Source organism: Actinoplanes subglobosus (genome assembly GCF_042650585.1).
GTDB classification, from domain to species: Bacteria; Actinomycetota; Actinomycetes; order Mycobacteriales; family Micromonosporaceae; genus Actinoplanes; species Actinoplanes subglobosus.
The window spans coordinates 1-113,910 of record NZ_JBHSBL010000015.1; the positions used below are offsets into that span (position 1 = coordinate 1).

104 protein-coding genes, 1 tRNA gene and 2 pseudogenes are annotated in these 113,910 nt (G+C 70.7%); 56 read left to right on the forward strand and 51 right to left on the reverse strand.

Features of this window, described 5'->3' with window-relative positions; translation table 11 throughout:
* From ACFO0C_RS14675 to ACFO0C_RS14685, 3 genes are all read left to right on the forward strand, one after another.
* The coding region (locus ACFO0C_RS14675) for a non-reducing end alpha-L-arabinofuranosidase family hydrolase (protein ID WP_378067152.1) at positions 1–278 on the forward strand (278 nt) is incomplete at its 5' end.
* A gap of 20 nt (positions 279–298) precedes the next feature.
* Positions 299–1,633, forward strand: coding sequence for an endo-1,4-beta-xylanase (locus ACFO0C_RS14680; RefSeq protein ID WP_378067153.1), 1,335 nt, complete (start codon positions 299–301; stop codon positions 1,631–1,633).
* Positions 1,634–1,666: 33 nt separating this feature from the next.
* A complete protein-coding gene (locus tag ACFO0C_RS14685; RefSeq protein ID WP_378067154.1) occupies positions 1,667–3,364 on the forward strand; it encodes a cellulose binding domain-containing protein in 1,698 nt (565 codons plus the stop codon).
* A 118-nt stretch (positions 3,365–3,482) separates the two neighbouring features.
* Here ACFO0C_RS14685 and ACFO0C_RS14690 read toward each other — a convergent pair whose 3' ends face one another.
* The 5 genes from ACFO0C_RS14690 to ACFO0C_RS14710 form a co-directional block, all read right to left on the reverse strand.
* The gene (locus ACFO0C_RS14690) at positions 3,483–5,231 is read right to left on the reverse strand and encodes a SpoIIE family protein phosphatase (RefSeq protein ID WP_378067155.1); all 1,749 of its coding nucleotides are present in this window, start codon (positions 5,229–5,231) and stop codon (positions 3,483–3,485) included.
* A complete protein-coding gene (locus ACFO0C_RS14695; protein ID WP_378067156.1) occupies positions 5,224–5,355 on the reverse strand; it encodes a hypothetical protein in 132 nt (43 codons plus the stop codon). The genes ACFO0C_RS14690 and ACFO0C_RS14695 overlap by 8 nt, the downstream gene beginning before the upstream one ends.
* A 114-nt stretch (positions 5,356–5,469) precedes the next feature.
* The gene (locus ACFO0C_RS14700; RefSeq protein WP_378067157.1) at positions 5,470–6,036 is read right to left on the reverse strand and encodes a GNAT family N-acetyltransferase; all 567 of its coding nucleotides are present in this window, start codon (positions 6,034–6,036) and stop codon (positions 5,470–5,472) included.
* Between the two features lie 14 nt (positions 6,037–6,050).
* Positions 6,051–6,668: an SGNH/GDSL hydrolase family protein gene (locus ACFO0C_RS14705; protein WP_378067158.1), complete on the reverse strand. Its 618-nt coding sequence runs from the start codon at positions 6,666–6,668 to the stop codon at positions 6,051–6,053.
* A 71-nt stretch (positions 6,669–6,739) separates the two neighbouring features.
* On the reverse strand, positions 6,740–8,431 hold the full coding sequence (locus ACFO0C_RS14710; RefSeq protein WP_378067159.1) for a phosphatidylglycerol lysyltransferase domain-containing protein: 1,692 nt from the start codon (positions 8,429–8,431) through the stop codon (positions 6,740–6,742).
* A gap of 144 nt (positions 8,432–8,575) precedes the next feature.
* Between ACFO0C_RS14710 and ACFO0C_RS14715 the strand changes: the two genes are divergently transcribed.
* From ACFO0C_RS14715 to ACFO0C_RS14730, 4 genes are all read left to right on the forward strand, one after another.
* On the forward strand, positions 8,576–9,433 hold the full coding sequence (locus tag ACFO0C_RS14715; RefSeq protein WP_378067160.1) for a hypothetical protein: 858 nt from the start codon (positions 8,576–8,578) through the stop codon (positions 9,431–9,433).
* Positions 9,408–10,451 carry an alpha/beta hydrolase gene (locus tag ACFO0C_RS14720; protein WP_378067161.1) on the forward strand — a complete coding sequence of 348 codons (1,044 nt, stop codon included), beginning with the start codon at positions 9,408–9,410 and terminating at the stop codon, positions 10,449–10,451. Before ACFO0C_RS14715 ends, ACFO0C_RS14720 begins: the two co-directional genes overlap by 26 nt.
* 80 nt (positions 10,452–10,531) lie before the next feature.
* Positions 10,532–10,610, forward strand: a tRNA-OTHER gene (locus tag ACFO0C_RS14725).
* A gap of 84 nt (positions 10,611–10,694) precedes the next feature.
* The gene (locus ACFO0C_RS14730; RefSeq protein ID WP_378067162.1) at positions 10,695–11,156 is read left to right on the forward strand and encodes a hypothetical protein; all 462 of its coding nucleotides are present in this window, start codon (positions 10,695–10,697) and stop codon (positions 11,154–11,156) included.
* 61 nt (positions 11,157–11,217) lie between these two features.
* Here the strand turns inward: ACFO0C_RS14730 and ACFO0C_RS14735 are convergent, their stop codons facing one another.
* Positions 11,218–12,342, reverse strand: coding sequence for an SMI1/KNR4 family protein (locus tag ACFO0C_RS14735; protein WP_378067163.1), 1,125 nt, complete (start codon positions 12,340–12,342; stop codon positions 11,218–11,220).
* A gap of 9 nt (positions 12,343–12,351) precedes the next feature.
* Entirely contained in the window at positions 12,352–13,710 is a 1,359-nt protein-coding gene (locus ACFO0C_RS14740; protein ID WP_378067164.1) for an ATP-binding protein, read from the reverse strand.
* A gap of 52 nt (positions 13,711–13,762) precedes the next feature.
* Here ACFO0C_RS14740 and ACFO0C_RS14745 point away from each other — a divergent pair, with 52 nt between their 5' ends.
* Together ACFO0C_RS14745 and ACFO0C_RS14750 are read left to right on the forward strand one after the other, a co-directional pair.
* Positions 13,763–14,176: a hypothetical protein gene (locus ACFO0C_RS14745; protein WP_378067165.1), complete on the forward strand. Its 414-nt coding sequence runs from the start codon at positions 13,763–13,765 to the stop codon at positions 14,174–14,176.
* Positions 14,177–14,180: 4 nt separating this feature from the next.
* Positions 14,181–14,855, forward strand: a complete 675-nt coding sequence (locus ACFO0C_RS14750) for a response regulator transcription factor (protein WP_378067166.1) — start codon at positions 14,181–14,183, stop codon at positions 14,853–14,855.
* A 19-nt stretch (positions 14,856–14,874) separates the two neighbouring features.
* Here the strand turns inward: ACFO0C_RS14750 and ACFO0C_RS14755 are convergent, their stop codons facing one another.
* The 3 genes from ACFO0C_RS14755 to ACFO0C_RS14765 form a co-directional block, all read right to left on the reverse strand.
* Positions 14,875–15,288 carry a glutaredoxin domain-containing protein gene (locus ACFO0C_RS14755; protein ID WP_378067167.1) on the reverse strand — a complete coding sequence of 138 codons (414 nt, stop codon included), beginning with the start codon at positions 15,286–15,288 and terminating at the stop codon, positions 14,875–14,877.
* Positions 15,289–15,303: 15 nt separating this feature from the next.
* The gene (locus ACFO0C_RS14760; RefSeq protein WP_449190974.1) at positions 15,304–15,468 is read right to left on the reverse strand and encodes a hypothetical protein; all 165 of its coding nucleotides are present in this window, start codon (positions 15,466–15,468) and stop codon (positions 15,304–15,306) included.
* A 285-nt stretch (positions 15,469–15,753) separates the two neighbouring features.
* Complete coding sequence (locus ACFO0C_RS14765; protein ID WP_378067169.1) at positions 15,754–18,102, reverse strand: tetratricopeptide repeat protein; 2,349 nt, start codon at positions 18,100–18,102, stop codon at positions 15,754–15,756.
* Between the two features lie 470 nt (positions 18,103–18,572).
* Here ACFO0C_RS14765 and ACFO0C_RS14770 point away from each other — a divergent pair, with 470 nt between their 5' ends.
* The 3 genes from ACFO0C_RS14770 to ACFO0C_RS14780 all read left to right on the forward strand — a co-directional run bounded on the left by ACFO0C_RS14770 (position 18,573) and on the right by ACFO0C_RS14780 (position 21,142).
* Positions 18,573–19,253, forward strand: coding sequence for a DUF6928 family protein (locus ACFO0C_RS14770; protein WP_378067170.1), 681 nt, complete (start codon positions 18,573–18,575; stop codon positions 19,251–19,253).
* Between the two features lie 227 nt (positions 19,254–19,480).
* The gene (locus ACFO0C_RS14775; RefSeq protein ID WP_378067171.1) at positions 19,481–20,626 is read left to right on the forward strand and encodes a M6 family metalloprotease domain-containing protein; all 1,146 of its coding nucleotides are present in this window, start codon (positions 19,481–19,483) and stop codon (positions 20,624–20,626) included.
* Between the two features lie 93 nt (positions 20,627–20,719).
* Positions 20,720–21,142 carry a DUF3052 domain-containing protein gene (locus ACFO0C_RS14780; protein ID WP_378067172.1) on the forward strand — a complete coding sequence of 141 codons (423 nt, stop codon included), beginning with the start codon at positions 20,720–20,722 and terminating at the stop codon, positions 21,140–21,142.
* 353 nt (positions 21,143–21,495) lie between these two features.
* On the opposite strand, the gene ACFO0C_RS14785 is transcribed toward ACFO0C_RS14780, so the two are convergent.
* Entirely contained in the window at positions 21,496–21,819 is a 324-nt protein-coding gene (locus ACFO0C_RS14785; protein ID WP_378067173.1) for a hypothetical protein, read from the reverse strand.
* Between the two features lie 158 nt (positions 21,820–21,977).
* On the opposite strand from ACFO0C_RS14785, the gene ACFO0C_RS14790 reads away from it, so the two are divergent.
* From ACFO0C_RS14790 to ACFO0C_RS14800, 3 genes are read left to right on the forward strand one after another with little or no spacing between them, the layout of a single operon-like run.
* Positions 21,978–22,568 carry a hypothetical protein gene (locus ACFO0C_RS14790; RefSeq protein WP_378067174.1) on the forward strand — a complete coding sequence of 197 codons (591 nt, stop codon included), beginning with the start codon at positions 21,978–21,980 and terminating at the stop codon, positions 22,566–22,568.
* Positions 22,565–22,981 (forward strand): phage holin family protein, encoded by a 417-nt coding sequence (locus ACFO0C_RS14795; RefSeq protein ID WP_378067175.1) that lies wholly within the window; start codon positions 22,565–22,567, stop codon positions 22,979–22,981. The genes ACFO0C_RS14790 and ACFO0C_RS14795 overlap by 4 nt, the downstream gene beginning before the upstream one ends.
* The gene (locus tag ACFO0C_RS14800; protein ID WP_378067176.1) at positions 22,957–23,448 is read left to right on the forward strand and encodes a DUF3618 domain-containing protein; all 492 of its coding nucleotides are present in this window, start codon (positions 22,957–22,959) and stop codon (positions 23,446–23,448) included. Before ACFO0C_RS14795 ends, ACFO0C_RS14800 begins: the two co-directional genes overlap by 25 nt.
* A 79-nt stretch (positions 23,449–23,527) precedes the next feature.
* Here ACFO0C_RS14800 and ACFO0C_RS14805 read toward each other — a convergent pair whose 3' ends face one another.
* From ACFO0C_RS14805 to ACFO0C_RS14835, 7 genes are read right to left on the reverse strand one after another with little or no spacing between them, the layout of a single operon-like run.
* The gene (locus ACFO0C_RS14805) at positions 23,528–24,541 is read right to left on the reverse strand and encodes a sensor histidine kinase (RefSeq protein WP_378067177.1); all 1,014 of its coding nucleotides are present in this window, start codon (positions 24,539–24,541) and stop codon (positions 23,528–23,530) included.
* The gene (locus ACFO0C_RS14810; RefSeq protein ID WP_378067178.1) at positions 24,538–25,248 is read right to left on the reverse strand and encodes a response regulator transcription factor; all 711 of its coding nucleotides are present in this window, start codon (positions 25,246–25,248) and stop codon (positions 24,538–24,540) included. Before ACFO0C_RS14810 ends, ACFO0C_RS14805 begins: the two co-directional genes overlap by 4 nt.
* Before the next feature lie 10 nt (positions 25,249–25,258).
* The gene (locus tag ACFO0C_RS14815) at positions 25,259–25,660 is read right to left on the reverse strand and encodes a hypothetical protein (protein ID WP_378067179.1); all 402 of its coding nucleotides are present in this window, start codon (positions 25,658–25,660) and stop codon (positions 25,259–25,261) included.
* A gap of 38 nt (positions 25,661–25,698) precedes the next feature.
* A complete protein-coding gene (locus tag ACFO0C_RS14820) occupies positions 25,699–26,883 on the reverse strand; it encodes a molybdopterin-dependent oxidoreductase (RefSeq protein ID WP_378067180.1) in 1,185 nt (394 codons plus the stop codon).
* The gene (locus ACFO0C_RS14825; RefSeq protein ID WP_378067181.1) at positions 26,856–27,497 is read right to left on the reverse strand and encodes a class I SAM-dependent methyltransferase; all 642 of its coding nucleotides are present in this window, start codon (positions 27,495–27,497) and stop codon (positions 26,856–26,858) included. Before ACFO0C_RS14825 ends, ACFO0C_RS14820 begins: the two co-directional genes overlap by 28 nt.
* Positions 27,494–28,117: a TIGR04282 family arsenosugar biosynthesis glycosyltransferase gene (locus ACFO0C_RS14830; protein WP_378067665.1), complete on the reverse strand. Its 624-nt coding sequence runs from the start codon at positions 28,115–28,117 to the stop codon at positions 27,494–27,496. Before ACFO0C_RS14830 ends, ACFO0C_RS14825 begins: the two co-directional genes overlap by 4 nt.
* A gap of 20 nt (positions 28,118–28,137) precedes the next feature.
* A complete protein-coding gene (locus ACFO0C_RS14835) occupies positions 28,138–28,797 on the reverse strand; it encodes a glycosyltransferase family 2 protein (protein ID WP_378067182.1) in 660 nt (219 codons plus the stop codon).
* A 154-nt stretch (positions 28,798–28,951) separates the two neighbouring features.
* On the opposite strand from ACFO0C_RS14835, the gene ACFO0C_RS14840 reads away from it, so the two are divergent.
* Positions 28,952–30,001, forward strand: coding sequence for an NAD-dependent epimerase/dehydratase family protein (locus tag ACFO0C_RS14840; protein ID WP_378067183.1), 1,050 nt, complete (start codon positions 28,952–28,954; stop codon positions 29,999–30,001).
* Positions 29,998–31,323, forward strand: a complete 1,326-nt coding sequence (locus ACFO0C_RS14845) for a hypothetical protein (RefSeq protein WP_378067184.1) — start codon at positions 29,998–30,000, stop codon at positions 31,321–31,323. The genes ACFO0C_RS14840 and ACFO0C_RS14845 overlap by 4 nt, the downstream gene beginning before the upstream one ends.
* An 11-nt stretch (positions 31,324–31,334) precedes the next feature.
* Here the strand turns inward: ACFO0C_RS14845 and ACFO0C_RS14850 are convergent, their stop codons facing one another.
* The 3 genes from ACFO0C_RS14850 to ACFO0C_RS14860 are packed head-to-tail and all read right to left on the reverse strand — an operon-like array spanning position 31,335 to position 33,694.
* Entirely contained in the window at positions 31,335–32,087 is a 753-nt protein-coding gene (locus tag ACFO0C_RS14850; protein ID WP_378067185.1) for a DUF6348 family protein, read from the reverse strand.
* 48 nt (positions 32,088–32,135) lie between these two features.
* Positions 32,136–33,143 carry a hypothetical protein gene (locus tag ACFO0C_RS14855; RefSeq protein ID WP_378067186.1) on the reverse strand — a complete coding sequence of 336 codons (1,008 nt, stop codon included), beginning with the start codon at positions 33,141–33,143 and terminating at the stop codon, positions 32,136–32,138.
* Positions 33,143–33,694, reverse strand: a complete 552-nt coding sequence (locus ACFO0C_RS14860) for a SigE family RNA polymerase sigma factor (RefSeq protein WP_378067187.1) — start codon at positions 33,692–33,694, stop codon at positions 33,143–33,145. The genes ACFO0C_RS14855 and ACFO0C_RS14860 overlap by 1 nt, the downstream gene beginning before the upstream one ends.
* Positions 33,695–33,815: 121 nt before the next feature.
* On the opposite strand from ACFO0C_RS14860, the gene ACFO0C_RS14865 reads away from it, so the two are divergent.
* Positions 33,816–34,940 carry an epoxide hydrolase family protein gene (locus ACFO0C_RS14865; protein ID WP_378067666.1) on the forward strand — a complete coding sequence of 375 codons (1,125 nt, stop codon included), beginning with the start codon at positions 33,816–33,818 and terminating at the stop codon, positions 34,938–34,940.
* A gap of 51 nt (positions 34,941–34,991) precedes the next feature.
* On the opposite strand, the gene ACFO0C_RS14870 is transcribed toward ACFO0C_RS14865, so the two are convergent.
* From ACFO0C_RS14870 to ACFO0C_RS14880, 3 genes are read right to left on the reverse strand one after another with little or no spacing between them, the layout of a single operon-like run.
* Entirely contained in the window at positions 34,992–35,969 is a 978-nt protein-coding gene (locus ACFO0C_RS14870) for an aminoglycoside phosphotransferase family protein (RefSeq protein ID WP_378067188.1), read from the reverse strand.
* Between the two features lie 28 nt (positions 35,970–35,997).
* The gene (locus ACFO0C_RS14875; RefSeq protein WP_378067189.1) at positions 35,998–36,786 is read right to left on the reverse strand and encodes an SDR family NAD(P)-dependent oxidoreductase; all 789 of its coding nucleotides are present in this window, start codon (positions 36,784–36,786) and stop codon (positions 35,998–36,000) included.
* Positions 36,787–36,812: 26 nt separating this feature from the next.
* Positions 36,813–37,610, reverse strand: a complete 798-nt coding sequence (locus ACFO0C_RS14880; RefSeq protein WP_378067190.1) for an alpha/beta hydrolase — start codon at positions 37,608–37,610, stop codon at positions 36,813–36,815.
* A 102-nt stretch (positions 37,611–37,712) separates the two neighbouring features.
* Here ACFO0C_RS14880 and ACFO0C_RS14885 point away from each other — a divergent pair, with 102 nt between their 5' ends.
* Both ACFO0C_RS14885 and ACFO0C_RS14890 read left to right on the forward strand, forming a co-directional pair.
* A complete protein-coding gene (locus ACFO0C_RS14885) occupies positions 37,713–40,445 on the forward strand; it encodes a helix-turn-helix transcriptional regulator (RefSeq protein WP_378067191.1) in 2,733 nt (910 codons plus the stop codon).
* Positions 40,446–40,492: 47 nt separating this feature from the next.
* Complete coding sequence (locus tag ACFO0C_RS14890; protein WP_378067192.1) at positions 40,493–43,198, forward strand: helix-turn-helix transcriptional regulator; 2,706 nt, start codon at positions 40,493–40,495, stop codon at positions 43,196–43,198.
* Here ACFO0C_RS14890 and ACFO0C_RS14895 read toward each other — a convergent pair.
* On the reverse strand, positions 43,180–44,019 hold the full coding sequence (locus ACFO0C_RS14895; RefSeq protein WP_378067193.1) for a hypothetical protein: 840 nt from the start codon (positions 44,017–44,019) through the stop codon (positions 43,180–43,182). The two genes, ACFO0C_RS14890 and ACFO0C_RS14895, sit on opposite strands and share 19 nt — an antisense overlap.
* Positions 44,020–44,049: 30 nt before the next feature.
* On the opposite strand from ACFO0C_RS14895, the gene ACFO0C_RS14900 reads away from it, so the two are divergent.
* A complete protein-coding gene (locus tag ACFO0C_RS14900; protein WP_378067194.1) occupies positions 44,050–45,570 on the forward strand; it encodes a condensation domain-containing protein in 1,521 nt (506 codons plus the stop codon).
* Here ACFO0C_RS14900 and ACFO0C_RS14905 read toward each other — a convergent pair.
* The 4 genes from ACFO0C_RS14905 to ACFO0C_RS14920 are packed head-to-tail and all read right to left on the reverse strand — an operon-like array spanning position 45,512 to position 49,792.
* Positions 45,512–46,297 (reverse strand): ABC transporter permease, encoded by a 786-nt coding sequence (locus ACFO0C_RS14905; protein ID WP_378067195.1) that lies wholly within the window; start codon positions 46,295–46,297, stop codon positions 45,512–45,514. The two genes, ACFO0C_RS14900 and ACFO0C_RS14905, sit on opposite strands and share 59 nt — an antisense overlap.
* A 2-nt stretch (positions 46,298–46,299) precedes the next feature.
* Positions 46,300–47,073 carry an ABC transporter permease gene (locus ACFO0C_RS14910; protein ID WP_378067196.1) on the reverse strand — a complete coding sequence of 258 codons (774 nt, stop codon included), beginning with the start codon at positions 47,071–47,073 and terminating at the stop codon, positions 46,300–46,302.
* Positions 47,070–48,041: an ABC transporter ATP-binding protein gene (locus ACFO0C_RS14915; RefSeq protein WP_378067197.1), complete on the reverse strand. Its 972-nt coding sequence runs from the start codon at positions 48,039–48,041 to the stop codon at positions 47,070–47,072. The genes ACFO0C_RS14910 and ACFO0C_RS14915 overlap by 4 nt, the downstream gene beginning before the upstream one ends.
* The gene (locus ACFO0C_RS14920) at positions 48,038–49,792 is read right to left on the reverse strand and encodes a non-ribosomal peptide synthetase (RefSeq protein ID WP_378067198.1); all 1,755 of its coding nucleotides are present in this window, start codon (positions 49,790–49,792) and stop codon (positions 48,038–48,040) included. The genes ACFO0C_RS14915 and ACFO0C_RS14920 overlap by 4 nt, the downstream gene beginning before the upstream one ends.
* Before the next feature lie 184 nt (positions 49,793–49,976).
* Between ACFO0C_RS14920 and ACFO0C_RS14925 the strand changes: the two genes are divergently transcribed.
* From ACFO0C_RS14925 to ACFO0C_RS14945, 5 genes are read left to right on the forward strand one after another with little or no spacing between them, the layout of a single operon-like run.
* Positions 49,977–50,885 (forward strand): zinc-dependent alcohol dehydrogenase, encoded by a 909-nt coding sequence (locus ACFO0C_RS14925; RefSeq protein ID WP_378067199.1) that lies wholly within the window; start codon positions 49,977–49,979, stop codon positions 50,883–50,885.
* Entirely contained in the window at positions 50,885–52,759 is a 1,875-nt protein-coding gene (gene asnB / locus ACFO0C_RS14930) for an asparagine synthase (glutamine-hydrolyzing) (protein ID WP_378067200.1), read from the forward strand. Before ACFO0C_RS14925 ends, asnB begins: the two co-directional genes overlap by 1 nt.
* Positions 52,760–52,774: 15 nt before the next feature.
* On the forward strand, positions 52,775–52,969 hold the full coding sequence (locus ACFO0C_RS14935; RefSeq protein WP_378067201.1) for an MbtH family protein: 195 nt from the start codon (positions 52,775–52,777) through the stop codon (positions 52,967–52,969).
* Complete coding sequence (locus tag ACFO0C_RS14940; protein WP_378067202.1) at positions 52,966–53,676, forward strand: hypothetical protein; 711 nt, start codon at positions 52,966–52,968, stop codon at positions 53,674–53,676. Before ACFO0C_RS14935 ends, ACFO0C_RS14940 begins: the two co-directional genes overlap by 4 nt.
* Before the next feature lies 1 nt (position 53,677).
* Complete coding sequence (locus ACFO0C_RS14945; RefSeq protein WP_378067203.1) at positions 53,678–56,671, forward strand: AMP-binding protein; 2,994 nt, start codon at positions 53,678–53,680, stop codon at positions 56,669–56,671.
* Positions 56,672–56,779: 108 nt separating this feature from the next.
* Here ACFO0C_RS14945 and ACFO0C_RS14950 read toward each other — a convergent pair whose 3' ends face one another.
* From ACFO0C_RS14950 to ACFO0C_RS14980, 7 genes are all read right to left on the reverse strand, one after another.
* Positions 56,780–58,345, reverse strand: a complete 1,566-nt coding sequence (locus ACFO0C_RS14950) for a condensation domain-containing protein (protein WP_378067204.1) — start codon at positions 58,343–58,345, stop codon at positions 56,780–56,782.
* Positions 58,326–59,657 carry a protoporphyrinogen/coproporphyrinogen oxidase gene (locus ACFO0C_RS14955; RefSeq protein ID WP_378067205.1) on the reverse strand — a complete coding sequence of 444 codons (1,332 nt, stop codon included), beginning with the start codon at positions 59,655–59,657 and terminating at the stop codon, positions 58,326–58,328. Before ACFO0C_RS14955 ends, ACFO0C_RS14950 begins: the two co-directional genes overlap by 20 nt.
* Positions 59,645–60,769: a radical SAM protein gene (locus ACFO0C_RS14960; RefSeq protein WP_378067206.1), complete on the reverse strand. Its 1,125-nt coding sequence runs from the start codon at positions 60,767–60,769 to the stop codon at positions 59,645–59,647. Before ACFO0C_RS14960 ends, ACFO0C_RS14955 begins: the two co-directional genes overlap by 13 nt.
* A gap of 99 nt (positions 60,770–60,868) precedes the next feature.
* Positions 60,869–61,669, reverse strand: coding sequence for an SLOG cluster 4 domain-containing protein (locus tag ACFO0C_RS14965; RefSeq protein WP_378067207.1), 801 nt, complete (start codon positions 61,667–61,669; stop codon positions 60,869–60,871).
* Between the two features lie 2 nt (positions 61,670–61,671).
* A complete protein-coding gene (locus tag ACFO0C_RS14970) occupies positions 61,672–62,301 on the reverse strand; it encodes a GTP cyclohydrolase I (protein ID WP_378067208.1) in 630 nt (209 codons plus the stop codon).
* Positions 62,298–63,818: a Gfo/Idh/MocA family protein gene (locus tag ACFO0C_RS14975; RefSeq protein WP_378067209.1), complete on the reverse strand. Its 1,521-nt coding sequence runs from the start codon at positions 63,816–63,818 to the stop codon at positions 62,298–62,300. The genes ACFO0C_RS14970 and ACFO0C_RS14975 overlap by 4 nt, the downstream gene beginning before the upstream one ends.
* A gap of 31 nt (positions 63,819–63,849) precedes the next feature.
* Positions 63,850–64,701 (reverse strand): phosphorylase family protein, encoded by an 852-nt coding sequence (locus tag ACFO0C_RS14980; RefSeq protein ID WP_378067210.1) that lies wholly within the window; start codon positions 64,699–64,701, stop codon positions 63,850–63,852.
* Positions 64,702–64,975: 274 nt separating this feature from the next.
* Between ACFO0C_RS14980 and ACFO0C_RS14985 the strand changes: the two genes are divergently transcribed.
* The 7 genes from ACFO0C_RS14985 to ACFO0C_RS15015 all read left to right on the forward strand — a co-directional run bounded on the left by ACFO0C_RS14985 (position 64,976) and on the right by ACFO0C_RS15015 (position 75,592).
* On the forward strand, positions 64,976–65,440 hold the full coding sequence (locus ACFO0C_RS14985) for an NUDIX hydrolase (RefSeq protein WP_378067211.1): 465 nt from the start codon (positions 64,976–64,978) through the stop codon (positions 65,438–65,440).
* A 184-nt stretch (positions 65,441–65,624) separates the two neighbouring features.
* Complete coding sequence (locus ACFO0C_RS14990; RefSeq protein ID WP_378067212.1) at positions 65,625–68,144, forward strand: HAD-IC family P-type ATPase; 2,520 nt, start codon at positions 65,625–65,627, stop codon at positions 68,142–68,144.
* A gap of 103 nt (positions 68,145–68,247) precedes the next feature.
* Positions 68,248–69,750: a DUF3375 domain-containing protein gene (locus tag ACFO0C_RS14995; protein WP_378067213.1), complete on the forward strand. Its 1,503-nt coding sequence runs from the start codon at positions 68,248–68,250 to the stop codon at positions 69,748–69,750.
* Positions 69,743–70,402: a DUF4194 domain-containing protein gene (locus ACFO0C_RS15000; RefSeq protein WP_378067214.1), complete on the forward strand. Its 660-nt coding sequence runs from the start codon at positions 69,743–69,745 to the stop codon at positions 70,400–70,402. The genes ACFO0C_RS14995 and ACFO0C_RS15000 overlap by 8 nt, the downstream gene beginning before the upstream one ends.
* Before the next feature lie 2 nt (positions 70,403–70,404).
* Entirely contained in the window at positions 70,405–73,731 is a 3,327-nt protein-coding gene (locus ACFO0C_RS15005) for an ATP-binding protein (protein WP_378067667.1), read from the forward strand.
* A complete protein-coding gene (locus tag ACFO0C_RS15010; RefSeq protein WP_378067215.1) occupies positions 73,728–73,925 on the forward strand; it encodes a hypothetical protein in 198 nt (65 codons plus the stop codon). Before ACFO0C_RS15005 ends, ACFO0C_RS15010 begins: the two co-directional genes overlap by 4 nt.
* Positions 73,926–74,107: 182 nt before the next feature.
* Positions 74,108–75,592: an alpha/beta fold hydrolase gene (locus ACFO0C_RS15015; RefSeq protein WP_378067216.1), complete on the forward strand. Its 1,485-nt coding sequence runs from the start codon at positions 74,108–74,110 to the stop codon at positions 75,590–75,592.
* Between the two features lie 44 nt (positions 75,593–75,636).
* Here the strand turns inward: ACFO0C_RS15015 and ACFO0C_RS15020 are convergent, their stop codons facing one another.
* A complete protein-coding gene (locus ACFO0C_RS15020) occupies positions 75,637–76,779 on the reverse strand; it encodes a peptidase (RefSeq protein WP_378067217.1) in 1,143 nt (380 codons plus the stop codon).
* 104 nt (positions 76,780–76,883) lie between these two features.
* Between ACFO0C_RS15020 and ACFO0C_RS15025 the strand changes: the two genes are divergently transcribed.
* Positions 76,884–77,408 carry a GNAT family N-acetyltransferase gene (locus tag ACFO0C_RS15025; RefSeq protein ID WP_378067218.1) on the forward strand — a complete coding sequence of 175 codons (525 nt, stop codon included), beginning with the start codon at positions 76,884–76,886 and terminating at the stop codon, positions 77,406–77,408.
* Here ACFO0C_RS15025 and ACFO0C_RS15030 read toward each other — a convergent pair.
* The 3 genes from ACFO0C_RS15030 to ACFO0C_RS15040 all read right to left on the reverse strand — a co-directional run bounded on the left by ACFO0C_RS15030 (position 77,401) and on the right by ACFO0C_RS15040 (position 80,505).
* The gene (locus ACFO0C_RS15030) at positions 77,401–77,772 is read right to left on the reverse strand and encodes a GntR family transcriptional regulator (protein WP_378067219.1); all 372 of its coding nucleotides are present in this window, start codon (positions 77,770–77,772) and stop codon (positions 77,401–77,403) included. The two genes, ACFO0C_RS15025 and ACFO0C_RS15030, sit on opposite strands and share 8 nt — an antisense overlap.
* Positions 77,773–77,777: 5 nt before the next feature.
* On the reverse strand, positions 77,778–78,587 hold the full coding sequence (locus ACFO0C_RS15035; RefSeq protein ID WP_378067220.1) for a hypothetical protein: 810 nt from the start codon (positions 78,585–78,587) through the stop codon (positions 77,778–77,780).
* Between the two features lie 199 nt (positions 78,588–78,786).
* Positions 78,787–80,505, reverse strand: a complete 1,719-nt coding sequence (locus tag ACFO0C_RS15040) for a hypothetical protein (RefSeq protein WP_378067221.1) — start codon at positions 80,503–80,505, stop codon at positions 78,787–78,789.
* A gap of 56 nt (positions 80,506–80,561) precedes the next feature.
* Between ACFO0C_RS15040 and ACFO0C_RS15045 the strand changes: the two genes are divergently transcribed.
* Together ACFO0C_RS15045 and ACFO0C_RS15050 are read left to right on the forward strand one after the other, a co-directional pair.
* On the forward strand, positions 80,562–81,287 hold the full coding sequence (locus ACFO0C_RS15045) for a creatininase family protein (RefSeq protein WP_378067222.1): 726 nt from the start codon (positions 80,562–80,564) through the stop codon (positions 81,285–81,287).
* A gap of 144 nt (positions 81,288–81,431) precedes the next feature.
* Positions 81,432–82,442 carry a tetratricopeptide repeat protein gene (locus tag ACFO0C_RS15050; RefSeq protein WP_378067223.1) on the forward strand — a complete coding sequence of 337 codons (1,011 nt, stop codon included), beginning with the start codon at positions 81,432–81,434 and terminating at the stop codon, positions 82,440–82,442.
* Here ACFO0C_RS15050 and ACFO0C_RS15055 read toward each other — a convergent pair.
* The gene (locus tag ACFO0C_RS15055; RefSeq protein WP_378067224.1) at positions 82,415–83,794 is read right to left on the reverse strand and encodes a hypothetical protein; all 1,380 of its coding nucleotides are present in this window, start codon (positions 83,792–83,794) and stop codon (positions 82,415–82,417) included. The genes ACFO0C_RS15050 and ACFO0C_RS15055 overlap by 28 nt on opposite strands.
* A gap of 221 nt (positions 83,795–84,015) precedes the next feature.
* On the opposite strand from ACFO0C_RS15055, the gene ACFO0C_RS15060 reads away from it, so the two are divergent.
* Positions 84,016–84,594, forward strand: coding sequence for a hypothetical protein (locus ACFO0C_RS15060; RefSeq protein WP_378067225.1), 579 nt, complete (start codon positions 84,016–84,018; stop codon positions 84,592–84,594).
* 93 nt (positions 84,595–84,687) lie between these two features.
* On the opposite strand, the gene ACFO0C_RS15065 is transcribed toward ACFO0C_RS15060, so the two are convergent.
* From ACFO0C_RS15065 to ACFO0C_RS15085, 5 genes and pseudogenes are all read right to left on the reverse strand, one after another.
* Positions 84,688–85,686, reverse strand: a complete 999-nt coding sequence (locus ACFO0C_RS15065; RefSeq protein ID WP_378067226.1) for an ATP-grasp domain-containing protein — start codon at positions 85,684–85,686, stop codon at positions 84,688–84,690.
* Positions 85,683–86,873 (reverse strand): flavohemoglobin expression-modulating QEGLA motif protein, encoded by a 1,191-nt coding sequence (locus ACFO0C_RS15070; protein WP_378067227.1) that lies wholly within the window; start codon positions 86,871–86,873, stop codon positions 85,683–85,685. Before ACFO0C_RS15070 ends, ACFO0C_RS15065 begins: the two co-directional genes overlap by 4 nt.
* Positions 86,874–86,995: 122 nt before the next feature.
* Positions 86,996–88,456: a GGDEF domain-containing protein gene (locus ACFO0C_RS15075; protein WP_378067228.1), complete on the reverse strand. Its 1,461-nt coding sequence runs from the start codon at positions 88,454–88,456 to the stop codon at positions 86,996–86,998.
* 54 nt (positions 88,457–88,510) lie between these two features.
* Positions 88,511–88,699, reverse strand: a pseudogene (locus tag ACFO0C_RS15080) (VOC family protein); the annotation flags it as partial.
* Positions 88,700–88,725: 26 nt separating this feature from the next.
* Entirely contained in the window at positions 88,726–89,367 is a 642-nt protein-coding gene (locus ACFO0C_RS15085; RefSeq protein ID WP_378067229.1) for a hypothetical protein, read from the reverse strand.
* Positions 89,368–89,635: 268 nt separating this feature from the next.
* Here ACFO0C_RS15085 and ACFO0C_RS15090 point away from each other — a divergent pair, with 268 nt between their 5' ends.
* The 12 genes and pseudogenes from ACFO0C_RS15090 to ACFO0C_RS15145 all read left to right on the forward strand — a co-directional run bounded on the left by ACFO0C_RS15090 (position 89,636) and on the right by ACFO0C_RS15145 (position 100,976).
* Positions 89,636–90,121, forward strand: coding sequence for a GNAT family N-acetyltransferase (locus ACFO0C_RS15090; RefSeq protein WP_378067230.1), 486 nt, complete (start codon positions 89,636–89,638; stop codon positions 90,119–90,121).
* 141 nt (positions 90,122–90,262) lie between these two features.
* A complete protein-coding gene (locus ACFO0C_RS15095) occupies positions 90,263–90,583 on the forward strand; it encodes a hypothetical protein (protein WP_378067231.1) in 321 nt (106 codons plus the stop codon).
* Between the two features lie 3 nt (positions 90,584–90,586).
* Positions 90,587–92,617, forward strand: a complete 2,031-nt coding sequence (locus ACFO0C_RS15100) for a hypothetical protein (protein ID WP_378067232.1) — start codon at positions 90,587–90,589, stop codon at positions 92,615–92,617.
* Positions 92,618–92,622: 5 nt separating this feature from the next.
* Positions 92,623–93,288 carry a YdcF family protein gene (locus ACFO0C_RS15105; RefSeq protein WP_378067233.1) on the forward strand — a complete coding sequence of 222 codons (666 nt, stop codon included), beginning with the start codon at positions 92,623–92,625 and terminating at the stop codon, positions 93,286–93,288.
* A gap of 65 nt (positions 93,289–93,353) precedes the next feature.
* Positions 93,354–93,839, forward strand: coding sequence for an NADAR family protein (locus tag ACFO0C_RS15110; RefSeq protein WP_378067234.1), 486 nt, complete (start codon positions 93,354–93,356; stop codon positions 93,837–93,839).
* A gap of 115 nt (positions 93,840–93,954) precedes the next feature.
* The gene (locus tag ACFO0C_RS15115) at positions 93,955–94,767 is read left to right on the forward strand and encodes a class I SAM-dependent methyltransferase (RefSeq protein ID WP_378067235.1); all 813 of its coding nucleotides are present in this window, start codon (positions 93,955–93,957) and stop codon (positions 94,765–94,767) included.
* An 87-nt stretch (positions 94,768–94,854) separates the two neighbouring features.
* Positions 94,855–95,322, forward strand: coding sequence for a GntR family transcriptional regulator (locus ACFO0C_RS15120; protein WP_378067236.1), 468 nt, complete (start codon positions 94,855–94,857; stop codon positions 95,320–95,322).
* A pseudogene (locus tag ACFO0C_RS15125) lies at positions 95,319–96,196 on the forward strand (ABC transporter ATP-binding protein). Before ACFO0C_RS15120 ends, ACFO0C_RS15125 begins: the two are co-directional and overlap by 4 nt.
* Positions 96,193–97,146, forward strand: coding sequence for an ABC transporter permease subunit (locus ACFO0C_RS15130; protein WP_378067237.1), 954 nt, complete (start codon positions 96,193–96,195; stop codon positions 97,144–97,146). The pseudogene ACFO0C_RS15125 and the gene ACFO0C_RS15130 overlap by 4 nt, the downstream one beginning before the upstream one ends.
* 49 nt (positions 97,147–97,195) lie before the next feature.
* Entirely contained in the window at positions 97,196–97,801 is a 606-nt protein-coding gene (locus ACFO0C_RS15135; protein ID WP_378067238.1) for an alpha/beta hydrolase, read from the forward strand.
* Positions 97,802–97,922: 121 nt separating this feature from the next.
* The gene (locus ACFO0C_RS15140) at positions 97,923–100,379 is read left to right on the forward strand and encodes a S8 family serine peptidase (protein ID WP_378067239.1); all 2,457 of its coding nucleotides are present in this window, start codon (positions 97,923–97,925) and stop codon (positions 100,377–100,379) included.
* Between the two features lie 156 nt (positions 100,380–100,535).
* Positions 100,536–100,976 carry a hypothetical protein gene (locus ACFO0C_RS15145; RefSeq protein WP_378067240.1) on the forward strand — a complete coding sequence of 147 codons (441 nt, stop codon included), beginning with the start codon at positions 100,536–100,538 and terminating at the stop codon, positions 100,974–100,976.
* A 105-nt stretch (positions 100,977–101,081) separates the two neighbouring features.
* On the opposite strand, the gene ACFO0C_RS15150 is transcribed toward ACFO0C_RS15145, so the two are convergent.
* Complete coding sequence (locus ACFO0C_RS15150; RefSeq protein ID WP_378067241.1) at positions 101,082–101,387, reverse strand: helix-turn-helix transcriptional regulator; 306 nt, start codon at positions 101,385–101,387, stop codon at positions 101,082–101,084.
* A 241-nt stretch (positions 101,388–101,628) separates the two neighbouring features.
* Here ACFO0C_RS15150 and ACFO0C_RS15155 point away from each other — a divergent pair, with 241 nt between their 5' ends.
* The 5 genes from ACFO0C_RS15155 to ACFO0C_RS15175 all read left to right on the forward strand — a co-directional run bounded on the left by ACFO0C_RS15155 (position 101,629) and on the right by ACFO0C_RS15175 (position 106,630).
* Positions 101,629–102,564, forward strand: a complete 936-nt coding sequence (locus ACFO0C_RS15155) for a TerC family protein (protein WP_378067242.1) — start codon at positions 101,629–101,631, stop codon at positions 102,562–102,564.
* Between the two features lie 86 nt (positions 102,565–102,650).
* Positions 102,651–102,839 (forward strand): hypothetical protein, encoded by a 189-nt coding sequence (locus ACFO0C_RS15160; RefSeq protein ID WP_378067243.1) that lies wholly within the window; start codon positions 102,651–102,653, stop codon positions 102,837–102,839.
* Complete coding sequence (locus ACFO0C_RS15165; RefSeq protein ID WP_378067244.1) at positions 102,833–103,054, forward strand: hypothetical protein; 222 nt, start codon at positions 102,833–102,835, stop codon at positions 103,052–103,054. The genes ACFO0C_RS15160 and ACFO0C_RS15165 overlap by 7 nt, the downstream gene beginning before the upstream one ends.
* Positions 103,055–103,251: 197 nt before the next feature.
* Positions 103,252–105,156 carry a cellulase family glycosylhydrolase gene (locus ACFO0C_RS15170; RefSeq protein WP_378067668.1) on the forward strand — a complete coding sequence of 635 codons (1,905 nt, stop codon included), beginning with the start codon at positions 103,252–103,254 and terminating at the stop codon, positions 105,154–105,156.
* A gap of 79 nt (positions 105,157–105,235) precedes the next feature.
* Entirely contained in the window at positions 105,236–106,630 is a 1,395-nt protein-coding gene (locus ACFO0C_RS15175) for a sensor domain-containing phosphodiesterase (RefSeq protein ID WP_378067245.1), read from the forward strand.
* A gap of 4 nt (positions 106,631–106,634) precedes the next feature.
* Here ACFO0C_RS15175 and ACFO0C_RS15180 read toward each other — a convergent pair whose 3' ends face one another.
* Entirely contained in the window at positions 106,635–107,651 is a 1,017-nt protein-coding gene (locus ACFO0C_RS15180) for a hypothetical protein (protein ID WP_378067246.1), read from the reverse strand.
* Between the two features lie 10 nt (positions 107,652–107,661).
* Positions 107,662–108,666 carry a helix-turn-helix transcriptional regulator gene (locus ACFO0C_RS15185; protein ID WP_378067247.1) on the reverse strand — a complete coding sequence of 335 codons (1,005 nt, stop codon included), beginning with the start codon at positions 108,664–108,666 and terminating at the stop codon, positions 107,662–107,664.
* Positions 108,667–108,703: 37 nt separating this feature from the next.
* Here ACFO0C_RS15185 and ACFO0C_RS15190 point away from each other — a divergent pair, with 37 nt between their 5' ends.
* Entirely contained in the window at positions 108,704–109,066 is a 363-nt protein-coding gene (locus ACFO0C_RS15190; protein ID WP_378067248.1) for a VOC family protein, read from the forward strand.
* Here the strand turns inward: ACFO0C_RS15190 and ACFO0C_RS15195 are convergent.
* Together ACFO0C_RS15195 and ACFO0C_RS15200 are read right to left on the reverse strand one after the other, a co-directional pair.
* The gene (locus ACFO0C_RS15195) at positions 109,063–112,221 is read right to left on the reverse strand and encodes a penicillin acylase family protein (protein WP_378067249.1); all 3,159 of its coding nucleotides are present in this window, start codon (positions 112,219–112,221) and stop codon (positions 109,063–109,065) included. The genes ACFO0C_RS15190 and ACFO0C_RS15195 overlap by 4 nt on opposite strands.
* A gap of 72 nt (positions 112,222–112,293) precedes the next feature.
* Complete coding sequence (locus tag ACFO0C_RS15200) at positions 112,294–113,016, reverse strand: dienelactone hydrolase family protein (protein WP_378067250.1); 723 nt, start codon at positions 113,014–113,016, stop codon at positions 112,294–112,296.
* A 49-nt stretch (positions 113,017–113,065) separates the two neighbouring features.
* Here ACFO0C_RS15200 and ACFO0C_RS15205 point away from each other — a divergent pair, with 49 nt between their 5' ends.
* Positions 113,066–113,764: a DUF4184 family protein gene (locus ACFO0C_RS15205; protein ID WP_378067251.1), complete on the forward strand. Its 699-nt coding sequence runs from the start codon at positions 113,066–113,068 to the stop codon at positions 113,762–113,764.
* The last annotated feature ends 146 nt before the right edge of the window (positions 113,765–113,910 follow it).

Consider the following 113,910-nt stretch of genomic DNA (forward strand, 5'->3'; position numbering starts at 1 on the left):
ACGGCCGCTACTTCCGCTCCTTCACCGCCTCCAGCCTCGGCGGCACCTGGACCCCACAGGCCGCCACCGAGAGCAACCCCTTCGCCGGCAAGGCCAACAGCGGCGCCACCTGGACCAACGACATCAGCCACGGCGAACTCATCCGCACCAGCGCCGACCAGACCATGACCATCGACCCGTGCCACCTGCAACTGCTCTACCAGGGACGTTCCCCCAGTTCGGGCGGCGACTACGGCCTGCTGCCCTACCGTCCCGGCCTGCTCACCCACCAGCGCTGACCAGAGAGGTCCCGTTCCCCATGCGCATTCCCCGACTCGCGCTGCTGTCCACGGCCACCGTCGGCGTCCTCGTCGCGGCGAGTATCGCCGTCATCGGCACCGCGGAGGCGGCCACCACCCTCGGCGCCTCGGCCGCGCAGACCGGCCGCTACTTCGGTGTCGCCACCGCCGCCTTCAAGTTCACCGACACGCCCTACATGACGATCCTCAACCGTGAGTTCAACTCGGTCGTCCCCGAGAACGACATGAAGTGGGACGCCACCGAACCCCAGCAGGGCCGTTTCACCTTCACCAACGGTGACCGTCTCGTCAGTCACGCGCAGAGCCGGGGCATGACCGTGCGCGGCCACGCCCTGCTGTGGCACGCCCAGCAGCCGTCCTGGGCGCAGGGACTGTCCGGATCCGCCCTGCGCAGCGCCGCGATCAACCACGTCACCCAGGTCGCCACGCACTTCCGCGGCAAGATCCACTCGTGGGACGTGGTGAACGAGGCGTTCGCCGACGGCGGTGGCGGCGCCCGCCGTGACTCCAACCTGCAGCGCACCGGCAACGACTGGATCGAAGCCGCCTTCCGTGCCGCGCGGGCCGCCGATCCGGGCGCCAAGCTCTGCTACAACGACTACAACACCGACGGGATCAACGCGAAGTCCACCGGCATCTACAACATGGTCCGCGACTTCAAGTCCCGCGGCGTCCCGATCGACTGCGTCGGCCTGCAATCGCACCTGGGCACCACGCTGGACAGCACCTACCAGCAGAACATCCAGCGGTTCGCCGACCTCGGCGTCGACGTCCAGATCACCGAACTCGACGTCCAGCAGGGCGCCAACCAGGCCAACATCTTCGCCTCGGTCACCCGGGCCTGCCTCGCGGTCGCCCGTTGCACGGGCATCACCGTCTGGGGTGTACGGGACTCCGACTCGTGGCGCACCGGGCAGAACCCGTTGCTGTTCGACGCCAACGGCAACAAGAAGGCCGCCTACACCGCCGTCCTCAACACCCTGAACGCCGGCGGCCCGACCACCCCCACGTCGCCGACCACCAGTTCCCCGCCGCCGGCCTCCGGCGGATGCACCGCCCAGGTGACGCTGAACTCGTGGACCGGCGGCTACACCGCCACCGTCCGGGTCACCGCCGGATCCGCCGCGATCAGCGGCTGGAGCGTCGGCGTCACCGTGCCGTCCGGTGGGGCGGTGACCAGCACCTGGAACGCCGGCAACAGCGGGACCAGTGGCCAGGTCACCTTCCGCAACGTCAGTTACAACGGTCAGGTCCCGGCCGGCGGCTCCACCGAGTTCGGCTTCCAGGGCACCGGCACCGGACCCACGGTCACCCCCTCCTGCACCGCCGGCTGATCCCCCGGCCCCATCCCCACAGGAGTCATCCCCATGCGAAAACCGCACGTCACCAGCGCCGCGCTGATATCGGCCGGTGTGCTCGTCGCCTCCGCCGCGGTGGCCACCGCCCTGCCCGCCGGAGCGGCCGCCGCCGGTTGCTCGGTCAAGTACGCAGTGTCCTCACAGTGGCAGGGCGGATTCGGCGCCGACGTCACCATCACCAACCTCGGCGATCCGCTCACCAGCTGGACGCTGACCTGGTCCTACACCGCCGGGCAGACCGTCACGCAAGCCTGGAACGCGACGGTGACCCAGAGCGGCACCGCGGTCACCGCCAGGAACGTCAGCTACAACGGCGCGATCGCCACCGGCGGGACCGCGTCGTTCGGCTTCAACGGTGCCTGGACCAGCGCCAACCCGGTGCCGGCCGACTTCGCCGTCAACGGTGTGGCCTGCACCGGCGGCACCACCACGCCGACCTCCTCACCGACCAGTGGGCCCCCGACCAGCAGCCCCCCGGCCGCGGCGGACATCACCGTCAACACCGCGACCAGATATCAGACGGTCGACGGATTCGGGGCGGCGGTATCGATCTGGGGGAGTGCCTGGTCGGCCGCCGAGACACAGACACTGGTCGGGCTGGGCGCCAACCAGCTCGGGCTGTCGATCGTGCGTACCGGGATCTCTCCGGTGTCCAGCGAATGGGCGACGCAGGTCAGTGCCTTGAAGACCGCGAAGTCGTACGGCTCGAATGTCAAGATCCTCGCCTCGCCGTGGACCGCCCCGGCCGCGTGGAAGACGAACAACAGCCGTATCAACGGCGGGAAGCTGAAGACCGACTACTACGACGACTACGCCGGCCATCTCAACAGCTTCGTCCAGTACATGCGGGGCCAGGGCGTGACCGTCGACGTGACGTCGGTGCAGAACGAGCCGGACTGGCATCCCGATTACGACTCGATGGACTGGAGCGGCACCGAACTGCGCGATTTCGTCCGCGATCAGGGCGCCAAGGTGCAGAACACGAAACTGATGGTCGCCGAGGCGGTGAACCTCAACTACAGCTACACCGACCCCACCCTGAACGACGCGACCGCCCGCAACAACATCGGCTACATCGGCGGCCACCTCTACGGCACGGAATCGGCCGGCCGTCTCGCGAACTATCCGCTGGCGGCGCAGAACGGAAAACCGGTGTGGATGACCGAATGGAACCTGCATGCCGCCGACGGCAGTGGTTCCAACATCTGGGGGAACCCCGCGAATCAGACCGTCTGGAACGAAACCCTCGACGACATCATGCGTACGGTCCACAAGTCGATGGAATCGAATTGGTCGGCCTACGTCTGGTGGTACGGAAAGCGCTACTACTCGTTCATCGGCGACGGTGAGGCCGCCTACGGCACGACCGCCGGCGCCCCGCTCAAGCGTGGTTACGCCTTCTCCCAGTTCTCCAAGTACGTCCGTCCCGGATACCAGCGTGTCGCCCTGACCAAGAGCACCAAGGCGTCCCCGCTGGAGATCACTGCCTACCAGGGCGACGGCAAGATCACGCTGGTCGTCCTGAACCGCTCGACCAGCGCGGTGAACAACGCCGTGGTCCAGGCCCCGCAGAACATCAGCCGTGCCGAGTACTACGCGACGTCGGTGAACGCCAACGCGGCGAGCCAGCCGGCCACCGTCAACGGCGGCCAGGTGACCGTCAACGTCCCGGCCCGGAGCATCTCCACCATCGTCCTGACTCCGTGACCGCGAGGTTCCGGCCGGGTCACGACCCGGCCGGAACCCCCGAAAGGCCCGAAAGGCTCGGCGGGCGTGCTGATCGCCCGGCAGGCGTCGTTGCCGGCCCACATGTCGACGCCCGGTGTCAATCCCCCGGGCTGCGCAGCGCCAGCAGCGCCACGTCGTCCTCGTGCCGGTCGCCGGCCAGCCGGGCCAGGATCTCGTCCAGAAGATCGGGCAGCGAGGCCCCGGCCAGGCCGGTGAGGACACCGTGCAGTTGTAACTTGCGGTCGTCGAGGGCGTCGGTCCGGGTCTCGATGAGGCCGTCGGTGTAGAACAGCACGGTGGAACCGGGCGGCAGCGGGCGGGAGTAGTTGTTGCGCGTGGTTCGCTGGCGCAGGCCGAGCAGCATGTCGCGCCCGGTCAGCGGGCTGACCGTGCCGTCGGCTTCGAGCAGGACCGGCGAGGGATGCCCGGCGTTGGCCCACTGCAACCGGAAGCCGGTCGTTTCGGGTCGCACGTAGGCCAGCACCGCCGTGGTCGGTGTCGGGTCGCCGAGGACCTGCATCGCGGCGTCGAGCCGGCGCAGCAGCGCGGACGGTGGTTCGTGCCGGTCCACGATGAAGGCGCGCAGCATGCTGCGCAGCTGCCCCATGCGGGCGGCGGCCAGCATGTCGTGGCCGGTCACGTCGCCGACCACCAGTGCCAGATGACCGTCCTCCAGGCGTACGGCGTCGTACCAGTCGCCGCCGACGTGCTCGCCACGGGCGGCCGGGACGTAGCGGGCGGCCAGTTCGAACGGGGCGGCGTCCGGTAGGTCGCTGAGCATGGCCCGTTGCAAGAGGGTGGCGACCTGCTCGCGGGAGTACAGGTAGTCGACGCGTTGCAGAGCCTGGCCGACGTAGCCGGCGAGAGCGGCCAGGACGGCCTGCTCGGCGGCGCCGAGCGGATACCGGTCCTTCCAGACGAAGGTCAGCGCACCGATCGGCCCGTGCGGGCCGGGCAGCGGCACGCTGGCGCCGGACTGCCAGCCCATCTCGGCGAACGTCGCGGCGGCGTCCGGGGCCTGCTCGGCGACCGCCGCCAGGTCCGGCAACAGGATCGGAAGCCCGGTGTCGGCGGCAAGGGCCGATGGGGTGCGGGCGGTCTGTGGGTAGCGGCGCCAGCGGTCGGCGACCCGTTTCGGCAGTGAGTCGCCGGACTGCAGGTGGACCTGGTGATCGGCGTCCAGCAGCGACACACCGACGTAGTCGGGATCCATGGTGCCGGTGACCAGGGTCCGGACCGCGCCGACGACCTCCGCCAGGGTGTTGGCGCGGGCCAGGGCGACACTGGCGCGCAGTAGCAGCTGGCTGCGGTCGAAGGCGGCGCTGGCGGCGTGTTCGTTCCCGCGTGCGGTCTGGGTGGCGATACGCAGCCGCAGACTGTCCGAGCAGGTCGCCGCCAGGTCGGCGAGCAGGTCGAGTTCGCCGGCGGTCCACTGCCGGGGCGCGGTGTCGATGGCGCACAGCGAACCGAGCACCATGCCGTCGCCGTCGGTCAGGGGGATGCCCGCATAGCCGACGACGCCGAGGTCGGTGATGGCCAGGTTCCCCGCCACGCGTGGGTCGGTGCGGGCGTCGGTGACGACCAGCGTTTCGCCGCTGGTCACGACATGCTGGCAGAAGGAGTGCGACAGCGGTGTCTGCCGCCGCTGCTGCCATGGCAGGGCCAGTCCGTACGCTCCGGGGAACACCTGCCGGATGTCGTCGACGAGGGACACCAGTGCCACCGGGACGCCGAGGGTGCGCTGCACGATGGAAGCGAACCGGTCGAACATCGGATCGGCCGCCGCGCCCAGTCCCGTACGGATCAGCGCGTCCAGCCGGCCCGGATCGTCGAGCGGCTCAGCCATGCGGCAGCCGTGCGGTCTCGCCGTAGAACGAGCTGATCTGGTGAACCGTGGATTCGAACGCGTCGGCGTCATCGTCGTCGACCACCAGGACGTTCAGCTCCTGCGGCTCTACAGACGTTGTCACACGATCCCCCTCGTCAGCCGGGAATCACCCATCCCGCCGGACGAAGATACGGCATGAGGCATCGCCGCGCACAGCAACCGGACGCTGATCGCGGCGCCGCGGCCCGGGGCTGCATCAGTGTCGCTCCCACTGCTCTCTGGTGAGTTCGTAGCGCACACCCCCGAGCTCGGCGCCCTCGACCAACAGCATGTCGGGGGGAGTCTCCAGGGTGCCGGTCATCGTCATCCCGACCTTCTCCAGCACCCGCCGGGAACCGTCGTTCAACGACATCGTCGCGGCCCAGACCAGCTGCACGCCCAGCTCGCCGAAGCCCTTGTCCACGAGTGCCCTCGAACCTTCGGTGGCGTACCCCTTGCCCCACTCCGCCCGGCGCAGCCGATAGCCGAGCTCGGCCTCGTCCAGCGGGCTCTCCTCGTCCTCGGGACCCAGGTGGAACCATCCGATGAAGGCGCCACCGTCCTTGGCGTACGCCGCGAACAGCCCGAACCTTCCGCCCCACAGCTCGTACCCTTTGAGGATGTTCCGCAGGCCGCGCTCGCGGTAGTGCTCCGGTGGTGTCGGCTCACCGCCGGTCAGATAGCGCATGACCGCCGGATCGCTGTCCAGTTCGATCAGCAGGTCCGCGTCGCCGGCGGTGAAGTGACGCAGGGTCAGGCGCTCGGTCTCCAGGAAGGCATCCACCGGCGCATATTGATCTACGCGGGACGAAATGGCCACTGCTTTTCCAGCAGGTCGGCGATCGCCCGGTGGCCGGCCGCGTTGGGGTGGTCGCCGTCCGCGGCCAGCAGGCCGGTCGGGTCACCGGTGAACGCGACTGACGTGTCGAGATAGGTCGCCCCGCTGCTCTCGGCCGCCTGCCGTAGCGCGTCGTTGCAGTCCCGGGTCGCCTGTCTGGCCTCGGCGAGCCCGTCCGGGCCGTAGGTGCTCAGGCCGACCGCACCGTCCGCGACCACGTTCCAGTAGCCCAGCACCAGCACCTCCACCGGGCCGCTGTGCTCCCGGCGCACCGTGTCGACGATCGACGACACGGTGGTCCGCACCGACCGTGCGGTCGCCGGGTAGTCGTCGCCGCTGTCGAACGCCGCGGCCATGTCGTTGGCTCCGGCCATCAGGATCACCACGTTCGCCGCGCGGATGTCGGCGCGGACGTCACCGGCATCGAGCTGTTCCTGTACGTCTGTCGTGTCGAAACCGGGTTCGGCCAGATTGATCGACGTCGCACCCGGCGACGCGCGATGGGCGTACAGATCGGGAAAGGGTGTGCAGTCGCAAGCGGTGCCCGCCGGAACCGAATCGCCCAGGGTGACCACCACCGGCGCCGTTGTGGTGGGCGCCGCACATCCGCTCAGCAACAGCACGGCCGCGGCCGCCACCCGCCACCGGATCAACGCGTGGCGAGGGCGGGTTGCGCGGCGGGCAGGAACGCCTCCGCGGTCAGCGCCGCCACGGCGATCCGCGGCAGGTCCCGGGCGGTGGGGAAGCACAGGTACCGAGGTTGCCACAACGGCAGATACTTGGCGTTCGCGCGGTACAGCGACTCGATCTGCCACACCCGGGAGAACAGCCGCAACAACCGGTGCCACAGGCGCAGCACCGGCCCGGCGCCCAGTTGCTCGGCACGGGCGAAGACCGACCGCAGCACCGCGAAATTCAGCGACACCCGGCGGATCCCGAGCGCCGGGCCGGCCTCGACCGCGGTCGCCACCATCAGCTCGGTCAACCCGTTCGGCGCGGTACGGTCACCGCGCATCAGGTCGAGCGAGATCCCGTCGGCACCCCACGGCACGAACTGCAGCACACCCCGCAGACCGCCGTCCTGATCGTGGGCGAGCACCATCAGGCAGTCACCGTCGGCAGGGTCGCCGAGCCGGGACAGCGCCATCGAGAAGCCGCGTTCCACGTTGCCGTCCCGGAACCGTTCGGCCGCGTCCAGCACCGACGCCAGATCGCCGGGTGACAGGTCCCGCTGACGTACCGCGGTGCAGGTGTAGCCGGCCCGCCGGATCCGGTTGACCGCCTGCCGTACCGAACGCATCGCACGACCGTCGAGGCTGAACGTGGCGACGTCCAGGACCGCCTCGTCACCCAGCTCGATGACGTCGAGACCGGCCCGGGCGTACGCCGCGGCACCGGCCCGGCCACACCCGAGGACCGCCGGCGTCCAGCCGTGACGCTCACCGTCGGCCAGCCAGGCGGCGATCGCCTCCGGCCAGGCCGACTCGACACCGATCGGATCACCCGCCGCGAGACTGACCCCACGGACCACCCGGTACGCCACCGCCGCGTTACCCGACGGCGTCCAGACCAGCGCCTTGTCCGACCGCAGCGCGAAATAGCCCAGCGAGTCGCCACCACCGTACCGTGCCAGCAGCCCGCGCAGCCGCTGCTCGTCGTCGGCGGTGCGCACCGGTCGCGGCTCACCCGGCCGCAGGAACAGCACGGCCGCCGCCAGCACCGCCAGCAGCCCGAACGTGCCGGTGGTGAAGCTGACCGTGTCGGCCGCCCACGGCCGGGCGAACTCCACCGGCCCGGTGACACCGATCAGACCCAGCGCGGCGTGTTCGGCCCAGGCCCGCACCCCCGGCGTCCCGATCAGATGGTCGGCCCGGATCGCGATCTCGACCAGGCCGAGCAGAAAACCCGCGCCGGCGAATCCGATCAGCACGGTCACCGCGCGCCACCGGCTGCGCGGACCGGGAAGAGCATGGAATTCCCGGCGTACGGCCACCAGCAGCGTCAACAGCGCGGCCGACACGACCGCCGCGGCGAGATCCAGCCCTTTGAGCAGGTGCAGCCCGATCGCCGCGCCGGCCACGACGACCGCCAGCTGCCACGCCCGCAACCGTCCCCGCCGTAGCCCCGCGCCCAGATAGACGAGCAGCGCACCGGCGCCCGCGGTAGCGGCCCGAGCGGTGAGGATCCCGGCGGCCGGCACGAACGCGGCGAGCGCCGCCATCCGCCCGTGGTGAACGGGGACGACCGCGGTGACGACGTTGAACACGCCGTTGAGCTGGACCAGCCGGGCGACGGCGGCTCGGGACAGTGGTGGCCGGGGGCGCCACGTGCGTACAGACATCGCTTGCTCCTTCTCTCGCCGGGCGAATTTATGAGCGTCGTGATGAGAAGACGATGAGATTCAGCGGCGCCGGCTCTCACCGGGTTCTCATCAGCGGGGGAGCAGATTGCGATCGTTCCCGGTGCGCCGACGAGATGAGAACCCATGTCCCTGACCGGCATTCCCCTGATCGTCGCGGCCGGGTTCGGGGTGATCGCCGCCGCGGCCCTGACCGTGCGGGCGTGGCGACGCCCGGTGGTGCGGCCGCTGGGCATCCTGATCACCGAGGCGTTGCTGCTGGCCGGGATCGGTCTGGTGGTCAATCGGGTCGAGCTGTTCTATCCGTCCTGGGCGGACCTGCTGCAACAGTCGGACGACCCGGCGGTCACCGCCGCGGTCCAGCCCGGTGCCCTCGACGAATGGCTGCGCACCCGGCCGGCCGGCGACCCCTTCACCTGGCATCCGCCGGGCTGGACCGATTGGCATCTGGCCGCGGCGCCCACGGTCGTGGTCCCACCGGACTATCCGGACCACCCCGACCGGCGGTATTCCGTGGTGGTCGTCATCGGAGACGCCGGGGCCGGCCCGCCCGCCGGTGCCGAGCAGACCGTGGTGGTCGTCGCCCGTACCACCGTGGCCACCACGGCGGCGGCACTCACCGAGGACCTGCCCGCGCGGCTGAGTCACGACCTGCGGGTCACCGGCCGCCGCTGGGCACTGGTGTCCCCGGCGTCCGGAATGGCACTGGCCGACCAGGCCGCGGCGGTACCCGGGCGGTATTCGGCGATCGCGATGATCCGTGGCCGGCCCGGGGACAGCCGTGCACCGGTGGGTGTGACCGTCGGCACCAGCGACGGACTGGCCACCGCCGTCGCCTGGGCCGCCCGGCAGACACCACCGCCACTGGCCGCCGCCGTGCCGCCGGTCACCTGGCTGCCCGTCCACCACCGCCCGCACCGGCCCGCCGGGTCCGCGCCCACCCGTACAGGAGGAAGCCTTGTCCCCGGACAGCCTCGGCCCTGAACTGCTCGCCCTCGCCGCCGCCGTGGTCGCCGCCCTGATGGTCGGCCCGCTGTGGAGACGCGGCATCGCCGTCCGGGCCGCCGCGCTGACCGCCTGCCTGGTCACGGCTGCGGCGACCGCGCTGCTGTGGGTGAACCGGCAGGTCGACACGTACCCGACCTGGGCCAGCCTGCTCGGCTCGGAACCCGCCGCGGCCGTGCCCGTCACCGCCGCCGGTGGGGCCGGTCGCGGCACGGTGACGACGATGACGGTCACCGGCCCGGCGAGCGGGCTGACCCTTCCCATGTACGTCTACCTGCCGCCCGGCTACGACCAGCGGTCCGGCCTGCGCTATCCGGTCGTCGAGGCGTTCCACGGGTACCCGGGATCGCCCGTGCAGTGGTTCAACGGGCTGCACGCCGCCGGGGTCCTCGACGCCGAGATCGGTGCCGGGCGGATGGCTCCGACGGTCGTGCTGTTCCCCTACCAGACACCGGACCCGGCCCTCGACACCGAATGCACGAACCTGCCCGGCGGCCCGCAGACGGAGACGTTCCTGACCGTCGACGTGCCGGCCGCCGCCGAGGCCCGGTTCCGGATCCGCACCGACGCCGCCGGATGGGGGCTGATCGGCTACTCGGCCGGTGGCTACTGTGCCGCCGACCTGCTGCTTCGCCACCCCACCGAGTACGCGGCCGGTGCCGCCCTGTCCGGATATGCCACCCCGGGCATCCGGGTCGGCCATGGCGCTGAGGACACCGGGTACAACCTCCTGTGGCGGCTCGCGCATCTGCCGGTGCCGGCGGTGTCGCTCTACCTGGGCTGCGCCCGGACCGACCGGCACCCGATGCGTGACACCGCAGCGCTGGCCGTCGCGGCCCGGGCGCCGCTGTCGGTCACCACCTCCTACCTGGGCGGCGGTGGCCACAACATGCGGACGTGGCAGGCGCTGGAAGCCCCCGCCTTCGACTGGTTGTCGACATCACTGGGCCGGCCGCTCCACTCCGCCGCGCCGCCGCCGAAGGTTCAGGACCGGTGATTCTCCGGCCCAGGATCGCGGAGCCGGCCCCGCCGATCAAATGCCGTGCCGAGGGGGACGGTGATCCTGTACATTCCCGGTGTCTCGTCGTCTAGGGGCCTAGGATGCCGCGCGCCCTCCGGGGACGCGGTGGCGTGGGTTCAAATCCCATCGAGGCAACGGGCCGGCGCCGTCTTCGGCGCCGGCCCTCTCCGTGCCCGAAACCCGGGCTCGTTGTCATACCCCCGCTCTAGCATCGCGGGCATGGCGATTCCTGAGCGGATTCCGATCGCGCACGAGCCGGGCTACCGGACCAGCTCGATCGGCACATATGAGGACGGGCAGTTCTTCGGTTCCGTCACGGCCACCCTCGAAGACGGTGCCCTGGCGACCGACGACTGGCCCCGCCACAAGCGGTGGTATGCGGTGTTGCACCGGTTCGACGCGGACGGTGCCCACACCGGCTCGCAGATCTGGTGCGCCGGCACGAGCGAGGAGGAGCAGGCCTCCATCGACCGGGCTGACGCGCGCCTCGCCGAGTGGCTGGAGGTCCTGCCGGGCCGTGCCTTCGGTGACATCGCCGTCAAGCTGTTCCACGTCGACTTCGAGGGGCACGTCTTCGGGCTGGTCGATCAGTCCGAGGACTATGACGGCGACGACCATGCGGAGTTCGTGCCCGACGACCTGGGCTTCGACCCGCCCTGGGACGGCCTTTACGACACCTGAGACACGGACGGGTGGGCGAGATGGTCGAGCGCCACTCGTATCCGTACTCCTGCCTGCTCGGTCAGCGGTCCTGGCTTTTCGGGGTGGTGGCGATCCAGGCCGCCCGCTCCGGGGTGACCAGCAGGTTCAGCACCGGATCGGTGAGCAGCGTCAACGGCGCGACGCACAGGGGGTCGTCGCTGTGCCAGTGCGGGACCGCCGCGGCCACGACCGACCAGGCCGCCTCGGTGTCGCCTCGGCGGGCGAGTTCCCGGGCCTGGTCGAGCGCCGCGGTGAATTCGGGCGGTTCCGGTGACGCCGGTGCCTCGCCGGCCTCGCCGAGCGTCTCGGCCACGAATTTCGATGCCCAGGCGCCGGGCTCGCGCCGCAGGAAGAGCGGCACGAGTTCGGCGCGGACCCGCCCGGCACCGACCGCCTCGATCACGTGCGGATGCCCGAGCACGTCGTTCCGGATCCGGTGCTGGATGCCGGGCTCCAGGAACGCCGCCATGACGACGGCGAGGTACTGTCCCGCTCCCGATCCTTTACCGGCCGCCGACGCGAATCGTTCGGCCGCCCCGCCGGCGTCGCCCCGCAGTGCCAGGCGCCGCCCCTCGGCGACCAGCTCAGCCGCCCCGTCCGGTTCAAGGGCCCGGCCCTCGCGGGCATTGAGCTGCTCGAACGACGCCCGCTCGTCAGCGACCAGATCAGCGAACGACGCGAAACGGTCGCTCAGACCCGGGTACCACGACGCCCAGACGTACGCCGCCCACTCCCCGTCGTCGCCGACGTCCGTGGGATCGAGGAGCCAGTAGCACGCGTCGGCGTCGCCGGAGATCAGCAGCGCACGGGCCAGCAGATCGTCATCCGGGTCGCCCAGATCGCACATCCCGGGCTCGATGTCCCGCAGCCATCCGACATCCGACGTGGTCCGCATCGTCCACACGAACGGCCCCATCTCGAGCCACCCGTCCGAGGCCTCCAGGAATGCCCGGTATCCCGGCGGGAGAGGCATCCCGAGCCGATCCTCGACGGCGGTGAGCGCATCCGCACCCGCGCCGGCGAACCCGAGCCATCCGGAGACCCGTCGTTCCTCGCCGAGCTGATCGAGACGATCGGCGTCGGCGATCCGGAGGAGATCCGCGCTGTACCCGGCGAGATAGTCCCGCCACTGCTCGGCCGTGCGGGGCCGTCCATGCGAAGCCACGCACCCACCTTAGAAGGTCGCCGGCAGCCGGACAGTGACCACCGCACCGCTCAGCGGAGGCCCGTTGCGCAGGAGCGCGGTGCCGTCGTGGGCGGTCACGACCGCCCGGACGATCGACAGGCCCAGCCCGGCGCCGGTCGGTGCGGTGCGCGACGGGTCGCCGCGGACGAACCGTTCGAAGGCCTGGTCGAGCAGGTTCGGCGGGAAGCCGGGGCCGTCGTCGGCCCACTCGATGCACGCGTCGGCGCCGTCGGTGCCGACCGTGACCCGGGCCGTGCCGGCACCGGCGGCGGCACTGTTGGCGGCCAGGTTGGCCAGGACCTGGCGGATCCGGCCGGCGTCCGCGTCGATGATCACCGGATCGCCGCGGACCTCGACGGTGATGCCGGTGACCGGGCCGAGCGCGCGGGCCTCGGCGTGGGCCAGGTCGGTCAGGTCGACCGGTTCGCGCAGGACTCCCAGTGCCCCGGCACGTTCCCGGGCCAGCAGCAGCATGTCCTCGGCCAGCCGGCTCAGGCGAGCGGCCTGGCGCTGGGCGGCGGACAGCGAACGGCGTACCTCCTCGGGGTCGTCGCAGGCCTGTAGGGCCAGGTCTATCTCGCCGCGCATGATCGCGATCGGTGTGCGCAGCTCGTGGCTGGCGTCGTCGACGAAGGCCCGTTCGCGGGCGAACGCGACGGCCAGCCGGGCCAGCATGCCGTCCAGCGTCGCGGCGAGCCGGGCGATCTCGTCGTCACCGGTGACCGCGGGCAGCCGCCGGTCGCTGTCGAGCGTGGAGATCGCCGCGGCCTCCCGGGTGAGCTCGTCGACCGGGCGCAACGCGGCCCGCACCAGCAGCCAGCCGAGCACGCACAGCGCCGCGATCAGCAGCGGCGTGGCGACGGCCAGCACGACGAGCTGCCGGTCACCGGCGCCCTCGACGGTACTCAGCGGCTGCCCGACCGCGAGGATCTCGCCGTCGCGGCCGACCGGGCGCGCGATCAGCCGGACCCGCTCGGGTGTTCCGCCCGGTCGCGGCACCAGGAGGACGACACTGCGGACGGTCCGGTCGCCGACGGCACGGACCTGCTCCGGCGCCAGAAGGGTCTGCCCGGCCAGCGCGGCCGCCGACACGAGCGGAGTGCCGTCGGCGGCGTACAGCTCGGCCATCGGATCGCCGCGGACCGCACCCGGATCCCGCGCCAGGACGCCGGCGATCAGGTCGTCGGCGCGGCCGGAGATGTCCGCGTCGACGGCGGCGTCGAGCTGCCGGTCGAGGGCGACGAAGAGCAGAGACAGAGCCACCAGGAGTACGAACGACGTGCCGGCACCGAACGTCAGGGCCAGGCGGGCGCGCAGTGAGGAGGGAACGAGCCGTACCACCGTCACCTCCGTCGGTCTTTCACGATGCTCTCATCATCGGCGGTGCAGGATCGGCGCCATGACGTCGACCTCTGCGCTGTGGACGCGGCACCCCGGAGTACGCGCCGGGCGCCGCCCGGGTCCGGCCGGACCCGTCGGTAACCGGCTGCTCGTGGGCGCGCTGACACTCGGGGGAGTGGTGGTGCTGGTGGGTTTCCGGCACGCCGGTGGGGTGATGGTGGCCGCGCTGGGGCTGTCCGTGCTGGCCGTGATCGAGTCGGCGGTGGTGCTGATGTCCCTGCGCCGGGCCGACCGGATCGCCGCCGAGGTCGCGCTGCACCAGCTCGGCGCCGAACGCCGTGCCGCGGCGCTGGCCCGGGACCTGCGTGACGAACTGGGCCGGCTGCATCAGGAGCTGGCCCGGGTCGCCGCGCAGACCGCGATCGCCGCGCAACCGGCGTCTCATCAGCGGCCGCACGACGCCATACGCTGAGCCGATGCGCATCCTGATCGCTGAGGACGACCCGGCGATGGCCGCCATGCTGGAGCGGGCGTTCCGGCGTGCCGGCTATGCCGTGGACACGGTCGGCACCGGCGAGGACGCGGTGTGGGCGATCACCGAGACCGACTTCGACGCGGCCGTGCTCGACGTGATGATCCCCGCGCCGGACGGTGTCGAGGTGTGCCGGCGGATCCGGGCCGCCGACCGGTGGGTGCCGGTGCTGATGCTCACCGCCCGTGACGGCACCGAGGACAAGGTCCGCGGCCTGGACGCCGGCGCCGACGACTACCTCACCAAGCCGTTCGCCGTCGACGAGCTGATGGCGAGGGTACGGGCACTGCTGCGCCGTGAACCGGCCCAGCGCCCCGCCACGTTGCGTGTCGGCGACCTGGAACTCGATCCGGCGGGGCGGACGGTACGGCGTGGCGACGCCCGGATCCCGCTGTCCGCCAAGGAGTTCGCGTTGCTGCACGAGTTGATGCGCCGGGCGGGGGAGACGCTGAGCCGCACACATCTGATCGAGCACGTGTGGGATTTCGCGTACGACGGCGGGTCGAACGTGGTGGACGTGTACGTGCGTTATCTCCGCGACAAGGTCGACCGGCCGTTCGGGCGCAGCACCATCCAGACGATGCGGGGAGCCGGCTACCGCCTCGACCCACAGGCGTGAACTCCCAGCGACGACGCGATCATGGAACGGCGGCCGCGAGCTGCTTGCGCACCCAGGACGGCTCCGGGTTGACGTGGCACTGCCCGGCGATCACGAGCGTCGGGACGGTCTCGTCGCCGCCGGTGATCCGGCGGACCGTGCCCGCCGCCTCGGGGTCCTTCCAGATGTCGACCCAGCGGAGCTTCGCCGCGTCGGGGCCGAGCCGGGCCCGCATGCGCAGGCAGTACCGGCAGCCGGGCCGCCAGTAGATGACCGGCCGCCCGTCGTCGGCCGACTCCCGGGGGTAGAACAGCGGCGAGAGCACGAAGGCATAACCCAGGAAGAAGATCAGCAGGAGCACGGCGGACCAGGTCCGGCCGGCACCGATACCGGCGGCCGCCACCAGGCCGCCGGTGAAGACCCCGAAAACGGCCAGACGCCACCGCCGCACCATGAACCGGAGAATACGCTACGGACCGTCCCCCGCCGGACCACGGCGGGCGATCCGCTGGGTGAGGGCGTGCGCGGCCTCCAGCAGCAACGTGCCCAGCTGCGCCGTGCGGTCGCCGTTGAAGCGGGGCTCGACACCGGTCAGGCTCAGCGCCCACGCCGGTGACCCGGCACGGTCGAACACGACCGCCCCGGTAGCCCAGCTGCCCGGCACGATCAGGCCGGGTGGGCCGGATCACTCGGCGCATCGACGTGGTGGCCGGCACCGGATCGAACGCCAACGGCGAGAACGGCGATCGGTGGGTACCGGCCGGCGGCTGGAGCGAACTGCTCGGCGACGAGGGCTCCGGCTGGCCCGCGTCGCCCGAGCCAAGACACCCGGTGCGGGAGCCCGAAAAGGCGGCGATGGCCGGCCTGCGGCAACGGTTGCCGGAGGCCCTCGACGGCCCGGGCGGGCAGACGCAGCCGATCAGTCGGACACCTGGCCCTGCCAGTAGGCAAGGTTGCGGCGGGCGATCCGAGGCTCGGGATGGTCCGAGGCCGCCACCCTCCTCGGCTGGTCGGTGAGTGGTTGTCCGGAGTCGGCGAGGGCCCCGTCCGGGGCCACGGCCTGATGCTGCCAAAGGGTGCGGAGATGGCGGGCGTTCACGGTATCGGGGTGGTCCGGGCCCAGCACGCGCAGATAGTCGGCGAGGACCTGTTCGAGGGCGTCGACGGCCCCGTCCGGATCGCCGGACTCACCCCGCCACCGGGCGAGGTTGTAGCGGGTGTACAGAGTTCCGGGGTGGTCCGGGCCGAGGACCCGCAGATAGTCGGTGAACAGCCGTTCAAGGGCGTCGACGGCCCCGTCCGGGTCACCGGCCTCACCTCGGAACCGGGCGAGGTTGTGGCGGGTGGTCAGGGTGTCGGGGTGGTCCGGGCCGAGCACCCGCAGATAGTCGGTGAGCAGCCGTTCGAGGGTGGTGGCGGCGCCCTCCGGATCACCGGACTCACCGCGCCAGTAGGCGAGGTTGCCGCGGCTGGTCAGGGTGTGCGGGTGGTCGTGGCCCAGGACTCGCCGCCGATCGGCGAGCAGTTGCTCGAACGCGGCGGCGGCTCCGTCCGGGTCGCCGGCCCGCCCTCGCCACCAGGCGATGTTGTTGCGGCTGGTCAGGGTGTGCGGGTGGTCCGGGCCCAGTGTCCGCAGATGGTCGGTCAGCAGCTGTTCGAAGGCATCGGCGGCCCCGTCCGGGTCACCGGCTTCGCCCCGGAACCAGGCGAGGTTGTGGCGGATGGTCAGGGTGTCGGGGTGGTCCGGGCCGAGTACCCGCAGGCAGTCGGCAAGCAGCCGTTCGAGGGCGCCGATCGCGGCGGTGGCCTGGCTGGTCTCTCCGAGGCTCTGTGCGGCCCGCAACAGTAGGGGGTGCAGGTCGGGGGTGAGCAGGGCATCGCCGGTGTTGGTGGTCAGCGCGGTGGTGTTGGCATACAGAAGTTGGGTCTGAGCGGGATCGCGGTTGATGCCGGGCCAGATTTCGGCGAGGGCGTCGGCGGCGATGCGGGCTGTCGTCGCTTGCTGGTCGGGGCTGAGTTGGTCACGGGTGGCGTGCTGGACCAACGCGTGCACGCGGATGCTGCCGCTGACCCGGTCGTGGGTGATCAGGTGGAGACGGTGCAGGTTGCTCAGGGCGTCGTCGACGGCCTGGCCGTCGGGTGGGCCGGCGTGTTCGGCGGCCAGGCAACCGGCCACGGCGACGGTGGTGAACAGGCTGGTGGGGATGGTGTTGGGGTCGAGCATGGCCGCCAGGTTCAGCAAGGGGCGGGCCAGGCCGCGCGGGGAGAGTCGGTCGGCTGCCTGCACCGACAGGATCCAGGTGGCGGCGACGGTGGTGCGGTGGTCGTCGGGCAGGGCGTCCTCGGGCGGCAGGACTCGGGTCAGGCCGTGCCGGCGTAGCAGGGCGAGATAGGTGGCGCAGTCGATGTCGCGGTCGCGGATGTAGGCGGCGGCCTGGGCGATGGCCAGGGGTAGCAGGCCGAGCGCATTCGCCAGGGCCTCGATGTCAGCCGGTGGGCTGGTCGTGCCGGTGGCGGCGGTGAGGTGGGCGATGGCTTCCGGCATGCTGTACAAGCCGACAGTGATCATGGTGCGGTTGCCTCCGGTCAGGACCGCATCGCGGCGCCGTGTGGTGATCAGGGAACGGCCGCGTGGGTTGTCGGGCGGCCACAGGCCTGCCATGTCGGCGGGGAGGTCAAGGTTGTCCAGCACGATCAGCCACCGCTTGTCGGTGTGTTCCAGCCAGCGCAGCAACTGTTCGGCGGCGGCCTGCGGGTCGGTGTCGGTGCTGATACCGGGCAGCCGCAGGGAGCGGGCGAGGGCGGCGTAGCCGGCGAGCAACGCCTGACGGGTGTCGGCGGTGATCCACACCCGCACGTCGAGTTCCCCGGCGGCGTCCAGGTGGCGGGTGAACTGGGCGGCCACTTGGGTCTTGCCGACGCCACCGAGTCCGGACAGCACTTGGGTGCGCGCCGCGGCTCTCCCGGCGCCGGCTGCTCGCAGTAGCTGGCGCACGACTTCCCGGTCCTGGAAGTAGTCCGCCTCGCGGGGGACCAGTCCCACCCGGACCGCTCCATCGCGGTCGGCGGTGGGGGCGCTCTTCGCCCGTTCCTGCCGGCGGGCGTCGCGCCGGTCGAGCACGGTGATCACCAGCGCGGCCAGGCCGAACACGGCGCCGGCTATGCCGGCGATCCAGCCGGCCTGTTCGGTCCCGGTCCAACCCGGTTTCGGAAGTTGCCGGCTGCCTGGTTGCCACCAGAACAATACTGCGGCGCCGGCCAGCAGCACGATTCCCGTTGACAGCGCTCGCGTCAGCCGGCTTTGCCGTCTCGGTCGTGGAAACACCCGTCGTGCCATCCCCCCATCATGGACAAAGAGAGCCACCGACCAGAAGCCACGCCAAGGTACGGCCGGGTGTGGGGTTTGCCGCTGGTCGGCTACTCTGGCCGTGTCTCGTCAAGGTCGAAGCCATCGGTTGATACCGCATTCGACGGCATGCCGCAGCTGGTGCTGCTGTGGGTCGAAGGCGGGTCGCGCCTGCCTTGACCTTTATCGATCACCGCCGCGCCGAGACCGCACCGCACCAACCGCTACGAAGAACGGCCTAATATCCCTGCTACTCAATTGGCGGACGGCGGGGGTTCGGATGGGTGCGAAGACGGCGTTGGTGGCGTTCGTCGACGGTGATCTTCCAGCGACGCTCAGGGCGGCAGCTCGACCGGCGGCGGCCGGGCTGGAACCGGGCGGCAGGTCGCGGTGTGGGCGAGGCCGAAGCGGTCGTGCGGCGGTTGTCACCCGGCTATGAAGTGACCCCCGCGGCGGGCGGGACTCTTCTCGAGGACTGCTATCCACCCGAAGACATCGTGTTCGTTGCCGTCATGCCCGGCGCCACCGTGTTGTGCGGCCGGCGGCTCGTCGCCGAGACTCCCTCCGAGCTGCCCGAACACCTGCTCGGGGAAGCGGCCGGCCGACGAATCCTGTTCCATTCCATGCATTCCGTCATCGACGCGCTGACGTTCGCCGTCTGCGAGGACGGCCGGCTGATCCGATCGTTGAGCGTTTCGCCGGATACCGGAATCGTCGAGAACGTCGGCGAGCCCTTCCTGTTCGAGCGCCCGTACTTGGCCGGCGAGCATCCGGTCACCTCGGTGTTTCCTGGCCAGGCACCGTATCCATTGCCGTTTCATCCGCTGGTTCTCGGCGAGGAGGCATTACGTGCTCTGTTCGGCTTCGTCATCGAGGGGCGCCCGCAGCCGGACGATGTCGACGCCGACAAGGTTCACCTGCACGGCTTCCGCGTCGCGGATCCGACCGGTCGGGAACAGGAGGTGCGCGAGGCCCACCTGCGGGAAGTGATGAGCCGCATGGGTCCGCCTCGTAGGTACCGGATGGGGCCGGACGGCGTGATGCAGGAAGTCGGCCGGGACGATCTGTCCTGATCGCCACCGGTTCCCGGGCGGCTCGATGACCGGAGTCCAACTGTCCCGGAACCCATAGGCCCGGGAAGCGGAGTCCAGGTGGTCCTGCTGCGGTGACGGCTGGGCGCGAACACACGCGGTTGGACCTCCTTCTCCGACGAGGGATCTCCCGGCGATTCGGCGATGGCTCATCCGCGGAAATCGGTCTAATGGGACACAAGGTCGCGAACTGTTCGGAGGTGGCGACGATGCCTGATCCGGAAGTCGACGTCCGCGCCGTCTGGTCTGATCTCTGCGCGGTGTCGCCGAGCCCTGAGGTCGCCGAGCGTCTGAGGTCTGACCCCCGCCTCGGGGTCCGGCCGCGGCATCCCGGCCTCGACGACGGCACGATCGTACCGCCGCCATCGGGTATGGCCGAGTGGGCCGTCCCGCCACGGGCGCGGCTTGCGGGAACGGTCCGCCTGGTCGTCGTGTTGGTGGAGTTTCCCGACCAGGAGATGACCCACACGGCGCAGCACTTCAACGACCTGTTCTTCTCACTCGATGTTCTGCCGAACGGCAGCGTGCGGGAGTACTTCCGCGAGGTCTCCGGCGGCCGGGTCGATCTCGTCGGGCAGACCGTGGGGTCGTTCCAGCTTCCGCAGACACTGGCCTGGTATGCCAACGGCAACTACGGCCTCGGCTCGCCGGGTGAGCCGGGGCGTGCCCCGGACATGGCCCGCGACACTGTCGCCGCCGCCGATCCGGCGGTCGACTTCGCGACGTACGACAATGACGGCGACGGGTACGTCGAAGGGTTCGTGATCGTCCATGCCGGCCCCGGCGGCGAGTCGACCGGCAACCGGGGCCACATCTGGTCACACAAGTGGGCCCTGCCGTCTGTCTACCCGGCCGACATGACGAAGGTCTACGGCTACCTGACGGTTCCGGAGGACGCACGGGTCGGTGTCTGTGCCCACGAGTTGGGCCATCTGCTGTTCGGGTTCCCCGACCTTTACGACACCGACAAGACATCCGAGGGCCTCGGCGACTGGTGCCTGATGGCGGCGGGCTCGTGGGGTGGGCAGGGTGACATCCCGGTGCACCCGTCCGCCTGGTGCAAGGTCAGCCAGGGATGGGTGACCGTCACGAACGTCACCACGGACGGCCGGCTTTCCCTCCCGGACGTCAAGTCCAGCGGGGAGGTGCATCGGCTGTGGACGGACGGACTGTCCGGCCCGGAGTACTTCCTGCTGGAGAACCGTCAGCGCACCGGCTTCGACCAGTCCCTACCGGATGACGGCCTGCTGATCTGGCACGTGGACGAGTCACGACCGGACAACACCGACGAGAACCATTACAAAGTGGCCCTCCTTCAGGCCGACGGCTACTTGAAACTGACCGGGCAGCCCTGACCGTAGGCGTGGTGCCCTCGCCGGCCGCGATCGGTCCGGGCGCACGGCTACCATCCACGCGTATCCGATGATGGCGAAGGTGGCGGGGCTGACATGGCTGGTTACTCGGGCACGCCACTGCACCGCAAGCTGGGCATCAAGGCGGGTCACCGGGTCGCCCTGCTCGGCGCGCCGGACGGATTCGCGGCCACCCTCGACGGCCTGCCCGACGGGGTCGTCATCCGGCCCGGTCTGGCCGCTGACGCGCCGGCCGACGTGATCGTGCTGTTCGTGACCGAGCGCCACGTGCTGCAGACCCGCCTCGACGAGGTCAGGCATGGCATGGCCCAGGACGGTGGCTTCTGGGTCGCCTGGCCGAAACGCGCGTCGAAGGTTCCCACGGACGTCACCGAGGACGTCGTTCGCGAGGTCGCCCTGCCGACCGGCCTGGTCGACAACAAGGTCTGCGCGATCGACGAGATCTGGTCGGGCCTGCGGCTCGTCATCCGCCGGGAGTACCGCACACCAGCCGATTGACGCCCGATACGAACCGTGCGCCCGCGTGGCTACGGCGAGAAGGTGCAAGATCGGAAACCGCGGGATCGGAGCGTACGGCATCGAGCCGATCCGAGCCTGTCCCGTGATTGGCGTCGGCCTGGATGGCGTCGACGCGCCAAGAGATGTCCGCCCATCTCGTATCTGCCGGCGGCCACCGCCGCACGCTGGTCGGCACACAACCGGCGGCGGCAGCGACCACGCCGGCCGGAGCACCGGAGCCGGTGCCGGAACCTGCGGCGGGTGGCCGCCGGCCGTCGCCGAACCGCAGATGCCTCAGCCTCGGAAATGACCACAGGGTGTCACCCGCGGCCGCGACCGATCGCGCTGCGACATCAGGCGGCTGCTCGCTCCAACTCGTCGCGGCGCACGTTCAGTCGTACGACGCCGGCGGTGACGTCCGCGATGTGTTCGCCGGAGACGTAGGCGTCGCTGGACAGCGCCCCGGTGCCGTCGATGCGGAGATACCCGGTTGCCATGAGCATCTCCGCGACTCCGGCGACGGTGTCCGGGCGGACGTCCGTGCCGGGCAACTGGACGGCGCTCACCGTGCCGGCGTCGTCGCCCGCGGAGTCCGTGACGATCATGCCGGCATCGATCCGCGCGACGACGGAGCTCTCGGTGGGTACGGCGGTCTCGAACTGGTCAATCGGCTGCATGTGAGTCGGTTTCCCGACGCCAGCCGTGTTGAAACGGCGGCCCGAGGAATCCGCCGACCTTTTCATTGCCGCCGCCCTTTCCCGAGAAAGGTCATGGAATCTGATTGGCAATCATTTCCCGGGGGATTCCGGTCCGATCAGATCTTCGGATGGGAGGCATGGTGAGCAATTCGGGGGCGAACGGCACGTCGGCGGTCCACCACGGGTCCGTCACACACGCCGCGGCGGAGGTCAAGGACACCGCCATGGAGCAGGCGCACCGGGTCGGCGCCGAAGCGCGGGCACAGGTGCGCACTGTCGTGTCCGAGGTGCGCGACAAGCTGGGCGAACAGGCCCGTACCCAAAGCGACACGCTGGTCACCTTCCTGCGGGAGGCCGTCGGCAACCTCGACGAGATGCGCGGTGACCGGCAGGACACACCGGCCGCGACCGTCGTCGCACGGGTCGCCGACAGTGGCCGCCAGTTCGCCGACTATCTGGACCGTCATGGTCCCGAAGGTGTGCTCCAGGAGGTTGAGGACTTCGCCCGGCGCCGTCCGGGAGCGTTCCTGGCGTCCGCCCTGGCGGCCGGCTTCGTCATCGGCCGGCTGGGTAAAGGCATCGCTGGGGCCGAATCCCATGGGGCCGAATCCACCGCCGGTTCCCCTCCCGATGGGGACACCGTCGTCTCCCCGGACCCGGCCGCGGGCCCACAGACCCTGCTCGACGAGTTCACCCGCCTGCAGCAACACCGGGTGGTCCGGCCGTGACCACTCATACTTCACGTCGCCGGGCCGGCGAGGACACCGGGACGTCGATCGGTGACTTGATCGGCGACATCAGCGACGACCTGTCCCAGCTGTTCCGCAAGGAACTGGAACTGGCCAAGGCCGAACTCAGACAGGAGGCGTCGAAGGCCGGCCAGGCGGCCGGCATGCTCGGCGGCGCGGTGTTCGCCGGCTGTCTCGCGGTCGTCCTGCTGAGTTTCGCCGCCGTGTTCGGCCTCGCCAACGTCATCGACGGCGGCTGGGCGGCACTCATCGTCGCCGCCGCCTGGGCGATCGCCGGCGGGGTGCTGTACATGAAAGGACGCAGCAGGTTGAAGACCGTCGACCCGGTCCCGCACCGGACCGTCGACACGCTCAAGGAGGACGCCCGATGGCTGAAGAACCCGAACGGCTGAGGCAGGACATCGAGAACACCAGGGCCTCGCTGACCCGCGACGTCGACCGGCTGGCCGACAGGGCCAGCCCCGGCCGGGTCGCGCAACGCCGGTGGCAATCGGTGAAGGAGAAGGTGATGGGCAGTGCCGACCACGTCCGCCAGCTGGCCGGCGACTCGACCGGTGCGGTTCGCGGCGCCCCGCAGGCCGCGATCGCACAGGCCCAGGGAAACCCGCTGGCCGCCGGGATCATCGCCTTCGGCGCCGGCCTGCTCGCCGCCACCCTCATCCCGGTCAGCGACACCGAACGCAGGGCCGGTCAACAGCTCAAAGACGGCGGCGGCGACCTGACCGACAAGGCCAAGGACATCGCCACCGAGATCAAAGACGATCTGACCGGTACGCTCCAGCACGCCGTCGAGGAGGTCAGAAGCACGGCCGAGGACGCCGCGGACACCACGAAGAACCGAATCCGGGCCCGCTCGTAGCCGGCTCACCGGGCAGGGATCACGGCCATGGGCTGTTGCGTGGTGGACGGTCCGCAGGAGACGCAGTCAAGCCCCGTCTTCAGGCCGCGGGCAGATGAACCTCGAAGCGACATCCGGGGCCGGTGTTGCGTACCCCCACTCGCCCTCCATGAGCCTCGACGAGGCCGCGCACGATCGCCAGGCCGAGCCCACCGCCTGCCGTGCCGTCGGTCTCCGGGGTGCGGGCGCGTTCGCCGCGGAACGCGACGTCGAAGACGCGGCCCAGGTCGCCGTCCGGGATGCCACCGCACGTGTCGGAGACGGCCAGCCACACACCGTCGTGCTCCTGACCGGCGGCGACCTGCACGGTCCCGTCCGCCGGTGTGTAACGCACCGAGTTGATCAGCAGGTTGGTGACGATCCGGGCGACCTCGCGTTCCCCGCCACGCACCAGTGGCCAGCCGGTGTCCGCGGCGACCAGGCGGATCCCGCGGTTCGCCGCGAGTGGCGCGACGCCGGCTATCGCGTCGGACACGACCTCGCCCAGCGGCACCGTGGTGGGCACCAGGTGCAGCGCGCCCGCGTTGATCCGGGACAGTTCGAACAGGTCGTCGACCAGGCGGGTCATCCGGTCGGTCTCGACCCGGATCCGCCGGTGGTACTCAGCGACGGTGGCCTCGTCGCGGATGATGCCGTCCTCGAGGGCCTCGGCCATCGCCCGGAGCCCGGCCAGCGGGGTCCGCAGATCGTGCGACACCCACGCGACGAGCTCACGCCGGCCGGCCTCCAGGTGACGTTCGCGGTCGCGGGCCGCCTGCGCCCACACCGCGGCGGCCGCCAGCCGGTGGCCGAAGACGGCGCCGACCGTGAGACTGATGACGGCGGACGCGGCCACCGTGACGAGAACGACCCACAGGTCGTGCGCGGACAGGAACATCGCCTGAGCGACCGTGGCGACACCGGCGACCACGGCGAGGACGGTCACCGCCAGCAGGACCAGGACGTGCACGAGGACGGAACGGCCACGTAACAGCCGCAGCACCCCGGCGCCGGCCAGGCCGACCACTCCGCCGGCGGCCAGCGCGTACAGCCCGATCAGCAGGGTGTCCTTCACCGGCCCGGCCCCTGATCGGCCGGGTCGTAGCTGTAGCCGACACCCCACACGGTCCGGATCCGGGCGGGCTCGGCCGGATCGTCCTCGATCTTCTCGCGCAGCCGCCGGACGTGGACCGTCACCGTCGACTGGTCGCCGAACTGCCACCCCCACACCCGTTCCAGCAGGTCGGCGCGCGACCACGCCCGGCCCGGGTTGCTCATCAGGAAGACCAGCAGGTCGAACTCGCGCACCGTCAGCGACAGCGGGACGCCGCCGCGGTCGGCGACCCGGCGCGCGGTGTCGACGGTCAGATCCGCGTCGCGCAGCGTCACCGGGTGCCCGGGGCTCGGGGCCCGCGCGCCGGTGCGGCGCAGCACCGACTGGATCCGCAGGACGAGCTCGCGCGGGGAGAACGGCTTGGTCACGTAGTCGTCGGCGCCGACCTCCAGCCCGAGGACCCGGTCGGCCTCCTCGCCGAGGGCGGTGAGCATGACGACCGGCAGGCCGGGCAGCTGGCGGCGGATCCGGCGGCACACCTCCAAGCCGTCGATGCCGGGCATCATCAGGTCGAGCACGACCAGGTCGGGATGGTGGGCCGCGATCGCGGCGAGGCCGTCGGCGCCGTCGGCGGCCAGGTGGACCTCGCAGCCGGCCTGCTCCAGGTAACGGCGCACGACGTCACTGACGGTGGCGTCATCGTCGACGACCAGCACGCGATGTCCCATCCCGGCCACGCTACACATCACCGGATCGCCCGCCGGGCTCCCCGGGCCTTTCGGAATCCTTACGGTTCGCCACCCACCAGCGCCGCAGCACGGCGGCGACGGCGAGGGCGAGCAGGACGGCGAGAAGATTGCGGGGGTACGGCAGAGGCAGCGCCGACGGATTGTCCGGCGGGCGCCCGAACCCGAGAACCAGCGGCAGCGCCACGACCGTCACCGATACCGCGCAGAGGATCGCGGTGATCACCGCCGGCCGGTGCCGCCGTGGCACGTGACGTGCGAGGAGGGCCCCGGTGGCGAGGACGGCAGGCATCCAGATCAGGTCGTGGGCGAGCAGCACCGCGACGAGGAAGATCAGTACGCCGGCCGGCTCCACGTCCGGGTCGTGCAGGGCGCCGGCCACGGCGTACCCCATGATCGGAATGGAAACGGCGGCCAGCACCGCCCGCGTCCTCATCGGGGCCCCAGGACGGTGATCCGGCCGACCCATTTGGTCTGCAGCACGCCGGGGCGGTTCGGGGCGATCAACCGGGCCGGATAGCCGTGATCCGGATGCAGCGGCTCGCCACCCAGCCGCAGTGCGATCAGGGTGAGTTCGTCGCGGGTGTGTCCGGGCGGGACGGTCGTGGACCGGTAGCGTCCCGCCGTCTGTACCGACTCCACCAGCACGGTGGCCCGGTCCGGATCGTCGCCGACCAGGGCCACCAGGTCACGCAGGCGGACACCGGACCACTGCCCGTCGGCGCTCCAGCCTTCGACGCAGGCGATCGGCAGGCGCGCGGTGTGCTGCCGCATCAGCGCCAGGTCGGTGAGGCCGAGGCTCACCGCACGCCGGGTTCCGGTGACCACCAGCCGATACCGCGGGTCGGTGATCACGGAGCCGACTCCGGCCCCGGCGGCGGTCGCGTTGACCGGCAGGCCCTGTGGGCCGATCCGCGGGTTGCGGGGCGCGAACAGTGCGAGACCGGCCAGCGGCCGGACGGTCTGCCCGACGGTGGTCACGGTGATCAGCCCGGCGGGGCCGCCGACGGCGCCGAGCAGACCGCGACGGCTCAGCCCACCGGATTCGCGCGGCACGGCACGGCGGGCGAGGGCGGAGCTGATGACCGGCAGCTGTACGGCGATGTGCAGGAGCACGGCACCGAGAAGAAGCCAGGCCATCCAGTAGTGGGCGGCGGTGAAGAAGAACGGCATCGGGGCATACCAGCGCGAGACGTTGAGCACGCCACTGACCACCTGGAAGAGGGCGGCGGCGACCAGCACGGCGACACCGGCGCGTTCGGCGGCGTGCACGACCGACCGGATCGGCGGCCAGGTGAACAGGCGCGGGAAGACCGACCACAGTTTGGCGCCGAGCAACGGCACCGTGGCCAGGCCGGTCGCCACGTGCAGGCCCTGCGTGAACCGGTACAGCCCGGCGGGCCGTGACGGCCACGGGAACCACCCGGGCGGGTGCTGGATGAGGTGGCTGATCAGGCCGGTGACGAAGCAGACGGCGAACGCCGCCCCGAGCGCGACACCGAGCAGGCTGGTCAGCCGCGCCGACCGCAGCGCCGAATCGAATCGTGCCGGGCGCAGCGGTGCCCGCCACCATCGGCCGGGTCCACCGGTCAGCGGGGCGTCAGAGTGGTGAACCATCGGCCGGCCTCCGTCCAGGTCTCGATGACACGCAGGCAGGTCGCCGCGGCCAGCGCGGGCAGGTCGCCGACGGGGACGCTGGCCCAGAGCAGGGGACCGCCCCGGCCGTCCGGCGTCCGCACGGTCGCGACACCGGACCACGCCGCGGTACCGGGCGGCGCCAGTTCGGCGTGCAGGCGGCCGTCGGCACCGAGCAGTTCACGGCAGCGCAGCAGGAGCCGGTGCGGGTCACCGCCGATGCCGATGTTGCCGTCGGCCAGCAGCAGATGCCGCCAGCGTCCCGAGCCGGGCACCGGGTCGAAGACGTCACGGCGCAGCGCGATCGCGCCGCGCTGCCGGGCCAGACGGACCGCGGCGGCGCTGATGTCGATGCCGAGGGCCGGACGGCCGGAGCCGGCCAGCGCGCCGGTCAGCCGGCCCGGTCCACATCCGACGTCGAGGGTCGGGCCGGTGCAGCGGCCCAGCAGCGCGGTGTCGCCGGCGACGACGTCCCGGCACCAGGCGCCCGGGTCGAAACGCAGCAGCCCACCGCCGGCGTGGTGGGCGGTGAAGGCGGCGGGAACACCGGCCGCGGCCCGGCTGATGGCGGAGTCGAAGACCGCGACGCCGCTCATCCGGCGGCCATCTCGGTGGCGACGGCCCGGACGAAACGGCTGCCTGCCGGGCACATCGTGGCGACCGCCCGGGCGTCGGCGGCGGTGTCCACGTCACGCAGCCGGGGCAGGAGACGAACCCGCAGGCCACGGTGGCGCAGGGCGGTCAGCGTACGGTCGCCGGTGGTCGCCGTCGACGTGGGGACGGTACGCAGCACCTCGGCGTGGCGCGGGTCGCGCAGGCCCAGTGCCCACCAGCCACCGTCGTCGGCCGGCCCGAGCACCGCGTCGGCTTCCCGGTCGTCGTCCAGCAGCCGCAGTGCCGTGCCGAGGTGGCCGGCGGCGGTGAGTTGCGGAGTGTCCATGCCGATCAGCAGCGCCGCCGTGCCCGGGATACGGGCGTCCGCGAACGCGTCGGCGAGCCGGTCACCGAGCGGGCCACCGTGCTGGGGCAGCGCCGTCCAGCCCGATGGTGCTGGATAGTCGCCGTCGACGACGAGCAGGTGCGCGCCCGCCGTGACCGCGCCCGCGGTGTCGAGGGTGTCGGCGAGCGCTGCGGCGGCGATCCGGGCCGCCTGCTCGGGGGTGCAGGGCGGGCACAGACGGGTCTTGACCCGGCCCGGGACCGGCGTCTTGGCCATCACCAGGATCTGCGGCGCGCTCACCGGGCCAGCACCGCGCCCATGTCGTGGATGGCCCGCAGCGTGCCGAGCACGGTCCCGGTCACCTTGGAACGGGTACCGGCCGCCCGCGGGTGGTAGTCGACGTCGACCTCGACCACCCGCCACCGGGCGCGACCGGCGGCGATCAGCAACTCCAGCGGGTAGCCGAACCGGCGGTCCCGCAGGCCCAGGCCGAGCAGGTCGTCACGGCGTACCGCCCGGATCGGCCCGATGTCGTGCACCGGCAGGCCGGCGGTGCGCCGCAACCGCCGGGCGAGGACGGCATTGGCCGCCCGGGCGTGCAGCGGCCACGCACCCGGCGCCGCCGGACGCCTCCGGCCGGTGCACAACTCGGCCACGCCGGCGCGGACCGGCCCGGCCAGCAGCGGCAGTTGCGCCGGGTCGAAGGAACCGTCGGCGTCCATCACACACACCACGCCGTCGTCCGGGCCGGCGGCCAGCACCCCGGCGTGCACCGCCGCGCCGTACCCCGGTTCGGCCTCGATGATCACCTCGGCGCCGTGGGCGCGGGCCACCGCGGCCGTCCCGTCGGTCGAGCCGTTGTCCACCACGATCGGCCGGTAGCCGGCCGGCATCCGGGCCAGCAGGCCGGGCAGGGCCGCGGCCTCGTTCCGGCAGGGAAGCACCACATCGGTCATGCAGCGGACGCTAGGACCTGATCGGCCGGGAAATCCTTACGTCGCGATGACGAGGTCTTACGAAACGATGACGTGACCAGGCAGTTCTTACGATCCGCTGACGGACGGCCGCGACCGGCACCGCGGGGCGGCGGCCGGCCCTACCGTCGGCGCCGTGACTCACGTACTCGTCACCGGCGGTGCCGGTTTCATCGGAACCCATGTCGTCAGCGCGCTGCTCCGGGCCGGCCACCGGGTGAGCGTGGCCGACGCCGGCCATCCCGGCGCACACCGCACGCCGCCGCCGGACACCGTGGCCGGTGCCCCCCTGCACCGGGTGGACCTGCGGGACCGGGCGGCGGTCGCCGGCCTCCTGGACGGCGTCGACGTGGTGGTGCATCAGGCCGCCATGGTGGGTCTCGGGGTGGACCTCGACGACCTGCCCGAATACGTCGGCTGCAACGACCTCGGCACCGCCGTCCTGCTCGCCGGGATGGCCCGCGCCGGCGTCCACCGGCTCGTCCTGGCCAGCTCGATGGTCGTCTACGGGGAGGGCTCCTACACCTGTGAGCGGCACGGCGTGGCCCGTCCCGAGCCGCGGACGATCGCGGATCTCGCCGCCGGCCGGTTCGAACCGCCGTGCCCGATCTGCGGGACCGCACTGCGGCCCGGGCTGGTCGACGAGGACGCGCCACTGGATCCGCGCAGTGTGTACGCCGCTACGAAGGTCGCCCAGGAGCACCTCACCGCGGCGTGGTCCCGGCAGACCGGCGGTGCCGTCGTGGCGCTGCGCTACCACAACGTGTACGGGCCGGGCATGCCGCGCGACACCCCGTACAGCGGTGTCGCGGCGATCTTCCGGTCGGCGCTGGAGTCCGGCCGGGCGCCGCGGGTGTTCGAGGACGGTGGTCAGCGGCGCGACTTCGTGCACGTGCGGGACGTCGCCGAGGCCAACGTCGCGGCCCTGACCGCCACCGGTACGCGGGCCGGCTGGCGCGCGTACAACGTCGCCTCCGGCCATCCCGTCACCATCGGTGAGATCGCCGGCGAGCTGGCCCGTGCCGCCGGAGGCCCGCCGCCGGCCGTCACCGGTGAGTTCCGGCTCGGCGACGTGCGGCACGTCGTCGCCTCACCGCGGCGAGCCGCGGCCGAACTGGGATTCCAGGCGACGGTGAGTCCCGCCGCCGGGATCGCCGAGTTCGCCTCCGCCCCGCTGCGCGGATGAGCGCCCGCCCCCGCAACCGTCCCGGCCGCGCCGACCTGGTCGCCGTCGCCGTCGCCGTCGGCCTGTTCGCGCTGGCCGCGATCGTCGGCGCGGTGCTGCACCGGATGGGACGGCCGGTCTACGCCGGAGCACCGCCCCTGCTCGCGCAGTGGCTGCCGCATGTCGGTCCCGGCACGCCGCTCGCCCTGCTGGTGGCCGTGCTGGTCTGGTGGCGGGGACCCGCGACGGCGGATCGGCTGGCCTGGCGGCCACTGCTGGCGCTGTCCTACGTGGCCGCCGTGGGGTGGACGCTGTCGCTGGCACTGATCGACGGCTGGCAGCGCGGTATCGCCGACCGGCTGACCACCGAGCACGAATACCTGCACGAGGTCCCCGGCATCACCGACATCCCCGCCACCCTGGCCACGTTCACCACCCGGATCCTCGACTTCCAGCCCGACTCGTGGACCACCCACGTGTCGGCCCACCCACCGGGAGCGCTGCTCGTCTTCGTCTGGCTCGACCGGGCCGGGCTCGGCGGCGGCGCCTGGGCCGGGCTGCTGTGCATCCTGGTCGCCGGCCTGGTGGCGGTCGCGGTGCCGCACACGGTACGGCTGCTCGGCACCGACCGGGCAGCCCGTGCCGTGGTGCCCTTCGTCGTGCTGTTCCCCGGCGCGGTCTGGTTCGGGGCGTCGGCCGACGGCCTGTTCGCGGGAGTGACCGCCACGGGTGTCGCGCTGCTGGCCCACGGTGCGAGCCGGGGCCGTGCGGTGGCCGCGGTCGCGGGTGGTGCCCTGCTGGCGTTCGGCTGCTACCTGTCGTACGGGCTCGTCCTGATGGCCGCCCTCGCCCTCGGGGTGGTCGTCTCGGCCGGGCCCCGGTGGCGTACCGCGCTCTGGGCGCCGGCCGGGGCGGTGCCGGTGGTGGCCGCGTTCACCGTGAGCGGCTTCGATTGGTTCACCGGCTACCACCTGCTCATCGAGCGCTACTACCAGGGCATCGCCGCGGACCGTGCGTACGGCTACTGGGTGTGGGCGAACATCGCGCTGATGGTCGTCTGCGCCGGCCCGGCGGCGGCGGTGATCCTGCGCCGGGCGGTGACAGCCGTGCGCCCGCGGGCCCGTCACGCCGGGTGGGTGCTCCCGCTGGCCGCCGCCTGCGCGATCATCGCCGCCGACCTGTCGGGCTACAGCAAAGCCGAGGTGGAGCGCATCTGGCTGCCGTTCGCGGTGTGGCTGACGGCCGGCGCGGCACTGATCCCGCCCGCCGATCGCCGCACCTGGCTGGCCGTGCAGGCGATCGTGGCCCTCACGGTCAACCACCTGCTCCTGACGGTCTGGTAGGCCGGCCCGCTCTACAGCGGGCGGACCGCCACGGCCGAGAAGCGGGCGGTGGCCGAGCCGGTGACCGCCGGCCAGGGACAGGCCGTCAGCAGCTCGGACGCGTCGTCGTCCCGCGTCCCGTTGACGGACACCTCGGCGGTCAGCCGGTCCGGAGTCCGGTTGACGAACACCTTGATCCCGCTGGGGCCGGCCGGGTCGAGCAGGCCGGTGACGTCGGCCCGCCCGAGGATCTCCGCGTCGCGCAGGGTGTCGCTGAGCGCCTCGAACTCCTCCGGGTGCTCGCCGTAGTAGACGATGTTCGACGAGACCGTCTGCCAGCCGGGGACGCCGGGAGCGCAGCCCTCGCGGTGCAGTGTCTCGGCGAAGCGTCCCTTCGACCCGGTGGCCAGTTCGAGGAAGCAGGCACCCGAGGTACGGATCCACAGTTGCGCGGCCATGCCGGCCGGGTCGCTGCCGAAGCCGGTCACGCAGTCGACAACGGTCGACCCGCCCTTCCTGGCCTTGAGCGTCCACCCGATGTCCCGGTGGTCCGGGGCGCCGTCGTGAACGTCCAGCAGCATGACGACCCAGCCGGTGTGGCGCCCGAACAGCATGCGGTCGCCGACGACGGCCTCCCGGGCCAGCTCGGGTGCCCGCATGCCGATCTCGTGGTAGAGCCGGAACAGCAGCTCGCCGTCGGCCGGCTCGGGTGGTGCGGACGGATCGACCGGAGGCCGGTCCGGATAGCTCGGCGACGGCGCTTTCCTACTACGGTTCCAGAACACGCCCGCACCTTAACCAGAAGATCAACAAGAGGCCAGCCGGTGAATTGGTCAGTCGTTGTCGTTGGCCAGGGTCTCGTAGATGTCGGCGGACAGCTCACCGGCGACCTGCACCGGCGCGGGCTCGACGGCGGTCCGCCCGTAATCCGAGATCCGGATGATCAGCGGCGGCTCCGGTTCCACGGGGTCGGCCGGCTGCGACGCCATCCGCTGCTCGGGCATCGTGACGACGAACTCGGTGAGCCGGCCCTGGTCGTCGAGGGTCGCGCGGAACGGCATCGCCTTCGCCCCCACCCCGTACAGGTAGGCCGGGTCGGAGAGCAGCGGCCCGAGTGCCGGATCCTGCCTGGTGGCGTCGAGGGTGCCGGTGATGACGTCGCCGGCGCGCTGGGCGGTCGTCACCGCGGCGATCAGGGTCCCGGCGCCGGTGGCGTCAGGCTGGCCGGTCGTCGGGAGCGTCGCCATCGTGTCCAGGTGGCTCAACGATTCGTCGGCGGCGGCAGCCGTCAGCTTCTTCTCGTCTGCGCGTACCCAGTTGCTGCCGTTCAGCTGGTCGAAGGCCGTCATCGCCGCCTCGCCCTGGGCGCCGGTGACATGCTGCTGGAAATAGGTGCGGTACTGCTCGTGCTGCTCGGGACTACCGAAGATCAGGTAGCGCATGTAAAAGCCGGACCCGGTGCGCAGCACCCGGAAGGTGTCGGAGTGCTCGATCAGCACGCTGTCCGGCAGATGGACCGTGGCCCGGCGGATGTCGGCGACCCAGCCCGCGCCGGTCCGGGTGAAGGTGTAGTCGCCGTCGGCCAGACCGGACAGCGAGTTCTGCAGCGTCTGCACCGCGTCCCCGGTGCCGGACGGCGGCAGGTCGTCCTCGTTGCGCGGGGCCAGCACGGCGATCCCGGCGGTCACCAGCACGACCGCGGCCGCCGTCACCGCCGCGCCCACCATCCGCCGGTGCCGGCGGACACGACGGCCGGCGTTCAGCACCGCCTCGGGGGCCAACGGCTCGGTGGCACGGGCCATGTCGTTCATCGCTGTCCTCAAGTGGTCATGAGTGGGCATCAGTTGCTCCATCGGGCGGTCATCGGGCCGGCGTCGCTGTGTCCCGTGGGCGGTGGCTCGTCGGTGAGGACGACCCGCAACTTGCGCAGAGCGCGTGAGCAGGTGGACTTCACCGTGCCGAGGCTGACACCGAGGGCCTCGGCGGTGTCACGTTCGGAGCAGTCGTCCAGGTAGCGCAGCACGACGATGGTGCGTTCCCGGCTGGTCAGCCGATCGAGGGCGGCGAGCAGGGCCCGGCGGTCCTCGACGGTGTTCTCCGGGGTGGCGGGCTGGTCGGGCAGCTCGCCGACCGGCTGCTCGTGGCGTTGCTGGGCGGTGCGCCACCAGTCGGTCACCGCGTTGGTCACCGCGCGGTGCACATAGCCGTACGGGTCGTCGTGCTCGATGTGCCGCCATCGCTGGTAGGCGCGGACGAGCACCGTCTGCACGATGTCCCGCGCCTGCTCGTGCTGACCGCAGAGCAGCTCCGCATGCGCGATGAGCCGACCCGAACGCTGCGCCACGAACTCGATGAACGTCTCGTCGCTGTGACGGCGGCGTCTGATCTTCATGCTGGTTAGACGTAGCCGGCCGGACAAAGGTTGAGGAGCGGTGATCATCCGGTGCGCTTTAGGACGGGAAGTGTCCTGAGTGATCCCTAGCGTGTGCCGCGTGACGAACAGCCAAACGGGCGTGCGCCCGTTCCGTATCGACATCCCGCAGTCGCAGCTCGACGACCTGAGGACCCGCCTGGCCGGCGCCCGGTGGCCGGCGGAACTGCCCGGGGTCGGCTGGAGCCGCGGGGTTCCCGCCGGGTATCTGCGGGAGATCGCCGACCACTGGCGCACCGGCTTCGACTGGCGGGCCCAGGAGGCGGCCCTCAACCAGCACCCGCAGCACCTGACCACCATCGACGGGCAGAACGTGCACTTCCTGCACGTGCGCTCGCCCGAGCCGGACGCCACGCCGCTGATCCTGCTGCACGGCTGGCCCGGAGCAGTGGCCGACTTCCTCGACGTCATCGGGCCGCTGTCCGACCCCCGCGGCCACGGCGGTGACCCCGCCGACGCCTTCCACCTGGTGATTCCGTCGCTGCCGGGGTTCGGGTTCTCCACCCCGCTGGCCGGGCCGGGGATGAACGCGGACCGGATGGCCGGGATCTTCGCGCAGCTGATGGCCCGGCTCGGATACGACCGGTACGGCGTGCACGGCTACGACTGGGGCGCGTGGATCGCCCCGAAGGTCGGCCGGCAGGACCCGGATCGGGTCACCGGTGTCCACGCTGCGGCGCTGGTCACCGTCCCGGCCGGCGCCGACGGCGAGTTCGACGGTCTCAGCGAGCCCGATCAGCAGCGCTGGCAGCGGATGCGGCACGGCAACGACGCCTATCTTCAATGCAACAGCAAAAGGCCACAGACGGTGGGGTACGGCCTGACGGACTCGCCGATCGGTCAGCTCGCCTGGATGGTGGAGATCTACAAGGAGCACACCCATCCCGAGGACGGGCTGCCGGAGGACAGCATCGACCGGGACCGCATCCTCACCGGCGTCTCGATCTACTGGCTGACCGCGACCGCGGCGTCGTCCGCCCAGATCTACTACGAGGAGTTCTCCGTCTTCACACCGCCCGGGCCGCGTGGCACGGTGCCCACCGGGGTGCTGGTGTCCGCCACCGACAACACGATCCGGCCGTGGGCCGAACGCGACCACAACGTCGTGCACTGGACCGAACTCGGCAAGGGCGGCCACTTCCTCGCCATGGAGACCCCCGGCCTGCTGATCGACGACATCCAGACGTTCTTCCGGAAGCTCCGGTGAGCAGCTTCCGTAAACCTTCGCCACGCATCCCGGACGCGGGATCCCGGGTCTTCAGGTTGTCCGCTTTCGAGCCCTGGATGACGGGGACATTCGTCTACTCGAATCTCGTCGGTACTCGGTGAAGATCTCGCCGAGGACGTGCTGCGCCTCGGCGAGGTCCTCCGCGTCCTCGGGATCGTCGATGGTGGCGGGGCAGTCGGCGAGGGTCTTCCAGAGGGCCCAGCCACGACCGCGCGCCCATGTCGCGTCGTCGACGGCCAGCCGTTCGCGGAAGGCCCGCCGGCCGTCGGCAGTCAGCAGGGTCCAGGCGATCGCCAGGTCGCAGGCCGGGTCGCCGACACCGCATGTCCCGAAGTCGATGACGGCCGTCAACCGGCCGTCGGCGAGCAGCAGATTGCCCCGGGCGATGTCCCCGTGGAACCAGCGGTCCACGCCGTCCCAGCGGCTGTCCAGTGCCCGCGCCCAGATCTCGCGGACCAGGCCGGCGTCGACCCGGCCGCCCAACTCGTCGAGCGCGCCGCCGAGCAGCCCGTCGAAGGTGCGCAGTGTCCCGCCCCGGAACCAGTTGTGCACTCCCGGCCGCGGACCGCCGGTGGTGTCGATGCCCTGCAGGGCCGCCAGGAACCCGGCCAGGTCGAGCGCGAACCGCACCGGATCGGCGATGCGGTCCCGGCGGGCGGGCTCGCCACCGATCCATCGGTAGATCGACCAGGGGTGCGGGTAGTCCGCGACCGGCTCGCCCTTCGCCAGGGCGACCGGAACGGGCAGCGGCAGCTGAGCGGCGAGGACCGGGAGCCACCGGTGTTCCTTGTCGACCGCCAGGGCGTACTCGGCGGCGCTGGGCAGGCGCACCAGCCTTTCGGGGCCGAGATGGAAGGTGAAGTTGTCCCAGCCGCCCCTGGCGACCGGCTCGACCGGCAGATCAGCCAGCTCCGGGAACTGGCGGCGGACGAGCCGGCGCACCAGTGCGGCGTCGACGGTGACGCGCTGCGGCCGTGGCCCGAGATCCGGGACATCCTCGTCTGACATGGCCCGATTATCGCGTCTCCCGGACGGATCACAGGGTGCTGATCAGGCCGCCGTCGATGGTGAAGTCGGCGCCGGTGATGTTCGTGGCCCGGGCGCCGGCCAGGAACGTCACCAGGTCGGCGACCTCCTCGGGGCGGGTGAACCGGCCGGTCACCGCGTCGCTCGCGGCCCGTTCGGCGACGGCTTCCGGGCGGCCGCCGGTGGCGCTCGCGACGGCCGCAGCCACCCCGCCGTCGCCCAGCCACAGGTCGGTCGCGACCGGGCCCGGGCTGACCGTGTTGACCCGCACCCCGGCCGGGCCGACCTCTTTCGACAGCGACTTGCAGAAACTGGTGAGCGCGGCCTTCGCGGCGCTGTAGTCGATCACCAGTGGATCGGGCAGGGCGGCGTTGACCGAGCTGACCGTGACGATGCTGCCGGCGTCACCCGCCAGGAGCGCGGGTAGTGCGGCGCGGGTCATCCGTACCGCGGAAAGGAGGTTGATCGTCATGGTCGTGGTCCAGTCGTCGTCGGTGACCGACAGGAAACCGCCGAGCCGCGGACGGACCGCACCCACGTTGTTGACCAGCACATCCAGGCGCCCGAACAGGTCGAGTGCGGCCGTGACGACGCCCGGCGGCTGATGCGGATCGGTCAGATCCGCCGTCACCGCGCGCACCCGGCCGCCGTCCTCCAGCGCCTTCAGCTCCGCCGAGCCGTTCTTCGAGACCGCCACCACCGACGCACCCTCGGCGAGCAGCGCGCGCGTGACGGCCAGGCCGATGCCGCGGCTGGCCCCGGTGACGATGGCGCTCTTGCCGGACAGACCAAGATCCATGTCAAGATCCCTTCGGTGGTACGGGCTCAGAGGCCCTGCCGCCGCAACCAGGACAGTGCCTCGCCGGCGACGTCACGCCAGCCGCTGTCGATGGTCAGCGAGTGACCCCTGCCGGGGAAGTCGGTGATGTCGGTGACCGCCTCCGAGTGCCGGTACTGCTTGAGCGTCGCCCGGACCACCGCCTCCGGAACCGTGTGGTCCTTGCCGCCGCTCATCAGCAGCAGCGGCCCGCGCGACGCGTTGCCGGTGTCGACCTTGGCGGGGGAGTGCGGGTCGAAGTTCGCGGCGGCGGCCTCGAACAGCGGCTTGCCCGGCGCCGGGATCGTCCACTGCTCGAACAGCGCGTCCGACTCCTCCTCGGGGATCGCGTTGCCGAACGCGAACCGGAACTGCTTGGCGGTCAGCGACACCGCGCGGTGCCTGTTCGCCGGGTTCTTGAACACCGGCAGCGTGGCCCGCAGTGCCGACAGCGGCAGTGGCAGCACGCCCTTGATCTGCGCGGCGTCGATCGCCACGGCGGCCCGCGCCAGATCCTGGCCGAGCAGCTTCTGCGCGATCATCCCGCCGAACGAGTGACCGATCAGGATCGGCGCCGCGTCGAGGCCGCGGATGATCTGAGCGAAGTGGTCGACCACGTCGTCGATGCCGTGGTCGGCGATGCTCTCCGGGTTCTCGCGGGCCTCGGCCACGGTGTCCGGATCACCCGGCCAGCCGGGGGCGATCGGCGCGTAGCCCTCCGCGGCGAACAGGTCGATCCAGGGGGCCCACGACGTCGCGTGCAGCCACAGCCCGTGGATGAAAACGATCGGAGTCGGTGTCGTCATGTGCACAGGACATCAGCCCGGCCGGGCGCCGCGAATCAGGGAAACCCCACAGTCCCCGGGACCGCCTTGCGCCCGAACCCGGGGGATTCCTAGGGTCGGGCGGTGACACGGGAGCTGTTCGTCGGCAGGGAGCGGGAGTCCGGGCAGCTGCGGACCTGCGCCGACCGGGTCCGCGCCGGGGATTCGTGGCTGGCGGTGGTCGAGGGCGAGGCCGGGATCGGCAAGAGCGCTCTCGTCCGCGGGCTCACCGGGTCGCTGGCGGACTTCACGGTTCTCCGGGCGGTCGCCGACCCTTCCGAGAGCGATGTGCCGTACGGCGTGCTCGAACAACTCGCCCAGGAGGCCGGTTTCGCCGCCGGCGCCGCCCCGCACGTCGCCGGGGGCCGATTGCTGCTGCTTCTCGGCGAGTTGCAGCAGGCCGGGCGGCCGGTCGCGGTGATCGTCGACGACCTGCACTGGGCGGACCGGCTGTCGGTGCAGGCGCTCGGGTTCGTCCTGCGCCGGCTGTGGGCCGACCGGGTCCTGACCGTCCTGGTGACCCGTCCGGAAGCCGGCCCCGCCGCCGAGACACTGGACCGGCTGCTGCGCTCCTCCGACCGCACCACGAGACTCGAACTGGGCGGACTCGACGCCGGCGAGGTCGGCCGGCTCGCGCAGGCTCTCGCCGACAGCGCACCCGCGCCCGGCGTCACCGAGCGACTGCACGCGTGGACCCGGGGGAACCCGCTGCACATCCGGACCGTGCTGGCCGAGGTCCCCGCGGAGGTGCTGCGCGACGGTTCGGTGGACCGCTGGCCGGTGCCCCGCACCCTGCTCGCCGGCATCGGGACCCAGCTCGCCCACCTGCCCGGCGAGTCCCGCGAGCTGGTCGAAGCGCTTGCTGTCCTGGACGCCCGGACACCGCTGTCGACGATCGGCCGGCTCGCCGGTGTGCCCGATCCGGCCCGCGCGCTCGGGCCGGCCCTGACCGCCGGGCTCGCACAGTGGTGGCCGAACGAGCCGCAGAGCCCGGTCGAGCTGGTGCACGCCCTGCACCGCGACGCGATCTACGACGGCCTCGCCCCGGACCGGCGGCGCACCCTGCACGCCGGCGCCGCGCACCTGGTCGGCACGGCCGCGTCCTGGGCGCACCGGGTCGCCGCGGCCACCAGCACCGACGAGGTTCTCGCCGCCGAACTGGAGCGATCCGGGACGGACGAGGCCACGAACGGGCGCAACGCCGTGGCCGCCACCCGACTGAGCTGGGCCGCCTCCCTGTCGGCCGGCCGTGCGGACCGGGAGCGGCGGCTGCTGACGTCCTGCGCCCAGTCGTTGCTGGCCATGCGGCCCGAGCGGGTGACGCCGTTGCGCGGGCCGATCGAGGACTGCGCGGACGGCCCGCTGCGCAGCTGCGTGCTGGGCATCTTGGACCTGATGGGCGGCCGGATCCCGACCGCCGAGGAGAACCTGACCCGGGCCTGGCGGGACGCCGCCGGCTCGCCCGGTTCCGGCTGGATCGCCGGGCTGGCCGGCATGTTCCTGGCCCAGATCATGATCTGGACCGGCCGGGGCGCGGAGACCACCGAGATCGCCCGCCGGACCCTGACCGCCGGCGGTCTCGACCCGGCCACCACCGACCTCACCCGGGCGCTGCTGGCCACCGGCCGGATGTGGCACCTGGGTCCGCGGGCCGCTCTCGGCGACCTCACCCACCTGCCGGAGGCCAGCTCCGAGGTCCGCGACGACGGGCTCGACAGCCTGGCCACCCGTGGGGTGATGCGGCTGTTCCTCGGCGAGATCGCCCGGGCCCGCGCCGACCTGTGGACCGTCGCGCTGCGCGACCAGCAGGGTGCCGGGTCCAAGCTCGCCGCCGCCACCCTGGCCCTGCAGTCGGTGGTGCACTACCTGGCCGGGGAGTGGGACGAGAGCGAAGCCGCCGCCGACCGCGCCCAGGCCGTCGCGGTCGCCCACGACCATCTGATCTTCGACTCGGCGGCGCGGTTCGCGGCCGTCTGCGTCGAGGCCGGCCGCGGCGAATGGGACCGTGCCGGCGAACGACTCGACGACCTGTCCCGGCTGGTGCGGACCCTCGGATCACCGCCCGAGATCGTCTACTCGTCGCTGGCCGCGGCGACCGTGGCGCAGGCTCGGGCCGACCACGCCGGGATACACCGGGCGCTGCGGCCGCTGCTCGACGACCTCCGCCCCCGGTTCACGCCGTTCGCCCTGTGGCAGCAGTCCCTGCTGGTCGAGGCACTGATCGGAACCGGCCGGGCCGACGACGCCGCGACCGTGCTGGACGAGCTGCGGGAGGCCCACGACGGGACCGGCTACCTGCGTGACGTCGTCGCACGCCTCGCCGGGCAACTCGCCGAAGCGCAAGGACGGCCGGACGACGCCGTCGCCGTCTACCGGGCGGCGCTGGCCACCGAACCGGACGCCGACACCGCGCCGCTCTACCGGGCCGTGCTGGAACACGCCTGCGGCAGGCTGCTGCTGGCCACCGGGTCCCGGCGCGACGCCGCTAGCCTGCTCATCGCGGCCCACCGCGGGTTCACCGCGCTGCGGGCCGCGCCGTTCCTGGCCCGGTGCGAGCAGGACCTGGCCGCCGGTGGGCTGACCGTGGCCGGCGACGACTCCGGCCGGTCACCGGCGGTGACGCTGACCGAGCGGGAGAAGTCGGTGGCCTACGTGATCGCGAGCGGCCGCACCAACCAGGAGGCCGCCGCCGAGCTGTACGTCAGCCAGAAGACCGTCGAGTACCACCTGTCCAACATCTACGCCAAGCTGGGCATCTCGTCGCGGCGACTGCTCGCCGAGGCGTTGCGCGGCCGTGACCCCAGGGGCGACGACTAGGGTCCGACCCCAGGTGATCCGGACACTTCGGGTGATCTGCTGGACAGGTGATCCCCTTCATCGGCCGCGTCGACGAGCAGCGGGTCCTCAACGGCCTGGTGGCCGGTGTCCGGGAAGGACACAGTGGCACCCTGGTCCTCGTCGGCGAAGCCGGAACCGGCAAGACCACCCTCCTCGACCGAGCCGTCGAGGACCGCGAGGACATCCGCGTCGTACGGATCTCCGGCGTCGAATCGGAGAGAGTCCTCGGGTTCGCGGCCCTGCACCGGCTGCTGCGCCCCTGGCTGTCCGCGGTGGACACCCTCCCGCCCCCGCAGCGCGACGCCCTGCACACCGCGTTCGGCCGGCTCGCCGGAGTCACCGCCGACCGGTACCTGGTCAGCATGGCCGCGCTCACCCTGCTCGCCGAAGCCGCCACACCGCAGCCACTGCTGTGCGTGATCGACGACGCGCACTGGCTGGACCGGGAATCGGCCGAGGTGCTCGCCTTCGTGGCACGCCGCCTGCACGCCGAATCCATCGGCCTGCTGTTCGCCACCCGCCCCTACGGAACCACCGCCGTCGACGGTCTCCCCGTCCTGACCGTGCCCGGGCTGCCCGGTGACGACGCCGGAACCCTGCTCGCGGCCGGCACCACCGGACACCTCGACGGCACCGTCGCCGCCGCCATCGTCGCCGGCACCGGCGGCAACCCGCTGGCCCTGGTCGAACTCGCGCAGAACCTCACCGCCGAGCAACTGACCGGGATCGCTCCGCTGCCCGATCCGCTACCGGTCGGTGCCCTGCTGGAGAACCATTTCCTGCGGCAGGTCCGGTCGCTGCCGGAGCAGACGCAGACGCTGCTGCTGATCCTGTCGGCCACGCCTCCGGGAGATCAGGTCCTGCTCTGGCGGGCCGCCGGTCACCTCGGCGTCGCCGCCGACCGGGCCGACCCGGCACTGGCCGCCGGAGTCCTGACCGCCGGTCTCGACTTCCGGCACCCGCTGATCCGCTCGGCCGTCTACCGGGGCGCCGACCCCGCCGCCCGCCGACGCGTCCACGCGGCCCTCGCCGCGGTGTGCGATCCGGTCCTCGACGTGGACCGCCGTGCCTGGCACCGCGCCGAAGCGACCATCGGCCTCGACGAACAGGTGGCCACCGAACTGGTGGAGGCAGCCGACCGCGCGTCGGTCCGCGGTGGGCACGCCGCCCGCGCCGCCTTCCTGTCCCGGGCCGCGGACCTCAGCCCCGATCCGCGCACGCAAGCCGCCCGTCTGGTCGCGGCGGCCCGCGCGCATCTGGTCCTCGGAGATCCCGGCGCCGCCCACGAGATGCTCGAACGGGCCGAACGCGGGCTCGACGAACCGGTGCTGCGGGCCGTCGCGCGGCAGACCCGGGCGACCGTCGAGATGTACTCCGACCGGTTCGCCCGCACGCCCGCCACCCTGCTGGAAGCGGCCCGGTCGATCGCCGGGCTCGACGACAGCCTGGCCCGGAAGATGATGTTCGAGGCGCTCCAGGCCGTGCTGTTCACCGACCACCGGGTCACCGCGGTGCCGCTGCCCGAGCTGTCCCGCCAGGTGCTGACGTCCCCCATCGGATTACCGGAAAACCCGACATGCAGCGACCTCTTCCTGTACGGCTACGCCAACCGTGTCGCTGTCGGCTACCGCCCGGCCGTACCGTTGCTGAGGGCCGCGCTGACCGCCCTGGCCAGTGACGACAACGTGGAGCGGGAGGTGTTGCCGCTCGCCGTGGTCAGCCGGTATGCGGCCGACGAGCTGTGGGACGACGAGGCCGGCCGGCAGGCGTGGAAACGGCTCGAAGCCCGCGACCGGGCCACCGGAGCCCTCGGCACGCTCCAGACCACGATCATGGTGGGCGCGGTGTGGGAGCTGCGGGCCGGCCGGTTCGCCGCGGCCGGGGCGCTGCACGACGAACTGACCGAACTCGCCGCCGTGGTCGGGCACGCGCACCGGATGGGCATCCAGCGCATCGAGTGGCTCGCCTGGACCGGGCGGGAGGAACAGATCCGGGCGGTGGCGGCCGAGCCGGGCATCGGATTCGACGACCACGTGCAGGGTTGTGTGGCGGTGCTGGAGATCGCCCTGGGCCGCTACCAGGAGGCGCTGGCCTGCCTGCTCCCCTGGGTGGACCGCGACTGGCCCGGTGCCGCCGTGCGGTCCCTGCACGAGATCGTCGAGGCCGGGGTCCGCGGCGGTGATCACCGGGCGGCCAAGGCAGCGCTCGCCCGGCTGGAGGAGCGGGTGCCGGTCAGCGACACCCCGTGGGGATGGGGGCTGCTCGCCCGCTGCCGGGCGTTGATGGCCGACGACTCGCACGCCGAACCGCTCTACCGGGAGGCGATCGAGCAGCTCGGCCGGACTCAGGTGGCGACCGAGCTGGCCCGGGCCCATCTGCTGTACGGGGAATGGCTGCGGCGGTGCCGGCGTCGCGGGGATGCCCGGGTGGAGCTGCGGACGGCGTACGACATGTTCTCCCGGATGGGTGCCGAAGCGTTCGCCGAGCGTGCCCGGGTGGAGTTGGCGGCGACCGGGGAGAATCCTCTGCGGATCGGCGACCGGGCCGGTCAGGGCCTTCTCACCGCCCAGGAGAGACAGGTGGCGAGCCTGGCCGCCGGTGGGGCGACGAACAGCGAGATCGCGGCGCGGCTGTTCCTCAGCACGTCGACCGTCGAATACCACCTGACCAAGGTGTTCCGGAAGCTGGGCATCACCTCGCGCCGTAGGCTCGCTCAGGCCCTCGGCGGTTGAAGCACGCGCAGGCCGAGCAGATCCGCTGCCTGGCGTGCGATCTCCCCGGCGATCGTGACGTCCGTGGCGCCCGGCGTGCGTTCGGCATCCGGCCGGTGAACCACCGACCGGTCCTCCCGGCCGCCGATCCGGTCCACTCGGCCCTGGCGGTCGAGGAAGACGATGATGCCGAGTTCCCGCAGGTCGGCGAGCAGTTCGGTCTCGGTGACGCCCGCCTTGGCCGCGAATCCGCCGCAGGTCTCCTCGTCCATGGAGAGGAAGTGCAGGCCGGTGACGGCGGCCCGGAACTCGTCGAAGGTCAGCACCGTGTAGAGGTCGTGCGGCACCACGTCGACCCACAGAAGGCCGCCGGTCTCCCGCAACGCCGACACCGCGGCCCGCCGGATCCGATCGGCGGCGTCGTTGAAATACAGGTACCCACTGATCGATCCGACGACGTGCCGGTGACTCGCGGCCGCGCGCCGGATCGACGCGTCGACGTGCCCGGGTGACATCGCGGCGATGCCCGCCGCGTCCGCCACCATCACCCGTCCGCCGTCGTGCGGGTACAGGAGCACGACCCGCCCGGTGCGGCAGCCGGTGCCGACCTCGACGTCATGCCGCTGCCCACGCCGGTCGAGCTCGGACAACAGGTACGCGCCCAGACCATCGGGTCCGAGGTCGCCGCCGGGCGTCGCGAGACCGCCGACCACCGACACCACCACGGAGCCGAACCCGGCCTGCTCGAACCCGGCACAGGCGTGCAGCGGCGCACCACCGACCTGGACGGTCACCGGTGACTCGGCGTAGTGCCATGAGCCGGGCGATCGCGGCAGCGCCACGCCGGTGACGACGGGTCATCCGTTCTGGACGTGCCGACGGTCAACGGCGACGACGACTTCTTTCACCTCGGCGGTACTTCGTTGAGTGCGGCCCTGACAGCGGTCGAACTGTCCCGGTCCACCGGCAAGCGGATAACGCTGGCGGATGTCCTCGGAAATCCGGGCGCCGTGGATCTGGCGCGATTGATCGACGAGCGGGTGCAGTCTCCCGCCGCCGGCGTCACCGTTCCCGGCCGAGGCGGCCGCGTGTCGTTCGATCAGGAGCGACGCCTGTTCCGTGACGCCGTGACGAGCTCACCCGGCTGGCGGATCAGCCTGACCTACCGTCTCCGGGGCGCCGTCGACGTCGATCGGCTCGGCCGTGCCGTCCGAGCCGTGGCCCAGCGGCACGAAGCACTGCGGATGAGGTTGTTCATCGACGATCTCGGGGTTCCGGGCCGTGCCGTCGCCGAGATCGACGGCGAGGTTTTCTCGTACTGCGATGATGGGGAAGACTTCGACGGACACCATTTCGACCGTGCGCGCGGAGTGGTATTCGGTGTCCGGCTGATGCGGACCGGCGAGCTTTCCTGGCTGCTTCTGATAGAACTCGACCACATCGTCGGGGACGCTTACTCCACGGGCATCCTCCTCGGTGACATCAGCCGCTTCTACAACGCTCCCGCATCGATTGCGGCCACTGATCCTCCGGCGCAGTTCGGCGAGTTCATCGAAAGGCAGCGGGCGCGCCTCGAAGCACCCGGTGAGATGGAGCGTCACCGCGCGTTCTGGCGTGACCATCTCGGTGACTGCCTCCTTGACGAATGGCCGGCGGTCCTGCCGGCGGACTTCCCGGCCCGTGCGGACACGAGGTTCATCGAACGGCACCGCGGCCTTTCCACGGCCATCGGTGACCAGGCGATGCGTCACGTCGTGTGCCTGGCGGCCCTCAACCTCACCCTGGCCGCGATGACCGGCCACCACGATCACGTGGTCGCCACGCCGGTGAGCAACCGTGACGACCCGGCATTCGCCGACACCATCGGATGGATCTCCAGTCTCGTCGCGGTCCGTACCCGATGGTCGACCGGCGCCGCCTCCACGAGCGACCTCCTGCGAGCCACCCGCGAGGCGTACCTCACCGCGATCGAGAACGCCCTGCCGTGGGGCGAGATCATCAAGACCGTCCGGCCCGACAGCTACCTCGGGGCACCGCGGCAGCCGCAGGTGTACTTCGACTTCCTCGGCGAGGACATCGCGGGCGCCCTGTCGCTCCAGGACATCACCTGCACCGAGATCGCTGACGGCGGCTACGGTGGATACGTCGTCTTCAGCATGCTCGTCACCGACGGTGTCCAGGGATGCGGGGCTCGTGTGACGGCGAGCGACGCCGTGTTCGACGAGGAGTCCACCGACCGGCTCCTGCGGGCATACGCGTGCTCACTCGCATGGATCGTCGAGCGGGGTGACGAGCCTCTGGCCGAGGCGGAGCGGGACGTCGCGCGCCACCTGCTCAGTGCCGGTCCAGCGTCGCCGCGCGCCGGCTCGACCGCTCCAGCAACGCCAGCGTGACCAGGCCGACGGCCAGATAGAGAAGCCCGATGCCGGCCTCGACCAGCAGGTCCCCGCCGATCTCACCGAGCGGGGCTCCGGCCGCGAGATGCCGGGCCGCCTCGATGCCATGGGTCAGCGGCAGCCACGCCGAGATCGACGACATCCATTCCGGAAGCAGTTCGAGCGGCACGTTCACGCCGGCGAAGATGAGCAGCACACCGAACAGGATGTTGCCGAGCACGGCCGTCTCCCGGATCCGCAACGCCAGGGCGGCGGTGAACATGCCGAGCCCGGTGCAGGAGAAGGCCGACACACCGACGGCCAGCGCCAGCGGTCCCACCGCATCGCCCGGTATCCGCACCCCGAGCAGGGCGCTCCCGGCGGCGATCGCGAAGATCGAGACGCAGAAGCCGTTGAGGATCACCGGCAGCGCCCGCCCGAGGAAGAGCGGCACGCGCGGGGCCGGTGAGGCGAGCAGCAGTTCCAGGGTCGCCTCCTGCCGTTCACCGTTGATGGTGCTGCCCATGGCGAACAGGCACGGCAGGGCCGCGTACTGGATCGCGTTGCCGATGATGAAGAACATGTCGTCGGCGATGCCGGCGGTACGGCCGAGGTAGGCGAAGAACAGGATCTGGAACAGCGGCGAGACGATGAAGCTCGGGATCAGGATCCACGGCCGGAGCCACGTGAAGAGGGCCCGGTAGCTCATCAGGCCGCCGACGAAGAGGATGCGTGCCGCGTTCATGGTCAACGGAGAGCCAAACTCGCGTGGATACGGGCGGATCGGAGAAGGTGGCCGGAGAGCAGGACCCCGATGGCACCGTACGCCGCCGCGAGCCCGAAGCAGGCGGCGAGCGCCGGTGCGGCCTCCCGACCCAGCGCAGCGGACCGCAAGGCCTCCATTCCCCAGGTCGGCGCGAGCAACCACGAGATCGGGTGCACCCAGCCGGGCAGCTCGGAGAGCGGTACGAGCAGCCCGCACACCAGCCAGACGGGAAGTTCGAGTGCCGCGCCGAGCGCCCACGCGGCCCGATAGCGGACGGTGCTGAGCGCGAGGATGAAGCCGAGCATCCCGACACCGATCACGGTCGCCACCACGGCGACGGCGAACGTGACGGGATCGGCGATCGTCACGTCGATGTCGAAGGCGAGCCAGCCCCACAGCATCGTCGCGCCCAGGCTGTAAGCCCCGATCGTCGCCATCGACAGGGTGATCGGAAGGATGACGGCGGTCAGCGGGCTCGGCGAGGCGACCAGGAGTTCCAGGGTTCCCTGGCTGCGCTCCTGGGAGAGGGCGAACGCGGCGGTGGTGCTGGTGGCCGACCAGACGCCCATCACCCCGGCGCCGATCGCCGCGGACAGCATCGTCGTCTCGTCCATCGACCCGGCCTGGAACAGCAGGAACACCGTCGTGCCGAAGAACAGCGGCCACAGCAGCTGCAGCACACCGTCGAACGCCGACCGGCTGCGCATCTTCAGGTGCAGCCACCAGCCGAGAGCCACCACGCGGAGAACGCTCACGACGCCTCGATGATCTCGACGTACGCGTCCTCCAGCGTCGGGGGCCGGGTGTGGATCCGTGCGACGGGTGCCCCGTCCAGGCAGGCCAGCACATCGGCTTCCAGGTCGGCGCCCTTGGCGGTACCGATGGTCAGCAACTGGCTCCCGTCCCGGTCCTCGACACCGACCCGGTGCACCTCCGGCAGCGCGGCGATCTTCTCCGTCGCACCGACCGGCACCGCGCCGAAGACCTCCACCTCGAGGATGCCGCTGCTGCCGGCCCGCGACTTGAGCTGGCCGGGCGTGCCCTCGACCACCAGCCGGCCGTGGTTGATGACCGCGATGCGATCGCACAGCTCGTCGGCCTCGAACATGTAGTGCGTGGTCAACAGGACCGTCGTACCCGTCTCGACCAGCCGTTTGACGGTGTTGCGCAGTTCGCGGGCACCGACCGGGTCGATGCCGATGCTCGGCTCGTCCAGGAACAGCACGGCGGGGGAGTGCAGCATGCCGCGGGCGATGTGCAGCCGCTGCCGCATCCCGCGGGAGTAGCCCTCGACCCGTTCCTGCTCGCGGCCTTCCAGGCCGACCACGGCCAGCAGCTCGGCGATGCGTCTGTCGCGAATGCGATGGGGTACGGCGTACAGCTCGGCGAAGTATTTGAGGTTGTCCATCGCGGAAAGCCGCGAGTAGAGCCCTCGGTCGCCACCGAAGACATAGCCGATGTTGCGGCGTACGTCCTTCGCCTGCCCGACCACGTCGAAGCCGAGGACCCGGGCGCCACCACCGGTCGGCAGGAGCAGACTGATCAGCATCTTGATCGTGGTCGTCTTGCCCGCACCGTTCGGGCCGAGCAGGCCGAAGAGCTCGCCGCGCTGGACCTGGAAACTGACGGAGTCGACCGCGGTGACCACCTGACGGCGGCGGCCGAAGGCACCGGATCGCAGTTCGAAGGTCCGGGAGATCCCATCGACCTCGATGGCGGTCATGCGTGCGTCCTGTCTTTCAGGGTGTCCGCCATGGCGCGCATGGTGCGCCGGTCGAAGACCGTGGAGAGTGGCACCTTGTGGCCGAGTTCGCTGTTGAGGCGAACCACGAAATGGGCGGCCAGCAGCGAGTTGCCGCCGATGTCGAAGAAGTCGTCGTCGGGTCCGACGCGGTCGACCAGGAGGATGCCGGCACCGATCCGGCACAGCTGTTCCACCAGGTCGGCGGCGGGTCGCCCGGCCGGTGGGCCGGTGCCGGCGGCGACCTGTGCGGTGGCCAGGGCCTGCCGGTCGACCTTGCCGCTGGTGCCGCGGGGCAGCTCGTCGACCCTGGTGAAGGTCGCCGGGACCATCCAGTCCGGCATCTCGGCGCGGAAGGCGGCACGGGCGGCGGCCACGTCGATGCCGGAGTCCGCGACGTAGAAGGCCGCGAGCCGGGTGGTGCCGTGGACGTCGACGGCGGCCACGGCCGCGTCCCGTACCCCGGGCAGGGCCGCCACACGCCACTCGATCTCGCCCGGCTCGATCCGGTGCCCGCGGACCTTGAGCTGGTCGTCGGTGCGGCCGAGGAAGGTGATGCGCCCGTCGGCGGCGACGCTGGCGAGGTCACCGGTCCGGTAGAGACGGTCGCCGTCGCCGAACGGGTCGGGGACGAAACGCTCGGCGGTGAGCGCCGGTTCGCCGATGTACCCGCGGGCGACCTGGACGCCACCGATGAAGATCTCGCCGACGGCACCGGCCTCGACGGGGTGCAGCGCGTCGTCGAGGACATGGGCCCGGACACCGTCGTAGGCGTACCCGATCGCCGGCGCCTCGTCGGACTCGATGAGTTCCATGGTCGCCCAGATGGTCGTCTCGGTCGGCCCGTAGGCGTTGAAGAACCGGCGACCCGGCCGCCGCCATCGGGCGGCCACGTGCGGCGGGCACTGCTCGCCCGCGGTGAGCAGGGTGGCGAGCGGGACCACGCCGGGATCCGGTGTGACGGCGAGCGTGGACGGCGGCGCGCCCAGGTAGGTGACGCGGCAGCGTGCGATGGTGCCGGCGAGCGGGTCGCCGGGCAGCAGCTCGTCGTCCTCGGCGAGGATCAGGGTCGCGCCGGCGCCGAACGCGAGCGCCGTCTCGAAGACGACGCCGTCGAAGCTGAACGGCGCGAACTGGAGCACGCGGTCGTCGGGGCCGAGCGCGAGGATCGCCCGATGGCCCGCGATGACGTTGTCCAGGCCCCGGTGGGTGAGGGCGACACCCTTGGGCTGGCCGGTCGAACCGGAGGTGAAGATGACGTACGCCAGCGAATCGGGGTCGTCCACCGCCGGGAGGGTGCCGGCCGCTGCCGGTGCCGGGCCGAGCCCGTCGTAGGTGTACGCCGGGACGACACCCGCGAGCCGGGCGATCCCGGCGCTGTCACCGACCACGATGCGCGCGGCCACCCGGGTCAGCATGAGGTGGAGGCGCTCGACCGGGAAGGCCGGGTCGAGGGGCAGGAACGCCGCTCCGGCCTTCAGTGTGCCGAGGACGGCCACGACCCGCTCCGGGCTGCGCCGGCCACAGATCGCCACGACGTCACCGGGGCGCACGCCACGCGCGTACAGCCTCTTCGCGAAGGCGGTCGACTCGTCGTCGAGCTCCCGATAGGTCCGTGTCACGCCATGGTGCTCGACGGCTGTCGCCTGTGGATGCGTCGCGGCTCGCGCGGCGATCAGACCGTGCAGGCTGACAGGTGGAGAACCGGCGACCGGACCGTCAGCGGTCAGCATTCACAGCCCCATCTTCCGGCCTCGACCACACATTCCCCTGCCTCGATCAGAGTCGTATAGTCGTGCGGCGTTCGTCCTGTTGTCAAGGTTCCCGTCACCCTATGGGTTACGATTGCCATCGATGTCCACTGTAGACATGATGGTGTCGCGCATGGTCCGGTAGGGTTCGCCGACAGGGGGACAAATGCGAGCAGTCGTCCATGACGGTGGCACGAGTTCGGTCATCGATGTGCCCTCGCCGGTCCGGCCGCCGGGCTGGGTCCGGGTGCGCGTGCTCCTGGCGGCCATCTGCCGGACCGACGTCTACGCCGCGACCGGTCTGCTGCCCCTGGGCGGTCCCCGGATCCTCGGCCACGAGCTGGCCGGTGTCGTCGAGGAGGCCGACGGCGCGAGCGCCTTCTCCGCCGGTGACCACGTCTCGGTGATGCCGTTGCTCCCGTGCGGAGCCTGCAAGGCCTGCGCCGATCAGGCCCGGTGCGCGCAGCCGGTGATGATCGGGGTCGAGGTCGACGGTGCGTTCGCCGACGAGATGGTCGTTCCCGAGGCGGTCCTGGTGCGGGTGCCGGCCGGTCTGCCGCTGCGGCGGGTCGCTCTGGTCGAGCCGATGGCGGCGACCATCGCCGTCCTCGGTGCGCCGATCCGGCCCGACCAGCGCGGTGCGGTCGTGGGCGCCGGGCGCATCGCCGATCTGACCGTGCGGGTGTTGCGTGCCCACGGCTTCCGGATCGACCACTGCGAGCGGCCGGGGTCCGGTGACGGGGGATACGACTTCGTCGTCGAGTCGGCCGGTAACAGCGCGGCGCTCGCCGAGGCGGTGCACCTGGTGCGCCCGGGCGGTGTCGTGGTGCTGAAGAGCCGCCCGGCCGAGCCGGTGAGCCTCGACGTCGGTCGCGCTGTCCGCAACGACATCCTGTTCGCCGCCGTGTCGTACGGGTCGTTCGACGACGCGGTCGATCTCGTCGGTGCGATGGACGTCGACGACCTGTTCGGTGAGATCCTGCCGATCGAGCGGTTCGACGAGGCGCTGGCGATGAGTCTGGACCAGCCGTACGGGCCGAAGGTCTTCCTGACGCCGACGGGCCGGAGCTCATAGTGTGCGGGCTGGTCGCGGCGTTGTCGTATGGCGTACCGCTGGATCCGGCCCGTCTGGAGGCGGCGGTGCGCTCGCTGTCGCACCGCGGCCCGGACGGATCCGGTCTCTGGGTCTCCGCCGACCGGATGGTGGCGGTCGGCCACACCAGGCTCGCGATCCGGGACGTCGCCGGTGGTGTGCAGCCGATGAGCAACGAGGACGGGCGCGTCGTCGCGGCGGTCAACGGGGAGCTCTACGACATCGACGGGCTGCGCGGTGAGCTCGTCACGCGTGGTCACCGCTTCCGGTCCCGGTCGGACAGCGAGGTGGTCGTCCACGCGTGGGAGGAGTGGGGTCCCGGACTGGTCGATCGTCTCCGCGGAGAGTTCGCCCTGGTGGTGTGGGATGCCGGGGCACGGTCGGTGTTCGCCGCGCGCGACCGGCTCGGCGTCAAGCCGCTGCTGTGGGCGGCCCACGACGGATCCCTGCTGATCGCCTCACAAGTGTGCGCGCTGCACCGTCTGGGTCTGCCCTCCGCCTGGGACCACGAGGCGCTGACCCAGGCGACCGCGTTCCAGTACACGCCGCCCGACGCCACCCTGTTCGCGGGCGTCAACGTGCTTCCGGCCGGGCACACCCTGCACGCCGTGGACGGGCGGACCACGATCCGGCCCTACTGGGAGCTGGACTATCCCCGTGCCGATCAGACCGGTGCCGACCACGGCGACGCGGCGGCCGAGGTTCTGGAGCTGTTCGACGAGGCGGTCCGGATCCGGCTCGAGTCCGACGTCCCCTACGCCTTCCAGCTCTCCGGCGGCATCGACTCCGCCGCGGTCCTGGCCTCGGCGGCGACGCTCGGCGGGCCGTTGCACGCGTTCACCGTGGCCTTCGAGGACGACGGCGACTACAACGAGCTCGCCATGGCCGGGACGGTCGCCCGTCACCTCGGCGCCGACCTGCACCGGGTTCCGGTCCGGGACCGCGACGTCGCGGAGTCTTTCCCGGACGCGGTGGCCCATGCCGAGAGCGCGTGCATCAACATCCATGCGGCAGCCAAATTCCGGCTGAGCCGGGCGATGCGGGACGCGGGCTTCACGGTGGCCCTCACCGGGGAGGGCGCCGACGAGATCTTTTTCGGGTACGCCCACCTGCGCGCCGATCTGGCCGGTGGAGTCGGCGCGCTGACCTCCACCAACACCGCCTCAGCGGGACTGATGCTGCCCGACGGTGAGGGCGTCTCCACCGCGTCGATCGCCGCGACCCTCGGTTTCGTGCCGACGTGGATCGCGGCCAAAGCCGTCTTCGGCAGGCGTGTCCGCGAGCTCGCCCGTGACGACTGGCTGGCCCGGGTCCGCGACCACGACGCCGGGAAAGCGCTGCTGGCCGGCTTCGACATCTCGGCGCGGCTGGCCGGGCGCGGCCGGGTCGAGCAGTCCGCCTATCTGTGGACCAGGCTCGCCCTGGAGGGCTACATCCTGCGGGCGCTCGGCGACGGCCTGGAGACCAGCCACGGTGTGGAGGGGCGGGTCCCGTTCCTCGACCACCTCCTGGTGGACCGGCTCCGGCGGCTGCCCCTGCACCTGAAGATCCGCGACGGTGTCGAGAAATGGGTGCTGCGCGAGGCGATGCGTGACCGGCTGCCCGGGGAACTGGTGCGGCGCGAGAAGCATCCCTTCCTCGGCCCGCCGATCGGCCCGGCGTTCCTGGCGATGGCCCACGATCTGGTGACGTCCCGGTCGTTCGGCGGCCAGCCGGTCTTCGACCCGGCCCGGGTCCGTGCCCTGCTGACCCGGCTGCCGGGCATGCCGGCCGCTCAGCGCAAGGCCTACGACCCGGTCCTCTGCTTCGTGGTGTCCATCGCCGTTCTCCAGGACCGCCTGGCGCCGACGGCTTGAAAGGGAGTCGCCCGCATGTTCGATGACGACGACGGCCGGATCTACGAGGTCGTGCGGAACAGCGCCGGTCAGTATTCGATCTGGCCGGCGGACCGGTCCGTGCCGGCCGGCTGGGACACCGCCGCACACCGCGGGACCAAGGCCGACTGCCTGGCCCACATCAGCCGGGTCTGGCCCGTGCCCGTCCCGGTCGGGGAGGGAGCCCGATGATCGTCGTGCTGGACTTCCCCGGCCGCCGCGACCAGCCGCCGGTGTCCGATCTGCGGCTGGAGGACGCCGGCCACCGGGTGCGCTATCTGCTGGCCGAGGAACAACCGAGAGAGACCTCCGGGCGGGAGTACGTCTACCGGCTGCGTGACCGTCTGGGCGCGGAGGCCTCCTCGGTGACGGCGGTCGTCGCCTACTGCCTGGCCGCGCCGATCGGCGTCGAGTTCGCGGCCGCGGTGGACTCGCCCCGGCTGGCGCTGATCAACGCCACTCTCGGTGGCCCGGACGCGGTCGACGCGGCGCTCGCGGAAGCCCTCGACCAGCTCGGTCGTGGTGACGACACGACGGTCGCGGATCTGCGCCGGCAATCGCCCGAGGACCGCAACGATTTCCTGGTCGAGCGGGCCCACGCGGTGCTGGGCGGCACCAGCGACGACGAACTTCTCAGTGCCGTCGCGCACGACCTGGCGGGCCGCCACATCGGCTGGATCTCGCACGTGATGGCCGCGTCGAGTCTCACGGCCGACCACCCGCACGCCTGGCACCTGGTGTCGGCCGATCACGACCTGGCCCGGCACTGGCCGCTGCCGTCGGGCCGTCACCCGGCCCGGGTGGCCGATCCCGTCGCGAGCCTGACGAGCAGCCCGGCCGCCCGTGACCACGTGCTGGGCTGGTTGGACGCGGCCACTCCGCTGGCGGCCGGCGCCTGACATGCCCGGAGCGTCGAGCGGCACCTCGATCCTGCGCGGCCCGCGGCGTGACGTGCCCTTCTCCGCCTGTCAACTGGTCGAGCGTACGGCTGCCGCCCATCCGGCGTCGATCGCCGTCAGGCACGGCCGTGACCTGCTGACCTACCGCGAGCTCGTCGACCGGGCGGCCCGTCTCGCCGCCGTGCTGCACCGCCGGGGGCTGCGGGCCGGTGAAGCCGTCGCCGTGCACCTCCGGCCCGGCCTCGACAGTGCCGTCGCCGCCCTGGCCGTGCTGTGCGCCGGTGGCGCGTACCTGCCGATCGACCCGGCCCTGCCGCTGCGGCGCCGTCAGCTGATGGCGACGGTGGGTGGCGCCCGGATCGTGCTCGTCGCCGGCGGCGCGGCGGAGTCCTGGGAGCCGGCCGAGACGATCGCGCTGGACGACCCCGCGGTCACCGCCGTCGAGCCGGTGACCGGCGTGGCACACCGTCCCGGCCGGGCCGCCTACGTGCTGTTCACGTCCGGTTCGACCGGGACGCCGAAGGGCGTCGTGATGCCCGGGGCGAGCCTGGCCAACCTGGTGTCGTGGCAGACCCGGACCTCCGTGGCCGGCCCGGGGAGCCGCACGCTGCAGTTCGCGCCGTCGACCTTCGACGTCTCGGTGCAGGAGATGATGAGCACCTGGGCCACCGGGGGTGAACTCGTCGTCCTCGACGCCGACCGGCGCCGTGACCCCGAGGCGATCATCGCGGTCTGTGCGGACCTCGACGTCGCCCGGGTGTTCCTGCCGTTCGCCGCCCTGGGCTCGCTCGCCGGGTGGGCGGCGGCGACCGGGCGCCGGCTGCCGGCGCTTTGCGAGATCATCACCGCCGGTGAGCAGCCGCTGGTCACGCCGGCGGTGGAGGGATTCATCCGGCGGTGTCATCCGGAGGTCGTGCTGGTCAACCAGTACGGGCCGACCGAGACGCACGTGGTCACCCACGAGACGTTGTCCGGCCCGGCCGGGCACTGGCCCCGGGTTCCGCCGATGGGGCTCCCGGTCGACAACTGCGACATCGCGCTGCTGGACGGCGACGAGGTGGTGCCCGACGGCGCGGAGGGCGAGATCTGCGTCGCCGGGGTGCCCGTCGGGATCGGTTACCTCGGCGCGTCACCCGCCGACACCGGGCGGTTCGGCCCGCTTCCCGCGCTCGGCGGGCGCTGGGGCTACCGTACCGGCGACCTCGCCCGTGTCCAGGACGGCCGGCTCCGGTTCCTGGGTCGCGCCGACCGGCAGGTCAAGGTGGCCGGTCAGCGCATCGAGCTCGGCGAGATCGAGGTCCTGGCGGCGCATGTCCCGGCCGTGGCGGAGGCCGTCGCCGTGCCGGGTGACACCGCGGGCGCCGGGATCACCCTGTTCCTCGTGCCCGCGGAGCGGAGCCGGGTGGACACCGGCGAGGTCCGGCGGACACTGGCGGACAACCTGCCCGCCCCGGTCGTGCCGTCGCGCATCGAGGTCGTCGACGTCCTGCCGCTGACCTCCTCCGGCAAGGTCGACCGGACGGCGCTGACCGGCCGGACGGTGCTGACCGGCCGGCCGGCGCTGGCGGTGACCGGTGGTGGCGCCGACGATGTGACGGCCCGGATCGCGCGTGTCCTCGCGGACGTCCTGGGCGGTGGTCCCGTCCGGCCGGGGGACTCGTTCGTCGGCCTCGGCGGAAGTTCCCTGCAGGCGATGTCCGCGCTGGCCCGGTTCGCTGCCGAGTTCTCCCGTACGCCCGGCGTGGAGGGGCTGCTCGGTGGCCGTACCGTCGCTGATCTCGCCGTTGATCTCGAAGCCGGGCGGTGGCGGCCCGTCACGTCCGCGATCCCGCCCGGCGGGGCGGGCGGCGAGCGGTTCGCGAGCGCTGTTCAGGAGGAGTTCTGGGTCGCGGGGATGGGACCGCACGGTTCCACGCCGCTCAACCTCGTGGTGGCGCTGGACGTGGACGGGCGGGTCGACGCGGGCAGGCTCCGCGAGGCGCTCCGCGGGACCGTCGAGGCGCACGACGAACTCCGGTCGACGCTCTACCCGGGGGAGCGGCGGCTGATGATCCGGCTTCTGGAAAATGTCGATCCCGAGCTGTCGATCATGTCGGTGACCGGCGACGTCGAGCGGGAGGCGGTGACGCGGGCCTTCGCCGACCGGCCCTTCACGGTCGAGACCGACCTGCCGGTACGGGCGGCGCTGGTCAGCGGTCCCGCGGGTGACCGCATCCTCCTCGCCGTTCATCACCACGTCGCCGATGACGAGGGTTTCCACGCGTTCGTCGACGAGGTCGCCGCCAGGTACACGGCCGGTCCGGACGTGACGGTCCCGGCGCCCGCGGTCGTCGTGGTGGACGATCCGGCCGCGCTCCCTTACTGGGCAGGCACGCTGGCCGGAGTCGGCTCCGCCGCCGTCACCTGGTTGCAGGGAGCCGGTGGTGCGCCGAGCGGCAGGTTCACACGGCTGGTGGCAGAGCCGGGATCCGCGTCCCTCCGGCGTGCCCCCGGAGCCACGCTGTTCGCCGGGCGGCTGGCGTCGTTCCTGCACGCGGCCCGGTCCGTGGGGGCGCCGGAGGAGGTTCTCGTCGGGACGGTGGTCAGCCGCCGCCCGGCGCCCGGCGTCGTCGACGGCAGCATGGGTTGTCACATCACGCTGTTGCCGTTGCGGCTCACCGTCGCGGCCACGTGGGAACGGACCGCGGCCGGCGTCCAGGAGACCCTGACCGCCGCACTGGCCCACCGGCAGGTCGCGTTCTCGTCGATCGCCCGGTTCCTGCCGCCCGCCCCCCGGGCTCCGATGGTCACCTTCGGTGCCGAGCGGCAGGAGGGCAGGGCCGTCCGGATCGGGCCGGCGACGAGCCGTCTGCGGTTCGTCGCCCCCGGCGTCGGCCAGTTCCCGTTCATGGCCACCGTCGAGGGCGACGGTCCGTCGACCGCTTTCCGTCTGGTCTTCGACGACGGCCTGTACCCGGCGGACGTCGTCGGCCGGCTCCTCAAGCGGTGGTGCTGACGCCGACCGGCGGGGACCGCCGTCGCGTCGTGATCCTGACGTCGCGCTGGTGCGGCTTCATGCCTCGATCCGGTCCGGCATCATGACGAGAAGCCGCCCGCGCGACGGTCACAACGGCTGATCCGGGGAGGTGACGATCGCGCCGGCGGTGGTGGCCCAGCCGGTGAGGAAGTCGCGGCCGGCGGCCTCGGTGTAGTTCTCCAGGCCGTGCACCAGCGTCACCTCCAGTTCCTCGTCCGTCTCGCGGATCCACATCGACAGGCCCAGGCCCGCCGAGGTGAACGGGAGACTGACCTCGGTGGCGGCTAGGTCGCCGAAGCGGGGCGGGGTGACCGGCATCGTCGGAGAAACCCGGATCACGTCGACCGGTTTGGTGCGGCGGCCACCGCTGAGCGCGTCAGTCACCTCACCGAACGCGATGCCGCGGTAGTCCATGGCGGACAGGACCATGTCGTGGACGTCCGTGACGGTCTGCCGGAAGCCGCCGGCCGGCCGCAGCCGCAGGCGCAGGGCCATCGTGGTGGCCATCCACCCGACCAGGTTCTCCTCGTCGGCACCGGCCCGGTTGTTGTCGGGCACGAGGACGGTGATGTCCGATTCGCCGGTGATCCGGTACAGGTGGGCGTAGAGCGACGCCAACTGCACCGTGTACGGGGTGGTCCGCAGCTGCCGGGCCAGCTCTCTCATGCCGGCGACGACCTCGGCCGGGAACCGGTGCAGGTGCCGTGCACCCATGAACGTGTCCGGCAGAGGCTCGCTGCGGGCGAACGGCAGCCGTGCCGTGGGATAGAACGCGTTCTCGGCGACCGAGGGTGCCCAGAACCCGATCAGCTCCAGGCGACGGCGACGGCCCTCCGGGGTCTGCTGGCGGGCCACCCAGTCGCCGAAGGTGATCCGCAACGGCTCCAGCCGGGGTTCGCGGCCCTCGACCCGGGCGGTGTACAACTCGGCGAGATCGGCGACCGCGATCGAGATGGCGTCGCCGTCCGCGACGATGTGGTCGATCACCACGGACAGCAGCGTGCCGTCGGCGCCCGTGTCGGAGGAGATCACCCGCAGGCGTGGCAGCTCACGGCGGTCGAAGGCGGTGTCGGCGCTGCTGGTGGCGTGCTTGACGGCCGCATCCAGGCCCTCGTCGCGAAAGTCCAGCGACTCGACCTTCGGCGCCGCGTCGGGGTGCACGTGGGCGACGACGCGGCCGTCCTCGACGGCGTACGTGGTCCGCAACGCGGTCTGGCGGTCGACCAGGGCCTCCACGGCGTACTGGAGAGCGTCGGCGTCCAGGGTCCCCGGTAGCTGCGCGCACCAGAACGAGGTACGGATGTACGGCGGCTTGCCGGTGCGCCGGTGCTCCTCGTCGCGCAGCACCACCCGTTCCTGCGTGCCGGTCACCGGCCAGACCGTGAGATCGGTGAGCTCCGGTTCCGCTGCCGGGGCGGCCGGTTCGGGCGCCTCGGCGAGAGCGGCGCCGAGTGTGGACGGCTGCGGGTTACGCAGGATCAGCTGCAACGGCACCGGACGGTCGAGCGCGCGCTGGAGACGGACGCTGAGCCGGGCCGCGTCGACCGAGCGGCCGCCGAGTTCGAAGAAGTTCTGGTCGTCGACGGGAACACCGAGCAGCTCGGCGAACTCCTGCCGGACTAGAGCGAGAATCTCAGCTCCGCTGAGCGCCATCTGATTCGCTACCTTTCTCCGCGGTGACGACCGGCCGGCCGTCCAACAGCTGTTCCGTACGGGCCATCACGACGTCGAATTTCGCGTTGTCCCACCGGCCGTACCGTCCGACCGTCGTGATGTCCTGGCTGCTCAGCCAGTCGATCGCGGTCTGCACCGCCGGTGCCTCGGCCGGGTGCAGGATGGTGCTGGCACATGTCACGGTGCGCACGTCGCGGCAGATCACCGACGCGCTGTCCGGCAGCAGCCCGCGCCGGCGCAGCGAGGTGACCACCTCGTCGGCGTGCTGATCGTCGCCGGTCGTGGGCGTACCCACGAAGTAGCTCTCGGTCTGGATCGCGGCGGATCCCGGCGGGACCGACCCCGGGCTGTACTCGCCCGGGAAGGTGGCGCGGAACCACGGCACCCGCGGGTCGAGGTCGTAGACCCAGGACGCCGGGGTGTCGGCTGCGGTCACCCCGAGGCTGACCAGCCGCACCGAGGTGAATGTCAGGGCGGCGGTACGGTCGACGAGTTCCGGTGGGGCGCCGTCGACCATGGCGAGCAGCCGTGGCAGGGGGATCGAGCTGACCAGGTGCCGGTAGTGGAAGCGCTGTCCGTCGGCCGTCCGCACGGTGCGGGCCGCCGGGTCGATCCGGGTGGCGCTGGTCGCGTACCGGATCGGCAGGCCGTCGGCGAGTCCGGCGACGTAGGTGGCGAATCCGCCGTCGGCGGGGTAGGACCACGAGCGGGTGGGCGGGTCGTCGAGTCCCTGGACGGCACCGGCGCGGATCTCGTCGGCGGTGGCCATGAACCCGGCCCGTGCCACCCCGGCGGGCAGCCCGGCCGGGTCGCTGTTCCAGTACTTGCGCAGCTGCGGGAGGACGAACTCGTGAGCGAGATAGCTGCCGACGGCAGCTTCGCTCGCCGCCGCCGCGTCGCCGGCCGGCGACGGCGGGCCCTGCGGCAGGTCCGCCAGGGCCTTACCGATGACGTCAGCCGGGTACGCCGCCAGATTCCGTGTCACCGGGTACGGGTACCAGGCATCACGGTGCCAGACCTTCTCGGTCAACGGCCGCCGCGCGTGACGGCCGGCCATGACCTCGTCGAGGAGCTTCTCGATGTGCGGGAATGCGGTGAAGAAGCAGTGCAATCCGTAGTCGAAACGGAAGTCACCCACCGCGAAGGTGCCCGCCACCCCGCCGACCGCGTCGGCGGCCTCGAGGATCAGGGTGCGGGAACACCGCCCGGCCAGCCGCCGTGCGGCCGTGACTCCGGCGATCCCCGCACCCAGGACGAGCAGGTCGACCTCGGCGCCCACTAAGGCCTGCACACCAACTGCTCGTCACCCTTGGCGAGCTCGTTGGCGGTGCAGTGACACTCCTTCGGCGCGTTGCGGAAGGTGGAGTAGGTGTCCTCCGCCTGCCACGCCGCGGCGAGGTCGAAGCCGGGATCGCGGAGGTTGCCGAGGCGATGCTCGCTCATGTCCTGCATGCCCACGATGTAGGTGCAGGGGTAGACGTCGCCGTTGGGCGCCAGGTACGCCACGTTGCGCCCGCAGCCGCAGTACATGATCTCCACGTTGGCGTCGTGCGGCAGTTCGTCGGCACCGACGTAGCAGGGCTGCGGCAGCTTGAGTTTGGTACGGCGTCCGCGGCTGTGCTCCACCAGTCTCAGCTGGAGGTCGCGGACCGTACTCTCGTCGATGTGCACGGTGTTGGCGTTGCGTGCCGCCTCACCGAGGCTGAAGACCGGCTTGACCACGAACGCCGCGGCCCCGAGCTCGCTGACCATGTCGTAGCAGCCGACGGTCTGGTCGTAGTTCTCCTCGGTGATCGTGTAGCGCACGAAGACCGGTGAACCGGACGCGGCGATGGTGCCGATCGTCTCGACGGCCCGCTGGTAGGCGTAGGGCCGGCCGCGGAACTTCGACACCATGGCGTCGTCGGTGCCGTCGAGGCTGACCTGGAAGGTGAGGTCGTCGCTGCGCCGGGCCGCGGCCAGGACCGTGGAGATCGGGGTCTGCGCGGCACCGCCGGTGATGAGACGGACCTTGAGGCCGCTCTCGAGTGCGGCCTGCATGACCCGCTCGGTGCGCGGCCAGACCGGAGTCATGAGCGCCTCGCCACCGGTGATGCTGATCCGTTTGGTGCCGAAGTTGCCTGCCATCGTGGTGACGACGGAGACGAGCTCGTCGGTGCTCAGCGCGTCCGGGTAGTACTTGGCGTACTGCTCGCGATGTTCTTCGGGAACGTAGCAGTGCATGCAGCGCAGGTTGCACTGGTAGCTGACCGCGATGCGGACCTCACGGATCGCGAGATCCGGCCGGGTGATCGCGCCCTGCATGGCGGCCGGCTTGCGGATCGCGGCGAGCGGCCCGCAGGCGCTGACACCGCAGCCACATCCACTACCACACGTGCCGGTAAGAGTGCTTTCCGTAGTCATCTCTCCCCGTTCATTTGGCCGGAAGGTGCCATCCCGAGACGGGGAGAGCCTAACAGCCATCGGCGTTCATTAACATCTATTGCGGACAGTCAGACCTCGTCAGTCGTCCTGAAGATCCGTTCCTACCTGGGTAAACAATCCGTCCAGTTTGGACTCCACGGCGTCCAGCCCCGGTAGATAGTCGACTCCGGGCAGCCGCACCGCATGATCACCGACCGCCCAGACCGGCTTGCCGAGATCGGAGGCCACGAGCATCTCCTGGAGCGTGCCGTGCGCACCGGGCGCGGCCACCAGAGCGTCCGCGGTGGAGGCCAGGACGACGTTGCGTGAGTGCACCGTCAGGCCGGTGTCGATGGACAGATCAGCGTGCCCGTGCGTCCGGCTCGGCCGGTGAGCCGCCGCCGGGAGGACGCTGATCACCAGCCCGCCGTGCTCCTTGGCACCCTTGGCGGCGGCTTCCATGACCCCGCCCAGGCCGCCGGTGACCAGCGCCAGCCGGTCGCGCCGGCGGCCGATCAGCTCGCCGATCCGGTGGCCGAGACCGATCACCTGCTCCGGGCAGTCACGGCCCTTGCCCACCACACCGATCAGAACCCTCGGCAGGACCGGCGGCGCGGAGCCGATCCCGAACAGCGCGGTGACGAAACGAGCCATCCGCTGCTCCCGCAACACCGTGGCCGGTGTCGCCCCGTCGGCGGCCATCCGCTCCCGCGAATGGTCCGCCAGGAGCTCACCGACAGCGCGGAACTCGGCCGGCGTCAGATCGCCGGCGGCCAGTGCGTCGTGACACCTGTCGAATGCGGCCAGCGGCCCGGCCGGATGCTGCGCGCACCCCTGCAGGGCCTGGCGAAGCTGTGTCGCCAGGCTCCGTACGACAGGGCCGGGGGAGTCCGGTTCCACGGTCAGCGGCCCAGGAACGCGGGCTTCTCCGCCAGCGCGCTGGCCCACAGCTGGTTGCGGTGCCGGTCCTCGCGCATGACACCGCGGAAGTCGGCCACCGTGACCGTCTCCTGGCTCGGCGCGTTCGTCCGCAGGGCGATGCAGCAGTGCACGCTGCGCAGGATCAGCGCGCAACCCTTCGGCTTCAGCCGCGCCTCCACGAAGTCGAGCGCCGACACCACCAGTCGCTCGTTGAGCTGTGGCTGGCGGGCCAGATAGTTGAGGCCCTTCTTGAGCTTCGAGTACCCGGCGATCGTGGCGTCCGGCACGTAACCCAGGTGGGCCACACCGAACGCCGGCGCCAGATGGTGCTCACACATCGACACGTAGTGCACGTCGTTGACCAGGATGAGGTCGTTCATGCCCGGGTTCTCGAAGACGGTGAAGTCCGGTTCGATGTCGAACCCGCCCGGGTTGATGGTCTCGGCGTAGAGTTCGGCGACCCTCCGGGGGGTCTGCGCCATCACATCCGGCTTGTCCTGCTGACCCAGTGCCCGCAGCAGATCGCTGATCGCCTTCTCGATCGTGTCCAGGTCCACCGGCTTCGGCGGGAGATAGTTCGGTGTGCTGATGGCGGCGGAAAGGTCGGTCACGGGAGTCTCCTGTCAGGTTTGTCACCGGAGCCGACGGATGTCACCGGCGGCCACTTCACAGCGATCGCGGGCGGACCCAGGGTGCCGCGGGAGGCCCACGATTCGTACGCGGCGCCGATGATCGACACCGTGACCACATGCTCGCCGAGTTCGGATCCGAGCCGATCACCCGGAACCCGGGGGCCGGCGGCGGCCGCCCGCAGGAAGTCGATGATGAGCGCCTGTTTCGCCTCGGTGCCGATGCTGTCGGCGGCGGCCGGCCCGGACCCGGTCAGCCACCGCCGGGCCCGATCGCTGAGCGCGTCGGCGGGCAGTTCGCCGAGCGTGAACTCGCGAACCGGCTTCCAATCGGGGAAGACACTGGCGTTGCGGAAGACCTGCAACCGCCAGTGGCGCCCGCCGCCGACCTCGTCCTCGGCACACTGCTCACCCTCGACGTGAGCCTTGTACGAGTGCAGGCGCAGGGTCTGGAACGGCCCCTGCTGGACCGACACCGTCTCGTGGGTCTTGCGCCCGTTGCCGACATAGAGATTGCGGCCGGCGGAGTCCAGCCAGCCCCGCCGCGAGAAACTGGTGTGCAGGGCGGCGATCGACAGCACCGTCGGTGTCGCGCCGTCGCGGTGCAGACCCACGGTGAGCCGGGCGTCGATCTCGCCGAGCGACGAACCGGCCTCCGCACGGGCGGGCGCCGGGGCTGAGCCCAGCAGCTCGCGGATCCGGTCGTCCGGCAATGCCACACGGACGTCGTCCAGCGTGGTGAAGTGCGCCTGGACGGTGGCGCCCTGGTAGTCGGCGTGACCGGGACCGGTGACGCCGGTCAGCCACAGGGCCGTGTCCACCGCGTGGTATCCGGAGTGCAGAAGGACGCCGTACCCCCGATGGAAGGGGTGATAGTCCTGGTCCAGCACCTCCCACGGCATCCGCCATTCGCCGTCGGTGTGCTCGATCGCCACCGAGGTGGGCGGGCAGCCGGTCATCTCGCGCACCTCCTCGATGAGGGCTCGCATGTACCGGAAACCGCGGTGGTAGCGGCGTTGGGTGAGCACCGCGGCGTGCCGGCGGGCGGCGCCGGCGGTCTCGGCCAGACCCAGCAGGTCGGCGACCATGGCTGTGGAGCGGGCCGGGTCCCCCACCAGTCCCTCGTGTGCTGTCGGCGGCTTGTCGACCAGGACGTGCAGGCCACGCGAGAGCGCCCACTCGGCGTAACGATGATGTGCCAGCGGCTCGGTGGCGACCAGGACCGCGGTGATCCCCTCGCGCCGCACGAGCGCGTCGAGCGCACTCTCGGTCTCCGGCTCCAGCCGGCCCGCCGGCCCGAGATCGGCGACCAGGGTCAACGGCGGACCGGGCGACTCCGTCAGGAACTCCCGGACGTCGCGCTCGGCGGCCCGCCGGTCGACCACGCCGCGAAAAGCGATGCGGCCGCGGGCGGCGAGGCCGGTCAGGAGAGGGAAGTGGATCCGGCGGGCATGCAGTCCCAGTCCGATGAGCAGTACGCTCGGCGTGTCGACGGTCAACGGTGCCGCCCGTCAGGCGTCGGGACCACCGCTACCGCTCACTCGCCACGCGTGCGGCGGCCGCCTGTGCGACCGGAATCAGCGCGTCGAGCGCGGTACGGATGGCCTGAACGCCCTCGGCGAACCTCTCACGTTCGTCAGTGTGGAAGCCGCCCTCGGTGATGTGGTCACGGCCGACCAGCAGCGCCACCGCCGGCAGCCGGTACCACTGGGCGCTCGCCAGCACGGTGCCCGCCTCCATGTCGGCGGCCGCGCACCCGAGCTCCCGGTAGTGAACGGCGGTCTCCGGCCCCTCCCGGAAGATCAGGCTGGTGGAGAACGCCCGCCCGCGCACCACGCGACCCTGCTCCAGCTCGGCCGGGAGGGCGTTGACGGCGGTGTCGACGTATTCCGTGGAGGCGGCGGCGAACGGCTTGTTGCGGACCGGGCGGCCGTCACGCTCCAGTGCGTCCAGATACCACTGGAACGTCGTGTCGTCGCTGGTGGCCTCCTCCGCGACGACAACGGTGCCGATCGTCGCGCCGGGCTCCAGAAGGCCGCACGTGCCGATCCGGATGAACGTGCGGACGCCCTGCATCATGGCGGTGATCAGGAGGCGGTCCGCGCTGGGGCCGCCGACACCGTGCACGAGTGTCGCCACCGGGCCGCTCTCGTGCTCCCAGATCCTGGTGAGCGAGGACGTGTCCTCCAGCTCGCGCACCGGTTTGAGGATCTGCTCGAGCTCGAACCACTTCAGCTTGCGGGGCGTCGCCGTCACGATCGCGACCGGTGGCAGTGGTGCGGGTCCGACGTACCGATTCGCGAGGTGTGTCGCCAGCGGATTCACATCCCCGGCCAACTGGCGGGCGACCCGGTCGGCGGTGACGGTCTCGTTCCGGCTCATGTCTCTCCCTCACGCTGCCCCGTGCGGTGCGATGAACGAGCTCTCATCTGCGCGAATAGTCGACCTCGCCCAGCCTGCACCGTCGCAATACATGGACCTCCGTGGATCCGATGGGCACATTAGATCAACGTCCGCCGTTGAGGTCAATGTGGACAGTCGGGCTCCGGCGCGGCTACCGCGGCCCGGGCGAAACGCGTGTGGGCGGTGACCGGTGCGCCACCGGGACGACCGGCGCCATGACAGCATGTGTGCCATGCCGCGGCACAGCACACTGTTGAGAACCCTCGTTTTCGTCGTGGCGGGCGACCGCGTCCTGCTCATCCGGTACCGGGATCGGAACGGGGCCGCGACCGGCGAGAAAAGCGACCGGGCCGGTTTCTACAACGGCATCGGGGGGCACGTCGAAAAGGGCGAGGACATCCTCGACAGCGCGGCCCGCGAGGCCATGGAGGAAGCCGGCATCAGCCTGGAGAACCCGCGTCTGGCAGGTGTCGTGCACGTCGACGGATTCGCCGGAAAGCAGATCGTCAACTTCGTCGTGACGGCCTCGACGAATGACACGCCGAAAGCCGAATGCGACGAGGGCCGCCTGGAGTGGGTCGAGATGTCACGTCTCCCGGACCTCCCGGTCTTCGCGGACGTCAAACCGCTTCTGGAGAGAGCGTTGACCGATTCCCCGACGTTCACCGCAATCGCGCGGTTCGACGGCTTCGAACTGGTGACGTTGCATCTGCGGTAGCGACAGCCGGGTACGGCTCACCTCGTCACACCGGGCCCCGGCGAGGCCGGCCCGGTAGGCGTCCCCGCGCACCCGATCGGCAGAAACCGGCCCGGCCCGTCACGGCGTGAGCCGGAACCACGTGCTGACCGCTTCTGAGCATCTACGCTCAGTCACAGGCCAGGATGATCGGACGAACGACGCGATGACAGCACTCGACGCCGGGACTGCGCCGCCCACCGGGCTGACGGCCGCCCAGGTCGCGGCCGCCCGGGAACGTGGCGAGATCAACACGGTGCGGTCGGCGGGGACCCGGCGGTACTGGACGATCCTGCGGGCGAACCTGTTCACCCTGTTCAACAACTTCCTCTACGCGATCGGGCTGTCCCTGCTGGCGATGGGGCGCACCAAGGACGCCGTGGTCAGCGTCGGTCTCGGTGTGGTCAACTCGCTGATCGGCTCGATCCAGGAGATCCGCGCCAAGCAGAAACTGGATCGCCTGAAACTGCTGCACCGGGCGCCGTGCCGGGTGGTCCGCGACGGCACCGAACAGGACGTGGAGCCGGAGGAGATCGTCCGCGGTGAGCTGATCCGGATCGCCGCGGGGGACCAGATCGTCGTGGACGGCCCGGTCACCGCGGGTGACCGGCTGGAGGTCGACGAATCCTCCCTGACCGGCGAGCCCGACCCGGTGCTGAAGCAGATCGGTGACCGGCTGCACTCGGGAACGGTCGTGGTCGGCGGGTCGGCCTGTCAGACAGCGGAACTGGTCGGCGCCGACAGTGACGTGGGCGCGCTGACCGCGAAGGCGAGAGCCTGGAATGCCGACCCCACGCCGTTGCAGGCGCTGATCGACACGACCGTACGCCTGATCATGCTGACCGTGGCGCTGCTGAGCGCCGCCGTGCTCGCCAACGCCGCGCTCAAGGGATTGTCGCTGGTGAAGGTGGTGCAGACCGCGGCCGTGCTGTCCGGCCTCGTCCCTTACGGCCTGTTCTTCCTGATCACCATCTCGTACGCGGTGGGCGCGGCCGCCATCGCCCGGCGCGGTGCCCTGATCCAGCAGATCAGTGCCGTCGAGTCGCTGTGCGGCGTCGACGTGCTGTGCACCGACAAGACCGGCACCCTGACCACCGGCAGCATGCGCCTGGAACGGGTGGAACCGCTCGACGGCCGCGACCCGGCGGAGATCCGGCAGCAGCTGAGCGCGGCCGCCGAAGCGATGACGACCCGCAACCACACCGTCGTCGCGCTGGCGCAGGCACTGCCCGGACCGGCGGCACCGGCCCTGGAGCAGGTCGCCTTCTCCCCGCAACGCCGCTGGAGTGCCGTCAGCGGTCCTGACGGCGGTTACGTCCTGGGCGCCGTCGAGGCGCTGAGTGCGGCTTTCGCCGCCGAGGCACACCTGCGGATGTACGACCTCCTGGACGACCTGACACGCCAGGGCCTGCGGGTGCTGCTGTTCGCCGGAACGGCCGACCCGGCCGCCGGGTTCCTCGACGACAACCGCACCCCGGTCCTGCCGGCGCTGACTCCGCTGGCCCTGATCGCCCTGCGTGACGACCTGCGCGACGGGGTCGCCGAGACGCTGGCCGAACTGCGCGGCGGTGGCGTCGACGTCAAGGTGATCTCCGGTGACGACCCGCGGACGGTGGCCGCCGTGGCCGCCGGGCTCGGACTCGGGACGGGTGATCCGGTCACCGGCGCCGACCTGGAGGCGATGACTCCGGCCGCGTTCGACGACGCGGTGGCCCGGGGCACGGTGTTCGGCCGGGTCAGCCCGGTGACCAAGGAACGGATGGTGGGCAGCCTGCGCCGGCAGGGCCACTACACCGCGATGATCGGCGACGGGGTCAACGACATCCCGTCGCTGAAGAAGGCGCACGTCGGGATCGCGCTGGGCAGCGGCAACAGTGTCGCCTGCGACGCCGCCGACGTGGTACTGCTCGACGACTCCTTCGCGGCCCTGTCCCCGGCCCAGCGTCAGGGGCGGCGGATCGTCACCGGCATCGCCACGTCGATGTACCTCTACCTGGCCCGGGTCAGCACCTCCATCCTGATCATTCTCGGGGTGGCGATCCTGGGCCTCGGCTTCCCCTACGAGCCGGCGCAGGCGGCACTGGTGCTGTTCACCGTCGGCCTGCCCACCATGCTGCTCACCGCCTGGGCCGAACCGGAACGGCCCGACCCGGGGCTGATCGGCTCGCTGACCCGGTTCGTGGTGCCGGCCGCCATCGTCACCGCGGTGTACGGCGTCGCCGTCTACGCCGTCCTGTACCGGTTCGTCATGGACCTGCCCGACCAGCGGCTGCCCGACCATCTGGTCGCCCGGTTCGAGGAGTTCACCGGCCTGCTCAGCACGAACGCCACATTCACCGAGCAGGCCGCCACGGTCGTCGCCCAGACCGGCCTGACGGTGTTCACGTCGTTCGCGGCGTTCCTGCTGATCCTCATGTTGAAACCGCCGGCCCGCATCTTCGCGAGCTGGACGCCGGTGTGCCGTGACAAGCGCCCCGCGATCCTGGTCGTCGTCCTCGTGGCCGCCCTGTTCGGCATCCTCGCGACACCGGTGCTCGCCGCCTACTTCGGGCTGCTGGCCGACGTCGCCGCCTTCGCCGTTGCCGCCATGGCGTTGCCGCTCTGGTTCCTGACGTTGAGCGTCATCTGGCGTCACGACCTGCTGGCCCGGATGCTCGGCTTCCACCGGCAGCGTCTCGACGGCTGAACGGCCGGGACCGCGGCTCCCCAGGAACGCCGTACCACCGGCGAGAGGTCACCGAGAGTGGCGACGTCTTCGATGTCATAGCCGCGCCGTAGGCTACCTCCCGATGGCTACACGAGGTGTTGAAGGCGCTTACCAGGGAGCGCTCCGGGCGTTCCAGAACCCGATGCTCGCCTTGCTTCACCAGACGCACGCACCGTTCGTGGTGACGGTGCTGGCGATGGTCTTCACCGCCGAGCGGCCGACCGTCGTGGTGGCGGACGCGCATGCGGAGATCAACGACGCCCTCGGCCAGCTGCGGGCGGCCGGCTACGGCGCCGAGGACAACCAGCCGCTGCCGGTGGGTAACGCGCGTGATCTCTGCCGGCAGTGGGTGCAGGCGGGGTGGCTGGTCCGGCAGGTCTCCGACGACGACGCGGAGGTCTACCGGCTCTCGGCGTACGGTGTCGGTGCCCTCGAAGTGGCCGGGCGGGTCGGCGGAGCCCGTACCAGGGTGTCGGAATCGCGGGTCAGAACGTTGCTGGAGGCGATCGAGCGACTGGCGCAGGACGCCGACCCGGACCTGATGTCCAGGATGGTCCGCCTGCACGAGGAGATCCAGCAGCGGCAGAGGGAGCTGACCCGGCTGGAGAAGGGCGGCGCCGTCGAGACCGTCGACGACGAGCAGCTGCTCGAAGCGGCCGAGAACGTGCTGCACCTGGCGCGGGAGCTGCCGGCCGATTTCGCCCGGGTGGCCGAGTCGATCAAAGCCATTCAGCGTGACGTCGTCGCGGAGCTGCGGCACGACGTGCGGCCCACCGGCGAGGTGCTGCGCGAGTACCTGGCCCGCGGCCAGCGGATCCTGGACGCGACACCGGAGGGCCGCGCGTTCGCCGGTGCCCTGCGCCTGATCGGTGACCCGGCGCAGATCGACGGCCTGTGGGGCCAGTTGCGTACGGTGCTGCGCCACCGGTTCACCGAGTTGCTGCCGCAGCAGCAGCGCCGTGAGCTCACCGACATCTCGCGACGGATCGAGCAGGGCGTCAAAGAGGTGCTGGCCGCCCAGCGGCAGGCGTCGCACGTCATCACCACCCAGGTGCGCAACCACGACCCGATGCGCGACCGCCAGGTCGACGAGCTGCTCAGGGACGTGATGTCGGGCCTGCACCGGTGGGTTCCGGCCTCCCGCCGCGGCGAGGCCGTCGAGCCGTTGCGCCGCCTGCCGGTCGCCGACGTCGGGCACCTGCGACAGCGGATGAGCGACCCGCGGCCACCGCAGCCACCCGCCCCGCTGCGGGACTGGGACGAGTCGGAGGACATGCCGTCGGCGGACACCCGGGCGTGGGGCGGCCCTCGGTACGCCGAGTTGCGGACCCATCTGGAGACCTTCGCGGGCGGGGCGGCCAGCGTCGACGTGGTGGCCGCGTTCCGAGCGGCGGGCGAGGAGATCCAGCGGCCGGTCGACCTGCTCGGCCTGCTGGAGGTCGCCCACGACGCGGGCATGACCGAGACGGCCGAGGTCGCGGTGGTCGAGACGGTGCGACCGGACCGGTCGCGGCGGCGTTTCGCTCTGGGCAGTGTGGTGGCGTCGAACCCGGCGGTGGTGGACAGGAGTGGTGACGGTGAGTGAGCCGGATGAGGCCGGGGCAGGCGCGGCGGCCGGGTTCATCGACCCGGTCTCGATGGAGGAGGATCCCGCCGAGCTGTTCGCCGGTGACGCGGGCACGCTGGACGCCGAGGTCCGCCGTGTCCTGGTCCAGCTGTTGCGGCGCAAGTTCCTGCTGGCCGAGAAGAACCCGGCGCACTGGCGGACCCTGCTGGAGAACCAGCAGATCATCGAGTCGCGGATGCACGACCTGTTCGTCCGCCTCGTGGTCGACCACGACCGGGGCGTGGCGTACAAGCAGCAGGTGCGGTCGGTGGAGATGGACGTGCCGATCCTGCTCAAGGACGACCCCTACAACCGGGCCGAGACGCTGGTCCTGGTCCACCTCCGCACCGTCTTCCAGCGCGAACGAGGTACGGGTGAGACGTCCGCGCGGGTGGACATCGAGGAACTGGAGCAGACCGTGCTGACCTACTTCGACCCGCACGACCACAACCTGGCCCGGCGCCAGCAGGAGGTGCGCAACGCGGTGCAGCGGCTGGTCACCGAGGGGCTCCTCGCCGAGGAGTCGGCGGGCCGGTATCGGATCACCCCGATGGTGGAGGTCGTCCTGAGCACGGAGAAACTCGCCGAGCTGGACCGGTGGCTGCGCGAGCAGAGCGAGGCGACCGCGTGAACATGATCGACACGCTGTTCGGGCTGGTCCCGGCAGCCTCCCGGGGCCAGCAGTGGGTGGCGCGCGACCTGCAGCTGGTCAACTGGGGCGGCTACGACGGCTACCACCACCTGCGCCTCGCACCCGGCGCGACCCTGCTGAGCGGTGGTTCCGGATCGGGCAAGTCGACGCTGATGGACTCCTACATCGCGTTGCTCATGCCGCACACGACGCCCTTCAACGGCGCGTCCAACGGCGGCGTGGTCGGCCGGCCCAGAGGCAAGGACCAGAGAAACATCCTGTCGTACGCCCGGGGCAAACTCGACGAGTCCCGAGCCGACGGCGAGACGAAAATGCGGGTGCTGCGTGGTGACGGCCGCGACACCTGGTCGGCCATCGCGATGACCTGGGTCGACCACACCGGCGCCGAGTTCACCGCGCTGCGGGCCTGGTATGTGCCGTCGTCGGCCCGCAACCTGGACGACGTCGTGGCGGTCCGCGCCACCTGTGACCACGCCTACGAGCTGCGGACGCTGGAAGGCCCGGCGGGCAACAGGTTCGCCCGTGCGGACGTCGTGGCTACCGGTCTGACCTGGAGCGACACCGACCGGGAGTTCACCGCCCGCCTGCACACCATGCTCGGCATCGGCGCCGCCGGCGACGGGCACAAGGCGATCGCGTTGCTCGGCCGGATCCAGGCCGGCCAGCAGATCACCACGGTCGACGCGCTGTACAAGACGATGGTCCTGGAGGAGCCGGCCACCCTGGCCACGGCCGACGCGGTGGTGCAGCAGTTCGACGAGCTGTCCGGCACCCGGACCCGGATGATCACCGCCCGCCAGCAGGTGAAGGCGCTGACCCCGATCCGCGAGCACCGGCGCACCATCGACGACGCGGCGGACCGGCTGCGATCGATCGACGAGATCGGATCCTTCACCGACGCGTCGTCGCCGGCCGCGCTGTGGCGTCACCAGCACCGCCTCGACCTGTTGCGCTCGGCTGAGGAGGACCTGGACCAGCGGCACCGCCGGGCCCAGGGTGAACTGGCGGAGACCAACGCCCTGGTCCAGGCCGCCGAGGCGCGTCACGACGGGGTCGCCGACACCATTCGCGCGTCCGGCGGCGACCGCATGGAGACCGCCCAGCGCGAGATCCGCGTCGTGGAGCAGCGTCTGGCCGACGTCGAACGCGCCCGGGAGCGCCTGGACCGGGTGCTGGACACGATCGGGGCCTCGGTCGCGACCGGTGCGGACTTCGCCGCACTCGTCGAGACGGCACATCGCTCGGTGGCCGACGTGGACGCCCGGCGGACCACCCAGCAGGCCTACGCCGACGCGATGCTGGAGAAGAAGGAGGCCGAGAGGGAGCTGACCGGGCTGCGCGCCGAACGCGACGCGGTCAAGGCCCGCCGGGGCAACATCCCGACCGAGCTGCACGCGGCACGCGCGGCGCTGGCCGAGGCAGCCGGCCTCAGCCCCGAGGACCTTCCGTTCGTCGGCGAGCTGATCGAGGTACGGACGGAGTTCGAGCCGTGGCGTGAGGCGTTCAACCTGGCGCTCGGTGGATTCGCCACCCGGATGCTGATCGACATCGGCCGGCTCAACGCGTTCCGCGAGGCGATCAACGCGGTGCCGACCGCACGGCGTATCCAGTTCGAGGGCGTGCGCACCGGGCAGCGTGACGAGGCCGGACTCGACGGCAAGACGCTGCCCGGCCGGCTCGACTACCGGCCGTCGCCGTTCACCGCCTGGCTCAAGGGCGAACTCGCCCGCCGGTTCGCCTACGTCTGCGTCGACACGCCACGGCTGCTGCCGCAGTACTCCAAGGCACTCACGATCACCGGTCAGACGTCCGAAGGCGGCCGGGGCGCACATGGCGGCCACGGCCGGGCCAACGTGCTCGGCTTCACCAACAGCCGCACGCTGGCCGAGCTCGAGGAGCGGATCACCCGCGCACAGCGACGCTTCGAGGACGCCGGCGTGCGGACGTCGAGGGAGGAGGAGAACCTCGACTCGGCGGAGGCCCGGCGCACGGCCTACCAGCGCGTCATCGAGTCGTCGTGGGACCAGGTGGATGTCGGCGCGGTCCGGGCCGAACGGGACCGGTGGAAACGCGTCATCGACGAGATCCGCGCCGGGAACCCGGAGATCGATCAGCTGCAGCGCCAACTGGACGAGCTCAAACAGCAGGTCAGAGAGTTGACCGAACGTGTCGGCCGGCAGAAGGACACCCTGGAGGCGGTCGGGAGTTCCTGGGCGGCGATCGTCGACGAGGTGGACCGGGCCCAGACGGCGGTCGACACGTCCGCCGGCCTCAGCGACGACCATCGGCGTTACCTGGAGACCCTCTTCGACAGCGACACCGACGGCATCGGCCCGGAGGAGGTGCTCGCCCGGTTCGACGCGGGAGTGAAACGTGCCGCCGAACGGGTCGACACCGACCGGCGATCCGCGGCGGAGTCGATCGGCCGGTCGCGGAAGGCACTGCACGACACCTTCTCGACCTTCCTCGAGCGCTGGCCGAACCCGAATCTCGGCACCGACCCGGACGCCTCCTACCGCGACTTCGACCACCTGCTCACCGATCTGGAAACCAGCGGCCTGCACGAGCTGGAGACCGAGTGGCGCGACAGCCTGCTCAACCTGTCCGGCAACGACCTGACCGGCCTGGACAGCGAGCTCGGCGCCGCGGTCCGGGAGATCCGCGACCGGATCGACCCGGTCAACCGCATCCTCGCCGAACTGCCGTTCGCCGACGACGGGCACCGGCTGCGCATCGACCCGCAGGAGAGCCACTCCACGACCCGCGCCCGTTTCCGCAAGGAGTTGCGCGACGTGCGCGCCTTCATCGACAGGGCCGAGACCGAGGAGGACCGGGAACGCGCCTACCACCGGATGGTCAAGGTGATCGACCGCATCCGCCGCACCGCACCGGATTTCGCCGACCTGGTCGACGTCCGGAACCACGTCCGGATCAGCGCCGAGAAGATCGACCTCGACGGTACGCACGTCGCCGTCTACGACCACATCGGCGAGAAGTCCGGCGGCGAGTCGCAGGAGCTCGTCGCGTTCATCGTCGGCGCCGCCCTGCGGTACCAGCTGGGTGACGCGGGCGCCACCCGTCCCCGCTATGCCCCGGTCTTCCTCGACGAGGCGCTGATCAAGGCGGACGCCCACTTCACCGGCCGTGCCATCGGCGCGTGGCGTGGACTGGGTTTCCAGCTGGTCATCGGCGCGCCGAACGACAAGCACAGCGCGATCGAACCGCACGTGGACGCGGAGTACGTGATCCTCAAGAACGCCCACGGCCGTTCCTGGGCGAAGCTGCTGGTCGGGATGCCGGACGCATGAGCGGCCTGGTCACCCCGGAGGACGCCGTCGCGGCTGTCGCCGGCAAGCTCGGCCAGCGGTGTGCGCAAGCGGTGTGCGCGGAGTCCGGTGCGGGCGACTGTGTCGTCTTCTCCGTCCGGTTGCGGCCCCGGGTGCGGACCGGCAAGGCCGGCGCAGGCACGACGCCTGGACGGGCCCTGCGCTCTCATTCATGAACATTGTTGCGATGGCTACCTTCGCCTGGTAGTTCTTCACCATCTGCGCGGTTTGTAGCGTTTGCGTAGTCGCCGTTAACCCGCTCCTCAATTCTGTTACCCATTGGTAACTTCAGGGAGCGGGTTCCTCAATGCGCCGACTTGCGGTAATTCTGTCGCTACTCGTGATGTCCGTACTCGTGGTGAGACCCGCTGAGGCGGGGGCACTCGCCGGCTTCCGGTTCAACGACATCACCGCCGCCGATGGGGTGACGCTCAAATCCAACGTCATCGAGCCGGCCACACCGGGCCGGCACCCCGCCATCGTTCTCGTCGCCAGCTGGGCACTGAACGACCTGCAATACCTGGCGCAGGCCAGGAAGTTCGCCGACTCCGGGTACGTCGTCCTCTCGTACACCGCTCGTGGCTTCTGGCTCTCCGGCGGCACCATCGACGTCGCCGGCCCCAGGGACATCGCCGACGCCTCCAGCGCGATCGACTGGCTTCTCGCGCACACCACCGCCGACCCCGGCCGGATCGGCATCGTCGGCATGTCCTACGGCGGTGGGATCAGCCTGCTCACCGCCGCGCGCGATCCGCGCATCAAGGCGGTGGCCTCGCTCAGCGGCTGGGCCGATCTGGCCGCCTCGATGGCGGATCAGGACACCCGCCGGCCGCAGTCGGCATGGTTCCTGCAAACCGCGGCCCGCCTGGCCGGACGTCCGTCACCCGAGATGACCCGGATCCTCGACGACTACTGGGCCGACCGCGACGCCGACGGCCGCGAGCGGTGGGCCCGGGGGCGGTCCGTCCGCCACTCGATCGAGGCGATCAACCGCAACAATCCGGCCGTGCTGATCGCTCACGGCATGGGCGACAGCATCTTCCCCGCCAACCAGATGCTCGACCTCTACACCGCCCTGCGAACGCCGAAACGCCTCGAACTGGCCCCCGGCGATCACGCCACCGTGGAACTGTCCGGTCTCGCCGGCATCCAGAACCACGTCTGGGACAGCGTGCGACGCTGGCTCGACTTCTACCTTCGCGGAATCGATACGGGAATCGGCAAGGAACCCGGCGTCGTGCTGCGGCCACACAACTCCCCGGCGGTCGAGTACTACCCGGACTGGGCGCGCGTGACCGGGCGCACCGATCGCGCCGTCCTGACCGGCACCGGTGACCTGAGTCCGGCGGAGACCGCCGGTCCCTGGGAACTGCGGATCCGGGCCGGTGCCGACACCCCCGCCAACGGCGGGCTGGCCCTGCTGACCAACGGATTCGAGGGCCTGACCGGCATCCCGCCGGTGGTGTGGCTGCCGGCGGTGCCGCGCCGCAACGCGGGAGTATGGGTGTCCGGCCCGGCACCGGCCGGTGGATGGAAGGTGCGCGGTGTGCCGCACCTGCACGCGCCGGTCACCTCGTCACAGCCGTCCGGCACCCTGATCGCCTATCTGTACGACCTCGACGCGCTCGGCTTCGGCAAGCTGTTCTCACACGCCCCGACCACCTGGCGGGGTTACGCCACCACCGTGGACCTGCCGCTCCAGGTGACCGCCTACGACGTACCGCCCGGTCATCGTCTCGCCCTGGTGGTCGACGGCAAGGATCCGCTGTACGCCGACGCCAACCAGCGAGATTCCCGGGTCACCATCGGTGGCGGTTCGTGGCTGCGGATACCGCTGGCATGAGTCAGGAGCTGACCGGGCGGCCCGAACCGCCCGGTCAGCGGGGATCAGTCGGTGATCCAGATGCCGTAGTCGCGGGTCGCGGTGCCGAAGTCCTGGAAACCCAGAATCGTGTTGTTGCCGACGTACGTGTAGTTGTTGATGCCCTTCGCGATCACGTTGCCACTGGCTGACGGGCCGAAGACCGGGCCGCCGCTGTCACCGCCACGGACCGCCGGCCGGCCGTCCACCTGCCGGGCCTCGACGGCGTCGCCCGAGTCGGTGTTGAACTTCTCGACCCGCAGACCACAGACCGGCCCGCCGGTGTCGCGCGCCGAGGAACCCCCGGACTGGCACAGGTACTCACCGGGGAACACCCAGTCCCAGCCCTCGACGGTGGTGACCACGTTGCTGTCCAGGCCGCCGACGTACATCAGGTTGTCGGCCCCGGACGGGGTGTGGATCAGCGCGATGTCGTGATCGTCGCGGTCGCCGGTGAACGTGCCGATGAACTCGCCGACGCCGTCGCGGATCTGGTTGCCGTTGCTGCCGCAGTGGCCGGCGGTCAGGATGAACTCGGCGTCGGCGTTGCGGACCGGGAAGCCCGTGGTGCAGCGGGAGTTGCCGTTGATCTGGTCGGCGCCACCCTTCCATTGCGGCCAGTCGTCCCGGCGGCTGGTCAGCACCCGCACGCCTTGGTCGACCACCTCGACCGGCACCCCCACCTGCGGAACCTGCGCTGTGGTGAACCCGGCGGTCCCGCCCATGTCGACGACCACCCGGCTGCCGTCCACGGCGTACTTGATGCGCGGTTTGCCGGCCGTCAGGGAGGTCCGCAGCCGGGTGCCCGCCGCACGCAGCTCGCGCAGGGAGTGGGCGGCGCCGCCGATCTGCACGGGAGCGGTTCGCCGCGCGGCGCCGACGGCCAGGCGGACCGGGGCGGGAACCGTGCCCTTCCACCAGAGGACGACCCGGTCGTCCTGGAGTTCGATCCCGGCGTAACCGGTATTCGCGCCCTGGTCGACGACGCGGCGGATGGTTGCGGCGGCCTGCACCAGCGGGATCTGCCGGCGTGCCTCGGCGGGGAACTCGAACTTCCGCATGTCCGGCCGTGGGGCGGCCGGCTGCGCGGTGGCGGGGGTGGGAGCGCCGGTGATGACCAGCGCGACGGCGATGCCGAGAGCGGCGCCCAGACGCCTGTTGTCGTTCATGCAGAGTGCCTTCCACGCGGGGACGGGGGATCTGTAGATCGACGACAGTCTATAATTAAACATTCCTAAAACAAGAATGGCGGGGAATCGGTCATCATCGTCGGATGATCGAACTTCGGACCGAACGTCTCCTGCTGCGCCAATGGAAAGACGACGACCTCGACGCCCTGACACCGATGTACGCCGACCCCGAGGTGATGCGCTACATCCGGGACGGTTCGGTGCAGACCCGGGAGGAGACGGCCGCGCACCTGGACCGGATGCGGCAGCACTGGGACGAGCACGGCTTCGGCCTGTTCGCGGCCGAGTCGCTGGCGACCGGCGAGCTGACCGGCTGGGTCGGGCTGGCGGTGCCGGCCTTCCTGCCCGAGATCCTGCCGGCCGTGGAGATCGGGTGGCGGCTGGGGCGCTCGTTCTGGGGCGCCGGGCTGGCCACCGAAGGCGCGCGGGCGGCGCTGCGTTTCGGTCTGGTCGATCGGGGACTGGAGCGGCTGGTCAGCATCCGCGATCCGGAGAACGTGCGCTCGGCCCGGGTGATGGAGAAGATCGGCCTGATCTTCGACCGGCGGACGACCGTGCCGGGCAACGGCCGTACCGTCGACGTCTACGCGACTCCGCGTCTCAGCTGATCCTCGGAACGCCCTGAGCCAGTGCCGCCTGGACGATGTGGACGGCCTCGGTGGTGTCGATGCCGAGGCTGGCGATCACGGCGGCGTACTCGGCGGCGGCGCGCCGGGCCCGTTCACGTCCCTGCTCGCCGGCCGCCGACACGAACGAACCGGCCGCACCCCGCGTCTCGATCAGCCCCGCCTCCTCCAGCTCCCGGTAGGCGCGGCCGACCGTGTTGACCGCCAGGCCCAGGTCGGCGGCCAGCCGGCGGATGGTCGGCAGCCGGGTGCCAACGGCCAGCGTGCGGTCCTGGATCTGCCCGGCGAGCTGCGCGCGGAGCTGCTCGAACGGTGGGACGGGTGAGGCCGGGTCGATGACGATCATGCGATTCACCGGGCGCTGGGACCGTGCTGGGCGCGCAGGGCGTTGCGCCCGTCCCAGGCCGTGATCATGACGAGCGCGACGGCACTCAGGATGATGAAGACGAGCCAGCCGGTGTTCCACGGATCGAGCCCGGTGTCGAACACCGACACGACCGGCAACGACCACACCACCGTCGGCACGGCCACCTCGCGCGCATCCTCGACCCGCATCAGGAAGTCCGCCTTCAGCGAGGCCTCGTCGTCGGCGACCACCGGGTGGCCGAACACGTGGCGCAGCTGGACGGCCGTACCGGCCGCGACCCCGCACAGCCCGATGAGCAGGATGACCGCCGCATACCTCGCGGTGCCCTCGCGCGTCACCAGGGACGCGATCGCCAGCACCGCCGCGGCCGCGTAGGTGACCACCAGGAACGCGGCGCGAGGCACGCCGAGCACGGTTCGCCAGCCCGGCCGGACCGAGTGGGCGGCCCGTCGCGGCAGCTCCGCGGCGGCCTGCTGATCGACCCGCCGCACCCACCGGTTCAGCAGTGACAGCCCCAGCACCAGCCCGGCGACCAGCACCGTCAGGGCCACCAGTGCCCAGCCCTGCCGCGTCCCGAGCCCGTCGTCGGCGGGCCGGAACGGCAGCGCGGAGACGTAGACGAGAGCCATGGCGACGAGGAACGCAGCGGGCAGGATGGCGGCCCCCAGTCGCACCCGCCGCCGAACCGCCAGCCGCGCCACCAGCCCCGGCGTCGGCGTGACATCGGCCAGCCCACGCGCGGCCAGCCACAGGCGCGCGATCTCGAACGCCGTCGTACGAACCTTCCCCGGCATGGCGGCCTCCCCACCTTGTCGTAAGCCTTGTCTCACCATGTTGCGACAAGACTTGAGACAAGTCAAACGTAGGCCTGAGCGCTCAACCCGCCGGAGGATCTCCACGATCCGGAGCTGGCGCCATGGGAGATCACCCGGGACGAATTCGAGCAGGCGTGGTCGGGGGCCCGGGCCGCGGGCACGACCGGCTGATCCGCACCTACCGGGGGATCGGCGTACGGACGACGAGCACCCGCTCGGTGTCGTCGCCGTCGTGGAACGTCTGCGCCAGGTACAGCCAGTCACCGGCGACCGCGATCAGGTCGGCCTGCCCGGCGACGGTCGCGACACGGCCGTCCGGCGTGACCCGCAGGACCTCGGTCTCGGCGTCCATCCACCGGTCCTTGCGGGCCCGCTCGACCACCGCCCGCTGCGCGTCGACGGTGATGCCGTCCCAGGCGAACGACTCGGGCAGCCGCTCGTCGAAGCCCCGCCGGTTCGTCAGATAGACAGCGCCGTCGGCGTCGGCGACCAGGCCCGCGCCCTCGACCTCGCCGGACAACGAGACCGCCAACCCCGCCGCGGGTCCGCGATCCCTCCACGGTTCCTCCGGACGCCCGGCGTCCGCGGTGGCCGGGGTCAGAGCACCGATCAGCGGATGTACGGCTCCGTCAGACCCGACTCGCACGACACCACGGGCGCCCACCGCGGCGTACAGAATGCCCTCGGTGTTGATCGTCATCGGTGTGACGTAGCCGGAGTCGATCGTGAGGCCGGTCGCCGGGATCCCGTCGGGGAAGCCGCCCCGCACGCTCGCCGTGCGCCACGGACCGGTCGCGTCGCGTCCGAGAACGGTCACCAGCCGGCCGTCGCGGACCGTGCGGACGACCTGGTAGGTGGTCTCGCCGAGCCGATTCTCGGCGAAATGGAACCGGCCGTCGGGGGAGACCGCGACACCTTCGAGCACACCGATGTAGGCACCGTCGACCGGTGTCCCGTCCGGCACCGGAACGGTCGGCCCCTGGTAGGCCGCCCGGTCGGGACCGAGCACCCGCACCGTGCCGCCTTCCGGTTCGATCCGCACCACACTGCCGGGGCCCTGGCGCAGTGCCGCATACATGGTGCCGTTCGGGCCGGGGGCGACCTGAGCGACGGCGACGTCGTCGAGACCGGGTACCGGCACGTGGCTGATCCGTCCGTTTTCGATCGTCCACAGCGTGTGGTCGCGGCCCTGCGCGGTTAGCAGGCGCAGGATGTCGCCGGTGCCGGGCGTCATGCCGACGAGCCGGCCCCGTACGGCGGTGTCCGCGGCCGTCGGCCCGCTCCCGGTCCCGGCGCCGGCCACCACCTCGACCCGCTGGCCCGGCCGCCGGTCCAGCAGACCGCCGGACGTCAGCGCCGGGATCAGCAGCAACACGACGGCGGCCGCCGCGGACCAGACCAGTCCGCGACGGGTGACGACGCGGGTGGGGGTGACGCCGAGCATCCACGGGCCGAGCCAGAGACCACCGGCGGCGGCGCCGAGCGCGGCCGGGACGGTGAGCGTCGGGTGTGGCCAGAGTACGCCCACGTGCGGCGCGAAGGCGGTACCGAGGAGGGAGGCCAGCAGCACCGGAGTCACGTAGAGCACGGCTCCGGCCGGCCGGGCCACGGACTTCCCCCAGGGTGCGAACGCGGCGGCGAGGACCGCGGGGAGCACGGCGCCGATCAGGCCGCAGATCAGCCCGAACGGTGCTCCGAGGAGCATGTGGAGCGGCAGTGCGGCGTACAGCTGAAGTCGTTGACCTGGCGGGTTCTGCTGGATCGCCGCCGTGCCGAGGAAGACGGCGGCCGCGGCCATCCCGCTCAGCGCGCCGACGGCGGCACCACCGGCCAGGGTGCGGCCGGCCACCCGCGCCGGTGCGGGCCGCTGTGGTGCCTCGCCAGTCTCCAACGCCATGGGCCGAACGATAGGCGGGCGGCTCAACAGGGCCGGGGTCTGCGAGTATCGGCGCCATGGACCTGGTTCCTCTGGGCACGACGGCCGATGTGGGCCGGCGGCGGCCCGCTGTCGCGGTGCTGCCGGTCGGGAGTTTCGAGCAGCACGGGCCCTACCTGCCGCTCGCCACCGACACCATCGTCGCGGCCGCGATCGCCGGCCGGGTGGCCCAGGCGTACGACGTCCTCGCGCTGCCTCCGGTGACGATGTCGTGTTCCCACGAACATGCGGCGTGGCCCGGGACGGTGAGCCTGTCCCACACGACGGTGACGGCGATCATCGGTGACGTGGTCGAGTCACTGCGTGCCCAGGGGATCCGGAGACTCGCGATCATCAACGGCCACGGCGGGAACTATTTCCTGGGCAACGTGGTGCAGACGGCGAACGCGGCGACGGCACGGTCCATGACGCTCTTCCCATCACGCGACGACTGGCGGCGGGCGCGTCAGGCCGCGGGCCTCGTCACCGGTGACCATGAGGACATGCACGCCGGCGAACTCGAGGTCTCGATTCTGTCCGCGGTGCTGCCCTCGTCCGTACGCGATGGCGCCCCGTCCTCGGACCACGTCGCCGACGAGCGCCCGTTTCTGCTGGTCGAGGGCATGGCCGCCTACACGTCACACGGTGTCGTCGGCAGCCCGTCCGCAGGCACGGCCGCAAAGGGCGAAGCGTTACTCGCCAGCCTCACCGAGTCGTTCGCGGCCCACCTCCGCGTGCTCACCGAGCCATCGGACACCCGCTGAGCGCCGGCCTTTCGCCTCCTACGCGGCCTCCGCCGCGGTAGGCCATCCCCGAGCGTCCTGCCCGACGAGCAACGACACGCGGTCGCCGGCACCTGGGACCTGTCCATCGAACTCGCTGACTCCGCCTCCGGCGGGCTGGCCACGGTGGTGCTGCGGGTGGCGGCGTTGCTGGACCCCAACGGCATCCCCACCGAATTCTTCAACACTCCGGCGGCCCTCGGCCACTACCGGAAACAGCGCGGTGCCGGCGTGGATCCGGAGGACGCCGCCGACACCATCCGGACCCTTCACCGGTACGGGCTGGCCGACACCACCCGTGATCCCGACACGGGTATCACCCTGATGCGTGTCCACGCACTCGTCCAGCGGGTGGCCGCCGAGGCGGCACCCTCGCGGGACCGGCGCGAGTCGACATTCTGCGCCGCTGACGCTCTCGTGCAGTTGTGGCCACACATCGAGAACAACCACGCCACCGCCCATCTCGGCCACCTGCTCCGCGCCAACACCGCCGCGCTCGCGGTAGCCGGCGGAGAACACCTCTGGCAGCTGCGGACCGGCACGCCCGCCGTACACCCGGTATTGGTCCGAGCCGGCGACAGCCTCGGCCAGATAGGGCAGGTCGCCGCCGCCCGCGACTACTTCCGGCAGCTGAGCGCCGAAGCAGCCCGGCGACTCGGGACCGGCCACCGGGGTGCCCTGATGACGCGCAGTAAGTTCGCCTACTGGACCGGGAAGGCCGGGAACCCGACGGGCGCTGCCACCGCTCTCGAACAGTTGCTCGCCGACTACGCCCGGATGTTCGGGCATGGTCACCGGTTCGTTCTGGACATCCGCTACGGCCTCGCGCGATGGACCGGCGAGGCCGGAGATGCGGCGGTTGCGGCGGCCACCTTCGAGCAACTTCTGCCGGTCTATGTCCGGATGTTCGGCACGGATCATCGCCGTACTCTGGCTGCCCGTCATGGCCTGGCCCGATGGCAGGGCGAGGCCGGAGACCCGGTGGCGGCGGCCGACGCCTTCGAGCAGCTTCTGGACGACCGGCTCCGGGTCCTAGGTCCCGACCATCCGGACACCCTCGCGACCGTTCACCAACTCGGCCACTGGCGGGGCCGCGTGGACACGCACGCTCACCCGCCGACCGCGATACCCCGGTAGCCGTCGATCGTGGCGACCACGGAGTAACCGTTGGCGGTCGCGCCGACAGCCTTGGTCGCCTCCGCCGACGGCTTGCCCGACCGGGCCGGCTTTCCGTCCGCGGTGCAGGCGGTGGCCAGGTTGTCTCCCACGCGGTCGAACCTCTCGGGGAACTCGTCGGACGTGTACCCCTCGTGGAAGTCGAACCGGGAGCGGGTCAGGCACCAGAACACCTCACCGGGCGCGGGCACCGTGAGACTTCCGTCGGCGAGGTCGATCTTCCGTTTGCCGGCGGGCAGATCGGCGAGGATGCTGCGAGCCCCGGCGACCGGCGTCGATGTGAGGAAACTGATCAGGGCGGTGGCCGGGCCGGCCGGGATCGACCAGCGCGTCCTACCGGTACGCGGGTCGAAACCCTCCAGCGTGACGTCGACGTCCTTGAACGACTCCCGTTGCACCTTGTGCTCATACCGGACGGTGCCCCGGGAACGGCAGCGGACCGGCTCACCCCGCAGCGACAGGCTGTAGTCGCAGCCCACCTCGCTACCGTTGTCACGCCACAGGACAGCCCCGGTGCGTTCGTCGAGTCCCGCGCTAGCCCCCTTGCTCAGGTCGATGGACACGGCATCGGCCGTCCACGTACCAGGCCCGTAGACCGACCCCGCGAAGACGCCCTCCTCCTCAGCGTGCATCCAGTTCCAGCCGTTGTCGGTGCTGTAGCCCGTGGGGAAAGCATCGCCGATCGGCCTCCTCCACTGGATCTCCCCGTCGCGCACCAGAGCGAGCGGCTCCTCCGGGCGGATGCCCAACTCCATCAGGCCACCCTCCCCGACGGTACGGGCGGAAGCGAGATCAGCCGGATTCGGTGTGAAGGCGCCGGTCATCGAGTCGAGCCGGTACTCCTTTCGCACCCCACCCTTGAACGGCACCGACATGGCACAGGCGGCCTCGTCGTCGAAGCAGCCGTACGGTGTGGTCCGGAAGATCGCCGGCCGGCTGTTCTGCAGCACCCGCCCGGTGACCGGTTCGATGATGGCCAGGCTCGCCCAGTTCTTCCCGCTCTGCGGCCGCGGCTCCAGCAGGACCACGTTGTCGCCGGCCTTCGCCGGCAGGATCAGGATGCCGGCCGTCTGCCGGCTCGGGGTGATCTCGCGTTCCCAGAGCACCTCACCGCTCTCGGGCCGCATCGCCCGGGCATAGAGATGCCTGTCCCGGACCAGGTAGCCGACCGCGACCCCACCCACCTCGATCGGCTGCCCGATCGGATGCAGACCGGTCGTCCGCCAATCTCGTGGCGCGGCCGACGCCGGAGCGCCACCGACGCCGCCGATCGTGAGCCCGATGGCGAAAAGTGCGGCAGCAAAGGCACGCATGACAAATCCTTCGGCTTGAAAAGAAAAGTAAAATGAAGAGCTTTCGCCAGGGGGTGATGGTTTCAGGCCGTCGTCGGACGCTTCCGCTGTTCCGATAGCCCTTTCAATGTGATTCCCCCTTGCTTACCTTAATGGCGAAACCAGCGTAGGCCGGCTCGGGCTGTTCCGGGCCCGGTTCGGCAGTTTCGGCGCGAGTCCCACGAGGCGGATATTCTGGCTTGGTGCGCGTTCCGTGGCCGGTAGCTGCTTCCGTTGCGGTGGTAGTGGTGTCGTTCGGCTCCGCGGTTGCCCTCTCGCAGCTTTCTTCCGAAGGGTCCGAGCCCGTGCAATCGGTTGATGATCAGGTGAAAGCCACGGAGGTCCGGGCTACCGTTTGCGAGGAACCCGTCGGCTCCCACTTCTGTGATTATCCCGAAGTGGATCGGGACCGGCGTGTGCGGCTGTCGGAGCAGGAAATGGAGGTCGACACCTCGGCCGCCGAGATCGACGTCTCGACTGCTCTCGACATTCCTGCCTGTGTTGTCTCTGCTGAATCCCAGCAGTGTCGTGAAGCGTTCGCTCCGTACCGGCCTTCGGAAGAGGACGTTGCGGACGTCGGCGCCGCGCTGGCCGGACTGGGTTACCGCGACTCCAGCGTGCGGATCGCGCGGCCCGGGGATCCGGCACCGGAAGGCGCACTGCTCGCGGCGGTGCCGATCGGCCGGCTCTGTCTGCTGAGCTTCAACACCGGCCGGCACGGGAGCGAACGGGCGATGTCGTGGGTGACCGGCCGTCTGGAAGCCACCGATACCTGCATCTGACCAGCCCGGCTGAGCAGGGTTGCACCGGCCTTCCCGCGCACCGTCAGGTTCACCGCGGCACGCAGGAAGGACCGGGCAGGAAACAGGCGGCGGTCAGGGGTGTGCGTGGACCCGGCGCTCCAAGGCCGAGATGACCGTCTCGCAGACGTCCATCCCGTACAGCCATTCGACGCTCTGCAGGCCGCCCGGGCTCTCCGCGTTGATCTCCACCACCTTGCCGCCGATCACATCGACGCCGACGAAGAACATGCCGTCCGCGATGAGTTTGTCGCTCATCGCGGCGATGATGCCGCGTTCCACCTCGCCGATCTCCAGCGGAACCGGCTGGCCCCCCTTGCTGATGTTGGCCCTCGGGTCGTTGCCGGTGGGCACCCGCCGGAATGCGGCGGCCTTTCCGCCCTGCTCCAGCAGACTGCCCTCGAGCAGGAAGATCCGGGCGTCACCGTCCTCGCCGCCGGGAACGAACTCCTGAACCAGGGCGTAACCGTCCTGCAGAACGGCTTCGGTGATCTGGGCGAGATTCTGTTCCGTCACGTCCCCGACCATGAACACGTTCCGGCCCTTCGCCCCGTACAGCGGCTTGATCACGCAGCGGCCGACCGCCGCGACGAAACGTTCGATCGCCGCGGGGTCGCGTGTCACGAGTGATCGCGGGCGGATCTGCTCGGGGAACTCCTCGAGGTAGAGTTTGCTGGTCGCGCGGATGAGCGACATCGGGTCGTTGACCACCGTCACGCCGCGTGCTTTCAGCATCTGGCCGAAGACCGCGCCGAGCGGGCTCGCCCACGGCCGCTGCTGGAGGTCGTCGATCGACTCGTTGCGCAGGAACAGGGCATCGAGGTCGTCCATGACGACACGCTCGGCGTCGCGGTCCTGGATGGCCTTCAGGTAGGTCTCCAGGGCGTCGCCCTCCTGGTACACCGCGGCATGCGCGTTGGCGACGAGCTGTCCGTCGCTCTCGCCGAGCTCGACGTCGCCGACCCCGATGTACCAGACCTGGTGGCCGCCGCGGCTTGCGGCCCGCGCCAGCCGCGTGGTGGCGTACTCATCGATCTCGGTGGCCACGTCATTGACGAAGAACGCGAGCTTCATGCCGATGCCTCTCCTTCGTAGAGGTCCATGACCGTCGTGCCGGTACGTAGCCTGGCGAGACGCTCCTGGGCGCCGGGTGCGTCCAGCCAGCGGGGACGGATCCACGGCGGTTGGAGTACCTCGCGGTCGAGGAGGTCCTGGATCAGCGGAAGGTGGTCGAGGGCGAGTTTGCCGACCAGCAGCGCGTCGAGACTGACGCCGTCCGCGAACGCCTCGAGGAGACGGCTGACGCCCCGCAGGTAGATCGCGTCCTTGACCGAACCGCCCGCGACGACGACCCGGATGGCGATGATCCACGCGGTTCTGCGTGGTATCCGGTGCTTGACTTGCAGCGTCTCGAAGATGTCGAGGAATCCCGCGCCGTTGAGCATGTCGCCGACGGCCACCACCCGGGCCGCGAGGACGCGCAGCCGCCGCGGGTCCAGGCCTCCGGTCAGGTACTCGGCGAGCACCGCGAGACCCTCCTGGGTCTCGTCGTAGCCGGGCAGTCCGATGGTCAACAGTCGCAGAGGCTGCCGGGCGCCGTTCTGATAGGTGACCACGTGCGTGCCGACCTCGTGGTGCAGCAGCGGTTCGACGCGGTCGGCGCGGAACACGGCGGACTCGGGGACCAGCAGCCGGCCGAACGACACCATCAGTTCGGAGACGTCGTCACGGATGTCGACGTGCACCGGGAAGTCCGGATACACGGCGCGATAGCGTTCCATCTCCGTGCGCGCCGCGTCGGCGAACGCCCCGGCGGTGACACTGGGCGCGGTCGGCGACTGCGCGGGGATGGCTTCGAGCAGGGCTTCGGCGGCTGCCGTCAGGGTCGGGCTGATCCCGCCGTAGAGCTGTAGAGACCCGTTCACGAAACGGGAGGTGTCGCGGTCCTCCAGCGCCGTGATCTGTCGCGCGATCTCGTCCCGCTTCGTGCGCAGAAGCGTGTGCAGAGCGGGGTCGGTGACGTTCTCGATCTCGAGGTTGTACAGATCTCTGCGTGCCAGGTCAGGATCGAAACCCAAGGGCCTCAGGCGAAGCGTCGGTACGGTACGGAAGTCACTGAGCTCGAAGTCGGCCCATGCCTCCGTCGCGTTGACCGGCGTGAGGTTGAGGAGAAGGTCGACGCCACGTTCGATCTCAGCGAGGCGTGCGTCGATGTCCAGAGCGGGCTTCAGCTGTGCCGTCGCGGAGTTCACAGGAGGCACATGCCCACCTGGGCCCTCGGGCAACCTCGGGCGCACTCCGGAGCGCCGCGAGTCGCCCGGGGGAGGGAACCGCACCAGGACCATGCCGTCATGGCCGGCGCAAGGAAACCGCTGGGATGGGATCACGCCACGGAAGGTGCGGCCCGCCTCGCGGTCTTGTGCCGGTACATGTCGGCGTCGGCCGCGGACATCAGGGCGTCGGCGGTCGTGTCCGGGCCGCTTCCGTACGCGACACCGACCGTCACCCCGAAGGACAGTTCATGACCCTGCCAGACGGCCGGTGACCGGGTCGCGTCCTCGATCCGGCGCCTCAGCGTGTCCGCGTCGCCGGGCGTCGCGCCGGAGCACAGGACCAGGAACTCGTCGCCTCCGATCCGGGCCGCGACATCCTCGTCCCGCATGATGCGGCGCAGCCGGTCCGCGAACACACGCAGAGCCTCGTCGCCCGCCTCATGGCCGTACGCATCGTTGATCGCTTTGAATCTGTCGAGATCGCAGTAGAGGACCGCGACGCCGGCGCCTGTTTCGATAGCCTGTTCCAGCAGGGCGAAGTACCGGCGGCGGTTGACCAGACCGGTCAGCTCGTCATGGTGTGCCTGGTAGCGCAGTGCCTCCTGATCGGCGGTCCGTTCCGCCATCAGCAGGCCGATCCGCGAGACGACCAGCGGGATCACCAGCAGCGTGCCGAACGTCAGCAGCAGATTGTCGGTCGTCCCGCCGAACAGTTCGGGAACGCTGCCGACCACCGGCACCAGCGCCAGTACCGCCCCGAGATGGGACAGCCGTACCGGACGCAGACGCCTCCGGCGCCATCCGGCCGGCTGGGTGAACTCGGTGGAACTCGGGTGCAGCGCCGCCGCGGCCAGCCCGAGATAGCCGATCATCGCGAACAGGTCCACGAACGGCGAGTAGTAGTCACTTCCCGGCCGGGTCGACAGCAACGACGAGACCACGCTGATGACGGTCGAGCCCATGCTGAGGAAAAAGTAGATCAGCGACGTACGGGCGGTGCCGGCGGTCCGCGCGATCCGCAGCAGCGCGCCGAGGGTGCCCATCAGCAGCAGCATCTTGAGCAGATAGATGCCCTGGTTGGGGCCGGACACTTCCAGCTGGAGCAGGTGCGGGCGCAGCACGAACTCCCACACCGGGGTGATCAGGCCCAGGCCGAGCAGGGTCGCGTCGATGATGCCGCCGCGGTCACCCTCGCCGTGTTTACGGATCACCTGCAACGCCGACAGCATGATGCTCCCGTAGGCGAGCACCTGGAGAATCAGGTTGGCCGGACCGTCGGCCCCGACCTCCCAGCCGAGGCCGAGCTGAACGAACCACAGGTAGTTGAAGACGCTGAACAGCATCGACGCGGCGAGCAACAGGTACCAGGCGGTGCGGTTCACGATCCGGTTGATCCGCAGTCCGACAGCGATCCCGGCCGCCGGCATCGCGCCGATCACGGTCACGACACCTAGGCGTACGGCCAGCCCGCCGAACGCCCACGCGGCGACCGCGACGAGAACCAGCAGGACGAAGCCGGCGTGCACGAGGTTGCCATGCACACCGGCCCCGCGCCGCCCGCCGATTCTCATGATCTGCATCATCGGCCGTCCCGGCCCGGACTTGAGAACAGCTGTTCCCTCGCGTCAATGGCCTCCGCGTTCGGTGTCGGAGCGCTCGACACAGAACTCGTTGCCCTCGGGGTCGGCGAGCGTGACCCAGCCGGTGCCGTCGGCCCGCCGGTGGTCGGCCACCAGACCGGCGCCGAGTCCGAGCAGGCGGCTGACCTCCTCGTCGCGGGTGCGATCGGTGGGTTTGAGGTCCACGTGCGGCCGGTATCGCTCCATGCGCGGGATCAGATTCAGCCGAACGGCAGGGTGACCACGTTCGACACCGTCTTGCCGGTCGCCTCGCCGAAGAAGTCGTCCTCTTTCGAACCGGACTGCCGGTCCAGACGGATCTGTGCCTCCTTGGACTCGCGTGCGTCCATGGCGTAGACGCGGCCCCGCCGGGTGAACCTGGTTTCGGCTTCGGCCGGAAGGGTCAGGTCGAAGGCCGCCGAATTGGCGGTCAACTTGCGCCGGGGATAGTAGTCGACGTTGCCGTCGTCCCAGGTGATCTCCAGGATGAACCAATAGGTCAGCCCGTCCTCGGGCTGGCCGGAAGCGTTCGCGGTGACCTCGACGACCCGTGGGCCGGTGGCCTCGGCGCTCAGCTGATAGCTCAGGTCCCGCAGTGGCGTCGGACTGGCCGACGGCGACGGCGACAACGACGGCGACGGCGACAACGACGGCGACGGGCTCGACGACGAGGGCACGGGCTGCGGGTTGTTCGCCAGATTGTTCTGCCAGTCGAGATAGGCGATCACCACCCCGGTTATCGTCGCCATCAGCGCGAGCACGCCGATCACCCCGGTGACCGATTGCTCACCCAGGAAGCCGAGACTGATACGGCTCCGGCGAGCGGCTTCCGGGGGAGTCGAGGACGCGCTGATGGCAACCACCTCCGAGATGGACGAACGTCGGTTCGCCGGCGGCAGCCCCATCCGGCGCCGCCCATTATGCGAACTCGCCCCACCCGCCCCGCGTCGCTCATTCGGCCGGACAATCCCGCCGACGTCGCAGCCGGCATCCTCCCTTTCGGACATCGACATCACCCGATCGGGCGTCCCCGGAAGCGGCATCCATCCGCCGGTTCGCCCGGCTGCGGCAGCGGCCGTGCGCTGACCAAATCCGGTCGCCACCGAGGGCCGTCAAGGGCAGACTGATTCAATGATCAACGCACGGGTACGGGTGGCGCTTCGCGGGCAATTCGTGGACGAGGCGGCCGCCATCTGGGCCGCGACGACGGCTGCCCGCGACGGTGAGGCCGAGGTCGCGCCACTGGACCTGGCCCGGCCCGTCATCCAGGCGGTGGTCGACAGTTCCCCCAGATCACTGCTGCTGGTCGTGGCCGACGACGACCGGATCATCGGTTTCGCCGCCGTCGAACCGGTTCCGCCGAGCGGGTCGACCGCGGAGATCCGGTACCTCGGAGTGCACCCCGGCAGCTGGGGCCGAGGCGTCGGCCGGGAGCTGCTGGCGGAGATCCCCTCACATCTGGCCGGCGCCGGTTTCACCCGTGCCGAGCTCGCCGTCTACACCGACAACGAGCGGGCGGTCCGCCTGTACGAGCACCTCGGCTGGACTCCGTACGGCGATCCCACTCCACACCCGAGAAGCGGCCGCCTCGAGCAGCGGTACCAACTCGACATCTGATTCGCCTCGAAGCCGCACGCCGGCCACCCTACATTTGGTAACCACATGATCGCCTTTTGTTGACTGTGGGCAGTAGACTGCCGGGCTATGCCCCGACGTAGTCATCGTGTGGTTCTGATCGGACGCGCTGTCTTCGTCGCAGTGATCGTCGGCTTGGTCGCCTACTTCGTCGTCGTCGGGCTGGACAAGGCTGACAAGATCGCCAGCACCATCGGTGTCGTCCTGGCCGCGCTGGCGCTGGGCGGACCGTACCTGCTGCCACCGCAGAAGAACGGCAACGCACCGGCACCGACCATGGTGGTCGAGGGCTCCGGCTCGGCGACGGCTACCGGCGGGGGCCGAGCCAACACCGGTGTTCAGCACCGTGGCGACGATTCCGGAGCGCAGGTGCGCAGCTCCGGCGACGCCCGCGCTGATGGGCCGGGCTCCAATGCCAACACCGGCGTGCAGCGCCTGAACTGACCGATGACCGCGGGCGACGACCAGGCGTCCACCGTTGAGCAATCCGGGGACGCCACAGCCAGCGACGGCGCCGTGGCCAACTCGGGCATCCTCAACGGCTCGATCACCATCAACAACTTCCGGCAGCTTCTCCTCCCGCCGGCCGCGCCCCCAGCCGACCCGCTGCCGAAGATTCGTGAGAGGTGCCGCGACTACGCCAAGGCCGAGCTGGCGACGCTCGTCGACTGGGGGCAGATACGCGTGCCCTGGCACCGCATCGATCCGACGGCAGGTACCTGCCCGAGTTCCGACACCGAGACTGATCTCGCCCAGCACATCGCGAGCGGCGGCAAGCTGGTGGTCATCGGTGACTCTCAGAGCGGTAAGACGACGCTCGCCTACACGCTGGTGGACCTCCTCGACCGGTTGGCGATCCCGTCGGTCATCCTCCGGATGCGTTCCTGGACACCTCAGCGGCAGCGCCTCGAGGTGTGGATCTCCTCCGTGCTTCGCGACGAGTACGGCCTGCACGGCGATGAGCACCAAGCCGCCATCAAAGAGCTGCACGAAGGCCGGATCGTGCCGATCTTCGACGGCTTCGACGAGGTCGGCCCCGGCGACCAGGTGGTGGCTTCGCAAGCATTGCGCCTCTTCACCAGCCAACGCCGTGCGGTGCTGACAGGCATCCGTACCCTGGACAATCAAGCGGCCTTCGCCGCCGCCATCCCCGATGCCGAGACGATTTCGCTCGGACCCGTCGCGCCGGACGAGGTCAAGCGGTTCCTGCTCCTCCGCGTGCCTTCAACGGCCGGGTCCACCTGGCACTCGTTCACCGGCGAACTGCTGACCGAGCGCGGCGCGACTGTTCTGGCCGCGCTGTCGTCTCCGTTGAACGCCTGGCTCGTCAAGACGATCTACGCGGCCGATGACCCCCTCAACGGCAACGTCGCCGACCTCCTGGATCTCGGTACGCCGGCGGACGTCGAACGGCACCTGCACGAGCGTACGGTCAATGCGGTCTTTGTCCGCTCGGCTGCTCAGCCGGGCGGGGCCGCCGCGCCGTCCGAGGGGTTTCTCCCCGAGGAGGCCGAGTTCTGGCTGGGCTTCCTCGCCTCCCGGCGGGGCAGCCGGGCCATCGCGTTCTGGCAGATCCGTCACTACGCACCGACCTACCGCATGGCCCTCATCGCCGTCGCGGTGCTCGGTGCCGGGGCCGCCCTGCTGAGCGGCACCTGGTTCACGCCGCCCGCGGCAGTGGCGTTGTTCCTGCTGATGGGGGTGACGTTCGGGTTCGGCTATGCCCGCGGCTACTCGACGGGACGATGGCTGGCCCCGGACGATCCCACCCGACTCGGTTATCTTCTCCAGCGGCCCACCTTCGAGCCCGGAACGCGCCGCCGCCGTGCACCGACCGACGGTGATCTCCGGGACCATGCATACAAGCTGCTCATGGGGAGCGTGCTGGTCGCCGTCTGTTACCTCGTGACCGAGGCGGTGTGGTGGGCGTCGCAGGGGCACTCCGACTGGTGGCTGGGCCTGACAAAGGTGCCTTTTCTGGCGTGGCTGGCCGTCGCTGTCGGCCCGGCACCGGCCATCGGATATGTGGGTGGCCGATTTTCGGCCCGCGTGTTGCGCCTGATGCCCAAGGTCGACGCGGCGACCGGTGCCCGGACCGCCGATCCGCTGAAGGTCATTCACAACGACCGGCGATCCGGCGTCGGCATGGTCGTCCTGGCCTGCATCAACTTGACCTGTGGCTACCTCCTGGCCGTTCCGATCGTCGACCTTCCGGGCGGCATGCGCGGGCTTGTGGCGATGCCCGTCGGTGCGGCGGCCGCGATCTTCTTCTGGAACCAGTGGGCGCCGTTTCGGGTCGCGCACATCTGGCTGTCGTTGCGTAACCGGTTGCCTTGGGATTTCGCACGGTTCCTGAGCGCGTGCCACGAGGCCGGCCTGCTGCGGCAGAACGGTAACCATTTCATCTTCCGGCACGACGCGCTCCGCGAATGTCTGGCAGTGATGTACCGGCGGCGTACCGGGACTCCCGCATCATGATCGGCATGGCTTTTGAAGTTTGGCCCGGAAGCGCAGGGCTCGTGCTCGCCGAGGTGACGCATGTCCTGGTGCCTGGCCGCGGCCGGGCCGAATCGGGTTTCGCCTTGAATCCCGAGGCCATCGACCGTGTCGATGTGGCACAGCGTTTGTTCGACGAGATCGGGCGCCAGGCGCACGGCCGTATCGTCTGTGCGGGATACAAGTCTCCGATCGACCGGCGTGGCACACCCTGGCGTCCCGACGGTCTGCCCGGCGAAGTCTATTGCGGCATGCCCGAGGCTGATCTGATGCGAGATGAGCTGGTACGGCGAGGTGTGCCCGCCGAGTCGGTGCAGGTGGAACGCCGCTCCATCGACACCGTGACCAACTTTCTGCGCGCTGAAGGTGAGGGCCACTTCGGCGACGCCCGACCGGTTGCCATCGTCGCGCAGGCCGACCATCTCGAGCGGATGATCAACGTCATCGCACCCCGGACCCTGCGCCGCGAATACCTCGGCATCGTCGTTCCGCAGTACCCGCCGCGTACCGAGAGCCCGATCGTCACCCTGGCCAGCCGGGCAATCCTGTTCGGCCTGCCGGAGGATCCAGAAACGGCGATAACCAAAGCCACAACCCGGGCCGAGTACGTCTGGCGAGCCGCGACGGCGTTGGGCAAGCGCTCCTATCACTGATAGCGGCAGGCCGGCCCGGCGATGAAACTGGTTGCGCGGCTCGGGCATGCCTGAGACGGTTTCTCGTGACGATCTACTTCTACGGCGCCGACGAAGTCCCCTATGGATGCTTCTCGAACTTCTCCGATCACGGCTTCGACCTCGACGGATTCTGGTGGCCGACCTCGGAGCACTATTTCCAGGCGCAGAAGTTCAAGGGCACTCGTCACGCGGATCTCATCCGGACCGCGCGCACCCCGTTGCGGGCGGCGGAACTGGGCCGTGACCCGTCGAAACCGCTGCGGCGGGACTGGGAACGGGTCAAGGACGACGTGATGCGCCGCGCGGTGGCGGCCAAGTTCCGCGCGCACGCCGACATCCGGGGCATCCTGATGTCCACCGGTGACGAGGAGATCGTCGAGGACACCACCACCGACCATTACTGGGGCCGGGGCCGGACCGGAAACGGCAGGAACATGCTGGGCCGGATCCTGATGCGCACCCGCAGCCAGTTGCGCACCGAAGCCACCGAGGCTCCCGGCAGCGACGGTCGCCGAACCCGTCGTTCCTGAATCGGCGGCCATCCCGGACACGCACCCACGCGTGCGTTCCGGGAGACTGTCGGGCCGACCGTCCGCACGGGAATTCGGTGGTCGCGTGCACAGCTGAGACCTAGCGTCCATGGACATGATCGATCCGGAGATCCTGGGATATTACGAGCACGGACTGGAACAGCAACGATTGAGTGCCGATCAGCGGCGGATCGAGTTCCTGCGGATGTGGGACCTGATCGAGCGGCACCTGCCCGCAGCCCCCGCACGGGTGCTGGACGTCGGCGGCGGAGCCGGTGTCTACGCGCTCCCCCTGGCCGCCGCCGGATACGAGGTGCACCTGATCGACCCGGTTCCGCTGCACGTCGAGCAGGCCGAGGCCGCCTCCCGGGCGGCGTCCGCGCCGCTGGCCGGTACGGCTGTCGGAGACGCGAGAGCACTGGACGCCGATGACGCCTCGGCGGATGCCGTCCTGCTCCTCGGCCCGCTCTACCACCTGACGGACCGGGGCGACCGGATCAAGGCGCTGCGCGAGGCCCGGCGGGTTCTCCGGCCGGGTGGCGTGGTCCTCGCGAAGGCGCTCTCGCGGTTCTACCCACTCTTCGAGGACGTCGCCTTCGGCGCCCCGGTCGTACCCGGCGAGATCGAGAAGACCACCGCGTTCCTGGCCGACGGGCAGTACCGCAATCCCGGTGGCGACCCTGCCGAATTCACCACCTCCTACTTCCATCGGCCCGAGGACCTCACCGGGGAGGTGGCGGAGGCCGGCCTGGAGTTGCGTACGCTCGTCGGCGCCAGCGGCAGCGTCAAGCTGCTGCCCCAGCTCCCCGAGCGGCTGGACGACCCCGGCCAGCGCAAGCGGATCCTGGACCTCCTGCGGCTCCTCGAGAGCGAACCCTCGATCATGGGAATGAGCCAGAACCTCGTCGCGATCGGCGAGGCCCCCTGATCCCGAAACGCTCGGTCCCCGCGACCATCCTCTTGATCAGCCTCTTACTCTTTTACTATGTTACTAGTAAAGCAGTAAGGGGCTTCCGTGTTCGTCTTCCGGCTCGACACCCACTCCGGCGTGCCGCCGTACCTGCAACTCGTCCAGCAGGTTCGCCAGGCGGTGCTGCTGGGATTCCTCCAGCCCGGTGACCGCCTCCCGCTCATCCGTGAGGTGGTCGAGGATCTGGCGATCAATCCGAACACCGTCGCCAAGGCGTACCGGCAGATGGAACAGGAGGGCCTGGTCACCGGCCGTCCCGGCCAGGGCACGTTCGTCAACGAACAGCAGTCGGCCGTGATGCCGGCATCGACGTACACGTCGCTGCGCCGGGGCCTGACGACCTGGCTGCGCCGCGCCTACGCGGCCGGCCTCGACGAGCAGGCGGTCAACGCACTCTTCACCTCCGTCCACCAGCAGACGACGAACGACGTCCACCGGCAGACGACGAACGACGTCCACCGGCAGACGACGAACGACGTCCACCGGCAGACGACGAAGGAGGACGTGGCGTGACGACGACCGGGTTCGCGCTGCGCACCGACGGTGTGGGCAAGCGGTACCGGAAGGGTTGGGCGCTGCGTGACTGCACCCTGGCCCTGCCGGCCGGCGGGGTGATCGCCCTGGTCGGGCCGAACGGCGCGGGCAAGACCACGCTCCTGCGCCTGGCCGTGGGTTTGCTGGCGCCGAGTACCGGAACCGTGGAGGTCCTCGGCCAGGACGTCACCGCCAGCACCCCGGAGACCCTGTCCCGGGTCGGGTTCCTGGCCCAGGACCACCCGCTGTACAAGCGGTTCACCGTCGCCGAGATGCTCCGCTTCGGCCGGGCCTGCAACCTCCGGTCCTCGACCAGGGACTGGCCGAGGACCGGCTGGCGAGACTGGGCATCCCGCTCGACCGCAGGGCCGGCACGCTCTCCGGTGGTCAGCAGGCCCAGGTCGCGCTGGCGCTGGCCCTGGCGAAGCGGCCGGACCTGCTCGTCCTCGACGAACCGGTGGCCAGTCTCGATCCGCTGGCCCGGCACGAGTTCCTGCAGGTCCTGATGGGTGCGGTGGCCGAAGGCGGGGTGACCGTCCTGTTCTCCTCCCACGTCGTGCACGAGCTGGAGCGCGTCTGCGACCACCTGATCGTGCTCAACCACGGCCGGGTCACGCTCACCGGCGACATCGACACCCTCCTCGCCGAGCACCGGCTGCTCGTCGGCCCGCGCACGGCCACCGACCTGGACCGGTCCGGCACCGTCGTGGAGGCCGTCCACAGCGACAGGCACACGACCCTTCTGGTACGCGACGGCGCGCTCCCGGCCGCACCGGGGTGGCAGGCCCAGCCGGTAGCGTTGGAGGAGCTGGTGCTCGCTTACCTGCGACGGGCGTCCGGGGTGCCGGCATGACGTGGCTGATCTGGCGCCAGCACCGTACCGAAGTCCTCGTCCTCGGTCTGCTCGCCGGTGTCTTCGGCGTCGCCCTGCTCGTGCTCGGGGCGCAGGCCCACGACCTGTTCCCCGCCGGTCCCGCCCGTTGTGCGGGGGACGCCGGGGCCGGCGACGCCTGCACGGCCTCGTTCCGCCGGCTCGACGAGGAGTACGGCTACGTCGAGAACCTGCTGGCGGCCTTCTACCTGGTCCCGGTCGTCATCGGTGCGTTCCTCGGCGCGCCGCTGCTCGCACGCGAACTGGAGGACGGCACCTGGCAGCTCGCCTGGACACAGGCCGTGCCGCGGATGCGCTGGCTGGCGGCGAAACTCGCGGCACTGGCCGGCGTCACCGTCGTGCTCACCGGGTTGTTCACCGTGGTGCTCACCTGGTTCCGTCAGCCCTTCGACGCGTGGGAGGGGCGCTTCCAGTACGACGCGTTCGACCTGGAGGGACTCGTCCCGGTGGCGTACGCGCTGTTCGCGTTCGCCGTCGCCACCACCGCCGGGGCGATCCTACGGCGCAGCCTGCCCGCGTTCGGTGTCGCTTTCGGAGCGTTCCTCGCCGCCCGGATGGCGGTGGCGCTGCTGGCCCGTCCCGCGTACGCCACACCGCTCACCAGCACCGGGCCGATCCCCGTCCCCGGCGCGAAGAGCCGGTCCGCTGATTGGGTGATCGAACACGGCTACGCGGACTCCACCGGGCGCAGGTTGAGCTCGACCGAGTACTACGAACTGGAGGACGCCGCCGGCCAGGCCGGTACGACGGTCGAACAGTTCCTGCACGCGCGGGGCGTCCAGCAGTTCGAGGTCTACCATCCGGCTGACCGGTTCTGGATGTTCCAGCTCATCGAGGCGACCGTGTTCGTCACCGTGGCGGCGGCCCTGATCGGCGTGGTGGTGTGGCGCGTACGGCGCCGCATGATCTAGTGCCCTGACCGCTACATTCAAGCTGGCGAATGCGGCCTAGCATCACCGGATGACCGAGACCTTTTGGCCGCGCCCATCCCTGCCGGACCGCCTGGAACGCGACCCCCACCGCGTCGCGTTCCTGATTCCCGGCCTCGGATACTCGGCCGAACGTCCGTTGCTGCATTTCGCCCGCGCCGTCCTCATCCGGCACGGGTGGACCACCCAGACGGTCTGGTGGCCCGAGCAGCCTCCGCAACGCGACGGCCAGGATCTGCCCGCCTGGTTCGACCGGCTGCGTTCGTTCGTACACCTGCACCTGACCGAGGTCCTCAGGACCGAGACCGCTCCGAAGGTCGCCCTGGTCGGTAAGTCGATCGGCTCGTTCGCCGCTGCGCTGGCCGCCGACCGGAACCTGCCCGGCATCTGGCTGACCCCCCTCCTGCGTGATTCACCGGTATCCGACGACCTGCGCCGCAGCACAGCCCCGTTCCTGCTCGTCGGCTCCACGGCCGACCGCTCGTGGGACGCGGCGATCGCCCGGAGCCTGGGCCGGCCGTTCTACGAAGCCGACGGCGCCGACCACGGGATGGAGACCGAGGACGACCCGGTCAACTCGGCCGACATCCTGCGCCGCACAACCGTCGCCATGGACGAATTCGTGGCGCGGCTGTAGGACACCAGCCCGCTGACGTGGTGTTTTCAGCGCCACGTCAGCGTCGTCTCCGCGCCCGCCGTCACTATTCCGTCGACCTGCCGCAGCGAGGTGGGTCGATGGAATCGAAAGGACGGGGCGCGTGAAGATCCCAGCAACATCCACCCGCAGGCCGTGGAGCCGTGCGTTCGTCGTGGCGATGGCGGCGGTGTCGGCCCTGGCGCCGGCCACCTCCGCCGTCGCGGCGCCGGCCGACCCGGCACCACTGATCACGGCATCGGGCGAACCGGTCGCCGCCGACAGCTACATCGTCGTGCTGCGACAGTCCGCCGACAGGTCCAAGGCCGTGGCCCGCTCCCGCACCAGCGGGGTGAAGGTCGACCGCGAGTACCGGCACGCTCTGCACGGCTACTCCGCCACCCTGACCGCCGCCCAGCTCGCAGCCGTACGCCGCGATCCGGCCGTCGCCTATGTGGCGGCCGATCAGCTGATCAGCCTCGACGGTGTGCAGACCTCGGCGACCTGGGGCCTGGACCGCGTCGACCAGCGCGGAGCCACCCTGAACGGCATCTACTCCGCCAAGGCGACCGGCGCCGGCGTGACCGCCTACGTGATCGACAGCGGCATCCGCGCCGGCCACTCCCAGTTCGCCGGCCGTGTCGCCGCGGGCGTCGACTTCGTCGGTGACGGCCGCGGCACCGAGGACTGCCGGGGCCACGGCACCCACGTCGCCGGCACCATCGGCGGCACCGTGCACGGGGTGGCCAAGGCCGTCACCCTGGTCCCGGTCCGGGTTTTCGGGTGCAGCGGCAGCACCCCGACCTCGACGATCATCGCGGCCGTCGACTGGGTGACCGGCCGACACACCGGCCCGTCGGTGGCCAACATGAGCCTGGGCGGCGGCGCCAACCAGGCCCTGGACGACGCGGTCACCCGGTCGGTCAACTCCGGGGTGACGTACGCCGTCGCCGCGGGCAACGAGACCTCCGACGCCTGCACGCGCAGCCCGGCCCGTACGCCGGCCGCAATCACCGTGGCCGCGTCCACCCGTGCCGACAGCCGCGACACCACGTACTCCAACTTCGGATCGTGTGTCACCCTGTTCGCGCCGGGAACCGGCATCACCTCGGCCTGGTTCACCTCCGACGACGCCACCGCGACCATCAGCGGCACCTCGATGGCCACACCGCACGTCGCCGGGGTCGCGGCCCTCTTCCTGGAGAGCCGCCCGACGGCGTCACCCGCGACGATCAAGTCGCTGATCATCAACACCGCGACGAACGACGTCCTGAGCCAGATCGGCACCGGCTCACCCAACCGGCTGCTGTTCGCCGCGGCCGCCGGCGGGACGGCCCCGGTACTCGCCGGCGGAGACCTCGACGCCGACGGCCGTACCGACCTTGGTCTGACCGGCGGAGCCGGCTGGAACACCCTGCCGGCCGCGTTCTCCGCCGGCGACGGAACCTTCCGGGTCACCAACGCCGGTGTCGGCGACTTCGCCGGCTGGGCCCAGGCGCCCGGCGTCCGGCTCAACACCGGAGACTTCAACGGCGACGGGCGTACGGACGTCGCGCTCACCCCGGGCCCGAACACGCCGTGGTGGTTCACGCAGCCGGTGGCGTTCTCCAACGGTGACGGAACCTTCCGGATCACCAACACGCCGCTGAACGACTTCGCCGCCTGGGCGCAGGTCCCCGGAACCACGGTGGTTCCCGGTGACTTCAACGCCGACGGCCGTACCGACCTCGCCCTCACCGCGGGCCCGGAGACCCCGTGGTGGTTCACGCAGCCGGTGGCGTTCTCCAACGGTGACGGCACGTTCCGGGTCACCAACAGCGCGCTGAGCGACTTCGCGGGCTGGGCGCAGGCCCCCGGTGCGACGACCTTCGCCGGTGACTTCAACAGCGACGGCCGTACCGACCTGGCTCTGACCGGCGGCGCCGGCTGGAACACGGTTCCGGTGGCGTTCTCCAACGGTGACGGCACCTTCCGGGTCACCAACACCGGTGTCGGCGACTTCGCCGGCTGGGCCCAGGCGCCCGGCGTCCGGCTCACCACGGGAGACTTCAATGCCGACGGGCGTACGGACGTCGCGCTCACCCCGGGCCCGAACACCTCGTGGTGGTTCACGCAGCCGGTGGCGTTCTCCAACGGTGACGGCACCTTCCGGATCACCAACACGCCGCTGAACGACTTCGCCGGCTGGTCACAGGCCCAGGGCGCGAGGACCGTCGCCGGTGACTTCAACAGCGACGGCCGTACCGACCTGGCTCTGACCGGCGGCGCCGGCTGGAACACGGTTCCGGTGGCGTTCTCCAACGGTGACGGCACCTTCCGGGTCACCAACGCCGGTGTCGGCGACTTCGCCGGCTGGGCCCAGGTCCCCGGAGCCACCGTGGTGTCCGGCGACTACAACCGCGACGGCCGTACGGACATCGCGCTGACGCCGGGCCCGAACGCGCCGTGGTGGTTCACGCAGCCGGTGGCGTTCGCCAACGGTGACGGCACGTTCCGCATCTCCAACACCCCGCTGAACGACTTCGCGGGCTGGGCACAGGCCTCGGGAGCAACCGTGGTCGGCCGCCGGGCAGCCAGCTAGCCGGCCGCCTCACCGCTCCGGGGAGACCGCGGGTGCGGTCTCCCCGGAGTCGTCGCTGCTGACTTGTCCCGGCGTCGTTTGATCGCGGTCGTGCCGTCATGAGTGATTTCTCTCGATGTGGCCGCGCGACCCCGCCCGGCCGGTGAGACTACAGCCATGCCACATCTCCGAGCCCATGGGCTTCGTGCTATCGCGGCGACGGCACTGGTCACCGGGCTGGTCACGGTAATCGCGCCGACGATCGCGAACGCCGACGACAAGCTGTTCGACATGGTGGTGACCGTCACCAACAGCCTCGCCGGCTCCTTGACGATGACCGGTTTCGGCAACAACGAGGGCCAGTTCCGGACCGAGCCGGAACTCAGCATCGGGCCCGGTGGCACCGACATGTTCTCGACGCAGTCGACGAGGGGTTCCGACGGCACCGACGCGCACGTCGGCTACAACACGCCGTACGGCCGTGTCACCCTGATCTGGCGGAACCCCACGATCGGCTCGAACACGTTCGATTGCTGGCACCCGGCCGCCATCTCCTGCTCCTACCAGGAGACGAAGACCGGGCGCAACGGAGCGGTCACGTTCACGATCGGACCCTGACACCCGGTTGTGTCCGATGTCCTGCTGGTCACAGCCCGGCTCTACCTGGAGGTCAGGAGCCGCCCCAGTCGTATTCGGAGCTCAATGGTTCCCTTGCTCCACTGATCAATCAGGTACCTGCTGGTCAGGCCGGCCGTCGGTGAAGAGATCCAGCAGCTCGCCGATGGCGTGACCGGCTTCGGCGGGGTGCCGGAACCGGCCGCCGGGGTTGACCGTGTAGCGGTTACGCCGCCCGACCCGCTCACGTTGCAGGTATCCGGCCGCCTCCAGGTCGGCGACGATGGCCTGGGCCGCGCGCTCGGTGATCCCGATGGCGTCGGCGGCGTCACGCAGTCGTACGGTCGGATCCCGGGCGATGGCCAGCAGCACGTGCGCGTGGTTGGTCAGGAACGTCCATCCGGTCGAAGACACCCCGCCAATGTACGCAGGGCAAAACACGAAACCAGCATCGCCGGTTTGACATGCGAACCGCTATTCGTGAATACTGGATCTCAGTTCGAGGGGGAGTACCCGACGCACCACGCGCTGTCGTCAATACGTGCCTGACCTGACCAGGCTCCGGCGGCGCGGCCACCACGCGGTGGCCCGGGGAGACCTTCGTCCAGCAGAGCCGGCCCGTCCACATCGGGCCCGCCTGGACGAGAGGTTTCTGGTGACCGTTTCCTGGTGGATCTGGGCGGTGCTGTTCCTGGCCATCGCCGCGATGCTCGCGATCGACCTGTTCCTGCACCGCGACAACCACGTCATCGGCTTCCGCGAGGCCGCCGTCTGGTCCGGCATCTGGATCGCCGCCGGGCTGCTGTTCGGCGTCGTGCTGTGGGCCTGGCAGGGCGGTGAGGTCGCCGGCACCTACTACGCCGGCTACCTGATCGAGAAGGCGCTGTCGATCGACAACGTCTTCGTCTTCGCCCTGGTCTTCGGCTACTTCGCGGTCCCGGCCGCGTTGCAGCACAAGGTCCTGTTCTGGGGCGTCGTCGGCGCGCTGGTCTTCCGTTTCGTGTTCATCTTCGTCGGCGCCGAACTGCTCGAAACCTTCTTCTGGACCGCGTACGTGTTCGGCGCGTTCCTCATCTACACCGGCTACAAGATGGCGTTCCGCCACGGCGACCAGCCCGCACCGGACCGCAATCCCGTGGTCCGCCTGGTCCGCCGGATCATCCCCACCGACCCGGCCTACCACGGCGACAGGTTCGTGACCCGGATCAACGGCAAGCGCGTGGGCACCCTGCTGCTCGTGGTCCTGATCGCCATCGAGGTCACCGACCTGATCTTCGCCGTCGACTCGGTCGCCGCCGTGCTGGCCATCACCACCAGCACGTTCATCGTCTGGACCGCCAACGCCTTCGCCATCCTGGGCCTGCGCAGTCTCTACTTCTGCCTGGCCGGGCTGCTGCGCCGATTCGTACACCTGCACTATGGCCTGGCGGTGCTGCTCGCTTTCGCCGGTGTCAAGCTGATCCTGTCCGAGACCCCGGTCGGCAAGCTGCCCATCCCCGTCACCCTCGGCGTCATCGTCGTGACCATCACCGTCTCCATCCTCTGGAGCCTGCGAAGCACCCGAACCGCGGTCGCCGAAAAGGCCCAGTAGCCCACCGGGTTCCAGGGCCGGCCCGCCCGGCCCTGGAACCCGCGCGAAGATTCCTTTCGGCGCCGACACCGGAGAGGATGGGTGCCGTGTACAGCGCAGATTTCTACAGCCGCTACGCCGAGGTGGGCCGGGCGGGGAAGCGCCGGGATCCCATCCATCCTGAGCTGGACATTCGTGCCTGGCGGTCGCTCGTCCAATGGTGCGTCGAAGGCTATGACGACAACCTCTATGAATATCACGCGGATCTCTGGATCCGCCGGCTTCTGCAATGGTGATCGATGACGAGGAAATTCGCCGTTGTGACGGCTTTGAAGCGTTCAACGATGCGGTTCAGCGAGAGGACGACGTCTTCAGGTCGATCGCGACCGTGCAGTACCCCATCGAAGGCGGAGGGGACTGGTGGGTCGCTGTCGTTCCCGGGTACGGCGGAGCGGAGTTCGCATCCGATCTTCTGCGCGAACGTGGCATCGCCATCGAGGTGAGGGAGTAGACCCGCGTCCGGTCGGTGCGGCCCCGGCTCGGCGGGTTGCGGGTCGTCTTCGGGAACTTGGTTTCGAAAAGTCTTGTCCAGGTTTCCTTGAGATTAAATACTGTCGATGGGAGCGCTCCCAGAATCTGATCATGCCCGTCCCCCAGGGAGTTCGAGTGAGAGCCAAACGCAAACGCATCGTCGCCGCCGTCCTCGGGATGGCGCTGGCGGTGACCGGCGGGGCCGCCGCGGCCGTCGGCATGGCGCCCGGCGTGTCGGCGGCCGCCGCGCCCGCCAACGACTGGCTGCACGTGTCCGGGAACCGGATCGTCGACGCCGCCGGCAACCCGGTGTGGCTGACCGGCGCGAACTGGTTCGGTTTCAACGCCTCCGAGCGGGTGTTCCACGGGCTCTGGTCGGCCAACATCACGCAGATCACCGCGTCGATGGCCCAGCGCGGCATCAACCTGGTCCGCGTCCCGATCTCCACCCAGCTCCTGCTCGAATGGAAAGCCGGCCAGGCGACGGTCCCCAACGTCAACACCTACGCCAACCCGGAACTGACCGGGATGAACAGTCTCCAGATCTTCGAGTACTGGCTGCAGCTGTGCGAGCGCAACGGCATCAAGGTGCTCCTGGACGTGCACTCCGCCGAGGCCGACAACTCCGGCCACATCCACCCGGTCTGGTACAAGGGCACGATCACCCCGGAGCAGTACTACCAGGGCTGGGAGTGGGCGGCGACCCGCTGGAAGACCAACGACACGGTCGTCGCGTTCGACCTCAAGAACGAGCCGCACGGTACGCCCAACGACACCGTCCGTGCCAAGTGGGACAACTCCACCGACGTCGACAACTGGAAGAACACCGCGGAGACGGCCGCCAAGCGGATCCTCGCGATCAACCCCGAGGTGCTGATCCTCGTCGAGGGCAACGAGGTCTACCCGCGTGAGGGCGAGACCTGGAACTCGCCGAACACCGACCCGGACCTGTCGCCCAACTACTACTACAACTGGTGGGGCGGCAACCTGCGCGGCGCCAAGCAGTATCCGATCAACCTGGGCGCCAACCAGGACCAGCTGGTCTACTCGCCGCACGACTACGGGCCGCTGGTGTTCAACCAGCCGTGGTTCGACAAGCCGTTCGACAAGGCCAGCCTCACCGACGACGTGTGGCGGCCCAACTGGTTCTACCTGCACGAGAACGGCACCGCCCCGCTGCTCATCGGCGAGTGGGGTGGCCGGCTCGGCCAGGACGCCCGCCAGGACAAGTGGATGACCGCGCTGCGTGACCTGATCGTGGAGAACCAGCTGCACCAGACGTTCTGGGTGCTCAACCCGAACTCCGGCGACACCGGCGGTCTGCTGCTGGACGACTGGAAGACCTGGGACGAGCAGAAGTACGCGCTGCTCAAGCCGGCCCTGTGGCAGCACGGCGGCAAGTTCGTCGGCCTCGACCACCAGGTGCCGCTCGGCGGGGACGGCAGCACCACCGGCATCAGCCTCGCCCAGCGATACGGCGACGGCGGCTCCGACGGCGACACCACCGCGCCCGGCGTGCCGGGGCAGCCGACGGCCGGCACGATCACCGCGAACAGTGTCGCCCTGAGCTGGACGGCGGCGACCGACAACGTCGGCGTGACCGCCTACGACGTGCTGCGCAACGGGACCGTCGTGGCCACCGTGTCGGCGACCTCCTACACCGCGACCGGATTGGCCGCGTCCACGGCGTACACCTTCAGCGTCCGGGCCCGTGATGCGGCCGGCAACATCGGCGCGGCGTCAGCCGGCCGCACCGTGACGACCAGCGCCGGCGGGGGAGGCGGCGATCAGGGTTGCACCGCCACCTACAAGACGGTCAGCTCCTGGTCCGGCGGTTTCCAGGCCGAGGTGACGGTACGCAACTCGGGAACCACCGCCGGCACCGCCTGGACGGTGAACTGGACGTATCCGGCAGGTACCACGGTCGGTTCGCTCTGGAACGGTGTCGTCGGCACGCCGGCGGTGACGGTCCGCAACGCCGCACACAACGGCGCTCTGGCGGGCGGGGCGTCGACCACGTTCGGCCTCGTCGGCAACGGCACCGCCACCACTCCGGCCCCGATCACCTGCACGCTGTCCTGATCGACCCGGGTGCGATGGCCGGTGAAGGTCATCGCACCCGGTACCTCAACCCTGGCCCTCGTGTGCCGACCATCAGCATGTGACTGACCAGGCCCAGCCCCGCCAGGTGGCGAACGACGACATACTGCACACTCGTCGCGTCATCTCGTCCGCTGTCGTGGTGCTCGCCGTGAGTATGGCGATCGCGCTGGTGTCGTACCTCTGGGACTGGTTCGACGCGGTCAACGCCGGCGAGGTCCCGGAACCCGACGAGTGGCTCGGCATGGTCGGCCTGGCCGGCCTGCCGTACGCGGCGGTGGTGACCCGCCGCCTGGTGCGGCTGGAGCGGAAGCTCACCGTCCGCGAACGCGACGCGGTGCAGGCGCTGCAGGACACCGTCGACAACGCGCACGGCTGGATCTGGCAGACCGACGCCGACATGCGGCTGACGAACTCCAGCCAGGGTGTGCACGCGCTGCTGGGTCACCGGTCCAACGACGTCATCGGCCGTGTCGTGTGTGAACTGCTCAGCGACGCGGCGTCGGGCCACCCGACCGTCGACCCGGGCGGCCGCCACGACCTGACGACCGCGACCCGGCACACCGACGGCACGGTCCGGCACCTGAGCACCACCGTCGCGCCGATCTTCGACGACTCCGGGCGCACCGTCGGCTACCGCGGCTTCACCGCCGACGTCACGGCCGAGACCGTCGCGCTCACCGCGCAGGAGCAGGAGCAGCGCCGGTACGCCGAGGCCCGGGCCCGCATCGCGCAGGCTCTCGAGGACCCCGAGGCGATGTATGTCGTGCTCCAGCCGATCGTCGACATCGACGGCCGGCGGATCGCCGGGATGGAGGCGCTCGCCCGGTTCAACGCCGAGCCGAAACGGACACCGGACCTGTGGTTCGCCGAGGCCTGGGAGGTCGATCTCGGCATCGACCTGGAGCTGCACGCCATCGACCTGGCCTGCCGCCGCCTGCCGGAACTGCCGGCGCACGGCTACCTGTCGATCAACCTGTCCGCGCAGACCCTCACCGACCCGCGGCTGCTCGCCATGCTGTCCGGCCTCGGTGACCAGGCCTCGCGTGTGGTGGTCGAGGTGACCGAGCACACCGCCATCGACGACTACAGCAGGGTCGCCGACGTCCTGGACCGGATCCGGGCGATGGGGGCGCGCCTCGCCGTCGACGACGCGGGTGCCGGTTACGCCTCGATGCAGCACATCCTGCGGCTGCGCCCGGACATCATCAAGCTGGACCGCAGCATCATCGCCGACAACGACCTGGACCCGGCCCGGTTCGCGCTGATCGGTGCGATGGCCAACTTCGCCGTCTCGCTGGGCATGGTGGTGATCGCCGAGGGCGTGGAGACCTCGGGGGAGCTGGCGGCTCTCACCGAGAACCAGATCTGCCACGCGCAGGGCTACTACCTGGCCCGCCCGGCCGTCGAGCCGTTGATGGAGCTGGCGCCGCCGGTCGCCGCCGAGGCCGCGTGACGGTTCAGTTCCAGTTGGTGGCGGTCACGGCGACGGTGTGGCAGTCCTCGCACAGGTAGAGGCTGCGCGGGCCGTGGCCGTACTCCCGGACCGTGTTCGTCACCGTGAGCACGTGGAACATCAGGCGCTTGCACGACGGGCAGGACGGGTTCGGGTACAGGCCGATCGGCGGGCCCCCGGCCGTACCGACCAGCCCGGGCGTGAGATGCACGTGCAGGTTGGTGTAGACGAGGTCCGGCCCGTACGGGCGCAGCACCACCCGCCCGAGGCCGAACTCCGGCGCGTCGGTGAAGTCGTCCGGCTCGCCGTCGTGGACGACCTGTTCACCGTGGTAGCGGCCGTCGGCGCCGGCCCCGGCGAACATCGTCCACTCGTAGGTGGCCGCCGGTGCGACCAGATGGGCGCGCTCGGCCGGCCACGACGGCAGCCCCGGGACGCCGGCGAGCCGCAGTGACAGGTAGTGCCACACGACCGGGCTCGACGCCGGGTCGGCGACCACCCGGTCCACCGGCAGCCCGACCGGATGATCGGCGTCCGGGAAGTCGCCGAGCTCTAGGAACACGGCGCGGCGTTGCGGGCTGAACCGCGGCTGCGCGGGCCCGGTGGGCGGGATCCAGAAGCCGGAATCGTCGTAGAGCTCCCGGTCGCCGCCGTTGCGCACGTCCTCGGCGACCGCGGTGAGGGCGGCGGGCGTGCCGATCGCCGCCAGGGCCGAGGCGTCGTCGAAGTCGCGCCGGTCGCGCAGACGCCGGGCGAGCGTCTCCACGCAGCTGTCCGGCGCTCCGGCGAACAACTGGCACTGGTCCTCGAGCGCCACCGAGAACCGGTCGAGCAGCCCGTCGACGACCTGCTCCTGATATGGCCGGAACCACTCCGGCCGGGTGCCGGCCAGGTAGGCGAAGTGGTCGCCGAGCCACTCCGGCTCCCGGTCGCCGCGGGCCAGGTGCTCGATCAGCACGGCGACGTCGGCGGGGCTGTCGACGGGGATCGGTGGTCCACCACGCACGGGCTTGATCGGCATGGCGGGCACGTTAGCACCGGTAGAGGCGGGCCATCGCGGTGATGCTGGCGCGCATCAGGTCGCGCAGCTCGGGCGGGCCGAGGACCTCGATGTCCTCGCCGAGGCGCAGGAAGTCGGCGTGGGCGTGCCTCACCGACTCGATCGGCAGGGTGACGGTGGTCCAGCCGTCCTCGCCGGGTTCGCCGACGGCGTCGCGGACGTTGCGGGCCATGGCCCGGGTCATCAGGTACGGGATCCGGTCGAGCCCGGCGGGGGAGAGCCGCACCGTGGCCTCGGTGCGGTGCAGCCGCCGCTCGAAGTCGGCGGCCCACTGCGCCCACGTCGCGGCCAGGTCGAATCCGTCGGGCCGCTCGAACGTCTCGTCGAGCACGGTCAGGTCGAGGATGGTCGCGACCCGATAGGTGCGGATCTCCGCGTCGACCCGGGCGAGGAAATACCAGACCCCCGCTTTGAGTACGATCCCCAGCGGCTCGATCTCCCGGTCCACCTCACGGGGCTCACGCCAGCGCAGGTATCGCATCCGGGCCCGCCGGCGGTTCCACACGGCTCCGGCCAGCGCGGCGAGGTGTGGGTGGGTCTCGGTCTCCCGGAACCAGCCGGCCGGGTCGAGGTGGAACCGGTCGCGGACCTCGTCGACGTGCCGGGCGAGCCGGGCCGGGAGCGCCGCCCGCAGTTTGAGCTCGGCGGTGGTGAGCACCGCGCCGAGCCCGAGTTCGGCGGCCGCGTCCGGCACCCCGGCCAGGAAGATCGTCCCGGCCTCCTGCGGGGTGAGCCCGGTGAGCCGGGTCCGGTAGCCGTCGACCAGCTGGTAGCCGCCGTTGGCGCCGAGCTCGCCGTAGACCGGCACACCGGCCGTGCCGAGCGCCTCGATGTCGCGGTAGACGGTGCGTACCGAGACGCCCAGTTCGTCGGCGATCTGCTGGGCGGTGAGCCGTCCACGGTCCTGGAGGAGCAGGACCACGGACAGGAGACGGCTGGCACGCATTCCAGAAGACTGCCACAGGATGTCAGTCATGCCTGACAGGGTTGGTGGTGACGAAAGGAGCACCACCATGGCAATCGCCAGCTATGCCGGATTCTCGCTGGACTGCGACGACCCGGCCGCGCTCGCCGATTTCTACACCGAGCTGCTCGGCTTGGAGGTCAGCTACACCAGCGACGAGTTCGTCTTCCTGGGCGGTCCCGGCAACGGTCTCGGCTTCGTGAAGATCGACAAGTACGTGCCACCGACCTGGCCGGACGGAGACGTGCCGAAGCAGGCGCATCTGGAGCTGAGTGTCGAAGACCTGGAAGCCGGCGAGGCGGCGGTGCTCGGTATCGGTGCCACCAAGCCGGACTTCCAGCCGCAGCCGGATCGCTGGCGGGTCCTGCTCGACCCGGCCGGCCACCCGTTCTGCATCTCCGTGATGAGCTAGCGGCTGTACACCTCGATCTCGTAGGTGGACAGGCCGTACTGGGTGGCGCGGGTGACCCCGGTCAGCCGGACGTAGCGTGCCGTGCTCGCGGTGAGCGCGACGTTGTCCTCGCCTCCGTCACCTCCGGTGACGGAGGCGACCTGGGTCCAGGTGATCCCGTTCGCCGAGGTCTCTATCTTGTACGCCGACGCGTACGCCGACTCCCAGAACACCCGGACCCGCCCCACCGCGGTCGACGAGCCCAGGTCGATCCGGATCCACTGCCCGTCCGCCCACTCGCTGGCCCACCGGGTCGTCATGTTGCCGTCGACCGCGTTGGACGCCGCGTTGCCCGACTGGCTGCCCGACGCCGTGACCGTCCGCCCCGCCGCCAGGTTGGCGATGTTGTCGCCGCGCTTGGCCGGGAACGACACCACCTGCTGGTAGGTGGGCCGGTTCTGCCACGAGATCAGGTCGTGGGTGATGCCGCCGAGCGGGCTCTGCAGGATCGCGTCGGCACACCACTGGTTACCGGCCGCGCAGTGGTCGTCGGCCGGGTAGGTGGTGGCCGCCGGCTCGGCGATCGCCGCGGACAGGCTGGTCAGCAGCGCACCGCGGCAGGTGCTGACGGTTCCGGAGCCGCAGTACTTCGTGGACCAGCCGGGCACGCTGTCACCCAGGACGGCCCGCAGGTCCTTCTCGACCCAGCCCCACCAGCCGTACTGGAACGAACTGCCCTTGTGTCCCTGCGCTGCGTTCGCCGAGTGCGGCAGCGTCGACACCTGCCCGGTCTGCCCGCCCGACGGCGACTCGTTGATCTGCAGCGTGTCGACCAGCGCCGTGTACAGCCCGGTGCCGAGCCCGCTCTGGAACTGGGCCGCCACCAGCCTCGGCCACCACGCGTCGAAGATCCGGATGGCGTCGGCGTCGGCGTACACCTTGCTGCCCGACGCCGTCTCCTTGCGCACCGCGCCGTTGGCCAGCCAGGTGCGCAGCTTGGCGACGGCGGCGGCCTGGGTGGAGTCGGTGACCGTGGCGGTGTCGATCATCCGGAGCAGGCTGGGTAGCACCTCCTTGCCGCGCAGGTCGGTCAGCCCGGCCTGCTGCACGACCTTGAGCAGGCTGGCCCGGTCGTACTTCGTGCCGGCCGCGATCCCGGCCTTGAGCGGCGCGTCGAGCAGGTCACCGCGGTGCACCGACCCGAAGCTGAAGTTGCCGTCGGCCGCCGAGTAGCCGGCCGCCTGCTTGTTGTTCCAGCTGACGAAGTAGTCCTGGTTGACCGCCTGCACGTGGGCACTGGCCGGGCGTACCCCGGTCCACTCCTGCGCGGCGTCACCCCAGGTCGGCAGGTTCGGGTCGGCCGTGGCCGGGCGGATCGGCTCGGTGCCGGAGGTGAACATCGCGGTGTCGGCCGAGTTCACGTAGAACCAGTTGAAGGCGAACGCGATGTTCGCCGCCGAGTTCTGGAACGCGGTGGCCGTACCCATCTGATCGGGCTCGTTGAACATCTGGAAACCGATCGCCGAATCGGCCTCGTGACCATAGGTCGACCTCTTCGCCGCGAAGGCCACCGGCACGCCGCCGACCTTGCCGCGCCAGGTGACCAGACCGTAGTTGGTGCGCAGCACGGTCAGCCGGTAGGAGCCGGCCGCGGTGGAGTCGGCCGTGGTCGGCGCCCACGAGTTGGTGCGGCTCAGCGTCTCCATCGCGGTGCACGTGCCGTGCCACAGGTAACTCGTCGACGCCGTGGTCGGGGTGCTGCCGTCGGCGTTGCAGAGCCGGATCGCGTAGGTGTCGGTGATGTCCTGCACCGACGAGGTGGCGCTCCACGCGTAGTCCGGGCCGCGGCCCAGCAGCGTGTACAGGTTGAGGCCGCTGAACGCGACGCCGCGGCTGCTGATCCCCGGGCCCTGCAGTTCCTGCAGCATCAGCAGCTGCGGGGCGAAGTACCCGGTCTGCGGGCCGAAGACGGCGACCGGGTGGCCGGTGGCCGAGTTCGCCGCGTTGACCACCGCGGCGTTCGACATGCCCTGGTGCGCGCTGTCGATCGTCAGCGTGCTCAGCGAGTCGGCGATGGCGCTGGTCCCGGTCGTCCCGGTGGCCGCCGAGCCGGTCTTGTCATAGACCAGCGGTTCGGGGGTCGCCGTTCCGGCGTCCGGCATCGCCACTCCGGTGGCATTCGGATCACCGCCGCCGTACGGGAAAGACTGCCCCGCATGCAGCGTGAGCACCGCGTCCGCGTCGTTCTGCGACCGGAACTGCTGCCACACCTGGTCACCGATCGCGGTGCCGTACTTGGCGCGGGCCGCGATCCGCACGAGTGCCGACTGCATCTCGTTGCCACCACCGCCGCCGAACAGGCCACCGATCACACCGGCGATCGCGATCAGGTCGGTGGCGACGAAGTCGACCGGGCCACCCACGTTCGTCACCGAGTCCAGGTGACCCGTCAGCACGTACTCGCCGGGACAGTCACGGGCGGCCATGCAGTCGTCGATGTACTTGTTGATGCCGGCGAGGTACTGCTGCACGTCGTCGTAGAGCTGCGATCCACGCGTACCGGAGGCCCGCAGGGTGTTGATCTGGTTCTGCAGGTCCGTCTCGGTGTAGGGGGAGTTGCGCCAGACGCTCTGCTCCAGGTCGCGGTTGCCCTCGGCGCCGCCGGCGAAACTCGTCAGGCTGCCGCGGGCGACGTGACGCATCAGGTCCATCAGGAACAGCCGGTCCTGCGCGCCCGCATAGCCGGCGCCGAACATCGTCCCGGCGCGGGTGGTGCCGGTGACGTGCGGGATGCCGAGCTGCTTGTCGCGCACGATCGTCACGTCCGAGCGCGGGGTGATCGTGCTCGCCACGTTGGCCGCGGCGACCCCGTAGGAGGCGTCGTTGAAGAACGTGTTGATCTGGCCTGGGGTCAGGCCGGTGTAGCTGTAGGTGAGGTTCGCGTACGGCGCGAGCTGGTTGTCGGAGTTGGCCGGCATGGTGCCGAACACCTGATGGGCCAGGATCGCGGCGAGGTCGGCGTCACCGTTCTGCCCGGGCGGCAGGATGTCGGAGCACTCGCCGAGGCAGTAGTCGTTGGTGGCATAGGCCGCCGCGGCCGGCTGGGGGCCGACCGCGGCGACGGCCGCGGGGATCAGAAGGAAGGCGGCGAAGGACAGAGAAAGGCGTCGGCGCATGGGGGGTCCCTTCGGGTACGCCAGAAGACGCGAAACTTTCTCAGAATGTTAGGACATCGAAGAATGTGAAATCTAGGTTTCGCGGAAGAAGGCGACTGCCTCGATCAGTGCCCGATCGGTGAGCGCCGGATCGTGACGCGGGCCCACGTCCCGCATGAACGCGTGCTCGCCTCCGGTGTAGACGTGCAACTCCAGATCGGTCAGTCCCGCCGCGTACAACCGCCGCAGGATGTCCAGCCGCGCCTCGGCCGGCACGTGCGGATCCTGACTGCCGAAGACGATCAGCAACCGGCCCCGGATGCCGGCCGCCGCTTCCAGGGAGCCGGCGTCCGCGTCGGCTCCCAGCGCGCCGTTGTGCAGACCGGTCGGGTAGAAGCAGACAGTCGCCTTCACCCGCTGATCGAAAGCGGCCCGGAACGCCAGATGACCGCCGATGCAGAACCCGGTCACGAACAATTCCGACACGTCCGGGCGGGCGGCCAGATAGTCCAGCACCGTGGTCCGGTCGGCATCGAACGCCGCCGTCGTGGTCGCCGCCGCCCCGGCCAGACCCCGCTGCTTGCCGGCGTCGTCGAACTCCAACGCCACCCCGGCCAGCTCGCCGTGCGGATAGATCTCCGGCACCACCACCACGAAACCGTCCGCCGCCAGCCGCCGCGCGGTACGCAACGTCGACTCGGTCAACTGGAAGATGTCGGTGTAAAGCAGCAGCCCCGGCCACGTCCGGTCACCGGCGGGCCGGATCACGATCGTCCGGATGTCGCCCACCCGTACCTCTTCTTCACGCAATTTCATGATCAGCACCCTAAGTGCCCGGTGGGCGCCGTTGGCTATCGTGCGGGCGGTGCCGAGTACATTTCCCACCCACCCCGCCGGAATCCTGCCGCTCAAACTGTGGCGGCCCCGCTGGTTCGACGGCGTCGCCCTCGCCCTGGGCGCGGCCTCACCGGACGTCGCCTACCTGGTCGACGGCAGCGGACTCCCGGTCTGGCCGCTCTCCCACCAGCTGCACGGGCTGATCATTTTCTGCCTGCCGGTCACCCTGCTGGGCTGCCTCATGGTCCGTCGTGCGGCCCCGGTGATCGCTGCCCACCTGCCCGCCGGAGGACCGTTCGCGCTGCGCGACTACGGGGCGCTGCACGACTCCGGGCACCGCTGGTGGATCACCGTGCTCTCGGCCGTCATCGGCGCGGCCAGCCACCTGGTCCTCGACGGGCTCGAAGCGTGGTTCCCGGCGATCGAGTACCCCGCGCACCTCGTCGGCCTCGCGGCCATGGCCGCGATCATGGCCGTCATCGGCCGGCGTCGCCTGCTGCTGCGCTGGCACGGCGAACCACCGCACCGCGCACCCGACCCGGTCCGCTTCTGGTCCGTCGCGGCAGCGGTCGCGATCCCCCTGCTCGCGGTGACCCCGTTCCTCCCGGCCGCCTTCCTTCCCCACACCACCGGGGTACGGGTGATCACCGCCCTCTCGGTCGGGCTCCTCGCCGCCGCCGCGGTTGCCGGCTCACGTCACCGCACACCCTCGCCCGGTCCCGCCTGACGCCGGCCGCTTTTCGTGGCGGGTGACGCGGTCGTTTGTCCTCGTGCGTGACGCCGCCGCTTTTCGTGGCGGGTGAGGCGGTCGTTTGTCCTCGTGCGTGACGCCGCCGCTTTTCGTGGCGGGTGACGCAGTCGCTTCTCCTCGTG

What these genes read in the sequence shown, in the direction of transcription:
- ACFO0C_RS15185 (WP_378067247.1), bottom strand. Translation starts at nt 108,666, where the DNA reads ATGACTGACATCCTGTGGCAGTCTTCTGGAATGCGTGCCAGCCGTCTC.
- ACFO0C_RS14875 (WP_378067189.1), bottom strand. Translation starts at nt 36,786, where the DNA reads ATGGATCTTGGTCTGTCCGGCAAGAGCGCCATCGTCACCGGGGCCAGC.
- ACFO0C_RS15005 (WP_378067667.1), top strand. Translation starts at nt 70,405, where the DNA reads ATGATCGACACGCTGTTCGGGCTGGTCCCGGCAGCCTCCCGGGGCCAG.
- ACFO0C_RS15130 (WP_378067237.1), top strand. Translation starts at nt 96,193, where the DNA reads ATGACGTGGCTGATCTGGCGCCAGCACCGTACCGAAGTCCTCGTCCTC.
- ACFO0C_RS15020 (WP_378067217.1), bottom strand. Translation starts at nt 76,779, where the DNA reads ATGAACGACAACAGGCGTCTGGGCGCCGCTCTCGGCATCGCCGTCGCG.
- ACFO0C_RS14980 (WP_378067210.1), bottom strand. Translation starts at nt 64,701, where the DNA reads ATGAGCCGGAACGAGACCGTCACCGCCGACCGGGTCGCCCGCCAGTTG.
- ACFO0C_RS14940 (WP_378067202.1), top strand. Translation starts at nt 52,966, where the DNA reads ATGATCGTCGTGCTGGACTTCCCCGGCCGCCGCGACCAGCCGCCGGTG.
- ACFO0C_RS14680 (WP_378067153.1), top strand. Translation starts at nt 299, where the DNA reads ATGCGCATTCCCCGACTCGCGCTGCTGTCCACGGCCACCGTCGGCGTC.
- ACFO0C_RS14845 (WP_378067184.1), top strand. Translation starts at nt 29,998, where the DNA reads ATGAGCGCCCGCCCCCGCAACCGTCCCGGCCGCGCCGACCTGGTCGCC.
- ACFO0C_RS14915 (WP_378067197.1), bottom strand. Translation starts at nt 48,041, where the DNA reads ATGACCGCCATCGAGGTCGATGGGATCTCCCGGACCTTCGAACTGCGA.
- ACFO0C_RS14870 (WP_378067188.1), bottom strand. Translation starts at nt 35,969, where the DNA reads ATGTCAGACGAGGATGTCCCGGATCTCGGGCCACGGCCGCAGCGCGTC.
- ACFO0C_RS15030 (WP_378067219.1), bottom strand. Translation starts at nt 77,772, where the DNA reads ATGATCGTCATCGACCCGGCCTCACCCGTCCCACCGTTCGAGCAGCTC.
- ACFO0C_RS15055 (WP_378067224.1), bottom strand. Translation starts at nt 83,794, where the DNA reads ATGCGTGCCTTTGCTGCCGCACTTTTCGCCATCGGGCTCACGATCGGC.
- ACFO0C_RS15025 (WP_378067218.1), top strand. Translation starts at nt 76,884, where the DNA reads ATGATCGAACTTCGGACCGAACGTCTCCTGCTGCGCCAATGGAAAGAC.
- ACFO0C_RS14835 (WP_378067182.1), bottom strand. Translation starts at nt 28,797, where the DNA reads ATGACCGATGTGGTGCTTCCCTGCCGGAACGAGGCCGCGGCCCTGCCC.
- ACFO0C_RS14855 (WP_378067186.1), bottom strand. Translation starts at nt 33,143, where the DNA reads ATGCCCACTCATGACCACTTGAGGACAGCGATGAACGACATGGCCCGT.
- ACFO0C_RS14690 (WP_378067155.1), bottom strand. Translation starts at nt 5,231, where the DNA reads ATGGCTGAGCCGCTCGACGATCCGGGCCGGCTGGACGCGCTGATCCGT.
- ACFO0C_RS14750 (WP_378067166.1), top strand. Translation starts at nt 14,181, where the DNA reads ATGCGCATCCTGATCGCTGAGGACGACCCGGCGATGGCCGCCATGCTG.
- ACFO0C_RS14995 (WP_378067213.1), top strand. Translation starts at nt 68,248, where the DNA reads ATGGCTACACGAGGTGTTGAAGGCGCTTACCAGGGAGCGCTCCGGGCG.
- ACFO0C_RS14905 (WP_378067195.1), bottom strand. Translation starts at nt 46,297, where the DNA reads ATGAACGCGGCACGCATCCTCTTCGTCGGCGGCCTGATGAGCTACCGG.
- ACFO0C_RS14810 (WP_378067178.1), bottom strand. Translation starts at nt 25,248, where the DNA reads ATGGGACATCGCGTGCTGGTCGTCGACGATGACGCCACCGTCAGTGAC.
- ACFO0C_RS14780 (WP_378067172.1), top strand. Translation starts at nt 20,720, where the DNA reads ATGGCTGGTTACTCGGGCACGCCACTGCACCGCAAGCTGGGCATCAAG.
- ACFO0C_RS14950 (WP_378067204.1), bottom strand. Translation starts at nt 58,345, where the DNA reads ATGGCGCTCAGCGGAGCTGAGATTCTCGCTCTAGTCCGGCAGGAGTTC.
- ACFO0C_RS14820 (WP_378067180.1), bottom strand. Translation starts at nt 26,883, where the DNA reads ATGGTTCACCACTCTGACGCCCCGCTGACCGGTGGACCCGGCCGATGG.
- ACFO0C_RS14830 (WP_378067665.1), bottom strand. Translation starts at nt 28,117, where the DNA reads ATGGCCAAGACGCCGGTCCCGGGCCGGGTCAAGACCCGTCTGTGCCCG.
- ACFO0C_RS14860 (WP_378067187.1), bottom strand. Translation starts at nt 33,694, where the DNA reads ATGAAGATCAGACGCCGCCGTCACAGCGACGAGACGTTCATCGAGTTC.
- ACFO0C_RS15045 (WP_378067222.1), top strand. Translation starts at nt 80,562, where the DNA reads ATGGACCTGGTTCCTCTGGGCACGACGGCCGATGTGGGCCGGCGGCGG.
- ACFO0C_RS14685 (WP_378067154.1), top strand. Translation starts at nt 1,667, where the DNA reads ATGCGAAAACCGCACGTCACCAGCGCCGCGCTGATATCGGCCGGTGTG.
- ACFO0C_RS15075 (WP_378067228.1), bottom strand. Translation starts at nt 88,456, where the DNA reads ATGAGAATCGGCGGGCGGCGCGGGGCCGGTGTGCATGGCAACCTCGTG.
- ACFO0C_RS14935 (WP_378067201.1), top strand. Translation starts at nt 52,775, where the DNA reads ATGTTCGATGACGACGACGGCCGGATCTACGAGGTCGTGCGGAACAGC.
- ACFO0C_RS15065 (WP_378067226.1), bottom strand. Translation starts at nt 85,686, where the DNA reads ATGAAGCTCGCGTTCTTCGTCAATGACGTGGCCACCGAGATCGATGAG.
- ACFO0C_RS14925 (WP_378067199.1), top strand. Translation starts at nt 49,977, where the DNA reads ATGCGAGCAGTCGTCCATGACGGTGGCACGAGTTCGGTCATCGATGTG.
- ACFO0C_RS15105 (WP_378067233.1), top strand. Translation starts at nt 92,623, where the DNA reads ATGGCTTTTGAAGTTTGGCCCGGAAGCGCAGGGCTCGTGCTCGCCGAG.
- ACFO0C_RS14800 (WP_378067176.1), top strand. Translation starts at nt 22,957, where the DNA reads ATGGCTGAAGAACCCGAACGGCTGAGGCAGGACATCGAGAACACCAGG.
- ACFO0C_RS14745 (WP_378067165.1), top strand. Translation starts at nt 13,763, where the DNA reads ATGACGTCGACCTCTGCGCTGTGGACGCGGCACCCCGGAGTACGCGCC.
- ACFO0C_RS14825 (WP_378067181.1), bottom strand. Translation starts at nt 27,497, where the DNA reads ATGAGCGGCGTCGCGGTCTTCGACTCCGCCATCAGCCGGGCCGCGGCC.
- ACFO0C_RS14755 (WP_378067167.1), bottom strand. Translation starts at nt 15,288, where the DNA reads ATGGTGCGGCGGTGGCGTCTGGCCGTTTTCGGGGTCTTCACCGGCGGC.
- ACFO0C_RS15195 (WP_378067249.1), bottom strand. Translation starts at nt 112,221, where the DNA reads ATGCGCCGACGCCTTTCTCTGTCCTTCGCCGCCTTCCTTCTGATCCCC.
- ACFO0C_RS15035 (WP_378067220.1), bottom strand. Translation starts at nt 78,587, where the DNA reads ATGCCGGGGAAGGTTCGTACGACGGCGTTCGAGATCGCGCGCCTGTGG.
- ACFO0C_RS15180 (WP_378067246.1), bottom strand. Translation starts at nt 107,651, where the DNA reads ATGCCGATCAAGCCCGTGCGTGGTGGACCACCGATCCCCGTCGACAGC.
- ACFO0C_RS14960 (WP_378067206.1), bottom strand. Translation starts at nt 60,769, where the DNA reads ATGACTACGGAAAGCACTCTTACCGGCACGTGTGGTAGTGGATGTGGC.
- ACFO0C_RS15010 (WP_378067215.1), top strand. Translation starts at nt 73,728, where the DNA reads ATGAGCGGCCTGGTCACCCCGGAGGACGCCGTCGCGGCTGTCGCCGGC.
- ACFO0C_RS14775 (WP_378067171.1), top strand. Translation starts at nt 19,481, where the DNA reads ATGCCTGATCCGGAAGTCGACGTCCGCGCCGTCTGGTCTGATCTCTGC.
- ACFO0C_RS15170 (WP_378067668.1), top strand. Translation starts at nt 103,252, where the DNA reads ATGGCGCTGGCGGTGACCGGCGGGGCCGCCGCGGCCGTCGGCATGGCG.
- ACFO0C_RS14880 (WP_378067190.1), bottom strand. Translation starts at nt 37,610, where the DNA reads ATGACGACACCGACTCCGATCGTTTTCATCCACGGGCTGTGGCTGCAC.
- ACFO0C_RS14710 (WP_378067159.1), bottom strand. Translation starts at nt 8,431, where the DNA reads ATGTCTGTACGCACGTGGCGCCCCCGGCCACCACTGTCCCGAGCCGCC.
- ACFO0C_RS14920 (WP_378067198.1), bottom strand. Translation starts at nt 49,792, where the DNA reads ATGCTGACCGCTGACGGTCCGGTCGCCGGTTCTCCACCTGTCAGCCTG.
- ACFO0C_RS15115 (WP_378067235.1), top strand. Translation starts at nt 93,955, where the DNA reads ATGATCGATCCGGAGATCCTGGGATATTACGAGCACGGACTGGAACAG.
- ACFO0C_RS15040 (WP_378067221.1), bottom strand. Translation starts at nt 80,505, where the DNA reads ATGGCGTTGGAGACTGGCGAGGCACCACAGCGGCCCGCACCGGCGCGG.
- ACFO0C_RS14990 (WP_378067212.1), top strand. Translation starts at nt 65,625, where the DNA reads ATGACAGCACTCGACGCCGGGACTGCGCCGCCCACCGGGCTGACGGCC.
- ACFO0C_RS15135 (WP_378067238.1), top strand. Translation starts at nt 97,196, where the DNA reads ATGACCGAGACCTTTTGGCCGCGCCCATCCCTGCCGGACCGCCTGGAA.
- ACFO0C_RS15145 (WP_378067240.1), top strand. Translation starts at nt 100,536, where the DNA reads ATGCCACATCTCCGAGCCCATGGGCTTCGTGCTATCGCGGCGACGGCA.
- ACFO0C_RS14730 (WP_378067162.1), top strand. Translation starts at nt 10,695, where the DNA reads ATGGCGATTCCTGAGCGGATTCCGATCGCGCACGAGCCGGGCTACCGG.
- ACFO0C_RS14945 (WP_378067203.1), top strand. Translation starts at nt 53,678, where the DNA reads ATGCCCGGAGCGTCGAGCGGCACCTCGATCCTGCGCGGCCCGCGGCGT.
- ACFO0C_RS15200 (WP_378067250.1), bottom strand. Translation starts at nt 113,016, where the DNA reads ATGAAATTGCGTGAAGAAGAGGTACGGGTGGGCGACATCCGGACGATC.
- ACFO0C_RS15100 (WP_378067232.1), top strand. Translation starts at nt 90,587, where the DNA reads ATGACCGCGGGCGACGACCAGGCGTCCACCGTTGAGCAATCCGGGGAC.
- ACFO0C_RS14790 (WP_378067174.1), top strand. Translation starts at nt 21,978, where the DNA reads ATGGTGAGCAATTCGGGGGCGAACGGCACGTCGGCGGTCCACCACGGG.
- ACFO0C_RS14815 (WP_378067179.1), bottom strand. Translation starts at nt 25,660, where the DNA reads ATGGGGTACGCCGTGGCCGGCGCCCTGCACGACCCGGACGTGGAGCCG.
- ACFO0C_RS14785 (WP_378067173.1), bottom strand. Translation starts at nt 21,819, where the DNA reads ATGCAGCCGATTGACCAGTTCGAGACCGCCGTACCCACCGAGAGCTCC.
- ACFO0C_RS15165 (WP_378067244.1), top strand. Translation starts at nt 102,833, where the DNA reads ATGGTGATCGATGACGAGGAAATTCGCCGTTGTGACGGCTTTGAAGCG.
- ACFO0C_RS15090 (WP_378067230.1), top strand. Translation starts at nt 89,636, where the DNA reads ATGATCAACGCACGGGTACGGGTGGCGCTTCGCGGGCAATTCGTGGAC.
- ACFO0C_RS15190 (WP_378067248.1), top strand. Translation starts at nt 108,704, where the DNA reads ATGGCAATCGCCAGCTATGCCGGATTCTCGCTGGACTGCGACGACCCG.
- ACFO0C_RS14715 (WP_378067160.1), top strand. Translation starts at nt 8,576, where the DNA reads ATGTCCCTGACCGGCATTCCCCTGATCGTCGCGGCCGGGTTCGGGGTG.